Annotated in this window: 102 protein-coding genes, 2 tRNA genes and 1 riboswitch (2 of these 105 running past the window's edge); of the genes, 49 read left to right on the forward strand and 55 right to left on the reverse strand. The window is 67.4% G+C overall.

Annotated elements, in window-relative coordinates; genetic code table 11:
- The 7 genes from ACSFBE_RS17060 to cysS all read right to left on the reverse strand — a co-directional run.
- Window positions 1-147, reverse strand: the start of a protein-coding gene (locus tag ACSFBE_RS17060; RefSeq protein WP_435491596.1) for a hypothetical protein. The gene continues 1,905 nt to the left of window position 1, outside the view; only the first 147 of its 2,052 coding nucleotides appear in the window; its start codon is at window positions 145-147; its stop codon lies off the left edge, out of view.
- Window positions 148-334: 187 nt separating this feature from the next.
- Window positions 335-427, reverse strand: a tRNA-Ser gene (locus tag ACSFBE_RS17065).
- 38 nt (window positions 428-465) lie between these two features.
- Entirely contained in the window at window positions 466-1,734 is a 1,269-nt protein-coding gene (locus tag ACSFBE_RS17070; RefSeq protein WP_435491597.1) for an aspartate kinase, read from the reverse strand.
- A 94-nt stretch (window positions 1,735-1,828) separates the two neighbouring features.
- The gene (tilS, locus tag ACSFBE_RS17075) at window positions 1,829-2,779 is read right to left on the reverse strand and encodes a tRNA lysidine(34) synthetase TilS (RefSeq protein WP_435491598.1); all 951 of its coding nucleotides are present in this window, start codon (window positions 2,777-2,779) and stop codon (window positions 1,829-1,831) included.
- Window positions 2,780-2,815: 36 nt separating this feature from the next.
- Complete coding sequence (locus ACSFBE_RS17080; RefSeq protein ID WP_435491599.1) at window positions 2,816-3,796, reverse strand: acetyl-CoA carboxylase carboxyltransferase subunit alpha; 981 nt, start codon at window positions 3,794-3,796, stop codon at window positions 2,816-2,818.
- A gap of 16 nt (window positions 3,797-3,812) precedes the next feature.
- Window positions 3,813-4,463 carry a DNA-3-methyladenine glycosylase family protein gene (locus tag ACSFBE_RS17085; RefSeq protein ID WP_435491600.1) on the reverse strand — a complete coding sequence of 217 codons (651 nt, stop codon included), beginning with the start codon at window positions 4,461-4,463 and terminating at the stop codon, window positions 3,813-3,815.
- Window positions 4,464-4,477: 14 nt separating this feature from the next.
- Window positions 4,478-5,854, reverse strand: coding sequence for a cysteine--tRNA ligase (gene cysS / locus ACSFBE_RS17090; RefSeq protein ID WP_435491601.1), 1,377 nt, complete (start codon window positions 5,852-5,854; stop codon window positions 4,478-4,480).
- A gap of 260 nt (window positions 5,855-6,114) precedes the next feature.
- On the opposite strand from cysS, the gene ACSFBE_RS17095 reads away from it, so the two are divergent.
- From ACSFBE_RS17095 to ACSFBE_RS17115, 5 genes are all read left to right on the forward strand, one after another.
- Window positions 6,115-6,666, forward strand: coding sequence for a tetratricopeptide repeat protein (locus ACSFBE_RS17095; protein ID WP_435491732.1), 552 nt, complete (start codon window positions 6,115-6,117; stop codon window positions 6,664-6,666).
- Between the two features lie 82 nt (window positions 6,667-6,748).
- On the forward strand, window positions 6,749-7,321 hold the full coding sequence (locus ACSFBE_RS17100; RefSeq protein WP_435491733.1) for a peptidylprolyl isomerase: 573 nt from the start codon (window positions 6,749-6,751) through the stop codon (window positions 7,319-7,321).
- A gap of 14 nt (window positions 7,322-7,335) precedes the next feature.
- The gene (locus ACSFBE_RS17105; RefSeq protein WP_435491602.1) at window positions 7,336-7,848 is read left to right on the forward strand and encodes a peptidylprolyl isomerase; all 513 of its coding nucleotides are present in this window, start codon (window positions 7,336-7,338) and stop codon (window positions 7,846-7,848) included.
- A gap of 19 nt (window positions 7,849-7,867) precedes the next feature.
- Window positions 7,868-8,641 carry a UDP-2,3-diacylglucosamine diphosphatase gene (locus ACSFBE_RS17110; protein ID WP_435491603.1) on the forward strand — a complete coding sequence of 258 codons (774 nt, stop codon included), beginning with the start codon at window positions 7,868-7,870 and terminating at the stop codon, window positions 8,639-8,641.
- An 11-nt stretch (window positions 8,642-8,652) separates the two neighbouring features.
- Window positions 8,653-9,447 (forward strand): M90 family metallopeptidase, encoded by a 795-nt coding sequence (locus ACSFBE_RS17115; protein ID WP_435491604.1) that lies wholly within the window; start codon window positions 8,653-8,655, stop codon window positions 9,445-9,447.
- Between the two features lie 37 nt (window positions 9,448-9,484).
- Here the strand turns inward: ACSFBE_RS17115 and ACSFBE_RS17120 are convergent, their stop codons facing one another.
- Entirely contained in the window at window positions 9,485-12,313 is a 2,829-nt protein-coding gene (locus ACSFBE_RS17120; RefSeq protein WP_435491734.1) for a DUF349 domain-containing protein, read from the reverse strand.
- Window positions 12,314-12,409: 96 nt separating this feature from the next.
- The gene (locus ACSFBE_RS17125) at window positions 12,410-16,222 is read right to left on the reverse strand and encodes a DUF748 domain-containing protein (RefSeq protein WP_435491605.1); all 3,813 of its coding nucleotides are present in this window, start codon (window positions 16,220-16,222) and stop codon (window positions 12,410-12,412) included.
- Between the two features lie 629 nt (window positions 16,223-16,851).
- Here ACSFBE_RS17125 and ACSFBE_RS17130 point away from each other — a divergent pair.
- From ACSFBE_RS17130 to nrdR, 3 genes are all read left to right on the forward strand, one after another.
- Window positions 16,852-17,709, forward strand: a complete 858-nt coding sequence (locus tag ACSFBE_RS17130) for a transglycosylase SLT domain-containing protein (protein ID WP_435491606.1) — start codon at window positions 16,852-16,854, stop codon at window positions 17,707-17,709.
- 43 nt (window positions 17,710-17,752) lie between these two features.
- Window positions 17,753-17,880, forward strand: a riboswitch (ZMP/ZTP riboswitch).
- 42 nt (window positions 17,881-17,922) lie between these two features.
- The gene (glyA, locus tag ACSFBE_RS17135; RefSeq protein WP_435491607.1) at window positions 17,923-19,167 is read left to right on the forward strand and encodes a serine hydroxymethyltransferase; all 1,245 of its coding nucleotides are present in this window, start codon (window positions 17,923-17,925) and stop codon (window positions 19,165-19,167) included.
- 16 nt (window positions 19,168-19,183) lie between these two features.
- Window positions 19,184-19,627: a transcriptional regulator NrdR gene (nrdR, locus tag ACSFBE_RS17140; RefSeq protein ID WP_435491608.1), complete on the forward strand. Its 444-nt coding sequence runs from the start codon at window positions 19,184-19,186 to the stop codon at window positions 19,625-19,627.
- Between the two features lie 18 nt (window positions 19,628-19,645).
- Here nrdR and ACSFBE_RS17145 read toward each other — a convergent pair whose 3' ends face one another.
- From ACSFBE_RS17145 to pilV, 6 genes are all read right to left on the reverse strand, one after another.
- Complete coding sequence (locus ACSFBE_RS17145) at window positions 19,646-20,191, reverse strand: GspH/FimT family pseudopilin (RefSeq protein WP_435491735.1); 546 nt, start codon at window positions 20,189-20,191, stop codon at window positions 19,646-19,648.
- Entirely contained in the window at window positions 20,188-20,625 is a 438-nt protein-coding gene (locus tag ACSFBE_RS17150) for a type IV pilin protein (protein WP_435491609.1), read from the reverse strand. The genes ACSFBE_RS17145 and ACSFBE_RS17150 overlap by 4 nt, the downstream gene beginning before the upstream one ends.
- Window positions 20,622-24,164 (reverse strand): pilus assembly protein, encoded by a 3,543-nt coding sequence (locus ACSFBE_RS17155; RefSeq protein WP_435491610.1) that lies wholly within the window; start codon window positions 24,162-24,164, stop codon window positions 20,622-20,624. The genes ACSFBE_RS17150 and ACSFBE_RS17155 overlap by 4 nt, the downstream gene beginning before the upstream one ends.
- Window positions 24,165-24,543: 379 nt before the next feature.
- Window positions 24,544-25,221, reverse strand: coding sequence for a pilus assembly PilX family protein (locus ACSFBE_RS17160; protein ID WP_435491611.1), 678 nt, complete (start codon window positions 25,219-25,221; stop codon window positions 24,544-24,546).
- Window positions 25,218-26,201, reverse strand: coding sequence for a PilW family protein (locus tag ACSFBE_RS17165; RefSeq protein ID WP_435491612.1), 984 nt, complete (start codon window positions 26,199-26,201; stop codon window positions 25,218-25,220). The genes ACSFBE_RS17160 and ACSFBE_RS17165 overlap by 4 nt, the downstream gene beginning before the upstream one ends.
- Entirely contained in the window at window positions 26,176-26,772 is a 597-nt protein-coding gene (pilV, locus tag ACSFBE_RS17170; RefSeq protein ID WP_435491613.1) for a type IV pilus modification protein PilV, read from the reverse strand. The genes ACSFBE_RS17165 and pilV overlap by 26 nt, the downstream gene beginning before the upstream one ends.
- A 209-nt stretch (window positions 26,773-26,981) precedes the next feature.
- On the opposite strand from pilV, the gene ribD reads away from it, so the two are divergent.
- From ribD to ACSFBE_RS17225, 11 genes are all read left to right on the forward strand, one after another.
- Window positions 26,982-28,112 (forward strand): bifunctional diaminohydroxyphosphoribosylaminopyrimidine deaminase/5-amino-6-(5-phosphoribosylamino)uracil reductase RibD, encoded by a 1,131-nt coding sequence (gene ribD / locus ACSFBE_RS17175; RefSeq protein ID WP_435491614.1) that lies wholly within the window; start codon window positions 26,982-26,984, stop codon window positions 28,110-28,112.
- An 84-nt stretch (window positions 28,113-28,196) separates the two neighbouring features.
- Window positions 28,197-28,850 (forward strand): riboflavin synthase, encoded by a 654-nt coding sequence (locus ACSFBE_RS17180; RefSeq protein ID WP_435491615.1) that lies wholly within the window; start codon window positions 28,197-28,199, stop codon window positions 28,848-28,850.
- Window positions 28,847-30,001: a bifunctional 3,4-dihydroxy-2-butanone-4-phosphate synthase/GTP cyclohydrolase II gene (ribBA, locus tag ACSFBE_RS17185; protein ID WP_435491616.1), complete on the forward strand. Its 1,155-nt coding sequence runs from the start codon at window positions 28,847-28,849 to the stop codon at window positions 29,999-30,001. Before ACSFBE_RS17180 ends, ribBA begins: the two co-directional genes overlap by 4 nt.
- Before the next feature lie 7 nt (window positions 30,002-30,008).
- Complete coding sequence (gene ribH / locus ACSFBE_RS17190; RefSeq protein WP_435491617.1) at window positions 30,009-30,473, forward strand: 6,7-dimethyl-8-ribityllumazine synthase; 465 nt, start codon at window positions 30,009-30,011, stop codon at window positions 30,471-30,473.
- Window positions 30,470-31,009: a transcription antitermination factor NusB gene (nusB, locus tag ACSFBE_RS17195; protein WP_435491618.1), complete on the forward strand. Its 540-nt coding sequence runs from the start codon at window positions 30,470-30,472 to the stop codon at window positions 31,007-31,009. The genes ribH and nusB overlap by 4 nt, the downstream gene beginning before the upstream one ends.
- Entirely contained in the window at window positions 31,006-32,190 is a 1,185-nt protein-coding gene (locus ACSFBE_RS17200) for a pyridoxal phosphate-dependent aminotransferase (RefSeq protein ID WP_435491619.1), read from the forward strand. Before nusB ends, ACSFBE_RS17200 begins: the two co-directional genes overlap by 4 nt.
- Window positions 32,187-32,624 (forward strand): tol-pal system-associated acyl-CoA thioesterase, encoded by a 438-nt coding sequence (gene ybgC, locus ACSFBE_RS17205; RefSeq protein WP_435491620.1) that lies wholly within the window; start codon window positions 32,187-32,189, stop codon window positions 32,622-32,624. Before ACSFBE_RS17200 ends, ybgC begins: the two co-directional genes overlap by 4 nt.
- Window positions 32,621-33,337 (forward strand): protein TolQ, encoded by a 717-nt coding sequence (gene tolQ, locus ACSFBE_RS17210; protein ID WP_435491621.1) that lies wholly within the window; start codon window positions 32,621-32,623, stop codon window positions 33,335-33,337. Before ybgC ends, tolQ begins: the two co-directional genes overlap by 4 nt.
- 24 nt (window positions 33,338-33,361) lie before the next feature.
- The gene (locus ACSFBE_RS17215) at window positions 33,362-33,799 is read left to right on the forward strand and encodes an ExbD/TolR family protein (RefSeq protein ID WP_435491622.1); all 438 of its coding nucleotides are present in this window, start codon (window positions 33,362-33,364) and stop codon (window positions 33,797-33,799) included.
- 2 nt (window positions 33,800-33,801) lie between these two features.
- Window positions 33,802-34,779 carry a cell envelope integrity protein TolA gene (gene tolA / locus ACSFBE_RS17220; protein WP_435491623.1) on the forward strand — a complete coding sequence of 326 codons (978 nt, stop codon included), beginning with the start codon at window positions 33,802-33,804 and terminating at the stop codon, window positions 34,777-34,779.
- 47 nt (window positions 34,780-34,826) lie between these two features.
- Window positions 34,827-35,699, forward strand: coding sequence for a cupin-like domain-containing protein (locus ACSFBE_RS17225; protein ID WP_435491624.1), 873 nt, complete (start codon window positions 34,827-34,829; stop codon window positions 35,697-35,699).
- 30 nt (window positions 35,700-35,729) lie between these two features.
- Here the strand turns inward: ACSFBE_RS17225 and dnaE are convergent, their stop codons facing one another.
- Window positions 35,730-39,254 carry a DNA polymerase III subunit alpha gene (dnaE, locus tag ACSFBE_RS17230; protein ID WP_435491625.1) on the reverse strand — a complete coding sequence of 1,175 codons (3,525 nt, stop codon included), beginning with the start codon at window positions 39,252-39,254 and terminating at the stop codon, window positions 35,730-35,732.
- Between the two features lie 253 nt (window positions 39,255-39,507).
- Here dnaE and ACSFBE_RS17235 point away from each other — a divergent pair, with 253 nt between their 5' ends.
- Window positions 39,508-39,942, forward strand: a complete 435-nt coding sequence (locus ACSFBE_RS17235; protein WP_435491626.1) for a hypothetical protein — start codon at window positions 39,508-39,510, stop codon at window positions 39,940-39,942.
- A 23-nt stretch (window positions 39,943-39,965) separates the two neighbouring features.
- On the opposite strand, the gene ACSFBE_RS17240 is transcribed toward ACSFBE_RS17235, so the two are convergent.
- A complete protein-coding gene (locus ACSFBE_RS17240) occupies window positions 39,966-41,018 on the reverse strand; it encodes an Ldh family oxidoreductase (protein WP_435491627.1) in 1,053 nt (350 codons plus the stop codon).
- Between the two features lie 148 nt (window positions 41,019-41,166).
- On the opposite strand from ACSFBE_RS17240, the gene ACSFBE_RS17245 reads away from it, so the two are divergent.
- Window positions 41,167-41,952 (forward strand): sulfurtransferase, encoded by a 786-nt coding sequence (locus ACSFBE_RS17245; protein WP_435491628.1) that lies wholly within the window; start codon window positions 41,167-41,169, stop codon window positions 41,950-41,952.
- Between the two features lie 10 nt (window positions 41,953-41,962).
- On the opposite strand, the gene ACSFBE_RS17250 is transcribed toward ACSFBE_RS17245, so the two are convergent.
- From ACSFBE_RS17250 to ACSFBE_RS17265, 4 genes are all read right to left on the reverse strand, one after another.
- Window positions 41,963-42,880 (reverse strand): pirin family protein, encoded by a 918-nt coding sequence (locus tag ACSFBE_RS17250; protein ID WP_435491629.1) that lies wholly within the window; start codon window positions 42,878-42,880, stop codon window positions 41,963-41,965.
- A 41-nt stretch (window positions 42,881-42,921) separates the two neighbouring features.
- The gene (locus ACSFBE_RS17255; protein ID WP_435491630.1) at window positions 42,922-43,476 is read right to left on the reverse strand and encodes a flavodoxin family protein; all 555 of its coding nucleotides are present in this window, start codon (window positions 43,474-43,476) and stop codon (window positions 42,922-42,924) included.
- A 40-nt stretch (window positions 43,477-43,516) separates the two neighbouring features.
- Window positions 43,517-43,954, reverse strand: a complete 438-nt coding sequence (locus tag ACSFBE_RS17260; protein WP_435491631.1) for a DoxX family protein — start codon at window positions 43,952-43,954, stop codon at window positions 43,517-43,519.
- Between the two features lie 97 nt (window positions 43,955-44,051).
- Entirely contained in the window at window positions 44,052-44,753 is a 702-nt protein-coding gene (locus tag ACSFBE_RS17265) for a pirin family protein (protein WP_435491632.1), read from the reverse strand.
- Window positions 44,754-44,896: 143 nt separating this feature from the next.
- Between ACSFBE_RS17265 and ACSFBE_RS17270 the strand changes: the two genes are divergently transcribed.
- The 5 genes from ACSFBE_RS17270 to ACSFBE_RS17290 all read left to right on the forward strand — a co-directional run bounded on the left by ACSFBE_RS17270 (window position 44,897) and on the right by ACSFBE_RS17290 (window position 49,964).
- Window positions 44,897-45,850, forward strand: coding sequence for a LysR family transcriptional regulator (locus tag ACSFBE_RS17270; RefSeq protein WP_435491633.1), 954 nt, complete (start codon window positions 44,897-44,899; stop codon window positions 45,848-45,850).
- Window positions 45,851-45,890: 40 nt separating this feature from the next.
- A complete protein-coding gene (locus ACSFBE_RS17275; protein WP_435491736.1) occupies window positions 45,891-46,985 on the forward strand; it encodes an NAD(P)/FAD-dependent oxidoreductase in 1,095 nt (364 codons plus the stop codon).
- A gap of 8 nt (window positions 46,986-46,993) precedes the next feature.
- Window positions 46,994-47,908: a tRNA glutamyl-Q(34) synthetase GluQRS gene (gene gluQRS, locus ACSFBE_RS17280; RefSeq protein WP_435491634.1), complete on the forward strand. Its 915-nt coding sequence runs from the start codon at window positions 46,994-46,996 to the stop codon at window positions 47,906-47,908.
- Entirely contained in the window at window positions 47,908-48,663 is a 756-nt protein-coding gene (gene trmB, locus ACSFBE_RS17285; RefSeq protein WP_435491737.1) for a tRNA (guanosine(46)-N7)-methyltransferase TrmB, read from the forward strand. Before gluQRS ends, trmB begins: the two co-directional genes overlap by 1 nt.
- A gap of 212 nt (window positions 48,664-48,875) precedes the next feature.
- Window positions 48,876-49,964, forward strand: a complete 1,089-nt coding sequence (locus ACSFBE_RS17290) for an ABC transporter substrate-binding protein (protein ID WP_435491635.1) — start codon at window positions 48,876-48,878, stop codon at window positions 49,962-49,964.
- 49 nt (window positions 49,965-50,013) lie between these two features.
- Here the strand turns inward: ACSFBE_RS17290 and ACSFBE_RS17295 are convergent, their stop codons facing one another.
- Window positions 50,014-51,057, reverse strand: a complete 1,044-nt coding sequence (locus ACSFBE_RS17295) for an aliphatic amidase (protein ID WP_435491636.1) — start codon at window positions 51,055-51,057, stop codon at window positions 50,014-50,016.
- Between the two features lie 98 nt (window positions 51,058-51,155).
- Here ACSFBE_RS17295 and ACSFBE_RS17300 point away from each other — a divergent pair, with 98 nt between their 5' ends.
- The 3 genes from ACSFBE_RS17300 to ACSFBE_RS17310 all read left to right on the forward strand — a co-directional run bounded on the left by ACSFBE_RS17300 (window position 51,156) and on the right by ACSFBE_RS17310 (window position 54,453).
- On the forward strand, window positions 51,156-51,713 hold the full coding sequence (locus ACSFBE_RS17300) for a nucleoside 2-deoxyribosyltransferase (RefSeq protein ID WP_435491637.1): 558 nt from the start codon (window positions 51,156-51,158) through the stop codon (window positions 51,711-51,713).
- 3 nt (window positions 51,714-51,716) lie between these two features.
- Window positions 51,717-53,648, forward strand: coding sequence for an AI-2E family transporter (locus ACSFBE_RS17305; RefSeq protein WP_435491638.1), 1,932 nt, complete (start codon window positions 51,717-51,719; stop codon window positions 53,646-53,648).
- 91 nt (window positions 53,649-53,739) lie between these two features.
- Window positions 53,740-54,453 carry a YebC/PmpR family DNA-binding transcriptional regulator gene (locus ACSFBE_RS17310; protein ID WP_435491639.1) on the forward strand — a complete coding sequence of 238 codons (714 nt, stop codon included), beginning with the start codon at window positions 53,740-53,742 and terminating at the stop codon, window positions 54,451-54,453.
- Window positions 54,454-54,468: 15 nt separating this feature from the next.
- Here the strand turns inward: ACSFBE_RS17310 and ACSFBE_RS17315 are convergent, their stop codons facing one another.
- The 6 genes from ACSFBE_RS17315 to ACSFBE_RS17340 form a co-directional block, all read right to left on the reverse strand.
- On the reverse strand, window positions 54,469-54,876 hold the full coding sequence (locus ACSFBE_RS17315; RefSeq protein ID WP_435491640.1) for a nuclear transport factor 2 family protein: 408 nt from the start codon (window positions 54,874-54,876) through the stop codon (window positions 54,469-54,471).
- Window positions 54,873-55,433: a VOC family protein gene (locus tag ACSFBE_RS17320; RefSeq protein WP_435491641.1), complete on the reverse strand. Its 561-nt coding sequence runs from the start codon at window positions 55,431-55,433 to the stop codon at window positions 54,873-54,875. Before ACSFBE_RS17320 ends, ACSFBE_RS17315 begins: the two co-directional genes overlap by 4 nt.
- Window positions 55,430-56,452 (reverse strand): zinc-dependent alcohol dehydrogenase family protein, encoded by a 1,023-nt coding sequence (locus ACSFBE_RS17325; RefSeq protein ID WP_435491642.1) that lies wholly within the window; start codon window positions 56,450-56,452, stop codon window positions 55,430-55,432. Before ACSFBE_RS17325 ends, ACSFBE_RS17320 begins: the two co-directional genes overlap by 4 nt.
- A 37-nt stretch (window positions 56,453-56,489) precedes the next feature.
- Entirely contained in the window at window positions 56,490-57,068 is a 579-nt protein-coding gene (locus ACSFBE_RS17330; RefSeq protein WP_435491643.1) for an amino acid synthesis family protein, read from the reverse strand.
- Window positions 57,069-57,081: 13 nt separating this feature from the next.
- On the reverse strand, window positions 57,082-58,050 hold the full coding sequence (locus ACSFBE_RS17335; RefSeq protein WP_435491644.1) for a tripartite tricarboxylate transporter substrate binding protein: 969 nt from the start codon (window positions 58,048-58,050) through the stop codon (window positions 57,082-57,084).
- A gap of 84 nt (window positions 58,051-58,134) precedes the next feature.
- The gene (locus ACSFBE_RS17340; protein WP_435491645.1) at window positions 58,135-58,995 is read right to left on the reverse strand and encodes a fumarylacetoacetate hydrolase family protein; all 861 of its coding nucleotides are present in this window, start codon (window positions 58,993-58,995) and stop codon (window positions 58,135-58,137) included.
- Between the two features lie 141 nt (window positions 58,996-59,136).
- Between ACSFBE_RS17340 and ACSFBE_RS17345 the strand changes: the two genes are divergently transcribed.
- A complete protein-coding gene (locus ACSFBE_RS17345) occupies window positions 59,137-59,859 on the forward strand; it encodes a GntR family transcriptional regulator (RefSeq protein WP_435491646.1) in 723 nt (240 codons plus the stop codon).
- Window positions 59,860-59,888: 29 nt separating this feature from the next.
- On the opposite strand, the gene ACSFBE_RS17350 is transcribed toward ACSFBE_RS17345, so the two are convergent.
- From ACSFBE_RS17350 to urtA, 7 genes are all read right to left on the reverse strand, one after another.
- Window positions 59,889-60,227, reverse strand: coding sequence for an FmdB family zinc ribbon protein (locus ACSFBE_RS17350; RefSeq protein ID WP_435491647.1), 339 nt, complete (start codon window positions 60,225-60,227; stop codon window positions 59,889-59,891).
- Between the two features lie 4 nt (window positions 60,228-60,231).
- Window positions 60,232-61,455: a formamidase gene (fmdA, locus tag ACSFBE_RS17355; RefSeq protein WP_435491648.1), complete on the reverse strand. Its 1,224-nt coding sequence runs from the start codon at window positions 61,453-61,455 to the stop codon at window positions 60,232-60,234.
- Window positions 61,456-61,480: 25 nt separating this feature from the next.
- Window positions 61,481-62,170, reverse strand: coding sequence for an urea ABC transporter ATP-binding subunit UrtE (urtE, locus tag ACSFBE_RS17360; RefSeq protein WP_435491649.1), 690 nt, complete (start codon window positions 62,168-62,170; stop codon window positions 61,481-61,483).
- Window positions 62,171-62,183: 13 nt separating this feature from the next.
- Window positions 62,184-62,927 (reverse strand): urea ABC transporter ATP-binding protein UrtD, encoded by a 744-nt coding sequence (gene urtD, locus ACSFBE_RS17365; protein WP_435491650.1) that lies wholly within the window; start codon window positions 62,925-62,927, stop codon window positions 62,184-62,186.
- A 17-nt stretch (window positions 62,928-62,944) separates the two neighbouring features.
- Entirely contained in the window at window positions 62,945-64,150 is a 1,206-nt protein-coding gene (gene urtC, locus ACSFBE_RS17370; protein ID WP_435491651.1) for an urea ABC transporter permease subunit UrtC, read from the reverse strand.
- Window positions 64,151-64,152: 2 nt separating this feature from the next.
- Window positions 64,153-65,067: an urea ABC transporter permease subunit UrtB gene (gene urtB, locus ACSFBE_RS17375; RefSeq protein ID WP_435491652.1), complete on the reverse strand. Its 915-nt coding sequence runs from the start codon at window positions 65,065-65,067 to the stop codon at window positions 64,153-64,155.
- A gap of 123 nt (window positions 65,068-65,190) precedes the next feature.
- Complete coding sequence (urtA, locus tag ACSFBE_RS17380) at window positions 65,191-66,465, reverse strand: urea ABC transporter substrate-binding protein (protein WP_435456265.1); 1,275 nt, start codon at window positions 66,463-66,465, stop codon at window positions 65,191-65,193.
- 264 nt (window positions 66,466-66,729) lie between these two features.
- Between urtA and ACSFBE_RS17385 the strand changes: the two genes are divergently transcribed.
- The gene (locus tag ACSFBE_RS17385) at window positions 66,730-70,116 is read left to right on the forward strand and encodes a hybrid sensor histidine kinase/response regulator (protein WP_435491653.1); all 3,387 of its coding nucleotides are present in this window, start codon (window positions 66,730-66,732) and stop codon (window positions 70,114-70,116) included.
- Window positions 70,100-70,996, forward strand: coding sequence for a response regulator (locus ACSFBE_RS17390; RefSeq protein WP_435491654.1), 897 nt, complete (start codon window positions 70,100-70,102; stop codon window positions 70,994-70,996). The genes ACSFBE_RS17385 and ACSFBE_RS17390 overlap by 17 nt, the downstream gene beginning before the upstream one ends.
- Window positions 70,997-71,000: 4 nt before the next feature.
- Here ACSFBE_RS17390 and ACSFBE_RS17395 read toward each other — a convergent pair whose 3' ends face one another.
- Window positions 71,001-72,542: a methyl-accepting chemotaxis protein gene (locus ACSFBE_RS17395; RefSeq protein WP_435491655.1), complete on the reverse strand. Its 1,542-nt coding sequence runs from the start codon at window positions 72,540-72,542 to the stop codon at window positions 71,001-71,003.
- A 325-nt stretch (window positions 72,543-72,867) separates the two neighbouring features.
- On the opposite strand from ACSFBE_RS17395, the gene ACSFBE_RS17400 reads away from it, so the two are divergent.
- Window positions 72,868-73,644 (forward strand): class II aldolase/adducin family protein, encoded by a 777-nt coding sequence (locus tag ACSFBE_RS17400; protein WP_435491656.1) that lies wholly within the window; start codon window positions 72,868-72,870, stop codon window positions 73,642-73,644.
- A gap of 60 nt (window positions 73,645-73,704) precedes the next feature.
- Here ACSFBE_RS17400 and ACSFBE_RS17405 read toward each other — a convergent pair whose 3' ends face one another.
- Together ACSFBE_RS17405 and ACSFBE_RS17410 are read right to left on the reverse strand one after the other, a co-directional pair.
- Window positions 73,705-75,057, reverse strand: coding sequence for an MFS transporter (locus ACSFBE_RS17405; RefSeq protein ID WP_435491657.1), 1,353 nt, complete (start codon window positions 75,055-75,057; stop codon window positions 73,705-73,707).
- On the reverse strand, window positions 75,054-75,602 hold the full coding sequence (locus tag ACSFBE_RS17410) for a hypothetical protein (protein WP_435491658.1): 549 nt from the start codon (window positions 75,600-75,602) through the stop codon (window positions 75,054-75,056). The genes ACSFBE_RS17405 and ACSFBE_RS17410 overlap by 4 nt, the downstream gene beginning before the upstream one ends.
- A gap of 145 nt (window positions 75,603-75,747) precedes the next feature.
- Here ACSFBE_RS17410 and ACSFBE_RS17415 point away from each other — a divergent pair, with 145 nt between their 5' ends.
- A complete protein-coding gene (locus ACSFBE_RS17415; protein WP_435491659.1) occupies window positions 75,748-76,650 on the forward strand; it encodes a LysR family transcriptional regulator in 903 nt (300 codons plus the stop codon).
- Window positions 76,651-76,717: 67 nt separating this feature from the next.
- On the opposite strand, the gene cynS is transcribed toward ACSFBE_RS17415, so the two are convergent.
- The 6 genes from cynS to ACSFBE_RS17445 form a co-directional block, all read right to left on the reverse strand.
- Window positions 76,718-77,161 (reverse strand): cyanase, encoded by a 444-nt coding sequence (gene cynS / locus ACSFBE_RS17420; RefSeq protein ID WP_435457964.1) that lies wholly within the window; start codon window positions 77,159-77,161, stop codon window positions 76,718-76,720.
- Window positions 77,162-77,206: 45 nt separating this feature from the next.
- Entirely contained in the window at window positions 77,207-78,046 is an 840-nt protein-coding gene (locus ACSFBE_RS17425) for an ABC transporter ATP-binding protein (RefSeq protein WP_435491660.1), read from the reverse strand.
- A gap of 22 nt (window positions 78,047-78,068) precedes the next feature.
- Window positions 78,069-78,935, reverse strand: a complete 867-nt coding sequence (gene ntrB / locus ACSFBE_RS17430) for a nitrate ABC transporter permease (RefSeq protein ID WP_435491661.1) — start codon at window positions 78,933-78,935, stop codon at window positions 78,069-78,071.
- A gap of 12 nt (window positions 78,936-78,947) precedes the next feature.
- Window positions 78,948-80,312 carry a CmpA/NrtA family ABC transporter substrate-binding protein gene (locus tag ACSFBE_RS17435; RefSeq protein ID WP_435491662.1) on the reverse strand — a complete coding sequence of 455 codons (1,365 nt, stop codon included), beginning with the start codon at window positions 80,310-80,312 and terminating at the stop codon, window positions 78,948-78,950.
- A 144-nt stretch (window positions 80,313-80,456) separates the two neighbouring features.
- Complete coding sequence (locus tag ACSFBE_RS17440; RefSeq protein ID WP_435491663.1) at window positions 80,457-81,122, reverse strand: response regulator transcription factor; 666 nt, start codon at window positions 81,120-81,122, stop codon at window positions 80,457-80,459.
- Between the two features lie 4 nt (window positions 81,123-81,126).
- Window positions 81,127-82,329 (reverse strand): sensor histidine kinase, encoded by a 1,203-nt coding sequence (locus ACSFBE_RS17445; RefSeq protein ID WP_435491664.1) that lies wholly within the window; start codon window positions 82,327-82,329, stop codon window positions 81,127-81,129.
- Between the two features lie 175 nt (window positions 82,330-82,504).
- On the opposite strand from ACSFBE_RS17445, the gene ACSFBE_RS17450 reads away from it, so the two are divergent.
- Window positions 82,505-82,882 (forward strand): chemotaxis protein, encoded by a 378-nt coding sequence (locus ACSFBE_RS17450; RefSeq protein ID WP_435491665.1) that lies wholly within the window; start codon window positions 82,505-82,507, stop codon window positions 82,880-82,882.
- A 71-nt stretch (window positions 82,883-82,953) separates the two neighbouring features.
- Here ACSFBE_RS17450 and alaS read toward each other — a convergent pair whose 3' ends face one another.
- Window positions 82,954-85,578, reverse strand: a complete 2,625-nt coding sequence (gene alaS, locus ACSFBE_RS17455) for an alanine--tRNA ligase (RefSeq protein WP_435491666.1) — start codon at window positions 85,576-85,578, stop codon at window positions 82,954-82,956.
- A 109-nt stretch (window positions 85,579-85,687) separates the two neighbouring features.
- Entirely contained in the window at window positions 85,688-87,115 is a 1,428-nt protein-coding gene (locus ACSFBE_RS17460; protein ID WP_435491667.1) for an aminotransferase-like domain-containing protein, read from the reverse strand.
- A gap of 159 nt (window positions 87,116-87,274) precedes the next feature.
- Between ACSFBE_RS17460 and gabT the strand changes: the two genes are divergently transcribed.
- From gabT to ACSFBE_RS17515, 11 genes are all read left to right on the forward strand, one after another.
- Window positions 87,275-88,567, forward strand: a complete 1,293-nt coding sequence (gabT, locus tag ACSFBE_RS17465; RefSeq protein ID WP_435491668.1) for a 4-aminobutyrate--2-oxoglutarate transaminase — start codon at window positions 87,275-87,277, stop codon at window positions 88,565-88,567.
- A 24-nt stretch (window positions 88,568-88,591) separates the two neighbouring features.
- Entirely contained in the window at window positions 88,592-89,686 is a 1,095-nt protein-coding gene (locus ACSFBE_RS17470; RefSeq protein ID WP_435491669.1) for an ABC transporter ATP-binding protein, read from the forward strand.
- Window positions 89,687-89,723: 37 nt separating this feature from the next.
- Window positions 89,724-90,752, forward strand: a complete 1,029-nt coding sequence (locus tag ACSFBE_RS17475) for a polyamine ABC transporter substrate-binding protein (RefSeq protein ID WP_286544968.1) — start codon at window positions 89,724-89,726, stop codon at window positions 90,750-90,752.
- A gap of 40 nt (window positions 90,753-90,792) precedes the next feature.
- Window positions 90,793-92,049, forward strand: coding sequence for an ABC transporter permease (locus ACSFBE_RS17480; protein ID WP_435491670.1), 1,257 nt, complete (start codon window positions 90,793-90,795; stop codon window positions 92,047-92,049).
- A 19-nt stretch (window positions 92,050-92,068) separates the two neighbouring features.
- Window positions 92,069-92,887 carry an ABC transporter permease gene (locus ACSFBE_RS17485; protein ID WP_435491671.1) on the forward strand — a complete coding sequence of 273 codons (819 nt, stop codon included), beginning with the start codon at window positions 92,069-92,071 and terminating at the stop codon, window positions 92,885-92,887.
- A gap of 377 nt (window positions 92,888-93,264) precedes the next feature.
- Window positions 93,265-94,179 carry a dihydrodipicolinate synthase family protein gene (locus tag ACSFBE_RS17490; protein ID WP_435491672.1) on the forward strand — a complete coding sequence of 305 codons (915 nt, stop codon included), beginning with the start codon at window positions 93,265-93,267 and terminating at the stop codon, window positions 94,177-94,179.
- A 35-nt stretch (window positions 94,180-94,214) separates the two neighbouring features.
- Window positions 94,215-94,829 (forward strand): TRAP transporter small permease, encoded by a 615-nt coding sequence (locus tag ACSFBE_RS17495; protein WP_435491673.1) that lies wholly within the window; start codon window positions 94,215-94,217, stop codon window positions 94,827-94,829.
- Between the two features lies 1 nt (window position 94,830).
- Window positions 94,831-96,096 carry a TRAP transporter large permease gene (locus ACSFBE_RS17500; protein WP_435491674.1) on the forward strand — a complete coding sequence of 422 codons (1,266 nt, stop codon included), beginning with the start codon at window positions 94,831-94,833 and terminating at the stop codon, window positions 96,094-96,096.
- A gap of 40 nt (window positions 96,097-96,136) precedes the next feature.
- Window positions 96,137-97,135 (forward strand): TRAP transporter substrate-binding protein, encoded by a 999-nt coding sequence (locus ACSFBE_RS17505; protein WP_435491675.1) that lies wholly within the window; start codon window positions 96,137-96,139, stop codon window positions 97,133-97,135.
- 84 nt (window positions 97,136-97,219) lie between these two features.
- A complete protein-coding gene (locus ACSFBE_RS17510) occupies window positions 97,220-97,891 on the forward strand; it encodes a GntR family transcriptional regulator (protein ID WP_435491676.1) in 672 nt (223 codons plus the stop codon).
- Between the two features lie 33 nt (window positions 97,892-97,924).
- On the forward strand, window positions 97,925-99,130 hold the full coding sequence (locus ACSFBE_RS17515; RefSeq protein ID WP_435491677.1) for an MFS transporter: 1,206 nt from the start codon (window positions 97,925-97,927) through the stop codon (window positions 99,128-99,130).
- Window positions 99,131-99,134: 4 nt separating this feature from the next.
- On the opposite strand, the gene ACSFBE_RS17520 is transcribed toward ACSFBE_RS17515, so the two are convergent.
- Window positions 99,135-99,208 (reverse strand) — tRNA-Gly (locus ACSFBE_RS17520).
- A gap of 235 nt (window positions 99,209-99,443) precedes the next feature.
- Here ACSFBE_RS17520 and ACSFBE_RS17525 point away from each other — a divergent pair.
- Entirely contained in the window at window positions 99,444-100,046 is a 603-nt protein-coding gene (locus tag ACSFBE_RS17525; RefSeq protein WP_435491678.1) for a glutathione S-transferase family protein, read from the forward strand.
- A 21-nt stretch (window positions 100,047-100,067) separates the two neighbouring features.
- Here the strand turns inward: ACSFBE_RS17525 and norR are convergent, their stop codons facing one another.
- Window positions 100,068-101,699 carry a nitric oxide reductase transcriptional regulator NorR gene (gene norR, locus ACSFBE_RS17530; RefSeq protein ID WP_435491679.1) on the reverse strand — a complete coding sequence of 544 codons (1,632 nt, stop codon included), beginning with the start codon at window positions 101,697-101,699 and terminating at the stop codon, window positions 100,068-100,070.
- Window positions 101,700-101,843: 144 nt separating this feature from the next.
- Here norR and hmpA point away from each other — a divergent pair, with 144 nt between their 5' ends.
- Window positions 101,844-103,052 carry an NO-inducible flavohemoprotein gene (hmpA, locus tag ACSFBE_RS17535; protein WP_435491680.1) on the forward strand — a complete coding sequence of 403 codons (1,209 nt, stop codon included), beginning with the start codon at window positions 101,844-101,846 and terminating at the stop codon, window positions 103,050-103,052.
- A gap of 15 nt (window positions 103,053-103,067) precedes the next feature.
- Here the strand turns inward: hmpA and ACSFBE_RS17540 are convergent, their stop codons facing one another.
- From ACSFBE_RS17540 to ACSFBE_RS17570, 7 genes are all read right to left on the reverse strand, one after another.
- Window positions 103,068-103,391: a hypothetical protein gene (locus tag ACSFBE_RS17540; protein WP_435491681.1), complete on the reverse strand. Its 324-nt coding sequence runs from the start codon at window positions 103,389-103,391 to the stop codon at window positions 103,068-103,070.
- A 107-nt stretch (window positions 103,392-103,498) separates the two neighbouring features.
- Entirely contained in the window at window positions 103,499-104,416 is a 918-nt protein-coding gene (locus ACSFBE_RS17545; RefSeq protein WP_435491682.1) for a hypothetical protein, read from the reverse strand.
- 43 nt (window positions 104,417-104,459) lie between these two features.
- The gene (locus ACSFBE_RS17550; protein ID WP_435491683.1) at window positions 104,460-104,996 is read right to left on the reverse strand and encodes a 2'-5' RNA ligase family protein; all 537 of its coding nucleotides are present in this window, start codon (window positions 104,994-104,996) and stop codon (window positions 104,460-104,462) included.
- Window positions 104,997-105,007: 11 nt separating this feature from the next.
- The gene (locus ACSFBE_RS17555; RefSeq protein WP_435491684.1) at window positions 105,008-108,385 is read right to left on the reverse strand and encodes an error-prone DNA polymerase; all 3,378 of its coding nucleotides are present in this window, start codon (window positions 108,383-108,385) and stop codon (window positions 105,008-105,010) included.
- On the reverse strand, window positions 108,378-109,760 hold the full coding sequence (locus ACSFBE_RS17560; protein WP_435491685.1) for a Y-family DNA polymerase: 1,383 nt from the start codon (window positions 109,758-109,760) through the stop codon (window positions 108,378-108,380). Before ACSFBE_RS17560 ends, ACSFBE_RS17555 begins: the two co-directional genes overlap by 8 nt.
- Window positions 109,729-110,541 carry a translesion DNA synthesis-associated protein ImuA gene (gene imuA, locus ACSFBE_RS17565; RefSeq protein WP_435491686.1) on the reverse strand — a complete coding sequence of 271 codons (813 nt, stop codon included), beginning with the start codon at window positions 110,539-110,541 and terminating at the stop codon, window positions 109,729-109,731. The genes ACSFBE_RS17560 and imuA overlap by 32 nt, the downstream gene beginning before the upstream one ends.
- Window positions 110,542-110,698: 157 nt before the next feature.
- A complete protein-coding gene (locus ACSFBE_RS17570) occupies window positions 110,699-110,908 on the reverse strand; it encodes a hypothetical protein (RefSeq protein ID WP_435491687.1) in 210 nt (69 codons plus the stop codon).
- 234 nt (window positions 110,909-111,142) lie between these two features.
- Between ACSFBE_RS17570 and ACSFBE_RS17575 the strand changes: the two genes are divergently transcribed.
- On the forward strand, window positions 111,143-112,119 hold the 5' portion of the coding sequence (locus ACSFBE_RS17575; RefSeq protein ID WP_435491688.1) for a putative Na+/H+ antiporter. It continues 286 nt past the right edge of the window; the window shows 977 of its 1,263 coding nt (coding positions 1-977); it begins with the start codon at window positions 111,143-111,145; the stop codon falls past the right edge of the window.

Genomic DNA, 112,119 nt, shown 5'->3' on the forward strand with positions numbered 1-112,119 from the left:
GGGTGCGGCGCGGTCGAGCTGCGCTGGCGAGGTCGCGGGCTGACCGCCGAGCTTGGAAGCCGGCGGGGCCTGCGCGAACACAGTGCCCGCGGCAAGGAGCGTGAGGAGTGCAGTGCGCGCAGCAAGCGGGAAGAGATTCTTCGTCATAAGGGAGACCTTACTGCGGTGCTCCTGCACCCTCCTCACCGCTGGCGAACCTCGGGTAAGAACTTGTTCGGCTTCTTCATGGCGTCATCTTCTCAAGAGTTGAAAATGGAATCGCCATGCTGGCCGTATTCTCCGAAACCAATGAAAAAAGCCCCGTCGATCCGAGGATCAACGAGGCTTCATCAACTGGCGGAACCGGAGGGATTCGAACCCTCGATGAGGCTCTACACCCCATACTCCCTTAGCAGGGGAGCACCTTCGGCCACTCGGTCACAGTTCCTTTTGGAAGCCGTGATTATGCCAGTCTTCGGGCCGTTTTCAGGCCGCGGGCTGGTCCAAATCAAAAGCTTTGTGCAGTGCGCGCACCGCCAGTTCCATGTACTTCTCGTCGATCACCACCGATGTCTTGATTTCGCTGGTGGAGATCATCTGGATGTTGATGCCCTCTTCGCTCAGCACGCGGAACATCTTGCTGGCGACGCCGACGTGGCTGCGCATGCCGATGCCGACGATGCTGACCTTGCAGATCTTGGTGTCGCCCACGATCTCGGCCGCACCCAGCGTCGGCAGCACCTTGGCCTTGAGCAAGTCGGTGGCCTTGGCGTAGTCGTTGCGATTCACCGTGAAGCTGAAATCGGTCTTCCCGTCCTTGCTCAGGTTCTGGATGATCACGTCGACTTCGATGTTCGCGTCGGCGACGGCGCCGAGGATGTGGTACGCGATGCCCGGCTTGTCGGGCACGCCCAACACCGAGATCTTCGCTTCGTCGCGGTTGAACGCGATGCCGGATACGACGGCTTGTTCCATGTTTTCGTCTTCCTCGAAAGTGATCAGCGTGCCGGACTTGGCTTCTTCATTGATGTCGATGTCCCAGGGCGTGAAGCTCGACAGCACGCGCAGCGGGACCTTGTACTTGCCGGCAAATTCCACCGAGCGGATCTGCAGCACCTTGGAGCCAAGGCTCGCCATCTCGAGCATTTCCTCGAAGCTGACGGTCTGCAGCCGGCGGGCGTCGGGCTCGACACGCGGGTCGGTGGTGTAGACACCGTCGACGTCGGTGTAAATCAGGCATTCGGCCGCCTTCATCGCCGCGGCGACGGCCACGGCGGACGTGTCGCTGCCGCCGCGCCCCAGCGTCGTGATGTTGCCGGCATCGTCCACGCCCTGGAAGCCGGTGATGACGACCACCTTGCCGGCCGCCAGGTCGGCGCGCACGCGGGCGTCGTCGATGCTCTCGATGCGGGCCTTGGTGAACGCGCTGTCGGTGCGCACCGAAACCTGCCAGCCGGCATAGCTCACAGACGGCACGCCTTCGGCCTGCAGCGCGATCGCCAGCAGCGCCGACGAGGCCTGCTCGCCGGTCGACGCGAGCATGTCGAGTTCGCGGTCGTGGCTCGCATCGGTCTTGCTGGAGGCGAGCTCCTTCGCGAGGCCGAGCAGCCGGTTGGTTTCGCCGCTCATGGCACTCGGGACCACCACCATCTGGTGGCCGGCGCGTGCCCATTTGGCGACGCGCTTGGCGACGTTCTTGATGCGCTCGGTCGAGCCCATCGACGTACCGCCGTATTTGTGAACGATCAATGCCATGGGTGAAGTCAAGGAAAGGAAAAACGGACGCCGGGGATGTCCGCAGCGGCCCTGCAGGCGGTTTCGTGGCGGCGCTCAGCGCGAAGGCTGCGCGCTACTGCGAAGGCGGGGCATTGTACCAATGCAGGCACGCGCCCTCGCGTGCAACGAAGCCATCGGCGACCTTGAGGTGGATGCGGTGGCCGCGCGTGCGGCAGGCTTCCAGCTGGTCGAGCAACTGTTGCAGCTGCGCCTCGCTCGGCACGGCTGCGTGCACGCTGCGCAGCCAGTGGCGCAGCACGTTGGCCCGCCGCTCGCGCGAAAGCGCGCGCAAGACGTCGATCGACGGCGGAACACCCGCGCCGGCCAGGTCGAGCGCGCCCAACTCGGCCAGCAACGCCGAAGCACGCGCCGCATTGCGCGCGCTGCGGGCAAAGGTCTCTCGAAACTGCGGCAACGCCTCGACGAGCGCCGGCAGCACCCGGGCACGGATGCGGTTGCGGGTGTAACGCTCGTCCGTGTTGCTCGGGTCTTCGATGAAGGGGATGCCCTTGGCCGCAAGCCATGTGCGCAGCTCGCTCGCGCGCAGGTTCAGCAAGGGCCGATGGAAACGAACGCCGTGGCGCGTCATCTCGCGTGGCATGCCCGACAGGCCATCGATCCCGGCGCCGCGGCCGAGCGCAATCAGCATCGTCTCGACCTGGTCGTCCGCATGCTGCGCGAGCAACACGTCCTGCAGCCCCTGGCCCAATGCAAGCGCAGCCAGCGTGGCGTAGCGCGCACGCCGCGCGGCGTCTTCGGGGCTGTCCCCGCTCTCATGGCGGGCATCGACGCGGCCGGTGTGCAGCGGCACACCCAGCGCGTGGCAGGTTGCCGCGCAGTGGCGCTCGAAGTCATCCGCCGCCGACTGGAGGCCATGGTGCACGTGCAGTGCATGCACCTGCCCCGGCCAGCGTGCCGCCGCCGCATGCAGCAGGGTCGTCGAATCGGCCCCGCCGCTGTAGGCGATGCCCAGTGGAAGCGACACCGCCCACGAGGCGAGCGCGTGGGCGGCGGGGTTGTCCATGGTGAAGGGGCGGGCCGGGGTCGGCCCGCGAGCACGTCAGCGGCTGCTGTCGGCCTTGGTGTCCGAGAAACGGCCGTAGCTCTGCAGGCGCTCGTAGCGACGGTCGAGCAGTTCCTTCACCTTCAGGTCGCTGACCTGGCGGAAGGCGTCGTTCAGCGCGCGCTTCAGGAAGGCGGCCATCTGCTTATGGTCGCGGTGCGCGCCGCCGACCGGCTCGTTCACGATCTTGTCGACCAGCCCCAGCGCCTTCAGGCGGTGGGCGGTGATGCCCAGCGCATCGGCCGCTTCCTGCGCCTTGTCGCTGGTCTTCCACAGGATCGATGCGCAGCCTTCGGGGCTGATCACCGAATAGATCGAGTACTGCAGCATCACCAGCTGGTCGCCCACCGAAATGGCCAGCGCGCCGCCGGAGCCGCCCTCGCCGATGATGGTCACGATGATCGGCACCTCGAGCTGCGCCATCTCGAAGATGTTGCGGCCGATGGCTTCCGACTGGCCGCGCTCTTCGGCGTCGATGCCGGGATAGGCGCCGGGCGTGTCGACGAAGGTGAAGACCGGCAGCTTGAACTTCTCAGCCGTCTTCAGCAGGCGCAGCGCCTTGCGGTAGCCCTCGGGCTTGCTCATGCCGAAGTTGCGTGCGGTGCGCTCCTTCGTGTCGCGGCCCTTCTGATGGCCGATGACCATGCAGGGCGTGCCGTTGAAGCGCGCCAGGCCACCGATGATGGACAAGTCGTCGGAGAAGTGGCGGTCGCCGTGCAACTCGACGAAGTCGGTGAAGATCTCGTGGACGTAGTCGAGCGTGTACGGGCGTTCCGGATGCCGGGCGATCTTGGTGATCTTCCAGGGTGTCAGGTCGCTGTAGATGTCCTTGGTGAGCTGCTGGCTCTTCTTGCTGAGCTGGTCGATCTCTTCGGAGATGTCGACCGCTGATTCCGTCTGCACATAGCGCAGTTCTTCGATCTTGCCTTCGAGTTCAGCGATGGGCTGCTCGAAGTCGAGGAAAGTTCGTTTCGCCAACGTCTTCTCCAGTTTTTTAGTACGCGACCGGCACCGGGTCGAGCGACCGCCAAATATACCAAGTCGCCACGCTGCAATAAGGCGCCCAGGCCACGCCCACCTCGCGCAGGTCGCTGCGGCTCACCGGCTCGCCGGAGAAGTAGTTCTGGCTCACACCGCTGATCAGGCCGACGTCGTCCAGCGGCAGCACGTTGGGCCGCATGAGATGGAAGATGAGGAACATCTCGGCCGTCCAGCGGCCGATGCCGCGGATCGCGACCAGCTCGTCGATGATCATCTCGTCGGTCATGTCCTTCCAGGCGTCGATGTGCACGGCGCCGGAATCGAAATGGATCGCGAGGTCGACCAGGTACTCGACCTTGCGCGCCGACAGCCCGGCCGCGCGCATGTCGTCGACCTTGAGCTTGAGCACGTTGCGCGGCGTCATCTTGCGCGGCAGCGCCTCGAAGCGGTCCCACACAGATTGGGCGGCCTTCACCGAAATCTGCTGGCCGACGATGCTGCGCGCCAGCGTGGTGAAGGCGTCGCCGCGCGACTCCAGGCAGGCGTCGCCGAACTGCGGGATGAGGCGCTTCATCACCCGGTCCTTCTTGGCCAGGTGCTTGCAGGCTTCCACCCAGTAATCGGGCGTGATGATCTTGACGGGCAGGGAAACGGCGGGCGACATCGGGGTCCGGTCCTTCACTGCGCCGCAGCCCAGGTCGTGCCCGTGGCTGAATCCTTGAGCACGATGCCCTGCGCCAGCAGGTCGTTGCGGATGCGGTCGGCCTCGCCGAAATTCTTGGCGGCCTTGGCTGCCGCGCGCTGCGCGATGAGCACCTGGATGGCCGCATCGTCAAGCGCGCTGCCCGCCTGCAGGTATTGCTGCGGGTCGCCCTGCAGCAGGCCCAGCGTGGCGGCCAGCGCCTTCAGCAGGCCGGCACTTTCGGCCGACGCGCTGCGGTTCACCTCGCCCGCCAGGTCGAACAGCACGGCGATTGCCTCGGGCGTGCCGAAGTCCTCGTCCATCGCGGCCTTGAAGCGCGCGGCCTGCGGCTGCGACCAGTCGATGGCGACCGTGGCCGGCGCGACTGAATGCAGGGCCGTGTAGAGGCGCTTGAGCGCGTTGCGCGCGTCGTCGAGATGCGCGTCGCTGTAGTTGAGCGGGCTGCGGTAGTGCGTGCGCACGAGGAAGAAGCGCAACGTCTCGCGGTCGTACTTCTGCAGTACCTCGCGGATGGTGAAGAAGTTGCCCAGGCTCTTGGACATCTTCTCGTTGTCCACGCGCACGAAGCCGTTGTGCATCCACACCTTGGCGAGCGGCTTGCCGGTCGCGCCCTCGCTCTGCGCGATCTCGTTCTCGTGGTGCGGGAACTGCAGGTCGGCGCCGCCGCCATGGATGTCGAAGGTTTCGCCCAGCGTCGCGCAGCTCATGGCCGAGCACTCGATGTGCCAGCCGGGCCGTCCTGAGCCGAAGGGGCTGGCCCACTTCACCTCGGCCGGTTCGGTCGGCTTCGACGCCTTCCAGAGCACGAAGTCGAGCGGGTCGTCCTTGCCGTCGAGCACCGCGACGCGTTCGCCAGCGTGCAGTTCGTCGAGCGACTTGCCCGACAGTTTGCCGTAGCCCGGAAACTTGCGCACCGCATAGTTCACGTCGCCCAGGGGCGAACGGTAGGCCAGGCCCTTCTGCTCGAGCGTCTCGATGATGCCGAGCATCTGCGGCACGTACTCGGTCGCGCGCGGCTCGATGGTCGGCGGCTCGATGCCGAGCGCGGCGACGTCCTCGTGCATCAGCGCGATCATTTCGTCGGTCAGCGCGCGGATCGTGATGCCGCGCTTGACCGCGCGCTCGATGATCTTGTCGTCGATGTCGGTGATGTTCCGCACATAGGTGACGTCGAGGCCGGTGGCGCGCAGCCAGCGCTGCACCACGTCGAAGGCCATCATCATCCGCGCGTGGCCGATGTGGCAAAGGTCGTACACGGTCATGCCGCAGACGTACATGCGCACCTGGCCGGGTTGCAGTGGAGAAAACTCCTCCAGTTCACGCGACAGCGTGTTGTAGATGCGCAGACTCATGGAAATCGGAAAGCGTCGGCATGCGCGACTCATGCGACGCAGGCGAACAAGGGTTTTGTCAGGGGTGTGGGGACTGCCGCACGAGGGGTTCGGCTTGGCCCCTCGGCTACAATCGCGCCCAGTATAAACGGCCCTGCCGGGCACCTTTGCGCCGATCCACGAGGGATCCTCGGAGCCCGCGCCAGGCCCTCTTCCCGAGCCTCATGAAGCAAGCCGTCACCCTCCTCCTGTCCTTCTTGTCCTTCCGCCCTGCCGTGCGCATGCTCGGCGTCCTGTTGTTCGCGGCGGCCGGCACGCTCGCGCATGCCGACGACTATGCCGACGTCAACCAGCTGTTGCGCCAGGGCAAGGCCACCGAGGCGCTGGCCAAGGCCGACGCCTATATCGTGGGCAAGCCGCGCGACCCGCAGATGCGCTTCCTGCGCGGTGTGATCCTCAGCGAACAGGGCAAGACGGCCGACGCGACCACCGCCTTCGTGCAGCTCACGCAGGATTTCCCCGAGTTGCCCGAGCCCTACAACAACCTGGCCGCGCTCTATGCGCAGCAGAGCAAGTTCGACTTGGCGCGCGATGCGCTGGAAAACGCGATCCGGCTCAACCCGAACTACGCCACGGCGCACGAGAACCTCGGCGACGTGTATGCACGGCTCGCGGCCCAGTCCTATGCCAAGGCGCAGCAGCTCGCCTCCACCAACGCCAGCGCGGCACCCAAGCTGGCGCTGATTCGACAGATCTTCACCGGCACGCCGGCGTCCATCTCGGCACTGCCAGCCGCCCCGGTCGAAGCGCGCAAGCAGACGCACACCAAGTAAGCCGCGTGCGCCTCCGGGGCGCGCAGTGCCTCCGAGGCACGTCCACTCCTGCAGAAAGCGAGTCATCCCTTTGAGCTTCCACATCCTCTCGCGCCGCACGGCGCTGGTCCTCGCCGCCACGCTGACGCTGGGCCCCAGCGCCTGGGCACAAGGCGCTGCACCGCGCGTGAAGCTGGCCACCTCGGCCGGCGACATCGTCGTCGAGCTGGCACCCGAGAAGGCGCCGAAGACCGTCGCGAACTTCCTCCAGTACGTCAACGACAAGCACTACGACGGCATGGTGTTCCACCGCGTCATCGACGGCTTCATGGTCCAGGGCGGCGGATTCACCGCCGACATGCGCCAGAAGCCGACGCGCGCACCGGTGCCGCTGGAGGCCTCGAATGGCCTCAAGAACGCCAAGTACACGATCGCCATGGCGCGCACCGGCGACCCGAATTCGGCAACATCGCAGTTCTTCATCAACGTGAAGGACAACACCATGCTCGACGCCCCCAACCCGGACGGCCACGGCTATACCGTCTTCGGCAAGGTGGTCGCGGGCAGCGACGTGGTCGACAAGATCCGCGCCGTCCAGACCGGCAACAAGAACGGCATGCAGAACGTGCCGCTCGACACCATCACCATCCAAGCCGCCACCGTCGTGGCGAAGTAACCCAGGAGCCATCCATGAGCAACCCCCAAGTCGAACTCGTCATCAAGGACCAGGGCACCATCACCCTCGAACTCGACCGCGCCAAGGCGCCGAAGTCGGTCGAGAACTTCATCGGCTACGTGAAGAGCGGCCACTACGACAACACCGTTTTCCACCGCGTGATTCCGGGCTTCATGGTGCAAGGCGGCGGCTTCGAGCCCGGCATGACGCAGAAGCCCACCGGCGCCGAGATCGAGAACGAGGCCAACAACGGCCTGAAGAACGACAAGTACACGGTCGCGATGGCCCGCACCAGCGCACCGCACTCGGCCACGGCCCAGTTCTTCATCAACATCGCCGACAACGGCTTCCTGAACCACACCGCACCGTCGGCGCAGGGCTGGGGCTATGCCGTGTTCGGCAAGGTGATCGCCGGTACGGATGTGGTCGACAAGATCAAGGCCATCAAGACCGGCCGCAAGGGCTTCCACGACGACGTGCCGCTGGAAGACGTGATCATCGAGAAGGCGACGGTCACGGTCGAGTAAGGCCTGGGTGTCGCGCGGCATGAGCGAGAGCGAGAAGGCCTTCGCCGAACTCGTGGCGCCGGCCGCGTGGCGCACGGTGGACCTGCTCTCCGACCTGCACCTGCAGGCCGGCGAGCCGGCGACCTTCGACGCCTGGCGGGGCTACCTCGAGACCACGCCGGCCGACGCGCTCTTCATCCTCGGCGACCTGTTCGAGGTCTGGGTCGGCGACGATGCCGCCACCCTCCCCGGCTTCGAGGCGCAATGCGCCGATCTGCTGCGCGCAGCAGCGCTGCGGCGGCCGATCTTCTTCATGCACGGCAACCGCGATTTTCTTGTCGGGCCGGATTTCGCCGAACGTTGCGGCCTCACACTGCTCGAAGACCCCACCGTGCTGGTTCTGCACGGAGAACGCTGGCTGCTGAGCCATGGCGATCTGCTGTGCCTGGAAGACACCGACTACCTGAAGTTCCGCGCCGAGGTCCGCACCCCGGCGTGGCAGCAGGCCTTCCTCTCGCAACCGCTGGAAGCGCGCCGCACGCTTGCGCGATCGATGCGCACCCAGAGCGAACAGCGCAAGACGACGCCCGGCAGGGTCTGGGCCGATGTCGACGCCGACGCAGCCCGTGAATGGCTGAACCGAGCCCACGCGCACACGCTGGTCCATGGCCACACGCATCGACCCGCCGAGCATGCGCTGGGCGACAGGCTGCGCCGCATCGTGCTGAGCGACTGGGACGCCGCTGCACACCCGCCCCGCGCGCAGGTGTTGTGCGTGTCGGTCGCGCAAGCGCGGCGCGTCGACGTCCGCTGAGGGCGGCCGCGATGTTCAAGTGGCTCCGCGGCCTGCGTGCCGCCCCCTCGATTCCCGATGCCGCCTGGCAGGCCACGCTGGCCCGCTACCCGTTCCTGGCCGAGCGACCGACGGCGGATGTCCATCGGCTGCGCGCCCTGGCGGCCGAGTTCCTGCGCGACAAGGAATTCCACGGCGCGCACGGCTTCGTCATCACCGACGAGGTGGCGCTGGCCGTCGCGGCACAGGCCGTGCTGCCGGTGCTGCACCTGCCCGGCGGGCTCGACTGGTACGGCGACTTCGTCGGCATCGTGATGCATCCGTCCGAAGTGGTGGCGCGACGCAAGACCATGGACGAGACCGGCGTGGTCCATGAATACGACGAAGTGGTCGCCGGCGAGGCGATGGACCGCGGTCCCGTCATGCTGAGCTGGCAGGACGTGCTGGCCAGCAGCCTGACGGCGGCCGAGGGCTACAACGTCGTGATCCACGAGTTCGCGCACAAGATCGACATGCGCGACGGCGGCGCGGACGGCTGCCCGACACTGCCGGCCGGCTTCGGTGGCCACGTCAACGCGCGCGACGCGCATGCCGCCTGGCGCGCGGTGATCCAGCCGGCCTTCGACGACTTTCGTGAAAAGACGATCGTGGCCGAACGCTTCGGCGGCGAGCCGACCTGGCTCGACCCGTATGGGGCCGAGTCGATCAGCGAATTCTTCGCGGTGGCCTGCGAGGCGTACTTCGTGAATCGAGCGCGCTTCGGTGAGGAATTCCCGCCGCTGCTGCCGCTGTTCGACGCGTTCTTCGCGCCTGCCACGCGCGGTTGAAGCGGCGCCGCATTTCAGCGGGCCCTCCCCCCCACGATTACTTCCGCAGCAGCGCCTTCAACGCGTTCTGCAGGCGGCGCGCCGTGGCGGCGTCGTGCGCCGACGCCAGCACCTTGCCCGCATCCTCGCCCCAGGTCTGCGCCGGGGCCGGGTCGCCGCGCTTCGTCAGCAGCTTGAGCTGAAGCGCACGACGCGCATCGATCTGATCGGCCGGCGTCGGCACCTCGGCCGCCATTTCCAGTCGGAGCAAAGCCTCGCCCGCGTCACCGGACGGCGGCTTGGCCACTGCCTGGGTCCAGGCCGTGCGAACGGCGGGCGTGACCGCCCGGCCGAGTTCCTGCACGCTCGGCAGTTCGGCGGCATCACGCTTCTCCCACGCGCCTAGCAGGTGCGTGAGCGCTTCACCATGGGCCTGGGCCGCCAGCTTGCGCAGCGCCAGATCGGCGCGCTCGAGCGCCTCGCGTTGGGCACGGAAGGCCGTGTCGCCCAGACGGGGACCGCGGTCTTCGAAGCGCGGCGGACGGTCGCCGAAGCGGTCGCCACCCGGACCGCCGACACGCGGGCCGCGATCGTTCGGGCGCCCTCCCGGGCCGCTGCGGCTGTCGCGGCGGTCGCCGAAGCGGCCGGCCGGCCCCGCCGGCTCGGCCTTGCGGCTGCCCGGACGGTCGTCGCCGCGACGCGCGGCCACCACCGGCTTCGGCGCGGCCTTGGGCGGCGCGGCCGGCGTGGCGGCGGCGGCGTTGTCGCCTTCGTCGGCACGCGCAGAGAAGTCGGCGCTGCCAACCGGTGCGATCAGATCACCGGACGCTTCGGACGCGATGTCCAGCGCAGGTTCGTCCGACTCGGGCGCCGCCACCGGCGGTGGGGCTTCGGTTTCGCCCGGCACCGGTTGCACCGAGGCGCCTTCGCTGAACTCGGCCGCGGCCTGGCCCGGCGCGACGATGTCGGTCGCCCCGACGGCCGGACCATCGCGCTCGGTCTTGACCGGTGCGGGGGCGGGTGCCGGCCGCGCCGGTGCCTCGCCGCGCAGCGCGGCCTCGAGTTGCGCGACGGCCGCGCGGATCTTCTGCACATCGCCGGAGGCGTTCGCGGCGTCGAGCGCCTTGGACGCCTCCAGCACGTTCCGGTCATGCTCGCTCATCGCCGTGGATGCCTTTTCGCGCTCGGCCGTCTTGCGGTTGAAGGCTTCGTCGATCGGGGCGCGGAACGCGTCCCACAGCTTCTGTTCCTGGCGACGGTCGAGCGGCACGCCCTGGGCCTCGGCCTGCCAGCGCTGCTGCAGGGCCTTGACCGCGTCGATGCGCAGCATGGGCTGCGCGCCCAGGTCGGCGGCCTCGGCGATCATCGCCTGGCGGCGTTCGATGCTGGCGGCCTGCGCCGTTTCGAGCGGTGCGCGCGCGGCGCCGAAGGCTTCGTTCCAGAGCGGCTGCAGTTCGGCGAACACCTTTTCGCCGACATGGCCGGCATCGCGCCAGCGGTCAGCGAACTGGTGCAGCGCGCGGTTGTGGGCCTTCAGGTCGGAGGCGCTGGCATGCGCTTCGGCCCAGGCCTTCACTTCCTCGATCAGCGCGACGCGGTGCGCTCGGTGTTCGGCTGCGTCGGAACGCACCTTGTCGAGCCAGGCTTCGACCACCTTGTGGGCTTCGTTGCAGGCTTCGTCGAAGCGCTTCCAGAGTGCGTGGTTGGGCACACCGCCCTGGTCGGCCTGCTTCCACTGGTCCCGCAGCGCGCGCAGCGTTTCCTGCATCTTGCGGCCGCCCAGCGCCTGGCCTTCGGGGCGCTTGAGCAGGCCTTCGGCCTTGGCAACGAGGTCTTCACGCACCTTGTCGGCGCTCCAGCGCTGCCAGCCTTCGAGTTCGCCCGCGGCGACCAGGGCGGCATGCACCCGGGCTTCGAGCGCGGCATCGACCTGCTTGCCATGGTCCTTCAGCACGGCGCGCAGCGCGGCGGCGGCGCCGGCGCTGGCCTTGCCGTGGCCTTCGGCCGTCTCCTGCTCCAGTTTCGTCAGCGCGGCTTCGACGGCCGCCTGGGCCGCGGCACGCTTTTCGGGATCGACCTTCGGCCCGGCCTGCTTGGCCGGTGCAGAGGCAGCGGCCTCGGTCGGCAGGCCACGGGCCGCACGCAACTCATCGGCCCAGACCGGCACCGGTGGCAACGCCGCCGCGGTGTCGGCCGCGGCGGCGATGGCTTGCGCCAGCGCGCCGTGGAAGGCATCGGACACGACCAGCAGTTGCGCTTTGGAAGCCTCGATCTGCGGAGCGAACTTGGCGTCCAGGCTGTTCCAGTTGGCGTCGGCGGTCAGCTCGGTGGCCTGCTGCTGCCAGTGCGCCACGTCGGCGCGCAGGCCTTCTTCGGCCGCTTGCGCATCGCGCCAGCCCTTGGTCGACAGCACCTCGAAGCGCTGCGCCAGGAGCACGGCGGCCTCGCGCTGCACCTGGGCGCGGTGCTGCAGGTCCTCGATGCCCTTCACGCGTTCGGCCAGTTGCACCTTGAAACCGGCGAGCGGCTCACGGGACAGCGGGGCGCCAGCCTTGGCGGCGTCGCGCTGCCAGGCCAGTGCATCGGCGATGTTGAGCTTCGACTGCGCCAGCAGGGCCTCGGCCTTCTGCGCCCATTCGGCGGCGATGGCCTCCTGGCCCTTGGCACGCTTGATTTCGTCCAACTTTTCGCGCAGCAGGCGTGCGGCGCCCTTGTCGCGGCCGCTGAGTTCCTTGAACACCTCCTGCATCTGGTCGGGCGAAGGGCTCGCCGCAAGCCACTCGCGGATGCGCTGCGCCCGCTCGCCGGACGTGGGGGCGGTGAACGCGCCGCCGGTGAGCGTGTCGAGGGACTGGAGGTCGTGATGCTTGGAAGAAGTAGAGGTCACTGCGCGCAGGTCGTTGTCGGAGAAAGAGGAGAAAGCGAAGGCGCCGGCGAAAAGCCGGCGCACCCCGCCATTTTCACCGACCTGCGCCTGTTCGGCTCAACGGGTCGCCAGATTCAGTTCGGCACCAGGTTTCCAATCGTTGCCGGACGGGTTGGTGCGGACGGCGCCAAGGAAGAGCCGTTCGCTCGGCAACTGCTTGGTCAGCAGGTAGTCGCGCACCACCGCACCACGCTCCACGGCCAGCTGGCGGATCGATTCCTCGTTGACGGTGAGCGTGGCCAGCAACAGGTCTTCCATCTCCTTCTGCGGCAAGTCTTTGGCCAGACCGATCAGGTTGCGTGGCTTGGGAATGTCGGCCCGTTTGTAGACGGCCGTGAGGAGTTCCGGGTATTCGGCGTCGGTGACCGTCGTGACCTCGGCGGCGTTCTGCCCGGCGCGCGCGGCCGTTCGGCGCTTCTCGGACAGCAGCAATTGGCGCAGGCGCTGGCGCTTGGCCGCCTCGCGCTCCTGCTCCAGGCCGGCGGTGCCGACCACGGTGAGTTGCAGCGCCGGCCGCTCGGCCAGCACCTTGGCGACCTTGTCGAGGTTCTCCTTGGCGTCCGGCGAGAGTGCGGCGCTGCCCGGCTCGAAGGCAACCGCACTCGCCTCGCCAGGGCCGCCGCCGCCGAACCCGCCAGCGAGCAGGCTGAACGGCGAGGTGACGGCCTTCACGATGAGGGTGCCGATGGCCCTGAAGATCAGCGAACCGATGCTGAACTGCGGGTCGTTGAGCGAGCCGCTGATCGGCAGGTCGATATCGATCACCCCGTTGCGGTCGGCCAGCAGTGCCACCGCGAGCTTCACCGGCAGGCTATTGGGGGCGCCCTGCACCGCCTCGCCGAACTGCAGCTGGTTGAGCACCAGCTTGTTGGTCGCGGCCAGTCGACCTTCGGCGGAGATTTTGTAGTTGACGTCCATGCTCAACTTGCCGCGCTCGATACCATGGCCGGCGTAGCGCACCGCGTACGGCGTGAGCGGCGCCAGGTCGAGGTCGCGCATCTTCGCGGTGATGTCGAGTTCGAGCGGCTTGGCGAGTGGGTTGATCTTGCCGGAGATGTCCAACGCCGCCGTCTGCTGCGCCTTGCCCCGCAGTTCGAGGTCCGCCATTTCGGGCTTGTCGGACGCGAAGGCACTGAGCTTGCCGGTCAGGGCGCTCAGGTCGGCCGAGTAGTTCGGCTTGACGAACAGGTCGGTGAAGTCGATCTTGCCGTTGACCAGGCTCATCGGACCGAAATGAATGACCGGCGCCGGCCCACCGGCGGCATCGGCGGCGGCGACGGGCGCCGAGGCGGCCGGCGCTGGCAATGACGGCGACGGCGACGGCGACGGCGACGGTGGCGCACCGCCGACCATCGCCTCGGCCGCCGGCGACGGGCCGCCGGCGGCCGTGCCCGCGGTCGCTGTGGTCGTCGTGCCGCCACCGAGCTTGCGGCGGGTCTCCGCGTCCTTCGCGGTGGCCTCGCTCGCGCCGGCCTCGGCCTGTGATTTCTTGGTGAGGTTCTGCAGATTGAGCCGGCCGGTCGGCTCGACGATCACGCGGGCGAAGAAATCCGTCAGGGTGGTTTCACGCACATCCACCGACAGGGGGGCCCGCGGGGCCATGGCGACCTGCACGCCACGCAGGCTGAGCGCCTTCCAGCTCAGCAGCTGGTTGTTGGCGCGCTCCAGGCCCGGCGACTGCGACTGGGTCAGCGAGGCGCTGTTGGCCCGGAAGTCCTCCACCGCCGTGTCGCCGGCCAGCTTCAGGCTCATGCCCGCGGGCAGCGTCTCGTAACGGACGGTGCCGCGATAGCTCGCGAAAGCGCGGCGGATGTCGATGTTGAGCGCATCGCCGTAGTACGCCTTGAAAGCGTGCGCCGGGAAGGCCGCCACGTCGAGCCGGCCCTCGGCCGACAAGGGCTTGAGCACCACCTGCCCCTGGTAATCGAAGCGGCCCGGCTCGGCGCGCCCCGCCGCGATGCGGCCGGAGAGCTGGACTGGCGAAACAGTCGCCGTGTCGGGCGTGATCTTCTGCGCAGTGAGCTTCAGGGCGGTGATTTCGACAGCGACCGGCGTGCCGCTGGCCTTGTCTGCATAGGAAACGCTGCCGCCATCCACCGCCAGCGTGCCGATGCTCAGGCGCCATGGCTTGGTGTTGGCACCGGGCGCCGGTGCCGCGTCCGCGGACTTGGGCGCCGCGACCTTGGCCGAAGGCTCGCCGGCGGCGCTCGCAGGCGCCTTGAGCCAGCGCTCGAACATCCAGCGCTTCTCGCTGTCGCGCTCGATGCGGACCTTCGGGGCGATGGCGGTGAAGGAAGCGATGGCCAGCGTGTGCTGGCTCATGTCGGCCTCGGCATCGACCAGTTCGAACCGGCCGACGCTGGCCAGCGCCGTCTTCTCGCGGGTGAGCGCAAGACCGTCGGCCGACAGTCGGCGCGCCTTGAACTTCAGAGCGGGGGCATTCCAGGCGACGTCGATCTGGCCGCTCAGCTTGCCGTCCAGCGTCGGCTCGAGACTTTGCGCCAGATACGGCGCCGCCAGCGACAGTGGCAAGGCGTCGACCTCGGCCTGCACGCTGGCCACCTTGTCGGTCGCCTCGCCCTGGAACTTGAGGCCGGCACCGCCCACCAGCGTCGAACCGCTGAAACGGGCCGGCTTGGTCATCGGCCAGGCCACGCCGTTGGCCTCGATGGCAAGTTGCGTGACCTCCACCACGGCGGCCGGGCGCGTGGTCTCGTCACGCCAGCCGATGCGCCCGCCGTTCAGCACGAGCTTGTCGACCTGCACCTGCAGCGGCTTCTTTTCCACCGCTGGCGTCGCGGCCGAACTCGCCGCAGCCTTCGGCGCGGCGACCTTCTGCGTGGCCCCCGTGGCGGGATCGGTGGCCAGGAGATTCAACGCGCCGCCCGCATCGCGTGCGATGACCAACTGCGGCGCCGCCAGGACGACCTCGCCCAGGTGCACCACCCCGTCCAGCGGCCGGACATCGGCCAGCGTGACCTTGAGCGAATCGAAGCCGAGCAAGTCGCGGCCCTTGGCATCGGCCACCTTGGTCTGGTGCGCTTCGACGGTGCCGGTGATCTTGAGGCCGGCCGTCGCGGCCCGCTCGAAATCGATCTTCAGATCAGCGTCGAGCAGGCCGGCCTTCACCTGGACCGGCAAGCCGGCGGGCACGTACGCCAGGTAAGGGGACAGATCCAGCCCCTTGAAGCGCAGTTGGGCGTCGGTCTTGCGGTTGTCGGCGAACGGCGTGGTGAAGGCGGCCGAATCGAAGGCGCTGCCGTTGAGCGTGAAGGCCAGCTTCGGCTCCGTCGTGACCTCGCGTTTCGAATCCAGGTTGCTGAGGAACGGCACCTTGAGCACCAGGTCGCGCAGCACATGCTTGCGGCCAACGGTCCGGTCGTCGAAATCCACCGTCCCATCGGTCACGCTGATGTTGTAGATCGCGAAGCGCGCGGGGTCGGACTTGGGCACGTCAGGCGGGCTCGCGAGCTTGGCCAGGATGTCGTCGATGTCGTACTTGCCGTCGGCCAGGTGGGTCAGACGGACGGCCGGGCCTTCGACGCTCACCGCGTCGATGACCGGTGCGAAGCGCAGCAGCGACTGCAACTCGGCATCGGCGTAGAGGCGGCGAATGGCCAGCTGCGGCTGGCCGCCATCGGCCGACGCGATCTGCAGGTCGGTCACTGCCAGCTCGAGCGACCACGGCTTGAAATCGATGCCGCCGACGGTGACCTGGCGGCCCAGCTTTTCGGTCGCGATCTTCTGCAGCTGACTCTTCGCAATAGGCGGCACCGCGAGCCATGCCAGCGCCCACAGCGCCAGCACCACGATCAACGCGACGCCGGCACGTCGCCACCACTTGTTCTGCTTCAACGATGCGACATTCATCGGCCGAGTGTGCCGCAAATGGCAGGGGCCAAAGTCGGCCCGGCGCAGTGAAGCAGCAGCGCCGAGAAGTTTGCCCCGGTGCACAACGAAAAAGCCCGGCGGTTCGACCTGAGGTCGCACCGCCGGGCCTGATGGCGGGCACGAGGCCCATGCCATCTGTTGCTCGAACGGAAGTAGTTCGTTCCGCCCGCGCTGGCAGCAAGAGATTGCCGCCGATGGGTCGTCGTCATGAATCCGCGGAATCGCTCCAGGACCGCTGACGTCGACGAAACGTCCGATGGAAATCGGACGGTGTCAGATTAGGCTTTCCCTGCCAACTGTGCAAGACAGAGGGTCAATTGCAAGGGTCAAGACGCGACACCAACCCAAATGGCGCTTCCGTGATTCTTAGCATATTAAAAGACATTCTTATGCTTGACTGGGTATTTAGGCGCTCCTAGAATCCGCCTCGCCCGGTCTCACAAACCCTCTCACCCGGGCCGTCCCGATCCGCCGCCGAATACTTTCGGCCTCACCATGTTGTCAGCGCCCTCCTTCTCGCGCTGACCTGGTACGTACCAATCCAAGCGCTGTCGTCCGACCCTCGCCCTCCGGCGTGAGCTTCAGACGCCGCACAGAAAGGAAGAGCGATGAACAAGACGTTGGAGGCCACAGCCCGCGGGCTACGGACATTCGGTTCCGATGTGGTCGACGGCTTTTTCGAAATCACGCACAACGGCTTCGCCCTGCTGGGCTTGGCCACGGTCTTTGCCGTGCTGGCCCTCGTGGCACGGCCGGACCTGCGTGCCACAGGCGAAGCGCAACTGGCGAGTTGGCTCGAGTCGCGCAAGCCTGCGCCGGAAGCCACCGCGCTGGAGCCCACTGCCATCGATCGCACCACCGCCGCGAGCCCGCTTGATCTGCCCAAGCAACAGGCCGCGGTGGCGTATTGGCTGAGCAAGAAGTACCGCGTCGCGCCCGAGCCGCTGAGCGTGCTGGTCGCCGAAGCATACGAATTGGGCAAGCGCACCAAGCTCGACCCGACGCTGATCCTCGCCATCATGGCGGTGGAGTCGAGTTTCAACCCCTTTGCCCAAAGCCAGGTCGGCGCGCAGGGGTTGATGCAGGTCATGACCCGCGTGCACGTCGACAAGTACGAAAGCGCCGGCGGCTCGCTGACGGCCTTCGACCCGGTGACGAACATGCGCGTGGGCGTCAAGGTGCTGCAGGAGTGCATCGCCCGCGCCGGATCGATCGAGGCCGGCCTTCGCTATTACGTCGGTGCCGCGAACCTGGTTGACGACGGCGGCTACGCCGTCAAGGTGCTGGCCGAACACAGCCGGCTGCTGCAGGTGGCCGGTGGCAAGGCGCTGCCGGTCAATCCGCCGGCGCTGCGCGCACAGGCGCCGCAGAGTGCGCCTGCCGCGGTGCCGGTCGCCGCACCCCCCGTCGCCGAGAAGCCCCCGGCCGCCCCGCCGGAAAAGGTGGCTCTGCTCGCCGACTCCTGATCTTTCCGCGACCCGGCGGATGCCGCGGGTGCTCGGCTACACTCGCCGGGTACGCGACTGGCGATAGGCGCCGCGCCCTCCTCGGGCTGCAGGCGCTGACGTGGACTTACCACTGGGAAGCGTACCGCCCGGCAACCACCGGGCGATCAGCCGTTCGCCTGGGCAGCCCTTGTTTGATCGAAGAACAAGGACCACCGTCTTCAAAGGACTGCCATGTACCACCGCGACATCCTGGTCGAACAGACCGACCCCGAAATCTGGGCTGCCATCCAGGCCGAGAATGCCCGCCAGGAACACCACATCGAGTTGATCGCGAGCGAGAACTACGCCTCGCCCGCCGTGATGCAGGCGCAAGGCTCGCAGCTCACCAACAAGTACGCCGAGGGCTACCCCGGCAAGCGCTACTACGGTGGTTGCGAATTCGTCGACATCGCCGAGCAGCTGGCGATCGACCGCGTCAAGCAGATCTTCGGTGCCGACGCCGCCAACGTGCAGCCGCATTGCGGCGCCTCGGCCAACGAAGCCGTGATGCTCGCCTTCCTGAAGCCCGGTGACACCATCATGGGCATGAGCCTGGCCGAGGGCGGTCACCTGACGCACGGCATGCCGCTGAACATGAGCGGCAAGTGGTTCAATGTGGTGAGCTACGGCCTGGACGCCGACGAAGCCATCGACTACGACGCGATGGAGCGCAAGGCGCACGAATCGATGCCCAAGTTGATCATCGCAGGCGCCTCGGCCTATTCGCTGCGCATCGACTTCGAACGCTTCGCCAAGGTGGCGAAGGACGTCGGCGCGATCTTCATGGTCGACATCGCCCACTACGCCGGCCTCGTGGCAGCGGGCGTGTACCCGAACCCGGTGCCGCACGCCGACGTGGTGACGTCCACCACCCACAAAAGCCTGCGCGGCCCGCGCGGCGGCATCATCCTGATGAAGTCGCAGTATGAGAAGGCCATCAACAGCGCGATCTTCCCCGGCCTGCAAGGCGGCCCGCTGATGCACGTGATCGCCGCCAAGGCCGTGGCCTTCAAGGAAGCGATGGCGCCGGAATTCAAGGCCTACCAGCAGCAGGTCGTGAAGAATGCGCAGATCGTTGCCGAGACGCTGACCTCGCGCGGCCTGCGCATCGTGAGCGGCCGCACCGAAAGCCACGTCATGCTGGTCGACCTGCGCTCCAAGGGCATCACCGGCAAGGAAGCCGAGGCCGTGCTGGGCAGCGCCCACATGACCATCAACAAAAATGCGATCCCTAACGACCCGGAAAAGCCGATGGTCACGAGTGGCGTGCGCATCGGCAGCCCGGCCATGACGACCCGCGGCTTCAAGGACGAGGAAGCGCGCGCCACCGCCAACTTGGTGGCCGACGTGCTCGACAATCCGCGCGACACGGCGAACATCGAGGCCGTGCGTGCCAAGGTGCACGCGCTGACCAGCCGCTTCCCCGTTTACCGTTGATCGCAAGACCGACCGCATGAAGTGCCCTTTCTGCGGTCACGCCGAAACGCAGGTCGTCGAGACCCGCGTCTCGGAAGACGGCGACTTCGTCCGCCGCCGCCGCCAGTGCGGTGCCTGCGAAAAGCGTTTCACCACCTACGAACGACCGGACGTCAACTTTCCGGTCGTCGTGAAGAAGGACGGCAGCCGTGCCGACTTCGACTCGACCAAGGTGCGCGCCTCGATGATGCTGGCCCTGCGCAAGCGGCCGGTCAGCATCGAGCAGATCGACGGCGCCCTTTTTCGCATCGAGCAGAAGCTACTGTCCAGTGGCCTGCGCGAGATCGAATCGACCAAGGTCGGCGAACTCGTCATGCGTGAACTGAAGAAACTGGACAAGGTCGCCTACGTGCGCTTTGCCTCGGTGTATCGCAGCTTCGAGGATGTGGACGAGTTCAGGCAGTTGCTGCGGGATATTTGAGCGGGCAACACCGGGCCATCAACCCCCGGCGTTGCATTGTCCGGAGCCGCAGTCGCCTTTCTTGTCGGGATCGCAGACTTTGGGCCGACCCGAGGCCGACACCACCACGGCGCTGCGGCGCCCGGTTTCTGCCTTGAAAGCCACGCAGCCCATCTGATACGCACCACCCTTCCTCGAGAAGCCGTTGGCGCCGTAGCTGAGCTTGCCGTCCAAGGCATTGCCCAATCCCGCATCCACGGTCACGCCACCAGGTAACGCATCGAAGGCCCGCAAGGTGGTGGCGACGCCCTCGACCGTGCTCTTGACCTCCCAGCCGCTGTTCCAATCGCTGGTCTTTTTGGGCGTCAGCGTGACGGTCTGCGAACGCTTGAGCGCTTCGGTGCGTGCCACGCTCAGTGCCGCAACGAACTCGCTGGTGCTGGCCGCCAGCCGCTGGTTCAGCAGAAGATCCCGAAAACTGGGAACGGCGATTGCGCTCAACACGGCCACCAACGTGACGACGACCATCAGCTCGATGAGTGTGAAGCCTTGCGTGCCAGCCGCAAGGAGTGCCCGCCGCTTCATTTCCAGCACCTCTCCTGATCGTCGCCACTGCAACTCTTCTCGCCTCGGCTGTTGATCGAGATCTCCCCCACCCGCGGATCGGTAAAGCCGTCCTTCAACCGGGCCGTCAGCGTCACACAGCGCCGGACATCGGTGGCGCCATCGCAGCCGCTTGCCTCCAGCGTGTACTTTCCATCGCCTGGCGTGTCCCCCGAGTCGGCCTTGAAGACGGGTGTTCGGTAACTGCTCACCTGCGTGTAGAAGCGCTCCTGCTGCTGCATCTCCTGCATCAGCGCCGCGCGCGCTTCGGCACGCCAGCCTTTGCGCACGGAGTCCATGTACGACGGATAGGCGATGGCCGCAAGGATCGCGAGCACCGCGACCACGATCATCAACTCGATCAGTGTGAAGCCGCGCATCGAAACGCGGCAACCGAAGGAAACGGGCCGCTTCATGGCTTGATGTCCTTGTAGTTGAGGACCTGCCGCCAGTTCAAGCGGCCAGCGATCTGCGAGACCTTGCCGCCTTCGATGGGACGCGTGATGGTCACCCCGGGACCGTCGCCCATTCCCGTCCCCAGGTTGATGACGGCGACCTTCTTCGTCTCCTGCCGGCGTCCAAAGGAATCAGTGGACGTGTACGCGCCATCCCCCTCCTGCACGACCAGCGGCGAACCGAGGAGCCCGACGGTGGACGGGATGCAGGTGCTACCTGACGACAGACCCGTCATCGCGTTGACAGCGCAGCTGTGCCCGCCGCCGCCCACACCACAGGCGTTCGGGTTCGGGATGAGCGTGTTGAAGATGAGGTAGCCATCGCTCAACACCATCCGCGAGACTTGCCGCTCCCCGTGGTCGGTCGATTCCGGAAGATCGAAGTACCAGCCGCGGCGTTGCGAGGTCTTGCCGTTATAGGCGCCGTGGACGAAAGCGTCTCCGGTGATGCTGAATTGCCCCTTCTCGTTGGCCTTCACCGTACGGGACTGGAACTGAGCCCGCGTTTGATCCGCAGGGATCGCCGATGCGTTGTCGTAGACGCCGTAAAGGGTCTGGACCCGTCGCGTCGACAGGTCGCTGACTTCGACGAACTTGCCCGTGCCGAAGAGAACGATGGCGCCGCCGTTCGGCCCGGCGCCCACCTCCGGGGTGATAGTGATGGGCTGGCGCTGACCGCCGGCATCCTGGGCCACCATGAGCGGCGTGCCCTCCAGAGCAAGTGTCTTGTCGTTTTCGCTCCAGGGTGCGTCCTTGGAGAAGTCGAACTTCCACAGATTGCCTTGGGTGTCGCCGGCGTAGAGCAGGCGCGTCGAATTGTCCGAAGCCGCATAGTCGCCCACCGGGCCGAGCGCGTTGACCATCGCCTTGTCGGCCGGATTCGGCAGCACGATCTTGTGGTAGTTGACGCCGCGCTGCCAGGGCTCTTCGGCCGCCTTGTCCAGCGAGAGCAGGAAGAGCGCAGCGGCCTTCTCCTTGTTGCCGTTGTTGAAACCTGAAGGCACCACGGCGAACCAGCGATGGACGGCCGGCTTGCCGTCCTTGGCCGCCACGGTGCGCAGCTTCAGAAGACGGGGTGCCTGCGTCACGTAGCCCATGTCGGCGTCATCGTCCCCGGTGAACTCCCACAGAGCATTGCTGGCGTCGAACGCCGCCGGGTTCGTCACGTCGAGCGCGAAGACACCCCGCGCGCCGCCGCCCAGACCCGACACCAGCGCCGTGCGCCAACGTCCGCTGGGCAACTGGACTTCGCCCGCTGCCGCACTGCCATCGACATACGGCCGATGCACATAGCCCGCCGAGGTGTAGCTCCCGAGCTTGGCGCGCAGCGAGCCCGGCACATAGGCGAAGAGTTCCGCGCCCGTGTCCGCGGCGAAGGCGTGCAGCATGCCGTCATTGGCGCCGACGTACACCGCCTGCCGACGACCTTTGTTGGCCGTCACGAAGGCGTCGTAGCCCGTGCCCTGCACCGTGGTGCTCGGTGCACCGACCAGCAGGGGCGTCGAATTGACCACGTCACCCATGATCGAATCGCGCTTCCGGAAGATGCCGCCTGCCTTGTCCGCTTCCAGGCTTCGATCACCGCGAAGGTAGCCCACGCGCTTCTCGCCCAGATCGTCTTTCGCGTTCGTCTGCGAAAAGGGCTCTGCGTTCAGTGCATCTGCCCAGGTCTTGTCGCTGGCCAGCGTCTTCCAGTCGAACACCGCGCCGGTCTTGGTGCTGAGCCATGTGAAGATTCTTCGCTTCTCCGGCTCGTTGGTCGTGGTCAGCAGGCTGCCCGCGCTCCAACTGGGCTTGTCGGCTTTGGTCACCGCGCCCGCCTTGGTGTCGTAGGTCAACGGATACGCCAGCAGCGAACCGGACCAGCGCGTGCTGTCCAACTGCGGGATGTAGATGCTCGTGCCGCTGGCCGTGACCCGCGTGCTGGACAGCGCACCACCCGCGATGGTGCCGCTCGCCGCGCCGGCCTTGGCAAAGATCTGTCGGATGGCCGCGATCATCTCGTCGGGCTTGCTGGCGAGAAAATAGTTGGCTGGCTTCGGTAGGCCGTCATCGTCGACGCCCGATTGCCATTCGGCATTGGAGACCGCTTCGACACCGCCTTCCGACGGTGCGGTGACGAAAGGGTTGGCATCCTTGTTCTTGTCGTCGAACCCGCCGTACTTGGCCGCCAGGTAGTAGGCACTGCCGCGCTTGCCCTGGCGGATCGTTCCGTCGCCGCCCTCGTCGACATCGATGGTGAAGGTCTTCACCCGCACGTCGGGATAGTCGTTGCGGATCTTCTGCGTGTTCGCCCAGTACGCCAGACCCGCCCAGGCCAGCGAGCCTTGATCGGCACCGGTGTTCAGGCTCGCCATGTTCCCCCATGTGATCTGCGTGCCGTTGTTGTACGCGTAGGCGCGCGGGCCGGCTTCGTTGCCACGCGTCGTGAGGCCCGTCTTGCCGGAGGGCACCGCATAAGGCCGTGCCTCGGCGTTCTCGAAGGCGCCGACGATGCTGGCCCAGAACGCCGTGTCCGGTTCCATCTGGGAGAGGTCCGCGGCCCGGGAGCCGGAAGGCCACCCGTCCAGCCCGTCGTTGGAAAGGCCGGGTAGCGAATGCTCGTGATGGGTGTTCAGGTCACCGATGGCCACGACATAGTTCCGCTGGCAGCTTGCCGTGACAGGGTCCCAGTTGCTGAGCGCGCCGTCGCCCCATTTCGCTGTGTTGTTGTAGACCGGGAAGCCATCCTTCATGGCATCGCTCATGCCGGCCGTGGCCTGCGGACTGGGGGCCTGGCCCTGAAGATAGCGCAGCGACTCGTAGTACAGCTCCCCGATGGGGTCGTAAGTCTTGTAGGTTCCGGGAACGGCCCCCGTGCGCCCGAATTGGTTCAGGTAGTTCACGACGCCGCTCGAGCGCTCCGTACTGGCCAATGGGTTGGCGAAGAACACACCTGTGGTCGCGTCCCACTCCGCGGCTTCGTTGGCGATCTTCTCGAACCGCGCGTTCTCCGCCGTCGGCCCGGCGAACTTCATCGGCGCACGCAGCACGCCGCCGTAGCGTGCATTCGTGTTGTCCATCAGGTAGCCGAAGGCGGCGAAGCGCATCTTCTCGGAGTAGGTCTGAATGGTGCCGACCGGTTTGTAGTGGCCGCTGGGCTGCTTCGCACACAGGTCGCTGCGCAGCGGCCCTTCCGCCGCGGAGCACACTTCCACCTGCGCGACGTACGCGCTGGGGCCATCCGGGCCATAGGCCTGGTCGGTGCCCGGATTGCTGCAACTGCCGGCCGATGTTGAACCGATAAACATGCGGTTGCGACAGCTCGCGATACGAATGCTGCCGCTTGCACCCACGGTTCCCGCAAGCGGCGTCAGCTTGTCCAGATCACCATTCAGCACCCGGGCCGGAAAGTTGTAGCCGGCGTTGTAGAAGTTGTCTTGCAAGACGGCACGCTGGAGAACGGTCTCGGTCGGGGTGTCCTTCACACGGTCACCACCGGTCATGGCGTAGCGCAGCATGTCGATGGCCGACGACGCGGCCCAGTTCAGCATGTTGCCGCTCCACTTGTCGGCGCAGACGATGGCCTTGCCCGAAAGCGTGGCGTTCGCCGCGCGCTTGAAGTAACCGTCCGCCACGGCGTAGTCGTAGCAACCCATCGGATCCCAATAGCCGATGTACGACTTGGTGATGTCGAAGTTGCCGCGGTATGCGGCCCCCGTCGTCGGAAATTCCACCGACAGATCAAGCACCATGTTCGGCTTGACGCGCGATGTGGTGGAGAACAGCGGCTCGTCGGCCAGCAGCGCGTCGGGCGGCACGGTCGGCGTGGACGCTGTGCCCGCCAGCAACGCGGCGGTACCCAAGACAAGCATCAACGCAACGGCCGCGCGCTTCAAGTCACCGTGTCGAATCGAGAACATCTGTCACTCCCTCTCCAGGACAACCCGCACTGACGGCCGGCTTGTACAAATTCGTCTGCAGCACCACCTGCGTGTCGGCATCGACCCCGAAGCCGATGGCGGTCACGCGGAAGATGTTGGTCGCGTTGCCCGCGCTGGCGTTCTCCAGGCGGTTGCCCTGCCAGCCGCCGTTGTTCCGCATCACTTCCACGATGTAGCGGGGCAAGGCCGCCGGGGTCGCGCCTTTGCCGACGACGTAGGTCTGACTGGTGAAGGTGCCGTAGGCGACCGACGTCTTGCTGCTCGGCGACAGATCGGCCTTCATCCACGCAGGCGTGGTGCCCGGTTCGCTCGGCGCGCACAGGCCCAGGTTCGCGCCGCTGCCGCATCCTTCGACGAAAGGCGCAACGTCCTTGTTGTTGAAAAGGCAGAGACGGGCAGCCAGGCTGGTGTTGGGGCCGAGGATGTCGAGCTCCGCATCGATCAACGCCGCCTCGGCGGCCTGCAAGGCGATTTCGTTGTCGCGGTCGTTGCGGGCGCTTCGCTCGTTCACGAGCGACAACTGCGCGGCGCCCACGCCAAGCACGGTGACCACCACGAGGAGCAGCAACACCACGATCAGGGAGAAGCCGCCCGAACGACCACGTCGTAACGATGGCGCAGTGAACCTGCTCATGCCGGGTCCTTCATCACGTTGCGCAGCATCAGCGTGAATGTCGCGACGGATCGGAAGCGACCATCGTCCGGGGGTTCGAAGGACACATCCTTGAACTCCGGACCAAGCGGGTACAGCGTGTAGGACTGACCGTTGACTTTCCTCAGGTCGGCATTCTCACGGTCGCTGCGCACGACGATCCCCACGCGCACGGCGACCACCTTGCACCATTCGGCGTTGATCTGCGCCCCAGTCGCCTTGTCCCCAGCCTTGGCCTCGATGGCCTTGGCGTCGATCCAGGCTTCCGGCACGCTGTCGCCATCGGCGTCGTAGCCGTAGACGATCTTGAACTTCTCGACCCCGCGGGCCAGCTGCTCAGCGGTGAACTTGCCCTTGTCCGTTCGATATTTGCAGTAAAGCGCCGGCACGCCGTCGTCACCCTCCGACACGTAGAAGAAGCTCCAGACGCGGTCGGCGGCCGTCGGTGTCGCAGACGGGCCTTTCTGGGCGTTGCCCAGGCAGTCGATGATCGTGCCGTCTTCGGCATCTTCGTCGGCCTTGCTGCGCCCGAAGAAGCGGACCAGCAGCGAGTCGTTCTCGGCTGCTTTGTCGGTGTCGTGGGTGCCGATGCTGCTGTCGTTGCTCTTGACCGTCGCGTTGGTCGCACCGACGACATTCAGGTCGTCAGCCCCCGCGCCATTCCCGAGCAGCGTCGCGTTGCTCGCGATCACCGCGACGCCATCGCTCAGCCGATCTGGCGCGTAATCGGCGTAGCCGGCCTGGCGCACCACGCTCTGCACGACATAGCGTGTGAAGCGCAGCGACTCCTGAACTGCCTGCACATCGGCATCGGTGTTGAAGAGCTTCTTGCCTCCGAGAAAGGCGATGCTCGCGCCCAGAACAACGACCAGGCCGATGGTCATCGCCACCATCAATTCGACCAACGTCACCCCGCGCTGATGCGCGCGAGGCCGCTCAGAAGCTCGCGGGCGTGAAGTCATCGTAGGCCTGTCCGGGGATGAGTTGCATGACCACGCGAGGGGGACGCTTCGCCAGGTCCTTCTCGGCTTCCGTGGGAATGCGCGGCGTCCAGCCGAGCTTGACGACGAGGTTGCGGCCGGAATTGCTGCAAGACCAGGCGTAGTGGCCGTCCTCGGCAGGTGGTTCCTCATCGAAGCAGACGGCGACGCGCGCGTCGGGCAGCGCCGCGGCGACCCGCTCCAGCCAAGTGCGGACGTCCCAAGCGGCGAGGTCCTTTTTCGTGCAGGTCGCGGCGGTGCCGATGCAGGCGGTGTCGGTGGTGCCAGGCAGCGCTGCGCCGCTCTTCCAGTCGGCAACGACGTAGGCATTCTCGAAGTTGTTGCGCGCGGCAACGTTCTTGTTGATCCGCGCCTTCTCGGAAAGCTCCCGGACCAGATTGACGGCCGTGGTGAACGAACCCGACTCGTTCGTGCTGCGGACCGCCGCCATCAGCATGCCCACCGCGCCCAGCAGCCCGATGCTCAGCACGATGATCGAGATCAGCACCTCGAGGAGGGAAAAGCCCCCCTCGGTGCGCTTTGGTGACGCCATATTTTTTTCCCCCTGACTTCGATCTGTCGCGGGCGGAGGCCCTGCGCAGCCGTTTTGCGAAGTCTAGGAAGGCCATCGGGCGATGGCGCGCCGCTCGTCCCCCCTTCGCCTACCGCTCGTATGATTCGAGCCGTACCCCGTGCACTTTTGCAAGGACCGGCGCGCGTTCGGCGCTGCCGCCTTCCTGCCGCCCCGCATCCCTGCCTGCCATGTCCCTTTTTCCTGAAGACGCACCCCTGATCGCGCAGGCGCACGCACTCGCGGTGCGCGGCCTGCTGTCGTCCGACCCCAATCCACGTGTCGGCTGCGTTCTGACGGATGCCCACGGCCAAGTCGTCGGCACCGGCCACACCCAGCCGGTCGGCGGCCCGCATGCCGAGGTGATGGCCTTGCGCGATGCCGCCGCACGCGGCCATTCGGTCGCGGGGGCGACCGCCTATGTGACGCTCGAGCCCTGCGCGCACCACGGCCGCACCGGCCCCTGCTGCGACGCGCTCGTCGCGGCCGGTATTCGCCGGGTCGTCGCATCGATCGCCGATCCGAACCCGCTGGTGTCGGGTCAGGGCTTCGCGCGCCTGCGTGCAGCGGGGGTCGAGGTCGACATCGGCCCCGGTGCGGCCGAGTCGCGCGAACTGAACATCGGCTTCTTCAGCCGCATGGTCCGCCGGACGCCCTGGGTGCGGCTCAAGACCGCCGCATCGCTCGACGGCCGGACGGCATTGCCCAACGGCGTCAGCCAGTGGATCACCGCTGACGCCGCGCGCGCCGACGGCCATGCCTGGCGAGCGCGCGCGAGCGCCGTGCTGACTGGCGTCGGCACACTGACGGAAGACGACCCGCGGCTCGATGTGCGGGCCATCGAAACGCCTCGCCAGCCGCATCTGGTGATCATCGACAGCCGGCTGCAGACACCACCGAAGGCGAAGCTGTTCGACGTCCCGGGACGGCAGGTCTGGATCTATGCCGCACGCCGAGACGACACCGCCGCCGCCGCGCTGGAAGCGCGCGGCGCGACGGTGACGGTGCGGGCCAATGCCGACGGCAAGGTCGACCTGCCCGCCATGCTGCGCGATCTGGCGGCACGCGAGGTCAATGAACTGCATGTGGAGGCCGGCCACAAGCTCAACGGTTCGCTGATGCGCGAGGGCCTGGTCGACGAGTTGCTGGTGTACCTGGCGCCCAAGTTTCTCGGCGACGGCTTCGGCATCGCGAGCCAACCCTTCGCCGACGGCCCCCTCAGCGCGCTGGCCGGCGCCCTGGCCCTGGACTTCCGCTCGGTCGATCGCTTCGGCCCCGACCTGCGCATCCTCGCCCGGGTGCAAGGGCGCGATTCGTTCTAGCCATTTCCCGCCGGCCGACCGGCCGCCGAGGGCCGGCGGCGGTGCGTGAGGGAGAGGTTCCGCGTTCTCTGCGAAAATGCGCCGATGTTCACCGGCATCATCACCGGCGTGGGGCGCATCGCCGCCGTACGCAACCTCGGAAGTTCTTCCTCGCACGGCAAGCGGCTGAGCATCGCCGCGCCGCCCGGTTACCTCGACGACGTCGGCCTCGGCGACAGCATCGCCCTCAACGGCGCCTGCATGACGGTCACCTCGCTCGACCCGGCGCAGCAGCAATTCACCATCGACATCTCGGCCGAATCGCTGGACAAGACGGCCGGGCTGGCCGACGAAAGCGCGTCCGTCAACCTCGAGAAGGCACTGCGTGCGCACGACCGGCTGGGCGGCCATATCGTGTCGGGACACGTCGACGGCATCGGCCGCGTGACCCGCTTTGCCCCCGTCGGCGAGAGCTGGGAGCTGCGCATCCGGGCGCCGCACGCGCTGGCGCGCTTCCTGGCCTACAAGGGCTCCATCACGATCAACGGTGTGAGCCTGACGGTCAACACGGTCAGCGACGGCGCCGAAGGCAGCGAGATGAGCATCAACCTGATTCCCCACACCGTGCAGAACACCTCGCTCGGCACCTTGAAAGAAGGGAGCCCGGTGAACCTCGAGATCGATACCGTCGCGCGTTATGTGGAGCGCATGCTCCAGGCCGGCACCCTTCCCTCCGCACAGAAAGACCCCTCCCCATGAACGCCTCGGTCACGCCCATTTCGGGCACCCGCAACGGCCGCGCCCCGGCGCCCGTCTCGCCGGTGAGCGAGATCGTCGCCGAACTCGCCGCCGGCCGCATGGTCATCCTGGTGGACGAGGAAGACCGCGAGAACGAAGGCGACATCGTCATCGCGGCCGACCACATCACGGCCGAATCGATCAACTTCATGGCGCGCCACGCCCGCGGCCTGATCTGCCTGACGCTGTCGCGCGAGATGTGCGAGCGGCTCAATCTGCCGCCCATGGTGGCGCGCAACGGCGCCAAGCATTCGACCGCCTTCACCGTGTCCATCGAAGCCGCCGAAGGCGTGACGACCGGCATTTCGGCGGCCGATCGGGCGCGCACCGTGCAGGCGGCCGTCGCCCCGAACGCCGTGGCCGCCGACCTGGTGCAGCCCGGCCACATCTTTCCGTTGCAGGCCGTCGACGGCGGCGTGCTGATGCGCGCCGGCCACACCGAAGCCGGCTGCGACCTGGCGGCCATGGCCGGCTGCTCCCCAGCATCGGTCATCTGCGAGGTGATGAACGAAGACGGCACGATGGCGCGACTGCCGGACCTGCAGCTCTTCGCGGCCGAACACGGCCTGAAGATCGGCACCATCGCCGCGCTGATCGAACACCGCAGCCGCACCGAATCGCTGGTGCAGAAGGTCGGCTGCCGCGAAATCCAGACCGCCTGGGGCAGCTTCACCGCCCACGCCTTCCAGGACAAACCGAGCCACGGCGTGCATCTCGCGCTGGTGCGCGGCAGCTGGGCCGCCGACGAAGCGGTGGCGGTGCGGGTGCACGAGCCGCTCTCGGTACTCGACGCCCTGGAAACGAACCGATCGCTCCACTCCTGGAGCCTCGACAGCAGCCTGGCGTACATCGCGTCGCAGAACAAGGGCGTCGCCGTGTTGCTGAACTGCGGCGAGAGCGGCGAAGAGCTGCTGGCCCAGTTCGACGGCACGGCGCGTCCGGCACAGGCCCCCGAGCGCGGCCGCATGGACCTGCGCAGCTATGGCGTGGGCGCGCAGATCCTGCGCGAATGCGGCGTGCACAAGATGCAGTTGCTGGGCACGCCCCGCCGCATGCCCAGCATGGCCGCCGGCTACGGCATCGAGATCACCGGCTACATCCACAAGGACTGAGACTTCCATGCTTCATGCAAACAAGGGCGCCGAAGCGCCGCTCGACGGCAACGGCCTGCGCATCGGCATCGTGCAGGCGCGCTTCAACGCCGATATCACCGATGCGCTGACCTCGGCTTGCCTGGCCGAACTGAGGGCGCTGGGAGTGGCGGAAGGCGACGTCGACCATGTGCAGGTGCCCGGCGCACTCGAAGTGCCGGTCGCGTTGCAGGCCCTGGCGCGGCGCGGCGGCTACCATGCGCTGGTCGCGCTCGGCTGCATCATCCGCGGCGAAACCTACCACTTCGAACTGGTGGCCAACGAGTCCGGCGCCAGCGTCAGCCGCGTCGCGCTCGACACCCACCTGCCGATCGCCAATGCGATCCTCACCACCGAAAACCTCGAGCAGGCCGTCGCGCGCCAGACCGACAAGGGCCGCGATGCCGCCCGGGTCGCCGTCGAGATGGCCCGGCTGCTGGCCACGCTGAAATGACCGAAAACATCCCCAAAGAACCGGGCGCAGGCAAGCCGCGCCAAAGCCGCACCGGCCTGACCGCCACCGGTGCGCGCAAGGCCGCTGCCAAGTCCAACCGCAGCCGCTCGCGCGAATTCGCGCTGCAGGCGCTCTACCAGCACCTGGTCGGCCGCAATGATGCAACCGACATCGACCATTTCACCCGCGACCTCGCCGGCTTCCACAAGGCCGATGCGGCGCACTACGACGCGTTGCTGCACGGCTCGATCCGCGAAGAGGCCGAACTCGACGCGATGATCGTGCCGCTGCTCGACCGCAAGCTGGCCGAGATTTCGCCGGTGGAACATGCCGTGATGTGGATCGGCGTCTACGAGTTCAAGCACTGCCTCGACGTGCCATGGCGCGTGGTGCTCAACGAATGCATCGAGCTCGCCAAGGAGTTCGGCGGCACCGACGGCCACAAGTACGTCAACGCCGTGCTCAACGGCCTGGCCCCGCAGCTGCGCAGCCTGGAGGTCGAAGCGGATCGCGCGTCGGGGAAGGCGCGCGCATGAGGATCTCTTCGCGCGCCGAAAAGATCGAACCCTTCTATGTGATGGAGGTCGCCAAGGCGGCCAGTGCGCTGGCGCGCGAGGTCGCCGCCACCGACCGCCCGATGATCTTCCTGAACATCGGCGAGCCGGACTTCACCGCCCCGCCGCTGGTGCAGGAAGCCGCCGTGCGTGCGGTGCGCGCCGGCGCCACGCAATACACGCAGGCGACGGGGCTCGACCTGCTGCGCGAACGCATCAGCGACTGGTACCGCCAGCGCTTCGGCGTCGAGGTGCCGGCCCGACGCATCGTCATCACCGCCGGCGCATCCGCCGCGCTGCAGCTGGCCTGCCTGGCGCTGATCGAGGCCGGCGACGAGATCCTGCTGCCCGACCCGAGTTACCCCTGCAACCGCCACTTCGTGACCGCGGCCGAAGGCACCGCCGTGCTGGTGCCGACCACCGCCGCCGAGCGTTTCCAGCTGAGCGCCGACAAGGTCGAGGCCGCCTGGACCGACAAGACGCGCGGCGTGCTGCTGGCGTCGCCGTCCAACCCCACCGGCACCTCGATCGCGCCCGACGAGCTGCGCCGCATCCACCAGGTGGTGTCCAAGCGCGGCGGCATCACGCTGATCGACGAGATCTACCTCGGCCTCTCGTACGACGACCGGTTCGGCCAGACCGCGCTCGCCATCGACGACCAGGTCATCAGCATCAACAGCTTCAGCAAGTACTTCAACATGACCGGCTGGCGCCTCGGCTGGCTGGTGGCGCCCGACGCGCTGGTGCCGGCGGTCGAGCGGCTCGCGCAGAACCTGTTCATCTGCGCGAGCACCGTCGCGCAGTACGCGGCGCTCGCCTGCTTCGAGCCCGAGAGCATCGCGGAGTACGAACGCCGCCGCGCCGAATTCAAGGCGCGGCGCGACTGGTTCATCCCGCAACTGAACGCCCTGGGGCTGAACGTGCCCGTGGTGCCCGACGGCGCCTTCTACGCCTGGGCCGACTGCTCGGCCTTCGCCCGCAAGCTGGGCATCGAAGGCAGCTGGGACTTCGCCTTCGAGGTGATGAAGCGCGCGCACGTGGCGGTCACGCCGGGTCGCGACTTCGGCACGGCCGAGACCGCGCGCTTCGTCCGCTTCTCGACCGCCAGCTCGATGGCGCACCTCGAAGAGGCGATTGCGCGGTTCAAGACGCTGGCCGGATGAGCTTCCAGTTCCCGATCCGCGTCTACTGGGAGGACACCGATGCCGGCGGCATCGTGTTCTATGCCAACTACCTGAAGTTCATGGAGCGCGCGCGCACCGAATGGCTGCGCTCGCTGGGCATCGGCCAGCAGGCGCTGCGCGAACGAAGCGGCGGCATGTTCGTGGTGAGCGAGACGCAGCTCAAGTACCACCGGCCGGCCCGCCTCGACGATGAACTGCTTGTTACGGCCGATCTGCGTCAGATCGGCGCCGCGTCGGCCACAATCGCGCAGCGCGTGCTCTCCAAGGACGAGCCGACCCTGCTGCTGTGCGAAGGCACGATCCGCATCGGCTGGGTCGCTGCCGCGAACTTGCGGCCTTCGCGCATTCCTGCCGATGTCGCGGGAACCCTCGAGCGCGAATGCAGCTCCATCTCCCAACCGTTGAAGCCATGAACAACCAAGACCTTTCGATCATCAACCTTCTGCTGCACGCCAGCTTCGTCGTGCAACTGGTCGTGGCGCTGCTGGTCGGCATCTCGATCGCAAGCTGGGCCGCCATCATCCGCAAGTACTTCGCGCTCAAGCGCATGCGCTCGCTCAACGACGACTTCGAGCGCGAATTCTGGTCGGGCACCAGCCTGAACGAACTGTTCTCGTCGGCCGCCCAGAATGCCAAGTTCGCCGGCCCGATGGAACGCATCTTCGCGTCCGGCATGCGCGAGTACCAGAAGCTTCGCGAGCGCCAGATTTCGGATGCGCCCACCCTGCTCGACGGCGCCCGCCGCGCCATGCGCGCCAGCTTCCAGCGCGAGATGGACATGGCCGAATCGAACCTCTCCTTCCTGGCGACGGTCGGCTCGGTGTCGCCCTACGTCGGCCTGTTCGGCACGGTCTGGGGGATCATGCATGCCTTCACCGGCCTGGCCGCGCTCGCGCAGGTGACGCTCGCCACCGTCGCGCCTGGCATCGCCGAAGCGCTGGTGGCCACGGCCATCGGCCTGTTCTCCGCCATCCCGGCGGTGGTGAGCTACAACCGCTTCGCCCGCGAGATCGACAAGATCGCCATCGCCCTGGAGACTTTCACCGAAGAGTTCTCCAACATCCTGCAGCGCAACCTGTCGACCCGGCCAGGCGTCGCGCCGCAATCCCCGGCCGCCGGCCGCTGAGCGAACCCAGAACGGACCGAACCCATGCCCGGCGTTTCCTCCCGCGGCCGCGGCCGCCGAACGATCAACGAGATCAACATGGTCCCGTTCATCGACGTGATGCTGGTGCTGTTGATCATCTTCATGGTCACCGCACCGCTCATCACGCCCAGCGTGATCAACCTGCCCAGCGTCGACCGCGCCAACAAGCAACCCGACAAGCCGATCGAAATCGTCATCAAAACCGACGACGAGATCCAGGTCAAGAAGGACCCGTCGACCGGGTCGGGCGGCAGCAACGTGCCCTTCACGCAGATCGGCAAGGCCGTGATCGCGGCGCAAGGCGGCGACGCCCAGCGGCCGGTGGTCATCAGCGCCGACAAGACCGTCAAGTACGAGACGGTCGTCAAGGCGATGAACGAGCTCAAGCGGGCCGGCGTCGAACGCGTCGGCCTGTCGGTCACGACCACGGGCGCGAAGTAAGGATGTCGCTCGCCGCCGACCGTCCCGAGTTCGCGCCGCCGCCGCAACGCGGCACCCCGCGCGCCGTGGCCCTGGCGCTGGTGGCGCACGTTGCCCTGATCGCGGCCCTGACCTGGGGCGTGCACTGGAAGCGCGAGGCCGAGAACGACGCCGTCGAGGCGGAACTCTGGTCCACCACCGTGCAGCAGGCTGCGCCGCGCCTGTCGCAGCCGCCGACGCCCACACCGGCGCCGGCACCCACGCCCGCCCCACCGCCGCCCCCCCCGCCCCCACCGCCGGCTCCTCAGGTCCGCGCACCCGAGCCGCCGCCGGCCCCGCGCCAGCCGGATATCGCGCTCGAGCGCGAGAAGAAGCTCAAGGAACAGAAGGAACGCGAGCGCGAACTGGAGCAGGCGAAGCAACAGCAACAGAAGCTCGATGCGGCACGCAAGGCTGCGCAGGAGAAGAAGGAACTCGAGGCCAAGCGCCGCGCCGAGGAAGAAGCCGAGGATCGGCAGGAAGCCAAGGAGAAGGCCCAGGCCGAAGCCCGCCGCAATAAGGAAGCCGAAGCCAAGCAGCAGCAGGCCGACGCGGCCAAGAAGAAGGAAGCCGAGTCGAAGCAGGCCGCGGCTGACCGCGCGGCCACGCTCAAGCGCATGCAGGGCCTTGCGGGCGCCACCGGCGCCGATGACGCGAAGGGCAGCGCGTTGCGATCTTCCGGTCCGTCGGGCGGCTATGGCGGCAAGGTTGCGGCCGCTGTGCGGCCAAATGTCGTATTTCCCGATGCAGATTTGGTCAGCGGCAATCCCGGCGCCGAGTTCGATCTGAAAATGGCGCCCGACGGCACGATTGTCGGCACGCCGAGGTTGGTGAAATCCAGTGGTCTGCCGGCGTGGGACGAAGCGGCGCTCCGCGCGCTGCAGAAGACCGAAAAGCTGCCGCGTGACGTCGACGGCACCGTTCCTGGCTCCCTCATCGTCACGCTTCGACCGAAACGCTGAGTTCCCCAGCACCCGGCCACCCATTGCTTGTTTGGAAAGAGCGACCCATGAAGTGTTTCGACGACGCCACCGACTTCAACCGCCTTGACCGGCACGCTTTCAAGTTTCAGCACAAGCTGATGGGACACCCCGCGCTGACCCTCCACAACCTCTCGAACGTCCTGCCCGCGCTGAGCAAGCAGGATGTGTTCTTCTCCGAAGGGTTGTTCAAGAACGGGGATGACTTCGAGGGCAAGCTCTGCGGCGAGATGCCGCAGCGCAACCGCCCGATCGAGGAAATCATCGAGAACATCCGGGTGTCGGATTCGTACGTGATGGTCAACGGCCCCGAGAAGCATCCCTCCTTCAAGGAACTCTATGCCGAGCTGGTGGACGACATTTCCCATGTCATCCGCAAGCACAACCGCGGCCATCAGGCCATCGATCCGCGCCTGTACCTGTTCATCGCCTCCCCGAACAGCGTCACGCCCTTCCATATCGACCGCTACGCCAGCTTTCTGATGCAGTTCCGCGGCACCAAGGAGGTGACGGTATCCCCGCAGTGGGACGAACGAATCGTCAGCCCGGAACACCGGGAAGACTACGTCGCCTACGGCAAGACCAAGCTGCCCTGGCGCGAAGAGCACGATGTGGCCTCGACCACCTTTTCGTTCAAGCCCGGGGAGACGATCCATACGCCTTTCACCGCAGGGCACCATGTGCGAAACGGCAGCGACGACATCTCGATCTCGCTGTCGATCTTCTTCAACACACGGCAGAACCTGGCGTGGCGGCAGGCACTGCTCTTCAATCATCGGGTGCGACCGCTGATGCACCGGGTGGGCATGGTGCCCGTGCCGGTGGGTCGCCAGGCCTGGCGCGACACCTCGAAGTCGCACTTGCTCCGGGCCGTTCAGCGGGTCCGACGCATTCTTCGCTGAAACGGCGGCTTCCCACCGCTTGCGCGTTCGTCAGTCGTAGATGACGGCCGCCTTGCCGGCCTCGGCCTGCGCCGTCCAACTGGCGAGCGCGGCATCGGTGGGGAAGAACTTGGCGTTCTCCCCGAGTTGCAGTTCCACCTGCGCCCCATTGCGCGCCAGCGAGAGGCGCACCGGCAAGCCATTGCGCAGCTCCCCCGCTTCGCTCACCTCCACGCGCGGCGGGAAATCCTTGATCAGACGCGCGATGTCCGGCGCCTTGCCGTTCACCGCCACCCGCAGGAACTTGCCGAAGCGGCAGCGCGCCGCCGCCAGGTCCCACACCTGCTGCACCTGGAAGCGCGCTTCGAAGCCGCCGCGGCCCGGCTGCAGCCGCCCGCTGACGATGACGAGTTCGTCGTCCTTCAGCGTGTTGCGGTTGGCGTCCAGCACGTTCTGGTCGGCGGTCGCCTCGATCGAATCGGACTTGTCGTCGAGCTTGAAAATGGCCAGCCGCCCCCGCTGCCCGTTGATGACCCGCAGGTCGCTCACGATGCCGGCGATGACCTGCTGTTCGCGGCTGTCCATCAGCTCGTCGATCGGCCGCTTGCAGAAACGCCGCACTTCGTGCGCCACCTCGTCGAACAGGTGGCCCGACAGGTAGAAGCCAACAGCGGTCTTCTCATAGGTCAGCCGCTCTTTCACGCCCCAGGGCGTGGCCTCGACCAGGTCGGGCTCCTGCGTGGCCGACCCGTGTTCGCAGTCGCCGAAGATGTCGACCTGCGCGGCGTTGGCGTCGGTGGCCGCCGCGAAATCGAAGGCGCGGTCGATCGATGCGACCAGCGAGGCCCGGTTCTGCTGGATGGCGTCGAAGGCGCCGGCCTTGATCAGCGCTTCCACCGTGCGCTTGTTGATGCGCTGGCGGTCGATGCGCACGCAGAAGTTGTAGAGGCTGGTGAAGGGGCCGCCCCCGCTACCGGAGAGGCCACCCTCTTCGCGGGCCTTGACGATGGCCTCCACCGCCAGTTGCCCGGTGCCCTTGACCGCACCGAGGCCGTAGCGGATCACCTTGTCGGTGACTGGCTCGAAGCGGTAGTTGCCACGATTCACGTCCGGCGGCTCGAAGGTCATGCCGAAGTTCTTGACCGCGTCTTCGAACAGCACCTTGAGCTTGTCGGTGTCGTCCATTTCCACGGTCATGTTCGCGCAGTAGAACTCCGCCGTGTAGTGGACCTTCAGCCAGCCCGTGTGGTACGCCAGCAGCGAGTACGCGGCCGCGTGCGACTTGTTGAAGCCGTACCCCGCGAACTTCTCCATCAGGTCGAAGATTTCGTCGGCCTTCGCCTGGACGATGCCGTGGGTCGCCAGCGCACCGGCGCGGAACTTCTCGCGGTGCTCGGCCATTTCCTCGGCCTTCTTCTTGCCCATTGCACGGCGCAGCAGGTCGGCGCCGCCCAGGCTGTAGCCGCCCAGGATCTGCGCGGTCTGCATCACCTGTTCCTGATAGACCATGATCCCGTAGGTCTCGGACAGCATCTCGGCCACGGCCGGGTGCGGATACTCCACCTCTTCGCGGCCGTGCTTGCGCGCCACGAAGCTGGGGATCAGGTCCATCGGGCCCGGCCGGTACAGCGCGTTGAGCGCGATCAGGTCTTCCAGCCGGGTCGGCCGCGCGTCCTTCAGCATGCCCTGCATGCCGCGTGATTCGAACTGGAACACGGCCTCGGTCTTGCCATCCGAGAACAGCCGGTAGGTCGGCACGTCATCGAGCTTGATGTTCTCGAAAGCGAAGTCTTCCTGCCCCTTGTGGCGCTTCGCGATGAATTCCCGCGCGATCTCCAGGATGGTCAGCGTGGCCAGGCCCAGGAAGTCGAACTTCACCAGGCCCACCGCCTCCACGTCGTCCTTGTCGTACTGGCTCACGGCCGAGTCGCTGCCCGGCTGCTGGTAGAGCGGCGTGAAGTCGGTCAGCTTGCCCGGCGCGATCAGCACGCCGCCGGCGTGCATGCCGATGTTGCGGGTCATGCCTTCGAGCTTCTGCGCCAGCTCGACCAGCATCCGCACTTCCTCTTCCTTCTCGATGCGCGCGGCAAGCAGCGGCTCGGCGGCGATCGCGTACTTCTCCTTGTCGGCTTCCGACAGATTGGGCGGCGGGTACTGGATCGTCACCGGCTTGCCCGGCTTGTTCGGGATCAGCTTGCTGATGCCGTCGCAGAACATGTAGCTCATGTCCAGCACGCGGCCCACGTCGCGGATGGCGGCGCGCGCGGCCATCGTGCCGAAGGTGGCGATCTGGCTGACGGCGTCGCGGCCGTATTTGTCCTTCACGTAGTCGATCACGCGGTCGCGGTTGCCCTGGCAGAAGTCGATGTCGAAGTCGGGCATCGACACCCGCTCCGGGTTCAGGAAGCGTTCGAACAGCAGGTTGTACTCGAGCGGGTCGAGGTCGGTGATCTTCAGCGCATAGGCCACCAGCGAACCCGCACCCGAGCCGCGGCCCGGCCCCACCGGACAGCCGTTCTTCTTGGCCCAGTTGATGAAGTCGCCCACGATCAGGAAGTAGCCTGGAAAGCCCATCTTCAGGATCGTGTTGATCTCGAATTCGAGCCGTTCAACGTAGCGGGGCCGCTCGGCATCGCGCTTCTTCTCGTCGGGGTAAAGATGGGCCAGGCGCGCTTCCAGGCCCTCGAACGACGCCACCCGGAAGTACTCCTCGATCGGCATGCCGTTGGGCGTCGGGAAGTTGGGCAACTGCGGCTTGCCCAGCACCAGCGTCAGGTTGCAGCGCTTGGCGATCTCCACCGTGTTGGCGATGGCGCTCGGCACGTCGGCGAACAACGCCTCCATCTCGGCAGCCGACTTGAAGTACTGCTCGCGGGTGAATCTGCGTACACGGCGCGGATTGCCGAGGATTTCGCCCTCGGAGATGCACACGCGTGCTTCGTGCGCCTCGAAATCGTCGGGCTTGGCGAACTGCACCGGGTGCGTCGCGACCACCGGCAGCTTGAGCCGGGCGGCCAGTTGCACCGCCGCAATCACATGCGGCTCGTCCTCGGGGCGGCCGGCGCGCTGCAGCTCGATGTAGAAGCGGTGCGGAAACAGGCCGGCCAGCTGCAGCGCCACTTCGGCCGCGCGCTCGGCCTGGCCTTGCAGCAGCGGCGCGCCGAGCGGCCCGGCCTGGGCGCCCGACAAGGCGATCAGCCCGCCGTTGAGTTCCTGCAGCCAGGCCAGCTTGCAGGCCGCCTGGGCTTGGCCGCGGCCGACGTTCTGCGTCCAGGCGCGCGCCAGCAGCTCCGACAGGTGCAGGTAGCCCTCGGTGTTCTGGACCAGCAGGACCAGGCGGGTGAGCGCGCCGGGCTCGGTGCCCAGGCCATCGACGAAGATTTCCGCGCCCAGCACGGGCTTGACACCGGCGCCGCGCGCTTCCTTGTAGAACTTGACGCCGCCGAACAGATTGTTCAGGTCGGTGATGGCCAGCGCGGGCTGGCGGTCGGCCTTGGCGGCCGCGACGACTTCGTCGATTCGGTTGGTCCCGTCGACGACGGAAAATTCGGTGTGGAGACGCAGATGCACGAACATCGCGTGATTGTAGGAAGCCGGCTGCCCAAGCGGCGTGCGCCGGCCTGTGTTAGAGCGGTGCTTCCGCAGCGCGGCGTCGCCATTTCGCATCGATCGACGCGCGATACCCCCGGGGGCCGTGAACTTATGCCGAAGGAGGGCGGCACGCCCCGAGAAAGCCATCCAGAATCACCGACACGCCGAGGCATTTTCTCGGCGCTGCGATGCGAAAGGCGCTGCAAGTCGGCGCCGTTCAACCCACCAGGAACAGGCGATGCTCGTACGGTGCTATTGGCTGCTGCGAACCTTCGCACTCCACGTCGGTGCCGCCCTGGCGGTGTGCATCGCGATGCACACGCTCCTGCGCACCGCAGACGACACCTCCGCACCGGTGCTGGGGCTCGAGTTGCTCGGTATCGGCTGCACCGCGGTGCTGGCTTTCGTCTATGGGCTGTTCTGCGCGCACGGCGATCCGAAGTCCGTTGCGTTCCTGCTGATGCGGGAGAACACCGCCGAATGCGCCGCCATCGTCTGGGCCCTCTTCGGCGGGCTGACGGTCTGGGCCGCGCTCTACGACCCGATGGCCCTGCCGCTCACTGCGGCAGCGGCGCTGGCCGCGCTCAGCTGGTGGCGTCTCGCACGCAAGACGCACAACCTGGCCGACCACGCGGTCAGAACCGGTTTCGCCATCACGACCGGAGGCTTCTGAAAGCGTTCGGTGCGCGGCGCCGATCAGGCTGCGCCGTCGATGCCCAGCCGCGCCGCCAGGTCCGCCAGCGCCTTCCAGCTCCCCTCCCCCAGTTCGATGTGCGTCGCATGCCGCTCACGGTTGCGCGCCTCGTACTCGCCCGGGTACTGCACGCCCTCGCCGCCGGGCTGCGGCGGACACGACAGCAGGTAGTCGATGAAGGCGCCAGCCTCGTGCGCTTGCCAGGCCGGCGTGCCGGTCGACGCGGGATCGAACACCAGGGCGAACAGGTTGTTGGTGGCCAGGCCGGCGCGCGGGTTCTCGGGCTGGATCGTGCCGCCACCCGACAGCACACCGGCCAGCAGTTCGGCTACCACCCCCAGCGCGTAGCCCTTGTGCGCACCGAAGGGCAACAGCGCACCGGGCGGCTGGGCGAACATCACTGCGGGGTCGCTGGTCGGCTGCCCCTGCGCGTCGATCAGCGCGCCCGCCGGCGCCGACTCGCCGGCGTCGGCCAGCACGCGCGCCTTGTTGAACGCGATGGCGCTGGTCGCCATGTCGACGATCAGCGGTGGCCGGCCGTTCGGCAGCGGGGCGGCGAAGCACAGCGGGTTGGTGGTAAGCCGCGCCTCGGCGCCGCCGAAAGGCGCGACCATCGGCGGCCGGTTGGTCACGTTGGTGAAGGCAGCCAGCACCATGCCGGCAGCGGCCACCTGCTCGCCGTAGTGGCCCATGCGCCCCAGGTGGTGGCTGTCGCGCAGGGTCACGATGCAGTGCCCGTGGCTGCGCGCTGCCTCGATGGCAGCGGCCATCACCTGCTTGCCCACATGCTGGCCGAAGCCGTGGTGCCCGTGCCAGGCCTGGAAGGCGCCGCGGCCGATCAGTAGCTCGGGTCGCGCCGCGCCGTCGAGCTGGCCATCGGCCAACGCCTTGGCGTAGCCCGGCAAGATCGAGATGCCGTGGCTCGCGTAGCCCACGCGGTCGGATTCGATCAGGTGCTCGGCCACGTCGCCCGCGATGTCGTCGGGCACCTGTTGCTTGCGCAGGAGCTGCTCGACCAGGCGGAGGGCGTCGGGGATGGCGAGGCGGATGCTCATGCGGGGGTTCCGTGAAAAGAAAGGCGGAGGCTGTCGAACGGTCGAGCCGCATGCTAGGCCGATCGATCGCGCCTTGGCTTGCGCCGCGTCAAACCGAAGGGCATTGCCCCCGCGGCCGACGGGCGCGCGCACTTTTACAATCGCCCTCGTGCTTCCCATCCTCAACATCGCCGCTTATCTCTTCAGCGCCATCGAAGACCCCGCCACCCTGCGCACCACGCTGCTCGACACTGCCCGGGCGCGGCAGCTCATGGGCACGATCCTCGTGGCGCCCGAAGGCATCAATCTCTTTCTCGCTGGCGCACCGGACGAGGTTCGCGGCTTCGTCGCAGAACTGCGTGCCGACCCGCGCTTCGCCACGCTCGAAACCAAGGAAAGCTGGTCGGCCGCGCAGCCCTTCCGCCGCATGCTGGTGAAGGTCAAGCGCGAGATCATCCGCATGGACCATCCGGCGATCCAGCCCGCGGCCGGCCGCGCGCCGGGGGTCGAGGCCGCCACGCTCAAGCGCTGGCTCGACCAGGGGCACGACGACGTGGGCCAGCCGATCGCCCTGCTCGACACGCGCAACGCCTTCGAGGTCGACCACGGCACCTTCGAAGGCGCCATCGACTGGCGCATCTCCAAGTTCACCGAATTCCCGCCGGCCCTGCTGGCGCACAAGGACCAGCTGGCCGGCAAAACGGTGGTGAGCTTTTGCACCGGCGGCATCCGCTGCGAGAAGGCAGCGATCCTGATGCGCGAGGCCGGCGTCGAGAACGTGCTGCAGCTCGAAGGCGGCATCCTCAAATACTTCGAGGAAGTCGGCGGTGCGCACTACCGCGGCGACTGCTTCGTGTTCGACGGCCGCCGCACGCTGGCGCCCGACCTGAGCGCGACCGGCAACGCCACGAGTGCGCGGGCCGCCGAAGACCCGGACCTGGCCCGCAAGGCCTGAGCGCGCCGGGTCAGACCGGCGTGGTCCCCGCGTCCGGCGTCGGACTCTGCACCTTGAACGGGTGGCCCGGCAACGGGATGAATTCTGTTTCGCCGGGCACCTGGCCCATGCGCTGGGCGGCCCAGTCGTCGCCAGCCTGCAGGATGCGTTCGCGCCGGCTGGAAACGAAGTTCCAGGTGATGAAGCGCGGGCCGTCGAGCGGCGCCCCGCCGACCACCACCAGCCGTACGGCGTCCGCGGCCGTCAGCGTGGCTCCCTGCCCGTCCGGCAACGCCACCATCGTGTGCTCGTCGATCGGCGTGCCGTCGATGGCGAGGCTGCCGTCCACGACATAGATGGCGAGTTCGGCCGCCAGCGCTGGCAGCACGAAGGTCGACCCGGCCTGCATGGCGACATCGAGATAGACCGTGGGCGCGAAGGTCTTGACTGGCGAGGCCATGCCGAAGGCCTCGCCGATCAGCACGCGCACCTGCGCGCCTTGCTCGTCGCGCTCGGGGATCGAACTCGACGCCGTGTGCGCGAAGCTGGGCTCGACCTCCTCGAAGGCCTGCGGCAGCGCGGCCCACAGCTGCAGACCATGGTTGACGTACGTGTCGCTCAGCAGCCGCTCGGGCTTGCGCTCGGAATGCACGATGCCGCGCCCGGCGGTCATCCAGTTGATGGCACCGGGCAGGATCTCCTGCACGCTGCCCAGGCTGTCGCGATGCATCATCGCGCCCTCGAACAGATAGGTGACCGTGGCCAGCCCGATGTGCGGATGCGGCCGCACGTCGTGCTGGTTGCCCGGCGTCTCGGTGGCCGGGCCGAAGTGGTCGAAAAACACGAAGGGCCCCACCGAACGTCGCTTCGCGGCCGGCAGCAGGCGCCGGACCTTGAAGCCACCACCGAGATCCTTGTCGTTGGGCTGGAGGACGAGCAGTTCGTTCATCGTGGGGCGCCGCGGCTCGGGGCCGCGCATCGGGGTGTGGATCAGCCGTGCAGCTTAGCCGCGATGGCGGCCACGCGCGCGCCGTAGAGCTTCGCGGTGTCGAGGTCGCCCTGCGGCACTTCGGCGGCGCTGGCGTCCGACGGCGACTGCACCAGCAGGCCGACCGAGCCGCCCAGGTTGTTCACGTCGTTGCGCGTGGCGGCCTTGGTGTTGGCCGGCGGCAGACCCAGGCTGACCCACAGGCCGCCATGCTGCGACGCCAGCGTGTTCAGGTACTGCAGCGTGACCTGCTTGTCGCCGCTGAAGCTGGCGCTGTTGGTGAAGCCGCCGAACACCTTGTCCTGCCAGCCGCGGGTGAACCAGACCTTGGACGAGGCGTCCGCGAACTTCTTGAACTGCCAGCTGGCGCCGCCCATGTAGGTGGGCGAGCCGAAGATGATGGCGTTGGCCGCGTTGAGCGTTTCCCAGCCGCCTTCGGGCAGGTTGCCGTCGGCATCGATGGTGATCAGCTCGGCGCCCGCGCCGTCGGCGACGGCCTGTGCGACGCGCTGCGTGTGGCCGTAGCCGGAATGAAAGACGATGGCGATCTTGGACATGGTGTGTGTTTCTTTCGTCAGGGATTCAAGGGGTCCGCGCTCAGCGCTTGTCGACGCTCAGGCGGCCAGGACCGAAGGCCCAGACGGTGAGCAGGCCGCCGACCACTGCGATGTTCTTGAAGAACATGAGCTGGTTGACGAAGGCCTTGTCGGCCGGCATGGCCCAGTAGTTGTGGAAGGCGAAGGTGGCGACCAGCGTGAACAGCGCGATGCCCAGGGCGGCCCAGCGCGTCTTGAAGCCGACCAGCAGCATGATGCCGAGGCCGAGTTCGACCAGGATGGCCAGCGCGGCAGCAACTTGCGGCAGCGGCAGGCCGACCGAACCGATGTAGCCGACGGTGCCGGCAAAGCCCATGAGCTTGCCGAAGCCGGCCGGAATGAACAACGCGGCGATCAGCACGCGCCCGATCAGGGCGACGACATCCTGGCGGCCGGTGGTGGTAACGCCTGCGGCGCGGTTGGTGGTGATGGTGGACATGGAAGACTCCTCGGTGGATTGAAAAAAGACAACAGAAACCGCTGCCCGAAGGCAGCCGAACAGAAGAAGCCGCCGCCCAAGGGCAGCGGCGGGAACATCAGGCGGCGAGGTCGAACACAAGCACTTCGGCGTCGTTGCCGGCGGTCAGCGCAAGCTGCGTCTCGCCTTCGATCATCGCGGCGTCGCCGGTCGCAAGCTTCGCGCCATTGACCTCAAGCTCGCCACGCACCAGGTGCACGTAGCTCTTGCGCGTCGGGTCGAGCGGCAGCGATGCCTTCTCGTCACCGTCGAGCAGCCCTGCGTAGAGCCTGGCGTCGGCATGCACCGTCACCGAGCCGTCGCTGCCGTCCGGCGACGCCACCAGGCGCAGGCGACCGCGCTTGTCGGCCGCGTCGAACTGCTTTTGCTCGTAGCCGGGCTCGATGCCCTTCACGTTCGGCTGGATCCAGATCTGCAGGAAGTGCGTGGTCTCGTCGGCCTTGTGGTTGAACTCGCTGTGCATCACGCCGCGGCCCGCACTCATGCGCTGCACGTCGCCGGGCGGAATGCTTTCGACATTGCCCATGCTGTCCTTGTGCGCCAGTTCGCCCGACAGCACGTAGCTGATGATCTCCATGTCCTTGTGGCCGTGGGTGCCGAAACCCGCACCGGCCGCGACGCGGTCTTCATTGATCACACGCAGGTTGCCGTAGCCCATGTGGGCCGGGTCGTAGTAGCCGGCGAAAGAGAAGCTGTGAAAGGACTTGAGCCAGCCGTGATCGGCGTAGCCACGTTCCTGTGATTTGCGAATCGTCAACATCGTTGAACTCCTTGGCCCCTCGGGGCCCTTCGGTTGCCGCGCCGTATGCGCAGCGGATGAAGTGAACTTTAGGGCGTCGTGGACCGTATAAAGCCGCCTGGATTTGATGGCATCATTCGATTTTTTTGAATGAAAGATTCGCCATGCCCAGCGCCCGCGACGTGCTGACCCCCGACGCCCTCGCCATGCTCCAGACGGTGGTGCGCGCGGGCAGCTTCGCCGGCGCCGCGCGCGCGATGGACATGGTGCCCAGCGCCCTGAGCTACCGGGTGCGGCAGATCGAGGACGCCCTGGACGTGTTGCTGTTCGACCGCAGCGCGCGCCAGGCACGGCTCACAGAAGCGGGTGCCGAGCTGCTGCGCGAAGCCCCGCGGCTGCTAGCCGATCTGGAGGCGGTGGCAAACCGCGTGAAGCGCGTGGCCACCGGCTGGGAACCGCTCTTCACCATCGCGATGGACAGCGTGATCGCCCGCGACCCGATGCTCGACCTGGTCGGCGCTTTCTATGCGCTGGAACCGCCGACGCGCCTGAAGCTGCGCGACGAAACACTGCTCGGCACCATCGAAGCGCTGGCCAGTGGCGAGGCCGACTTGGCCGTGGGCTCGGTGCTCGACGCGCAAAGCCTCGGCTTCACCGCGCCCGGCATCCGCACCCGGCCGCTCGGCGAACTGCGCTTTGTCTATGCGGTGGCGCCGCACCACCCGCTCGCCCGGCTGCCGCAGCCGCTGAGCGACGCCACGCTGCGCAACTACCGCGCCGTGGCCGCAGCCGACTCCTCGCGTGCCGGGCCGACGATGAACGTCAACCTGATCGGCGGGCAGGACGTGCTCACCGTGCCCACGATGCAGGCCAAGCTGGCCGCCCAGCTGCACGGCCTGGGCAGCGGCTTCCTGCCGGAGGCGCTGGCGCGGCCCTACATCGAGGCCGGCCACCTGGTCGAGCTGCAGACCGAACGCGTACGACCGGTGGGCCAGATGCACCTGGCCTGGCGGGTGCGCTCCGCGGCCCGACCAGGCCGGGCGCTCGAATGGTGGCTCGCGCAGTTCGAGCACGAAGGCACGCGCCGCGCACTGCTCGAGCAACACCGGGGCCGCTGAAAGCCGATGTAGAGTCGACGGCCATACCGCCCTGCTCGCCATTCGAAGAAAGAGACCCGTCATGAACACGTCCGCACCGACCGACCGTCACCGAACCTCCCGCCCGGCGCCGAAGCATTTCGCGATCGTGGGCGCCGGCATCGCGGGCATCGCCTGCGCACGCACGCTGGTGCAGGCTGGCCACCAGGTCACGGTGTTCGAAGCAGAGGATGGCGCGGGTGGCCGCATGGCCAGCGAGTCGACCGCCTTCGGCCGCTTCGACAGCGGCGCGCAGTACTTCACCGTGCGCGACGAGCGCTTCGCCCTCGCGCTGCAGACCGTGCCCAAGCTTTGCCGGCCCTGGAGCGCCAACCTCGTGCGCGTGCTCGACCCGCACGGCCGTGTGGCCGAAGCCGCGTTGCCCTCGCTCGAGCCGCACTACGTGGCCCAGCCCGGCATGGACGCGGTGGTGGCAGCCTGGGCCAAGCCGCTGGGCGACAGCCTGGTGACCGGCGTGCAGGTGACGCAGATCGAGCCGGACGCGCTCGACCGCCGTCGCTGGCAACTGCACACCGAAGGCGGCCCCGGCGTCCCAGTCCATTCGGGTTTTGACGCCGTGCTGCTGGCCATCCCGCCAGCGCGCGCACGGCTGCTGCTGGCCCGCAGCAAGGTGTCGGCCACACTCGAACGCAGCATCGCCAAGGTCCATGCATCCCCCTGCTGGACGCTGATGATCGCCTTCCCGCAGGCCAACCAACCGACCATGTCGCACCTGGGCCCGCAGTGGAACGCGGCGCGCAGCACGCACCACCGGGTGGCGTGGCTGGCGCGCGAATCGTCCAAGCCGGGCCGCGACCCGGTCGAGCGCTGGACGCTGCAGGCCAGCCCGACCTGGTCGCAGGAACACCTGCGCGACGACGCGCCGCGTGTCGAAGCCAAGCTGCTGCGCGCCTTTTCCGAGATCACCGGCATCTATGCCACCCCCAATTACGCCCGCGCCCGCTGCTGGCCCGAAGCCCAGACCCAGGCCCCGCTGGGCAAGCCGCACCTGTGGGACGCCAAGGCGCGCATCGGCCTGGCCGGCGACTGGTGCATGGGCCACCGCGTCGAAGACGCCTTCCTCTCCGGCCTGTCGCTGGCCCTCGCTGTGGTGTGACGCGTGGCGTGACGGGTGACGTAACGCCAATCGGCCGGTTCGCGCCCTCGCCCACCGGGCCGCTGCACGCAGGCTCGCTGGTCGCCGCGCTGGCCAGTTGGCTCGATGTGCGGGCACGCGGTCCGCAGGCGCGCTGGCTGGTGCGCATCGAGGATGGCGACACCGAGCGCTGCCTGCCGGGCCTGGGCGACGAGATCCTGCGGCAACTCGCCGCATGCGGCTTGCACCCCGACGAAGTGCCGGTCTGGCAGACGGCACGTGGGGACCGCTACGCCGCCGCGCTCGATCGGTTGATCGCCGCCGGCCTGGCCTACCCATGCGGCTGCACGCGCGCCGAAATCGACCAGGCGCTGGCGCAGCGCGGCGTGCCGCATGTCCGCCACAGCGAGCGTGTCTACCCCGGCACCTGCCGCGACGGCTTGCACGGCAAGCCCGCGCGGGCCTGGCGCTTCGCCACCGAGACCTTCGAGCCCGGCCTCGTGACCTGGACCGACCGGCGGCTCGGCCCGCACTCGCAGGAGGTTGCAGAGGAGGTGGGCGACTTCGTGCTGCGCCGCGCCGACGGGCCCTGGTCGTACCAGTTGCGGGTGGTGGTCGACGATGCCGAGCAGCAGGTCACCGACGTGGTGCGCGGCGCGGACCTCACCGACAACACCGCCCGCCAGGTCCTGCTGCAGCGTGCACTCGGCCTGCCGACCCCGCGCTACCTGCACACGCCGCTGGTGCGCGGCGCCGACGGCGAAAAACTGTCGAAGCAGCACGGCGCGGCGGCCTTCGACACCGCCACGCCGCAGCAGGCGCTGGCGGAGCTTTCGCGGGCCGCACACACCCTCGGGTTGCCGCCGAATGACGCCACGCACATTCCGGAGGCCTTGGCCGGCTGGGTGACCGCCTGGCGCGATCTCTACAATTCGCGCCCGTGATGAACCTGCCCGCGACCGACCTTCCCCCCGACGTACCGGGCCCCACCGACCCTGCCGAGGCCGCCGACCCGGCAGCGACCAACCCGCGCTACGGCCAGCGCCTCAAGAGCTTCGTGAAACGCGGCGGCCGCACCACCGACGGCCAGCAGCGCGCCTACGACGAACTCGGCCCGACGTATTTGCTGCCCTACCGCGCCGCGCCGCTCGACTTCGCTGCCACCTTCGGCCGCGAGGCGCCCACCGTGCTCGAGATCGGCTTCGGCATGGGCGAGGCCACGGCGCACATCGCCGCCGTGATGCCGGAGACGAACTTCCTGTGCTGCGAAGTGCACGAGCCCGGCGTCGGCGCACTGCTCAAGCGCATCGGCGAACAGGGCCTGACCAACATCCGCATCTGCGCGCACGACGCGGTCGACGTGCTCGACCACATGCTGCCGCCCGCCACCCTGGCCGGCGTGCACATCTTCTTCCCCGACCCGTGGCACAAGAAGCGCCACAACAAACGGCGGCTGATCCAGTCGCCGCTGGTGGCCAAGCTGGCCGATCGGCTCCTGCCCGGTGGCTACCTGCACTGTGCGACCGACTGGCAGCCCTATGCCGAGCAGATGCTCGAGGTGCTTGCCGCCGAGCCGCTGCTGCGCAACAGCGCCGACGGCTACGCCCCCAAGCCGCACTACCGGCCGCTGACCAAGTTCGAGAATCGCGGCCTGAAGCTGGGTCACGGCGTCTGGGATTTGGTCTTCGTGCGCCGCTAATTACGCGCGGCGGGTCGATGGCCCGAAATCCGGCGCAACGCAGACGGGGTTCCGTGGATTTATCGGCAGCCACGGCGAAAAGTTGAGCGCTCCGTTCCCGTCGGCCGGCACGGTCATTGCGTACCATTTGTTACCAATTGATTCCGAGGTCGCAGATGGCTTTTTCGCGCAGACAGTGGCTGGCTTTCTCCGGGGGCTGCATCGGCAGCGGCTTGAGCGCTCCTTTGTGGGCGCAGACGGCACCACCCCAGGCCCCGCGGCGTGTGGTGTGGGGCCAGTCGGTGCCGCTGACGGGTACCGGCAGCGAAATCGGCCTGGCCTTCGCCGCCGGTGCCAAGCTCTATGTCGACGCCTTCAACGAAGCCAATCCGTCCTGGCGCGTCGAGTTACGGCAGGTCGATGACGGCTTCGACGCCACGCGCGCCGGCACCAACGCGATGAAGCTCCTGGCCGATGGCGCCGACCTGCTGTTCGGCTTCGTCGGCACCGGCAGCAGCAACGCCGGCGCCAAGGTCGCCCAAGAGAAAGGCGCCCTCTTCTTCGCGCCCTTCGGTGCGGCCGATGCGCTGCGCGATGCGGCGCACGCCAACATCTTCCACGTCCGTCCGAGCATGGCCGACGAGGCCTTCAAGATGGTGCGCCACTGCGCGACCATCGGCCAGTCGCGTATCGCGGTGCTCTTCGAAGACAACGCCTTCGGCCGGGCCGGCCTGCAGGCGCTCAACGACGCCGTGGCCGAACTCAAGCTGCCGCCCATCGTCGGCACCGCCATGGTGCCGGCCGGCAGCACCCAGGTCGATGCGGCCGTCGCCTCGCTCGCCAAGCTGCAGCCGCAGGTCGTGATCCAGGCCGCGCTGTTCCAGACCACCGCCGCGGTGATCCAGCAGATGCGCAAGACCGGCTATGTCGGCCTGTTCATGAACTACTCGGTGGTCGGCATCAACCCGCTTTTCGTCGCGCTCGGCAAGGACATCCGCGGCGTGGTGATCTCGCAGGTGGTGCCCTCTCCCCGCAGCAGTTCGGTGGCCGTCGTGCGCGAGTACAACGCCGCCATCGACACCTCGGACCAGACGCCCAGCTACGAAAGCCTCGAAGGCTTCATCGCGGCCAAGGCGCTGGCCGAAGGCCTGCGTCGCACCGGGCGCAACGGCTTCACCGTGCCGGCGCTGCAGCGCACGCTGACGGGCATGACGGCCTACGACGTCGGCGGCTTCCGCCTGAACCTGCGCGCCGGCGCGCGCGACGCGGCCTGGGGGATCGAACTGGTGACGGTCACCGCCGACGGCCGCGTGGTGCGCTGAAGCGCCTGGGCGCAGGCGCCGCGCGTGATGCGGGCTTCCTCTTCGGCACTCAGCGGGGCGGACGGGCGGTGTCTTCGTTCGGGATGCCCTCGATCGGCGCCTCGGCCGTGCCGACGGTCCGGCGCGTGAAGGACTCGACCCGCTCGCGCGTGCCCTGGGGGTCGGCGATCCACTGGCGGTAGAACCCGTACGGGCAATCGGCCACGCCCTTGTCGCCCTCGCCCGAGTTGATGAGGCCGGTGTAGCCGCGGTGCACCAGCTTGAAGAGGTGGTTCTCCGACTGTCCGTGCTGGCGGAAATCGCGGATGAGCGATTTGCTGAGCGCCGCGTACTGGATGCCCATCTCTTCCTCGCCGCATTCGCCCAGCGTACGGCCGTCGAAGCCGATGATCGCGGAGTGACCGAAGTACGAGTACACGCCATCGAAGCCGGCCGCGTTCGCCACCGCGACATAGGTGTTGTTGGCAAAGGCCATCGCCTTCGACATCAGGACTTGCTGCTCCTTCGCCGGGTACATGTAGCCCTGGCAGCGGATGATCAGCTCGGCGCCCTTCATCGCGCAGTCGCGCCAGATCTCCGGGTAGTTGCCGTCGTCGCAGATGATGAGACTCATCTTCATGCCCTTCGGGCCATCGCTCACATAGGTGCAGTGGCCCGGGTACCAGCCCTCGATGGGCGTCCACGGCATGATCTTGCGGTACTTCTGGACGATCTCGCCCCGGTCGTTCATCAGGATGAGCGTGTTGTAGGGCGCCTTGTTCGGGTGCTCCTCGTGCCGCTCGCCGGTCAGCGAGAACACCCCCCACACCTTGGCCTTGCGGCAGGCCTCGCCGAAAATCTCGGTCTCGGCGCCGGGCACGGTGGCCGCGTTCTCGTACATCTCGGCGCTGTCGTACATGATCCCGTGTGTCGAGTACTCGGGGAAGATCACCAGATCGAGCCCCGGCAGGCCGGACTTCATGCCGACCACCATCTTGGCGATGGCCCTGGCGTTGTCGAGCACCTCGGCCCGCGTGTGCAGCCGCGGCATCTTGTAGTTGACGACCGCGACGCCGACGGTGTCTTTGCTGCTGGAAATGTCGCCGTGAATCATGTGCGCCACCTTGTCGAGGGCCGAAGGAATGGCGTCGATTCTGCGAAGCGACCGGGCGCTGCCCCATACGTTGATTGACGTAGCGCGACAATGGCGCGATGCGTCCCAGCCCCTCTTCCGAATCGTCACGCCCCCGCATCTACCTCGCCGGCCCGGATGTCTTCTTCCGCGACAGCGAGGCGATCTTCGAACGCCTGGTCGCCTTCTGCGACACGCTCGGCCTGCAGGGCGTGCCGCCCTCCGACGGTGGCATCGCGGCCGACCTGCGCCTGGGCGACGAGGAACGCGCGCAGCGCATCTACGACGGCAACGTGCGCCTCATCCACGAGGCCGATGGCGTGATCGCCAACCTCGTGCCCTTCCGCGGCCACGAGCCCGATTCCGGCACGGTGTTCGAAGTCGGCTTCGCCACCGCACTGGGCAAGCCGGTGGTGGCGTACGGCGTGGCGCCGGGCTCCTATGCCGAGCGCGTCTGCGCCACGGTCGACTGCGAGACCGGCGCCGACGGCGTGATCCGCGAGCGCGCCAGCGGCGTGATGGTCGAAGGCCTCGGCCAGCGGCTGAACCTGATGCTGACGCGCTCGACCGAGATTGCGGCTTCTGCCGAGGCGGCGCTGGAGCGTCTGGCCCGGCGGTTGCATGCTGCCAGGCGCTAAGACATGGAAACGCCCTCGCCTTCGCCCTCTTCGCTGCCACCGCCGCAACGCCCGTCCCTCGGCCGCATCGTGCCGGCCACCTGCATCCTGCTGCTGCTGCATTTCGGCCAGGACGTGCTGCGGCCCATCGCCATCGCCTCGATCCTGAGCCTCGTCATCGCACCGCTGGTGCGCAAGCTCGCGCGCACCGGCATCGGGCGGACGGCCGCCACGCTGGTGTCGGTGCTGCTTGTCGCCGTCGGCGTGGTCTGGATGAGCGCCGTGCTGGCGATCCAGCTGGTCGCGGTGGCGGCGGACCTGCCCCGTTACAGCGCGGCCATCACCTCGAAAGTCCAGTCGATCCGCGAGGTGACGGTGCGGCCTTTCGAGCGGCTGGAAGCAGAACTCAAGGGCGTCGCACCGCAAGCCCGACCCGTGCCGGCACCGACGCCTGCGCCGTCGGGTGCACAGCGCTCGCGCTCGGCCGCTGCGGCCGCGGCCGCGGCAGCCTCCACGGTCCCCAGCGACCCGGTGCCGGTCCAGATCCGCCAGGCGCCGCCCACAGCCGGTGACATCGTGTCGAAGCTGCTGTCCTCGGTCTGGGGCCCGGTCGGCGAGGCCGGCATCGTGCTGGTGCTGCTGGTGTTCATCCTGCTGGAGCACGAATCGCTCAGCGACCGCTTCATCCGGGTGATCGGCGTGGCCCGGCTCGGCCCCACCGTGCAGGCGCTGAGCGAAACGGCCGAGGGCGTGTCGCGCTTCTTTCTCTCGCAATTCGTGGTGAACCTCACCTTCGGTGTCGTCCTGGGCGCCGGCCTGTGGGTGATCGGCATACCGCATGCCGCGCTCTGGGCATCGATCGGGGCGTTGCTGCGCTTCATTCCCTACGTCGGCGTGCTGGGCGCCGCGGCGCTGATCGCCGTCTTCGGTGCGGCAGTCGATCCGGGCTGGTCACTGGTGCTGTGGAGCCTGGGCCTCTTTGCCGCCCTCGAACTTCTCGTCGCCAACGTCGTGGAGCCGCAGGTCTATGGCCACAGCACCGGGCTGGCGCCGCTCGCGGTCATCGTCTCGGCGCTGTTCTGGGGCGCGATGTGGGGGCCGGTCGGCCTGCTGCTGTCGACACCGCTCACGCTCTGCATCGTGGTCGTCGGCCGGCATGTGCGCGCGCTCGAACCCTTCGCCATCCTGCTGACCGAAGGGCCGGGGCTCAATGCGGGTCAGCGCTTCTACCAGCGCGCGTTGTCCGGCAACACCGCGCTGATCATCCAGGACGCGCGCAGCTACCTGCGTCGCGCCACCTTCGCGAAGTATTGCGACCGTGTCCTGCTGCCGGGGCTGGCGCTGGCGGGCGCCGACCTGCGCATGGGACGCATCGACGGGCGGCAAAGCGAGCGCATCCAGAAGGTCATCGTGCGCCTTGCCGAGGAACTGGCCGGCACCCGCCCGGACCGGCGCGCGGCACGGCGGCAGCGGCGCGCCACCGTGTCCCTCGCGGCGGCGAACGTCGGCATGCAGCTTCGCCAGATGCGGGAATCCAGTCTCGGCCCGTGGCAAGGACGGCTCGACGTTCCGCTGCAGTCGATCGTCCTGTGCTTCGGCTTCGGGACCGAGCGCGACGACCTGCTGACGGAACTGCTGGTCCGGGCGCTGCGCCAGGACGCGGTCGACGCGCGCAGCGTGTCGCTCACCGACCCGCAAGACCCGTCGCGGGCCGAGAAGTCCGTGCTGGTCGGCACGGCCTTCCTCACCTACCCCGTCGAGGGCGCGCTGGAACAGTGGCGCACCGTGGCGACCGAGATGCGCGCGGCGCTGCCGGATGCGCTCATCGCCACCATCCGCCTGCCGCTCGACGAAGCGTCGGCCGCCGAGGAGTTGGTGCGAGACGATGTCGACCTGATCCTGCACTCCTATGCGGAGGCCGAGGCCTTGGTGCTGCAAGCCCGAAAGCCCGCCTAGCGCGACTGCGGCGCGGGCCGAAAGCGCGAGGCGCGGGCGCGTACAGTCGCTGTTTCGCCGCCAAGGCAACGCAGAACGCAAGGAGATCGACATGGGCGCGCAATGGAAAGCAAAACACAAGGACCTGGCGGCCAACGCCAAGGGCCGGCTCTTCGGCAAGCTGGCCAAGGAAATCATGATCGCGGCGCGCAGCGGCGCCGACCCGGGGTCGAATGCCCGACTGCGGCTGGTGGTCGAGCAGGCCCGCAAGGTCTCGATGCCCAAGGACACGCTCGAACGCGCCATCAAGAAAGGTGCGGGCCTCACCGGTGAATCGGTGCATTTCGAGCACGTCATCTACGAAGGCTTCGCGCCGCACCAGGTGCCGGTGATGGTCGAGTGCCTGACCGACAACGTGAACCGCACCGCGTCCCAGATGCGCGTGCTGTTCCGTAAGGGCCAGCTCGGCACCTCGGGCTCGGTGGCCTGGGATTTCGACCACCTGGGCATGATCGAGGCCGCGCCGGTGGCCGCAGGCGCCGACCCCGAGATGGCGGCCATCGAGGCCGGCGCACAGGACCTGGAAGCCGGCGAGGAAGAAGGCACCACCCTCTTCCTCACCGCGCCGACCGACCTCGACCTGGTCAGCAAGGCCCTGCCCGAGCAGGGCTTCAACGTGCTGTCGGCCAAGCTGGGCTACAAGCCGAAGAACCCGGTCGACCCGGCCACGCTGAGCGCCGAGCAACTGGAAGAGGTCGAGACCTTCCTCGCGGCGATCGACGCCAACGACGACGTGCAGAACGTTTACGCGGGGCTGGCGGGCTGAGGCATGGCCGGCGCGTCAGCCGATCGACATTTCGAGCGGGGTGGTCTGGAAGGCGAGCTGGCGCCAGCGCCCGGCCTCCCGAACCCAGGTCTGCATGACCCGGGAATCGATGCGAACCGTGCCGCTTCCGTCTTTTCGGATGGCCACCAGCAACTGGCGCCCGGTCATCAAGGCGCTGTCACCCAGAACCTTCACTTGGAGCTCGCTGCGATCGAGCGTCTTGTAGTCGACCTTGAAGCCGCCCGTTGCGAAGTAGCTCTCGTACCCGTCGATCTGTCCCTTGGCATGCACATGAATCAGCGCCGGGTGGAGGATCTCTCTCAGGCTCGCGATGTCCGCGGCGATCATCGCGCTGCAGCGCCGTGCCTCCATCTCGACCAGCTCTGACTTGACGGCGTCGTCCAGAGAACGTTGTGGCGTCATGAGAGACCCTTCTTCAGTGCCGCATTTCGTTCGGCGAATCGGCCGGACCACTCCGAAGCCAGCATGAAGCTCGGGTCGGTGCGGACGATGCGCTCCGTCTCGGCCCAGAGTTCCTCGTCGGGACGGTCCAGATCGAGCGGATCGCCGTGCGGCTGACTCACATACCAGGGGGTATCGAGGTACACCTCGACGGTGTTGTCCTCCGGGTCCATGCAATAGATGGACAGGGCGTTGCCATGGTTGAGGCCCCGCATCTTCGTGGCGCCCAGTGCCAGGGCCCTGCGACGCGCCTCGCGCAGGTGATCGATGGTCTGCACCTTGAACGAGAGCTGCATCACCGTGCTCGGTGCATCACTGCCACGGCCGCCCGCGAGCACCAGTTGGTGGTGCTGGTCGCCGCGCCCACTCAGAAAGATGATCTCGAACGGGAAGGTGACACCGCGACCGCGATCGGTTTCGAGCAGATCGAACACGCCGCCATAGAAGGACTTCATCAGCCCGAGGTCTCGGCAGAAGATGCCGCAGTGCGACAGGTTGGGCAGGTAGCTCGAGGTCATGGGGGGATACCTTCCGTGGTCTGCGGGAACAGAACGATCTTGCCGAGTGAGCTTCCGCTGTCGAGCAGTTCGTGGGCGCGACGCGCGTCGGCCAAGGGGAGACGGGTCGCCGCAGGCGCACGGACCCGGCCCGACGCCATCAGGCCGATGGCTTCCTCCATCAGGCCGCGTCGTTGCGCCCGGTCGTTGTCGACCGTATGGATCGAGAAGGTGCGCACGGCCAGACTCTTGGAGAGCAGTGCGCGCAACTCGCCGAACACATCGCTCGAGGGGGGCCCCGAGAGGATGTTGTAGGAGACGACCATGCCGAACGGTGCGAGCGCACGCAAACACGCCACGAACAAGTCGCCCCCCACATGGTCGAATGCCAGGTCGACGCCTCGACCGCCGGTGGCGGCCATGACAGCCTCGGGCAGTCGGGACGGCGTGCCGTCGACGATCTCGTCGACACCGTTGGCAAGCGCGAAGTCCCGCTTGGCCGGGCTGGAGGCGGTGCCAAGCACGTTCAGCCCTAGCGACTTCGCGACCTGGGCCACCGCGGTGGCGACGCCGCCTGCGGCACCGGGCAGCAAGACGGATCGAGCCGGCAGATTGCCGTTGCTGGCCAGAAGCGCCAGCGCCAGCTGGAAGTTGCCCAGGCTGACCGCCTCATCGAATCCGACGCTGTCTGGCAACAGGAACGGGACCTCCTCGGAAACGCAGATGTACTCGGCATAGCACCCACCGCGCTGAGCCAGCTCGCGTGCGCTGACCAGCACCCGGTCACCGACGGCCCATCGCGTGACGCCTTCGCCGATGGCATCGACGCGCCCGGACATCTCGTTGCCTGGAATAGCCGGCAGCGGCGGCATCCATTTGTAGGTGCCGTTGCGGATCAGGACGTCGGGGCCGCCGGCACCGATCGCCACCGCGCGCACGCGAAGCTCTCCCCGGCCCGGTTGCGGCATCGGGAGACTGACAAGCGACAGGACCTCCGGCCCTCCCGTTTGCCTCAACTGCACGGCTTTCATGTCTGTCATCGAGATTCCGATCAAGGGTTGTCATGTGGGCACGCGCTCAGCGCTGCCCGTCGTTCGCGGAAACCTTGTCCTTGGTGAGTCCGCCGAGGCGCGAGTGAATCCGTCCACCGTCGGCCATCACCAGCGCGAAGAGAATTTCATCGGGACGCGGCGCGTCCTGGATTCCCACCTCGAAGCTGTTGTAGTGGCTGCGCACATAGGAGGCATGGATGTAGTGCAGCGGCACCATCAGCCGGTAGCCGGTGTGGGCCACCGCCTTGGCGGCCGGGACCATGGCCTTGGGTTGACCCAATACCTCGCGCATCGCCCAGCCACCGGCTTCGTGCCAGACGGCACCGTGCTCCAGTTCCCCGTTGACGCCCACGATCGCGGCCTTGCTGTAGGCCTCGACATGGCCTCTTCCGAGCGTCTGCACCAGTTCCTCGGCGAGCAAGCGGCCGAGATCCCTCAGTTCCGCCATGAACGGCAAGAGGTCCGGCTCGTAGCGCCCGGCATAGGGGTTGCGAACCACCGCGCTGGCTGCGGCCAGCCGCAGCGGCTTGTCGGCCACGGGGCCGCCTTCGTGGTACACGGTTTCGACCACGAGGCTGCGTTTGCGTATCTGGATCAATGACATGTCTTGTGCCTGTTCACTGTTTGGGAATCCTGGCGTCCGCAACGACGCGCTTCCATTTTTCAAGCTCTGCCGAGACCATGGCCTTCATCTCGGCCGGCGTGCTTCCGCGCGCCTCGCCACCCATGTCTTCGAGTCGCTTGCGCACGGCCGGGACATCGAGCGCCTTCAGTACCGCAGCGTTGAGTTGCTCGACGACGGCCCCGGGCGTTCCCGCCGGCGCCATCAAGCCCGCCCACGATCGCACGTCGTAGCCCGGCACACCTTGCTCGGCGACGGTGGGGACATGGGGCAATCCGGTCCAGCGCTGCGGCCCGGAGACAGCCAGTGCGCGCAGCTTGCCGGCCTCGATGTTCGACATGGCGGCCGTGGGGGGCGCAATGATGAAGGCCACATCGCCTGCCAGCAGCGCGGTGAGTGCCGCTGCATCGCCTCGGTACGGGACGTGAAGCAGCGAGTTCCTCGACATCGATGCGAACAGCTCGCCGGCCAGGTGATGCGTCGACCCGATGCCCGCCGTTCCATAGCTGACCGTGCCTGGCGCCGCCTTGGCGGCCGCCATGATCTCCTTGAGGCTCTGAAACTTCGCGTTGGCGTTGACCGCAAACAGGAACGGAAAGTAGGTGATCGTCGAGATCATCTCGAAGTCGTTCACGGTCTTGTACGTCAGCGTCTCGTACAAAGCGCCCGCCACCGCGTGCCCCCCGGTCGCCAGCAACAGCGTGTAGCCGTCGGCCTTGGCGTGGGCCACGGTGGAGGCCGCGATGTTGCCGCCCGCGCCGGACTGCGCTTCGACCACGACCGCCTGGCCCAGCGTCTTGCTCATCTCCACACCCACCGCGCGCGCGATGGCATCGGCGTTACCGCCAGGCGCATAGCCCTGGTACAGCTTGATGGCCTTGTCCGGGTAGGCCGCGGCAAAGCTCGGGCGCAGGGGCCAGGCCAGGGCAGCACCGCACGAGGCGACGAAATGCCTTCTCTTCATTTTTTGTCTCCGTTCTTTTCATGGGCCGCTGCGGCTCCATGCGGGCAGCCCCGCCGCGGCAGGATGGCGCGCCGTGTCCGTCGGTCAGTCTTGCGCCACGACGGTATTGCGCAGCAGTCCCACGGCCTCGATCTCGACCTCGACCCGATCGCCTGGCTTCATGAAGCGGGGGGGCTTCTTGCTCCAGCCGACACCCGCGGGCGTTCCTGTTGCAATCACGTCACCGGGAGTCAGCGTGAAGATGGTGGAGGCGTAGTTGATGAGCTTCGGGATCGAGAAGATCATGTGGCCGGTGTGACTGGACTGCACGGTCTCCCCGTTCAGGCGGACTTCCAGTTTCAGTTCGCGACCCGGTTCGATCTCGTCGGCCGTCACCATCCACGGCCCGAAACCGCCCGTCGATTCGAAGTTCTTGCCGGACGCGATCTGCTTGGCATGGAACTGCCATTCCCGAATGCTGGCATCGTTGTAGCAGCTGTAGCCGGCCACATGCTTCCAGGCGTCTGCCTCGGAAATATTGCGCCCGCCCTCACCGATGATCACGGCGAGCTCGCCTTCCCAGTCCAGTGATTCGGAAACATGCGGGCGCACGATCGGGCCGTTGTGCGGCGTCTGCGAGCGCCAGACGCGCAGGAAGATTGGTGGCTGCTCGGAGAGTTCGCGCTGCATGCCTGCGGCAAGAACTTCCTGGTGGTGGTCCATGTAGTTGCGCACCGCGCAGACGATCTTCTCCGGCCGGGGGATGACCGGCAGAAACTTCACGTCGACCAGCGCTGCATCGGCCTTCAGTCCGGCAACCAACGCGTCGCGTCGCGCGAAGTCAGGACTTGCAATGAAGTCCGCGAGGGTGGCGTGCCCTGTCTTGGCGGCCAGGTCGGCAACGCCATCTCCGACAACGATGCCCCAGGTTTCTCGTCCGGCATGTTGGTACGACATCAACTTCATACGAATCTTTCAGCAAGGTAAGGGTGCGAGACACCCGAATGCGCCTCGTCGAATTATTTTGTGCATAAAACATGATGTTATGCATGGTATTAACCCTTGTGCCGTTTCCTTTCGAATATGCGCATACCGTATGATGGTTCCGTGATCAAGCCTTCTTCTTCATCCGACGACCTCGTGGAATCCGTTGCGCCCTTGGCGGAAAGGGCCTACCGACGGCTTCGCCAAGCGATCGTTCGTTGCGAATTCCAGCCCGGCCAGCGCCTGCGGGTCGACGAACTCAGCAAGCAGTACGCGTTGAGCAGCAGCCCATTGCGCGAGGCGCTGAGCCGCCTCTCGGAACAGGGGTTCGTGCGTGCTTTCGAGAACAAGGGCTTCCGGGTCGCCCCCTTGACCGTTGCGGGCGTGGCCGACCTGACCCGCGTGCGGCTGTTGGTGGAATCCGAGGCCCTGCGAGATGCGATCGCCTGCGGAGACGACCAATGGGAGTCCAGATTGGTGGGTGCCGCGCACGGGCTGGCGCTTGTCGAGCAGCGGCTGGCCGATGGCCCGTTGGTCTTGAGCGAAGCCTGGACCGCGGCGCACCGCGAATTCCATCTGGCCATGTATGGCGGCACGTCGTCGCCGATGTTGATGGACCTGGTGTCCTCGCTGTTCGACAGCGCGGAACGCTACCGGCAGTTCTCGGCCCGGCACCGCAAGGTCGAACGCCGAAAGAACTCCGAACACAAGAAGCTGGTCACCACCGTGCTCGAAAGAGATGCGGAGCAGGCCGTCGCCCTGCTGCGCCAGCACATTTCGATGACCGAACGCAATGTGACGGCCGCCTTGCTGAGCATGGAAGCGCAGGGCTTGCTGCTGCAGTAGTCGCAGCGGCCCTGCCGAAGCCCATCTTTTCAGTGGCTGATCATCCAGGGCCGCCGGCTCGGCGCGCCCTTCACGCCGCTGGCGGTGGTCACGGTTGCACCGCGTTTGCTGCCGCAGCAGCCGCAGCCTGCGGGGTGCTTCAGCCGCGCGTAGTCCTTCGAACTCTTCGGCTCATGCCGCGCGCGCTCGTTGGTTTCGATGGCATTGCGGGTGCTGCCGGCCATCAGCGCCAGGCGCGGCGCGGCCGACATCACGCGCGGCGACCCCGCGCCGCAGTCCGGGCAGGCCGCAGGATCGTCGCGCCGGCTCACGCTGCGCAGCGCATCGAAGCCGCCGCAGCCGCGGCATTCGTAGTCGTAGGTCGGCATTGCCTCAGACGTCCTGCGACAGCGGCATGTCGATGCTGCCGTCGATGAACTTGGTCGGCCCGCTGGCGTTCGGGTTGATGTCGAAGTCGAAGATCTCGGTGGGCAGCCAGAGCGTTGCGCACGAGTTCGGCACGTCCACCACGCCGCTAATGTGGCCCTGCACCGGCGCCGTACCGAGGATCGAGTAAGCCTGCGCGCCCGAGTAGCCGAACTTCTTCAGGTACTCGATGGCGTTGAGGCAGGCCTGGCGGTAGGCCACGTTCACGTCGAGGTAGTACTGCTTGCCGGCCTCATCGACCGAGATGCCTTCGAAGATCAGGAAGTCCTTGTAGTTCGGCGTCATCACGCTCGGCTTGAAGATCGGGTTCTTGATGCCGTACTTGGCCATGCCGCCCTTGATGAGCGTGACCTTCATGTGCACCCAGCCGGCCATCTCGATGGCACCGCAAAAGGTGATCTCGCCGTCGCCCTGGCTGAAGTGCAGGTCGCCCACGGAGAGGCCCGCACCGTCGACGTAGACCGGAAAGAACACCTTCGAACCGCGCGACAGGTCCTTGATGTCGCAGTTGCCACCGTGCTCGCGCGGCGGCACGGTGCGGGCGCCTTCGGCCGCGGCCTTGGCGCGCGCCTCGCCCGTCATCTTGCCCATGTGGGCGGTGCCGGCCGAGGGCGGGTTGGCCAGGCCTCCGGTGGGGTTGGTGTCTATCAGCTGCTGCTCGCGTGTGTTCCACATGTCGAGCATCGGCTTGTCGGGCAGGCAGCCGATCAGGCCGGGGTGGATCAGGCCGGCGAAGTTCACGCCGGGGATGTGGCGAGAGCTGGTGAACATGCCCTTGAAGTCCCAGATGGACTTCTGCGCCAGCGGAAAGTGGTCGGTCAGGAAGCCGCCGCCGTTCTTCTTGGAGAAGAAGCCGTTGAAGCCCCACAGCGAATCCTGCTTGGCGCCGATGTCGAGCAGGTCGACCACCAGCAGGTCACCGGGCTCCGCTCCCTTCACGCCGACGGGGCCCGACAAGTAGTGCACGGTACTCAGGTCGATGTCGCGCACATCGTCGGCGCTGTCGTTGTTCTTGATGAAGCCGCCGGTCCAGTCGAAGGTCTCGAGGATGAAGTCATCGCCTGGATTGACCCAGCAGGCCATCGGGATGTCCGGATGCCAGCGGTTGTGGATCATCTCGTTCTCGGTGGGCGACTTCGTCAGGTCGACCTTGATCAGCGTATCTGTCATGTGCAATGGCTCCTGGGGGTTGTGGTTAAACAGAGAGATAGGCTTTGATGTGATTCACATCGGTCTTGTCGCGTGCGGTCTCGTGCACCAGGCGGCCGCCTTCGATGACGAAGAGCCGGTCGGCCACGTCCATCGCGAAGCTCAGCACCTGCTCGGACACGATGATCGTGATGCCGCGCAGCTTTCGGATCTCGTTGAGCGCCTTGGCGATGTCCTTGATGATCGAAGGCTGGATGCCCTCGGTCGGCTCGTCGAGCAGCAGCACCTTGGGGTTGGTGACCAGCGCGCGCGCAATGGCCAATTGCTGCTGCTGGCCGCCCGAGAGGTTGCCGCCCTTGCGCCGCTTCATGTCGAAGAGCACCGGGAACAGCGCGTAGATTTCTTCGGGGATGTGCCGGCTCTTGGCGTTCTCCAGACCGGTCTGGATGTTTTCCTCGACCGTCAGCGTCGGGAAGATCATCCGGCCCTGCGGCACGTAGGCGATGCCCTTGGCCACGCGCTTGAAGCTCTCGTCGTGCGACACGTCCTGCCCCGCGACCCGGATGCTGCCGCTCTTGATCGGCAGCACGCCCATCAGGCTCTTGAACAGCGTGGTCTTGCCCATGCCGTTGCGGCCCATGATGGCGATGGTCTCGTTCGCCATGCCGTCGAAGGAGATGCCGTGCAGCGCCTCGCTCTGGCCGTAGGCGGTGTGCAGGTCTTTGACTTCCAGCATCACGTTGCTCATCTCAATGCCCCAGGTAAACGTCGATCACGCGTTCGTCGGCCTGCACCTTCTCCATCGGCCCTTCGGCCAGGATCTTTCCCTGGTGCATCACCGTCACCTTGTGCGCGATCTGCTTGACGAACTCCATGTCGTGCTCGATCACGATCACCGCGCGGTTCTTGCAGATGCGCTTGAGCAGCTCGGCCGTCAGCTCGCGTTCGCGCGAACTCATGCCCGCAATGGGTTCGTCGAGCATCAACAGCTCGGGCTCCTGCATCAGCAGCATCCCGATCTCCAGCCACTGCTTCTGGCCGTGCGACAGCAGCCCGGCTTCGGTGCCCAGCTTGTCGACCAGCCCGATGTCCTCGGCCACGGCCTGCACGGCGGCCTTCACCTGGTCGGTGCACTTGAACGCCAGCGCGCCAAAGACCGAGCGGCCCGAGGGGTACGACACCTCGAGGTTCTGGAACACGCTCAGGTTCTCGTAGATCGACGGCGTCTGGAACTTGCGGCCGATGCCCAGGCGCACCCGCTTGTGCTCGGCCATCTTCGTGAGCTCGGTGTTCTTGAACTTGATGCTGCCGCTGCTGGCCTTGGTCTTGCCGCAGATCAGGTCGAGCAGCGTGGTCTTGCCCGCGCCGTTGGGACCGATGATCACGCGCAACTCGTTCTTGTCGATGTAGAGCGTCAGGGTGTCGATGGCCTTGAAACCGTCGAAGGACACGGTCAGGTCTTCGACCGCCAGTGCGAAATCGGTGTTGCTCATGGAATGGCTCCGGGGGTTCAGACGCGCTGGCTGCTCACGCCGTCGGGCAGGTCGCCCCGACCGGTACCGGGCGCGGGGTCGACGATGCGTGGTGGCAGTGGTGCCGATGAGGTCGGCGGCTTGGCCGACGCGTCGCGCAGCGCCTGGCGGCGGTTCTTCCACCACGGGGCGATGTGGCTTTCCCACAGGCCGGCCAGCCCCATCGGGAAGGCCATGGTCACGCCGATGAAAAGCGCGGCCATCAGAAACAGCCACAGGTCGGGGAAGCTCTCCGAGAACAGCGTCTTGCCGGCGTTGACCAGCAGCGTTCCGTACACCGCGCCGACCAGGCTCATGCGCCCGCCGACCGCCGCGAAGATCACCATCTCGATCGAGGGCACGATGCCCACGAAGCTCGGCGACATGAAACCCACTTGCAGCGAGAACAGCGCACCGCCGATGCCCGACAGGCCCGCCGCCAGGCAGAAGGTGAACACCTTGAAGTTCGACACGTCGTAGCCGGAGAAGCGCACCCGGTCTTCCTTGTCGCGCATGGCCAGCAGCAGCGTGCCCAGCTTGCTGGTCTGGATCCAGCGGCACAGCACGATGCTCGCGATCAGCAGGGCCACGCACACGTAGTAGAGGATGTACTTCGCGCTGTCGGTGCGGGTGTCCCAGCCCAGCAGCGTCTTCAGGTCGGTCATGCCGTTCACGCCGCCGGTGTAGCCCTGCTGGCCGATGATGAGCACGGTGACGATGAGCGCCACGGCCTGCGTGATGATGGCGAAGTACACGCCGCCGACGCGGCGCTTGAACATCGCGTAGCTGATGATCCAGGCCAGCAGCGTGGGCACCGCGATCACCAGGATCAGCGTGAGCGGGAAGCTCTTGAACGGCAGCCACATCAGCGGCAGCTCGGTGATCTGGTTCCAGTCCATGAAGTCGGGGATGCCCGGCGTCGACTGGATCTTGGTCGTCTCGGGGTCGGAGGCTTCCAGCTTCAGGAACATCGCCATGGCGTAGCCGCCGAGGCCGAAGAACACGCCCTGTCCCAGGCTCAGCACGCCGCCGTAGCCCCACACCATCACCAGCCCGACGGCGACGAAGGCGTAGGTGAGGTACTTGCCCACCAGGTTGAGGCGGAAGATGTCGAGCGAGAGCGGCAGCACGACCGCCAGCAGCAGCGTCAGGATGACCAGGCTGGCCAGTTGGTAGCGCGTGATCAGGGATTTGATCGTGTTCATGTTCAGCGTCGCACTTTGGAAGCAAAGAGGCCTTGCGGGCGAATCATCAGAATCAGCACGATGAGCGACAGCGTCAGCACCTTCGCCATCGACCCGGTGATGAAGAACTCGGCGATCGACTGCGTCTGGGCGATGCCGAAGGCCGAGACCACGGTGCCCAGCAGGCTGGCGGCGCCGCCGAAGGTGACGACCAGGAAGGCGTCGACGATGTAGAGCGAGCCCGAGGTCGGCCCGGTCGAGCCGATGGTGGTGAAGGCTGCCCCCGCCACGCCGGCGATGCCGCAGCCGATGGCGAAGGTCAGGCGGTCGGTCTTCTTGGTGTCGATGCCGGTGGCGTTGGCCATCGTGCGGTTGGCCACGGTGGCGCGCACCCGCAGGCCCCAGCGGCTCTTGTGCAGCGCGAGCAGAACGCCGACGGTGCACAGCGCCGTCAGTCCGAGCACGAAGAGCCCATTGATCGGAATGTCCAGCCCCTCGGCCGGCGCCCACGAGCCCATCAGCCACTCGGGCAGCGTCGGGCTCACCTCCTTCGGGCCGATGAAGGTGCGGAAGATCTGCTGCAGCCCGAGGCTGATCCCGAAGGTGGCGAGCAGCGTGTCGAGCGGCCGCTTGTACAGGTGGCGGATGAGTGCCCATTCCACCAGCCAGCCGGCGATGAAGGCCAGGATGAAGGCCAGGCCGATCGCCAGCGGAAAGTTGTACGGCATGAAGGCCGGCGCCAGGTGCTCCGTGAAGCGCGCGGCCATGTAGATCGTGTAGGCGCCGATGGTCATGAACTCGCCATGCGCCATGTTGATCACGCCCATCTGGCCGAAGATGATCGCCAGCCCCAGGCCCATCAGCAGCAGCACCGCGAACAGGCTCAGCCCCGCGAAGCCCTGCATGAGGCCGATGTTCCACATGTCTGAAATGCTCATGGCGCTGCGTCCGATAGATCAGTGAACCAACCGGGGGACACCGCGGAACCGGCTTTGCCGGGCCGCTGGTGTCGCCCCCTCGAGGGGGAGGCGGCTACACGAAGTGAGCCGCTTCGGGGGTGGTTATTGATACCCCTTGGGGAACGGGTCCGGCTTGATCAAGTCGGGTGATTCCGCGACCACCTTGAAGCTGCCATCCAACTGCCCCTGCCCGATGCGCGCCTTGCTCCACAGGTGGTGGTTCGCGTCGAGCTTCACGTAGCCTTCCGGTGCGTTCTTCAGCTCGATGCCCGGCGATGCGGCGACGACCTTGTCGACGTCGAAGCTGCCGGCCTTCTCGACGGCGGCCTTCCAGAGCCAGGGGCCCAGATAGCCGGCCTGGGTCACGTCGCCGATGACCGCGTCCTTGCCGTATTTGGCCTTGAAAGCCGCGACGAACTTCTTGTTGTTGTCGTTGGTGAGCGACTGGAAGTACTTCATCGACGAGTAGAAGCCGGCGAAGTTCTCGCCGCCGACTCCGGTCATTTCGTCTTCCGTCACGGCCAGCGTCAGCAGGAACTGCTTGTCGCCGGTGATGCCGGCGGCCTTGAGCTGCTTGTAGAAGGCCACGTTCGAACCGCCCACCACCGCTGCGAAGATGCAGTCCGGCTTGGCGACCTTGATCTTGTTGATCAGCGAGTTGAAGTTGGTGTGGCCCAACGGGTAGTACTCCTCGCCCTTGACCGAACCGAGCTTGCCCACCGTCTCGATGTGCTTGCGCGCGATCTTCATCGAGGTGCGCGGCCAGATGTAGTCGGAGCCGACCAGGAAGAAGGTCTTGGCCTTCTTCTCCTTCGCGCCCCAGTCCAGGCCCCAGATGATCTGCTGCGTGGCTTCCTGGCCGGTGTAGAACACGTTCTTGCTCTGCTCCAGGCCTTCGTAGAAGGTCGGGTAGTACAAGAGGCCGTTCTCTTTCTCGAACACCGGCAGCACGGCCTTGCGCGACGCGCTGGTCCAACAGCCGAACACCGCGGCGCAGTGGTCGTTGACCAGCAGCTTCTTCGACTTCTCGGCGAAGGTGGGCCAGTCGGAGGCGCCGTCTTCCTTGATGACCTTGATCTTGCGGCCCAGGATGCCGCCCATCGCGTTGATCTCGTCGATGGCGAGCTGCTCGGCCTGGATCGAGCCGGTCTCCGAGATGGCCATCGTGCCGCTCGAGGAGTGCAGCTGGCCGACGGTGACTTCGGTGTCGGTCACCGCGAGCTTGGTCGTGTTGACCTTGGCCGTCGGGAACTGCTGGCCGAAGCTCAGGCCGCTCAGGCCCATCACCGGCAGCGCGGCGGCGCCCTGCAGCAGACGGCGGCGGCGCAGCGCGAGCTGCTGCTGTTCGGCAAGGGACGGATCTTGATCACGGGCCATGGGGGGAATCTCCAGTCGAAGGTTGAAAGGTTGCGGAGCAGGGATCAAACGGTGTCCCGACGCACCACCGCTGTGCGGCGTGCGGCGCGTCGAGCACCATGGCCGCCACTGTAGGAACGGGCCGACGTACGCCGAATACGTCAATCAACGTAGAGGCCACCACTGCGCGCGCGGCGAGACTGGTCGCCCGTTGCTACCCATCGAACGGACAAGGAGCGCTTCTTGCAACGAGACCGGCATACCCCCTCCCTGAGAGAACGGAACATGCCGCCCGTCACCGGTCAGAAGATCTTTCGCATCCGCCGCGACTACAACACCTGGGTCTCGAACGAGACGCTGGAGGACTACGCGCTGCGCTATACGCCGCGCAGCTTCCGCAAGTGGTCGGAGTTCCGCGTCGCCAACGCGGCCTTCGGCGCCACCTCCTTCCTGGCGCTGGAGGCCATCGGCGGCGCCATTGCGCTGAGCTATGGCTTCGAGAACGCGCTGTGGGCGATCCTGGTGGTGGGGCTGATCACCTTTCTCACCGGCCTGCCCATCTGCTACTACGCCGCCAAATACGGCGTCGACATGGACCTGCTCACCCGTGGCGCCGGCTTCGGCTACCTCGGCTCCACCCTCACCTCGCTCATCTACGCGAGCTTCACCTTCATCTTCTTCGCGCTGGAGGCGGCCATCCTCGCGCTCGCGCTGCAGATGTACTTCGACTGGTCGCTGGCGGTGTGCTACCTGGTGTCGTCGATCGTCATCATCCCGCTGGTGATGCGGGGCATCACGATGATCTCGGCGCTGCAGCTGTGGACGCAGCCGATCTGGCTCACGCTCTTCGTGCTGCCCTTTGCCGCGGTGCTGTGGAAGAACCCGCAGGCCTATGCCGACTTCACGGGGCTGGTGGGCCGCCTCTCCGGCACCAACAACTTCGACCCGCTGATGTTCGGTGCCGGCGCCACGGTGGCCTTTTCGCTCGTCGTGCAGATCGGCGAGCAGGTCGACTACCTGCGCTTCCTGCCCGAGAAGACCGCCGCCAACCGCGCCAAGTGGTGGGGCGCGGTGCTGGTGGCCGGGCCGGGCTGGATCGTGCCGGGCATGCTCAAGATGCTGGGCGGCGCCTTCCTCGCCTTCCTCGCGCTGCAGCACGAGATTCCGGCCGCGCACGCGGTCGAGCCGACCCGCATGTACCTGGCCGGCTTCGCCTACGTCTTCAGCGACCCGGCCTGGGTGCTGGGCATCACCACGCTGTTTGTCGTGGTGTCGCAGATGAAGATCAACCTGACCAATGCCTACGCCGGTTCGCTGGCCTGGTCGAACTTCTTCGCGCGGCTCACGCACAGCCACCCGGGGCGCGTGGTGTGGCTGGTGTTCAACGTGCTGATCGCCCTGCTGCTGATGACGCTGGGCGTGTTCGCCGCGCTGGAGAAAGTGCTGGGCCTCTACAGCAACATCGCCATCGCCTGGGTCGGCGCGCTGGTGGCCGACCTGGTCATCAACAAGCCGCTGGGCTGGAGCCCGAAGTCGATCGAGTTCAAGCGGGCGCACCTGTACGACATCAACCCGGTCGGGCTGGTGTCGATGGTGGTCGCGGCGACGGTGGCGATGGTGGCGTACGCCGGGCTGCTGGGGCGCTGGGCGGAATCGTTCTCGCCCTTCGTCGCGCTGCTGACCGCGCTGGTGGTGTCGCCGCTGCTGGCCTGGAAGACGAAGGGCCGCTACTACCTGGCGCGCACCGACCTGCAGCACTGGGCGCCCGGCCAGTTGGTGCGCTGCTCGGTCTGCGACAACGCCTTCGAGTCGGAAGACATGGCGCATTGCCCGGCCTACAGCGCGCCGATCTGCTCGCTGTGCTGCACGCTCGAATCGCGCTGCCACGACGGCTGCAAGAAGAACTCGCGCGCCTCGGAGCAAATCGGCGTGTGGATCAAGGCCCTGCTGCCGCCGGCGCTGGCGCTGCGGCTGAACTTCCGGGTCGCGCACTACCTGCTGGTCGCGACCTCGCTCATCGCACTGCTCGCCACGGTGCTGGGCATCGTGTACGCGCAGGAAGGTCTGTCGAACGCGCACGCCACGCACGTCTTTCTGCGCTCGCCTTTCCTCAAGGTCTTCGCGCTGCTGTCGATGGTGGCGGCGGTGGCGGCCTGGTGGGTGGTGCTGGGCATCGAGAGCCGCAAGATGGCGCAGGAGGAATCGAACCGCCACAACCACCTGCTCACGCTGGAAATCGAGGCACACCGCCGCACCGACGCCGCGCTGCAGGCCGCCAAGGAAGCCGCCGAGGCGGCGAACCAGGCCAAGACGCGCTACGTGGCCGGCATGACGCACGAGCTGCGCACGCCGCTCAACAGCATCCTGGGCTACTCGCAGATTTTGCTGAAGAACGACGACGCCACGCACCCGCCGCGCGCCGCGGTGCAGACCATCCACAAGAGCGGGGAGCACATGCTCGGGCTGATCGACGGCCTGCTCGACCTGGCGCGCATCGAGGCCGGCCGCCTGCAGCTGGAGCCGATGCCGCTCGCCCTGCCCGGCTTCCTCGACGAGGTGGTGCGCATGGTGCGTCCGCAGGCCGAGGGCAAGGGCCTGGCCTTCGTCTACACCCACGCCGGACGCCTGCCGGCCTGGGTGCATGCCGACGCCAAGCGGCTGCGCCAGATCCTCATCAACCTGCTGACCAACGCCGTGCGCTTCACCGAGGCCGGCACCGTGACGCTGCACGTCGATTCGACCCGCGAGGTGCTGCGTTTCGACGTGATCGACACCGGCATCGGCGTGGCGCCGCAGGACCACCAGCGCATCTTCCTGCCCTTCGAGCGCGGGGCCGCCGGCCGGCGCCACGGCGAACCCGGCACCGGCCTGGGCCTGACCATCACCGGCCTGCTCACGTCGCTGATGGGTGGCGAGCTGCGCATGGCGGCCACGTCGAGCCGCGGCAGCACCTTCAGCGTGCGGGTGTACCTGCGCGAAGTCGCCGACCCCGGCCCGCAGGCCGAGCCGCAGCGCCCCATCTCTGGTTATTTCGGCCCGCGCCGCACGTTGCTGGTGGTCGACGACCAGCCGGTGCAGCGCCAGATGCTGGCCGGCATGCTGATGCCGCTGGGCTTCGATGTGCACGAAGCCGCCAGCGGCACCGAATGCCTGGACAGCCTGCGCGAGCACGTGCCCTCGGCCATCCTGCTGGACATCAGCATGGACGACATGGACGGCTGGGAAACCGCCACGCGGGTGCGCATTGCCGGCTTCGAGAACGTGCCGATCCTCATCGTCTCGGCCAACGTCTTCGAGAACCAGGCCGACCGGCTGCAGGCCACCGGCTGCCAGGCCTTCATCGGCAAGCCGGTGATCGAGTCGGAGCTGATTGCCACGCTCGAACGCCACCTGGGCCTGCAATGGTTGCAGCACACGCCGCCGCCGGCCGCGCACGATGCGGCACCGCCACCGGTCGAGCCGATCTCGCTGCCCGAGGAGGCGCGGCTCGAGCTGATGCGCCTGGTGCAGGTGGGCCATGTGCGCGGCTTGCAGCAGGCGCTCGACCGGCTGGCCGCCGACGACCCGGCGCTGGCCGCCACCTGCACCCAACTGCGCGGCATGCTGGCGCGCTTCGAACTCGACGATTTCAAGAACGCTCTCGCGGAGGATGCCGATGCCCCCAGCCCCTGAGTCCGAACGCCCCGTGGTGCTCGTGGTCGACGACGCGCCCAGCAGCCTGGGCATGTTGTGCGACACGCTGGAGGCCAGCGGCTACACCGTGCTCGTCGCGGCCGATGGCGAATCGGCCCTCCAGCGGCTCGAACTCGTCGTGCCCGACGCGATCCTGCTCGACGGGCTGATGCCGGGCCTGTCGGGCTTCGAGACCTGTCGACGCATCAAGGCCAACCCGGCGCTCGCGCACATCCCGGTGCTCTTCATGACCGGCATGGCGGAGACGCAGGACGTGGTCGAAGGCTTCGCCTGCGGCGGTGTCGACTACGTCGTGAAGCCGATCCGCGCGCAGGAGGTGCTGGCGCGGCTGCACACGCACACGCGCAACGCGCGCATCACCCGCATGGCGCGCGACGCGGTCGATGTGGCCGGCATGGGCGTGGTCTTCGTCGACACGCATGGCCGCGTGGCCTGGCGTTCGCCGCAGGCCGCGCTGTGGCTCCATGCGCTGGGCGAACCGGCCGCACCGGGGCAACTGCCTGCCGCGCTTGGGTCGGCGCTGGCCGAGGGCGCCAGCATCCTGGCGACCACCCCGGCCGGCACGCGCCTGTCGGTGCGCAACATGGGCTCGGCCACACTGGGCGAGACGATGCTGCTGCTGGCGCTGCAGCGCGAGGGCCCGGTCCTCGCGTCACGCGTGGCCGACGCCGCGCTCACGCCGCGCGAGACGGAGGTGCTGTCGTGGCTGGCCAAGGGCAAGACCAACCGCGACATCGCCGAGATCCTGGGCATGAGCCCCCGCACCGTCAACAAGCACCTCGAACACATCTTCGAGAAGCTGGGCGTGGAGACGCGCTCGGCCGCGGCGGCGCTTGCGACCGGTCACATGGCGCTGTAGCAGGTCAGCGCCGGGCCGGCGCGGCAGGCGTGAGCTGAAAGATGCCGACCAACTGCGACAGGCTGCCGGCCTGGTCCTGCAGCGAAGCGGCAGCCGCTGCGGCCTCTTCCACCAGCGCCGCGTTCTGCTGCGTCACCTGGTCCATCTGCGTGATCGCCTGGTTGATCTGCTCGATGCCCGAGGTCTGCTCCTGGCTGGCGGCCATGATCTCGCCCATGATGTCGGTCACCCGCTTCACGCTGGCCACGATCTCTTCCATCGTCTGGCCGGCCTCGGCCACCTGGGCACTGCCGGCCCCCACCTTGCCCACCGAGTCGTCGATGAGCGCCTTGATTTCCTTGGCGGCCGAGGCCGAGCGCTGCGCCAGGCTGCGCACTTCAGAGGCGACGACGGCAAAGCCGCGGCCCTGCTCGCCGGCCCGCGCGGCTTCGACCGCCGCGTTCAGCGCCAGGATATTGGTCTGGAAAGCGATGCCGTCGATCACGCCGATGATGTCGACGATCTTCTTGCTCGACGCATTGATCGAGCCCATCGTGCCCACGACCTGGCTCACCACGTTGCCGCCGCGCACCGCGACGTCGGAAGCGGCGACCGCCAGCTGGTTCGCCTGGCGTGCGTTCTCGGCGTTCTGCTTGACGGTGGCTGTCAGTTCCTCCATCGACGCGGCCGTCTGTTCCAGCGAGCTGGCCTGCTCCTCGGTGCGGGACGACAGATCCTGGTTGCCCGAGGCGATCTGGCTCGACGCGGTGGCCATGGTGTCGGTGCCCTGGCGCACCTCGCCCACCACCTTGGCCAGGCTGTCGCGCATGGTGCGGATGGCGTGCAGCACGCTGGATTCATCGTCCTTGCGCAGGTCGATCGCGACGCTCAGGTCGCCCTCGGCGATTCGCCGCGTGATGCCGGCGGCCCGCTCGGGCTCGCAGCCGAGCTGGCGCACGATGCCGCGCGAGATGAACCATCCGATGCACAGCAATACGCACGCCAGCGCCAGCGCGCCGCTGCCGAATCCGATCGACCGACCGAGCAGCACGGTGTCGACGTTGTCGATGTACACGCCCGAGCCGATCACCCAACCCCAGGGCTTGAAGCCCATGACGTATGACACCTTCGGCACCGGTTTGTCGCTGCCGGGCTTGGGCCAAAGGTAGGGCACGAAGCCGGCGCCCTGCTCCTTCACCATGTTCACGAACGCCATGAAGAGGGGCTTGCCCGTCGCGTCCTTGTTCGCCGACAGGTCCTTGGCGTCCAGGGCGGGGTTGATCGGGTGCATCACCATGCGCGGTTGCATGTCGTTGATCCAGAAGTATTCGGTGCCGCCGTAGCGCATGCCCTTGACCACCTGCATGGCTTGCTGCTGCGCCTCGGCCTCGCTGAGCGTGCCCTTCGCCGCCAGGCCGTGGTAGTAGCTCAGCACCCCGTGGGCGGACTCGACCACCTGCCGCACGCTGCTTTGGCGTTCGGCCAGGACCAGGCGCCGTTCGGAGACCAGGAACACGGCCGTCAGCACGAGCATGCCGACGACGGCACTGAGGGTGAGGAGCGCCATTTTTCTGGCGATGGTCATGGAGCGAGGCTTTGGAGTAGCAGACATGGTCGACAGTCGATGAAGGTTGAGGAAGCTGACGCACGACACTCCGCCGAACGGCCGCCCTCGACCGGTTCCAGCACCGGCTGCCGCCGGCATATGGGAATGCTTCACATGGCTATCGGCACCCGCCGCGTTTTCTGAATGCCCGGGGAAACCCGCAGTCCGGTGCGTGAAGAAATGCCAGCGTCGCCCCGGGAAAACGAGCACCCGGGCTGTCGGCACGATGACAGCGCACTGCCGCGCCGAGCGCAAGAATGGCCACCCCCATGCTCAGGAGACGACGATGAATGCCAACTCCGCCGCCGAAACCGGCGCCATCCGCGACAGGGTCAGCGCCGAGGAATGGCAGCTGCGCGTCGACCTGGCCGCCTGCTACCGCTTGGTGGCGCTGCACGGCTGGAGCGACCTCGTCTTCACCCACATCAGCGCCCGGGTGCCGGGCCCGGGCCACCACTTTCTCATCAACCCCTACGGCCTGATGTTCGACGAGATCACCGCATCGAGCCTGGTGAAGGTCGACGAGCAGTGCAACAAGGTGATCGACTCGCCCTACCCGGTCAACCCGGCCGGCTTCACGATCCACAGTGCGGTGCACGCCGCGCGCGACGACGTCCAGTGCGTGCTGCACACCCACACGCGCGCCGGCATCGCCGTCAGCGCGCAGAAGAACGGCGTGCTGCCAATCAGCCAGCAGTCGACCTTCGTGCTGGCGTCACTGGCCTACCACGGCTACGAGGGCGTCGCGATCCGCGACGACGAGAAGGCCCGACTGCAGGCCAGCATGGGGAGCGCCAATTTCCTGATGCTGCGCAACCATGGGCTGCTGACGGTCGGCAAGACGATCGCCGACGCCTTCCTGGCGATGTACACCTTCGAGAACACCTGCCAGATCCAGATCGCCGCACAGTCCGGCGGCGGTGAACTCACACAGGTCGATCCCCGCATTCTCGAAGGCGTGGGCCATGCGATGAAGGTGCAGACCGGTGGCCTGGGCGGCAGCTTCGTCTGGCCGGCGTTGATCCGCAAGCTGGACCGGATCGACCGCAGCTATGCGAGCTGACGACGCCGCCCACGCCGCGCGGTCAGTGGGGGTGCACAGTGGTTGACGTCGTCTAACTGATCAGGGGCAAGCCACTTGCGGTCTTGCCCGCGCCATGCTCACAAGGCCAGCAGCCAACGCCAACACAGCACCGATCCCGAGGCCGACCCTGGGCGCCGCGTCGGCGGATGCCACAGTGAAGAGCAGGCTCATGATGATTCCTCCTCCGGTTTGACCCACCAATCTGGCCGTGCCCTGCATACCGCCCGCTGCGCCACTTCTTTCGGCGGGGGCCGAGAGAAACATATTGCGGTTGTTCGGCACCTGGAAAAGCCCGAAGCCCAGGCCGCATAGCACGGCGAACAGGATCAACGGCTGCGGCCGTCCCGGCAACGGCCACAGCGAGGCAGCTGCGAGCCCCATCGCGAGAACAGTGCCCCCCGCGGCGCAGAGCCAGGCGGTTGGCAGGCGGTCGGCAAGACGGCCCGCGAACGGCGCCGCGATCGCCACTGTCAGCGGCCAAGGCGTGATGTAGAGCCCCGTCGTCAGCGCGTCAAGTCCCAACGTGCGCTGCAGGTAAAAGGGAAGCGCCATCATGCCCAGTGCCGTGCCGGCGAAGCAGCACATCGAGGCGATCACCGAGATGCGCAACGATTCCGAGCGGAGCAGGTCCAGCGGAATCAAAGGTGCGACTTTCGGCATCTCCCGCCGGACCAGCGCCGCCAGGCCGAGTACTGCCGCAGCAAGGAGGACGGCGGCCAGGGGCGGTGCTTCGATCAGAAGTTCCGCGCCAATGACCAGTGACGCAAAGGCTCCTGCATTCAGCGCCACGCTGGACAGGTCGAGTCGGCGTGCCGTCCCGATGAGCGCCGGCAGCGCACGCGTGGCGAGCAGTACCACCGCACCCAGCGGCAGGTTCAACGCGAACAGCCAGGGCCAGCTCGCGGCCGAGAGAATCAGGGCACCGATCGTCGGACCGGCCGCAGAGGACAGTGCAACGGCGAGCGCGTTCCAGCCGATGGCGGCGCCGAGCTGCCGACGCGGAACGACAGAACGCAACAGCGCCACGCCGAGCGACATGACGGCGGCACCCCCGAGACCCTGCAGGAAGCGGGCCGCAACGAGCCACGGCAGGGACGGCGACAGCGCGCACACCACGGACGCCCCGGTGAACACGGCAACCCCCCCCGCGAATACACGGCGATAGCCCAGGCTCTCTCCCAACGCAGCGCAAGGCAGCAGGCCCATCACCAACGCCGCCTGGTACGCCGTGATGACCCACACGGACATGCCCGGCGTGACCTGCAGGGATCGTGCGATGGTCGGAAGCGCCACGTTGGCAATGCCCGCGTCGAGCACCACGAGCACCATGGCTGCCAGGACCGCGGCAACCGCGGCGATGCGCGGACGCCGCGCGGTGGAAGGCGGGGTCATGATGTCCCGACCGTCCAGACGCCGTTCCGCTCGACATACCGTGTCACCCGGTGCTCTTCCTTGTCTTCCTTCTTCAGGTCACGCTCGGTGAAGCGAAACAGCAGCGTGGGCCCCTTCACGCACTGTGTGTCGTGGATGTCCCCGGGCAGATACACCTGGACCTGCCCCGGTCGCATCAACGTGGAATCCCGCTTTACCAGTCCGACACTGCCGTCCGAGTTCAAGACCCGCGCATAGGTCCTCATCTCGATTTCTCCCTGCTGGACCGCATAGATCACCCAACCCCGGCCGTGGTCATGGGGTGGCCTGTAGAGCCCTGCGTATTCCGAATGCGCCAGCAGCACGAACCCGTGGTCAGGATCGCGATACAGCTCCTTGTTGGCCGGGGCCTCCTCATGCAAGGCTGCCAACCAATCTTCCGTGGCGGGTGCCTTGAGGAGGTCCGCAAGGTGGCGTTTGCAACCATCGACCACCTTGTCGCCCAGCGGTCCCCAGACCGACCTGATTCCCTGAATCGACGCTTCAAAAGTACCGTTGGCCACCATTTCTTCCTTTGTGTTGTGCTCGGACGAACCCCGTTCAAGCAGTTCCAGGACGATAGGACTCCGCTCCGAATTGCGGAAGGCGCAGCAGCTGCAACATCTACGTGCGTCAGACGCCACATCAGATCGACCGTGCTAGCGTCGAGGCATGTCATCGCCTGATCTGAACCTGCTCGTCACCCTGGATGTGCTCCTTGCCGAAGGCAGCGTCGCAGGCGCTGCGAGACGTTTGCGGTTGAGCCCGTCGGCGATGAGCCGGGCCCTTGCGCGATTGCGCGAAACGACCGGCGACCCCCTGCTGGTTCGGGCCGGACGGGGCCTGGTGGCCACCCCCCGCGCGCTCGAACTGCGCGAGCGGGTCAATCACCTCGTCCAGGAGGCTGAAGCAGTCCTCCGGCCCGCCGAGGCGCTCAAGCTGAGGGAACTCGTCCGAACATTCACGCTGCGCACCCGTGAAGGCTTTGTCGAGACCTTCGGGCCCGGCCTCCTCGAGCGCGTCGGCCTGGAGGCGCCTGGCGTGCGGTTGCGCTTCATGCAAAAGGCGGACAAGGAGAGCGCATCCCTTCGCGACGGCACCGTCGACCTGGAGACGGGCGTCATCGGTGCCACCACAAGCCCCGAGGTCCGTGTGCAGGCCTTGTTCAGGGACCGGTTCATTGGCGTCGTGCGCATCGGGCACCCGCTGTGTCAAGGCGAGATGACGCCCGCGCGCTACGCGGCCGAAAGGCATGTCGTCGTCTCGCGTCGGGGTTTCGACAGAGGGCCGATCGACGAAGCATTGAAACCGCTCGGTCTGGCACGCGAGATCGGCACGGAGGTCGGCGGATTCTCGACCGCGCTGGCACTGGCTCGCGCGACCGACTTTGTCGCCAGTGTTCCCGAGCGCCACACCGAAGGCCTGCGCGTCGGTCTGTACAGCTTTGGGCTGCCAGTGCCCGCGCCGGAGATCACTGTCTCATTGCTCTGGCACCCGAGAATGGATGGGGATCTCGCTCACCGCTGGCTGCGCCAGTGCGTTCGCGATGCTTGCTCGGAACGGCACCGCCGCTGATTACAGCGGCCGCGCAAGCCGTTGATTTCCCTTGGGCAGGCCGCGCAGCAACGGCGCACCCCTGCGTTCAGTACGTCTTGTACGGCAGGAACTTGCCTGAGAGCACGACCTTCACGCGGTCACCCTTGGGGTCGGCCTGGCGGTCGATGTCCATGCTGAAGTCGATCGCGCTCATGATGCCGTCGCCGAATTCCTCGTGGATGAGTTCCTTGATGGTCGTGCCGTAGACGCTGACGATTTCATACCAGCGATAGATCAGCGGGTCGGTCGGCACGGCGTTCGGCAGCGAGCCCTTGTAGGGTACGACCTGCAGCCACTTCTGCTCTTCGGCGGTGAGGCCGAAGATCTTGCCGATGACCTTGGCCTGGGCGGCGTCGAAAGTCATCTGGCCGAGACAGCCGGCGGTAGTCCACTCCTTGGAGAGGCCGACCTTCTTGGCCACGTCGGCCCACTGGATGCCCTTGGCCACCTTCACGGTGATGATCTTCTCGGTGATGTCGTTGCGGTTCATGCGGGGTTTTCTCCTGTTGGGTAACTGTCTGAGGGGATGAGTCGGTCAGGTCGCTTTCGCTCGGGTGACCAGGAAGTCGACGATGTGGTTGCGCAGCGCGTAGTAGCCGTCGAGGTGATGCAGCCCGGCGCGGGTGCGCTCGCGCGGCAGCGGGTTCACCACGCTCTCGGCGATGTTGCCGGGCAGGTAGCCGGCGGACGTCTCGCTGCCGTTGCGCATCAACAGGATGCGGTCGGCCAGCAGGATGGCTTCGTCCACGTCGTGCGTGATCATGAAGACGGTCTGCTGCGTCTGCCGCACGATGCGCATCAGCTCGTCCTGGATGGTGCCGCGCGTGAGCGCGTCGAGCGCGCCGAAGGGCTCGTCGAGCAGCAGCATGCGCGGCTGGATCGCGAAGGCGCGGGCGATGCCCACGCGCTGCTTCATGCCGCCGGACAGCTGCGATGGCTTCTTGTCGATGGCCGCGCCCAGACCCACCAGTTCGACGAAGCGCACCACCTGCTGGTCGACCTGCTTGCGCGACCAATCGGGCCAACGTGACTCCACGGCGAAGGCGATGTTCTTGCGCACCGTGAGCCACGGCATCAGTGCGTGGCTCTGGAACACCACGCCGCGCGTGAGGCTCGGCCCGACAATCTCCCGGCCATCCATGAAGGCATGGCCGCCGGTGGCGGTGTCGAGCCCTGCCAGCACGTTGAGGATGGTCGTCTTGCCGCAGCCCGAGTGGCCGATGATGCAGACGAACTCGCCGCGCTGCAGGGTGAAGGAGACATCGGCGAACACCGGCTTGGCCGGCACGTAGGCCTTGGCGAGCGCTTCGACGCGCAGCAGCGTCGCGGCCAGATCGGAAGACGGACCAGGAGGCACGGGCGGGGTGGGCGGCATGGCCATCCTTTCGGGCGAGAAGTCACTCCACATACGTCACCTTCCTCTGCAGCCCCACGAAGGCCAGGTCGAGCAGCATGCCCACCACGCCGATCAGCAGGATCGCGAAGATCACGTTCGTGAGCGACAGGTTGTTCCACTCGTTCCACACGAAGTAGCCGATGCCGGTGCCACCCACCAGCATCTCGGCCGCGACGATGACGAGCCAGGCGATGCCCATGCTGATGCGCATGCCGGTGAGGATGGTCGGCGCCGCGGCCGGCAGGATCACGCGGAAGGCGCGGCGCAGCGGCTTCACCTCCAGCGTGCTCGCCACGTTGAGCCATTCGCGCTTGACCGAGGCCACGCCGAAGGCGGTGTTGAGCAACATCGGCCATACCGAACAGATGAAGATCACGAAGATGCCGCTGGTCGACGAATCCTTGATGGTGTAGAGCGCCAGCGGCATCCACGCCAACGGCGAAATCGGCTTGAGCACCTGGATGAAGGGGTCGAAGGCCTTGTGCAGCAGCGGCGACATGCCGATCACGAAGCCCAGCGGCACCGCCACCAGGCAGGCCAGCAAAAAGCCCAGCCCGACGCGGCCGAGCGACCAAGCCAGTTGGATCGCGATGCCCTTGTCGTTCGGGCCGTTGTCGTAGAACGGGTTCGACAGGTGCTTCCATGCCGCCGCGCCCATTTCGGCCGGCGTCGGAAAGCCCGAGGCCTTGGTCTGGCCCGGCTCCGGGCTCTTGCCGAGCATCTTCTGGTACTCGATCTGCTCCGGCGTCAGCGCAGGCTGCGCGGCGACCAATGCGGTCGACATCGTGGCGACCTGCCAGATGCCGAGGAACACGAGCAGCAGCAGCAGCGAGAGCAGCCCGGCCTTCACGTTGAGCGAGGTGCGCATGGCGGCCCGCGCTCAGGCCGCCATCTTGTGGATGGCGAAGCTCTTCACGTACGCATCGGGCTGGGCCGGGTCGAACACCTTGCCCATGATCGTGAACTTCGGGTACGCGCCCTCCGGCGGGGTCTGTCCGATCTCCTTCATGCGCTTCTTGGCGTCGGTCAGCAGGAAGACCTTCTCGGCGATCTGCTGGTAATCGACGTCGCCCTTCACATAGCCCCAGCGCTTCATCTGCGTGAGCATCCAGACGGCCATCGACTGCCACGGGATCGGGTCGAAGTCGGCGCGGTCGGGCACCGTCTTGATGTTGCCCAGGCCGTCGGCGAAGCGACCGGTCAGCACCTGCGTGAGCACGGTCTCGGGCTGGTTCAGGTACTGCGCCGGCGCGATCACCTTGGCGATGAGTTCGCGGTTCTCGGGCTTGCGGGCCATGGCCGACGCGGTGAGCACCGCGCGGTACAGGGCCGCGAAGGTGTTGGGGTTCTTCTGGATGAACTCGGTCGACGAGCCAAAGGCGCAGCAGGGGTGGCCGTTCCAGATCTCCTTGGTGAGGATGTGGATGAAGCCTACTTCCTCGAACACCGCGCGCTGGTTGAACGGGTCGGGGCCCAGGTAGCCGTCGATGTTGCCGGCGCGCAGGTTGGCAACCATCTCGGCCGGCGGCACCACGCGGATCTGGATGTCGGTGTCGGGGTTCAGGCCGGCTTCCGCCACGTAGTAGCGCAGCAGGAAGTTGTGCATGCTGTACTCGAAGGGCACCGCGAACTTGAAGCCCTTCCACAGCTTCGGGTCGCGCTTGTCCTTGTGCTTGTTGGCCAGCGTGATCGCCTGGCCGTTGGTGTTCTGGATGGTCGCGACGTTCATCGGCGTCGCGTTGGAGCCGGCACCCATCGAGATGGCCAGCGGCATCGGCGACAGGAAGTGCGTCGCGTCGTATTCCTTGTTGAGCATCTTGTCGCGGATCAGCGCCCAGCCCGCCGTCTTGACCACCTCGACGTTCAGGCCCTGCTGTTTGTAGAAGCCCAGGGGGTGGGCCATGATCAGCGGCGTGGCGCAGGTGATCGGGATGAAGCCGATCTTCAGGTCCTTCTTCTCGAGTGGGCCCTTCTCCTGCGCCATGGCCTGCAATGCGCCCAGCGGCAGCACCGACATGATCGCGGCGCGCGCCGTGCCGGCACCGACGGCACGCAGAAAGTGGCGACGCACGCTGTCGACAGGGAACAGCGCCTTGATCAGGCTGGCTTCGAGCTTGTCGTCCGACAGGGCCATCGCGCTCGCATGCTGGTCGGGCGCATGGTCCTGGCCGCAGGCGCAGCGCAGCATCAGGGGCCGGTCGGCGTCGTACGGATCGTTCGCAGTCGATTCGGGCAGTCGGGTCATGGTGCACCTCGTTGAAAAGATGCAGATGCATTGCAAGCCGCGGGCCGGTTGCGGGCCAGCGCAGGCCCGGCCCATGAAATCGCACAGCGCGGATCGATGCCTTGTAGTGCTGGCCCTACAAGGCGGTCGTCGCAGCCCGTGTTTTCAGGCGGCCGGGGCCGATTTGCCGTGCCGCTCGGCGTACAGCGCGAGCTCGACGTCGTTCTTCGCGCCGGTCTTCTCGAGAATGCGTGCCCGGTAGGTGCTCACCGTGTTCGGCGCCAGACCCAGCTGCGCACCGATTTCGCTCACGCTGTGCCCGGCCGTGAGCAGCCGGAAGACCTGGTGCTCGCGGTGGGACAGCGCCTCGGTGGCCGACACCTTGCTCACCGCAGCGGCCAACGCCTCGGCGGTGGCCGCCGACACGTAGATGCCGCCGGCCGCCGCCTTGCGCACCGCCGCCACCATCGCGTCGGCGTCGGCACTCTTGTTGAGGTAGCCGGCCGCGCCCAGCTTGATGCAGCGCACCGCGTACTGGCGCTCCGGGTAGGTCGAGAGCATCAGCACCGGCAACGCGGGCCACGCGGCGCGCAAGGCCTGCAGCACGTCGAGGCCGTCGCGCTCAGGCAGAGCGATGTCGAGCAGCACCACGTCGACACCCTCGCCACCTTGCAGCGCCAGCACGCGTTCGAGCACTTCGGGGCCGGTCTGCGCCTCGGCACAGACGACGATCTCGGGCGCGCCGTTCGACAGGTCGCCCAGCACCTGCTTCAGGCCTTCGCGGACGATGCGGTGGTCGTCGCCGATGAGGACGCGGATGGGTTGTGTCATGGCGTCAATGCGCGGTCGAAAGCGGAAGACGGAGCCGGAATGTACTGCCCTGCCCCGGCTGGCTCGCGATCTCGATGCTGCCGCCGAAATGCAGCGCCCGCTCGCGCATGCCGCGCACGCCGTAGGACGTCGGCGCGCCGAAGGCCTGCGGCGCGGCGCCGACACCGTCGTCCTTCACCCGCAGTTCGAGCACGCCGTCGTCGGTGCGGATGCGGATGTCGACCCGCGCCGCACGCGCATGCCGGCCAATGTTGCTCAGCATCTCCTGGAAGATGCGGAACACCGCCATCGCCGCAGGCTCGGGGAGTTCGAGGGATTCGTCGACCCGCAGGTCCCAGCCGAGCTCGAGCTCGGCCGACTGCACGAACTCGTGCGCCTGCCATTCAAGCGCCGCCCACAGGCCCTGGTGGTCGAGGATGCTCGGGCGCAGATCGGTGATGATGCGGCCGACGTTGTCGACCGCGCGCTCGATCAGCGCACCCATGTTGTCGCACTTGCCGCGCATCTGCTGGCGCATGGCCTGGGCTGCGTCGGCATCGCGCGACTGCTGCTCACCCAGGCGCTTGCCGATCCAGTTGACATCCATCTTGAGGGCGACCAGCAGGCTGCCGAGCTCGTCATGCACCTCGCGCGCGATGCGGGTGCGCTCCTCCTCGCGCACCGAGTCCATGTACGCCGACAGCTCGCGCACCTGCTGCAACGCAGCGCTGAGTTCGGCGGTGCGCTCCGCCACGCGTTGCTCGAGTTCATCGCGCGACTGCTGCAACGCGGCGGCAGCGCGCTTGCGCTCGGTGATGTCGACGAAGGCGATCACCGCACCGCGGACGGTGTCGCCATCGACAATCGGATGGCTGGAGTATTCGACCGCGAAGGACGTGCCGTTGCGCCGCCAGAACACCTCTGTGTCGATGCGGCACGGCAGGCCACGCCGGAAGGCGTTGAAGATGGGGCAGTCGGTGTCGGGGTAGTGCGAACCATCGGCATGCGAATGATGCGTCAGCTCGTGCATGTTGTGGCCGAGCGCCTCGGCCGCGGGCCAGCCCAGCAGCTGCGCACCGGCGCGGTTGATGAACATGCAGTGGCCGTCGAGGTCGATGCCGAAGATGCCCTCGCCGGTCGATTCGAGCAGCAGGCTCAGTGGGTGTCGCCACAGCGGGTCGACGCCGGCTTGGGCGACGCTGGGCAGGGTCAGGGCCTGGTCGTGCATCGAGCCGGTGCATGCAACGGCCGTGCCACCGCGTGCCCCGGCCGGCCTGCAGCGCCCTGACCTGACAGCGGACGTCGGCCGCCTCTCACAGCGCGCCCACGCCGCCGCCGCGACGCTGACGATTCAGGCTTGCCGGGCGGCAGGCCCATTCGCCGTGACATCAGGAGGACAAGACATGGCCACCAGCAGCCTGACAGGCAACCACGACAGCGCCGAGGGCAGCGCGGACGACGACACCCGCATCCTCGGACCGAGCGACAGCTCGGACAGCGGCAGCGACACGCTCGGCCAACGGGCCGACCTCGCGCAGCCGGACGACAACCTGGGCGGCGGGGCGCTCGAACCGCTCGACGGGGGCAGCGATGCCTCAGGCACCGGCGAGCGCGCCGATGTGGAGGGCGACACACCGCCCGATGGCGCCGACATCCTGCCCGATCACATCATCCGCCCGGGTGGCAGGGCCGCCGATCCGGCGGAAGTGCACACGCGCAGCGTGAACCTGGTGGACGACAGCGGCGGCCCCGAGGAGGAAGACGAAGAGGAACCCGATTGACGGGTGGCCCGCACCGGCGACGGTGACGCTGCGCCCGTCGCGCTGCTGCCCGCCGCCTGAGCCCGTTCCGTTCAGAGCCGCTCGGCCACCCAGGCCTGCACCGAAGCCAGCGCCTTCGGCAGACCGCTGGCATCGGTGCCGCCGGCCATCGCCATGTCGGGCTTTCCGCCGCCCTTGCCGCCCACCTGCTGGGCGACGAAATTGACGAGTTCGCCGGCCTTGACCTTGCCCATGGTGTCGCTCGTGACGCCGGCAGCGATCTGCACCTTGGCGCCGTCGACGGCGGCCAACACGATGGCCGCACTCTTGAGCTTGTCCTTGAGTTTGTCCATGGTGTCGCGCAGCGTCTTGGCGTCCGCGCCATCGAGTTGGGCCACCAGCACCTTCACGCCCTTGACTTCGATCGCCTGGGCCAGCAATTCATCGCCCTTGGACGAAGCCAGCTTGCCCTTGAGCGAACCGACCTCGCGCTCCAGCGCACGCACCTGGTCGAGCACCTGGCCGAGGCGGCCTTGCACTTCGGCAGTCGGCGCCTTGAGCGTGGCGGCCACGCTCTGCACGGTCGACTCCAGGTCCTGCAGGTAGCTCAGCGCGTTGGCACCGGTGATGGCTTCGATGCGGCGCACGCCCGCGGCCACGCCGCCTTCGCTGGTGATCTTGAAGAGGCCGATGTCGCCGGTGCGCTGCACGTGGGTGCCGCCGCAGAGTTCGCGGCTGGAGCCGATGTCGAGCACCCGCACCGTCTCACCGTACTTCTCGCCGAACAGCATCATCGCGCCGGTCTTCTGAGCCGACTCCATGTCCATCACGCGCGCCTGCGTGGGCGCGTTGGCCAGGATCTCGGCGTTCACGCGCTTCTCGATCTCGAGGATCTGGTCGCGCGTGACCGCAGCGTTGTGCGCGAAGTCGAAGCGCGTCTTGTCGGCGTCGACCAGCGAGCCCTTCTGCTGCACGTGCGTGCCCAGCACCTCGCGCAGGGCCTTGTGCATCAGGTGGGTCACGCTGTGGTTGCGCATGGTCGCGTTGCGGCGTTCGCCATCGACCGCGGCCTTGACGGAGTCGCCGACCTTGAGCGTGCCCTGCGTCTGCGTGCCGTGGTGGCCGAACACGTCGGCCTTGATCTTCTGCGTGTCTTCCACGCCGAACTGCACGCCCTCGGCGCTCAACACGCCCTGGTCACCGACCTGGCCGCCGCTCTCCGAATAGAACGGCGTGGTGTCGAGCACCACGATGCCGGGCTGGCCTTCCTTCAGTTCATTCACCGCGGCGCCTTCGAAGTACAGCGCCTGCACCTTCGCGCTTTCCTCGAGGTGCTCGTAGCCGGTGAAGGTGTTGCCCGCGCCGGCGTACTCGACGTTGCGGTCCATCTTGAACTTGCCCGCGGCGCGGCCTGCGGCCTTCTGCTTTTCCATCGCGGCCTTGAAGCCGGCCTCGTCGACGCTCACGCCGCGTTCACGGCAGACGTCGGCCGACAGGTCGAGCGGGAAGCCGAAGGTGTCGTGCAGCTTGAAGGCGACTTCGCCCGGCAGCACTTTGGCATTGCCGGCCAATGCGGCATCGAGGATTTCCATGCCGTTGGCCAGCGTCTCGAAGAAGCGTTCTTCTTCGGCCTTCAGCGTGTCGGTGACATGCTTCTGGTCGGCGACGAGCTTCGGATACGCCTCGCCCATCAGCGCAACGAGGTCGGGCACCAGCCTGTGGAAGAAGGGTTTCTTTTGACCGAGCTTGTAGCCGTGGCGGATGGCGCGGCGGATGATGCGGCGCTGCACGTAGCCGCGGCCTTCGTTCGACGGGATCACGCCGTCGGCCACCAGGAAGGCGGTGGCGCGGATGTGGTCGGCGATCACGCGCAGGCTGCTGTTGGCCAAGTCCTTCTCGCCCGTCTCGCGCGCTGCGGCCTTGATCAACGCATCGAAAATGTCGATCTCGTAGTTGCTGTGCACGTGCTGCAGGATGGCGGCCAGGCGCTCCAGGCCCATGCCGGTGTCGACGCAGGGGGCGGGCAGCTTCTTGACCGAGCCGTCGGGCTGCATGTCGAACTGCATGAACACGTTGTTCCAGATCTCGATGTAGCGGTCGCCGTCTTCATCCGGGCTGCCGGGCGGACCGCCGGCGATCTCCGGGCCGTGGTCGTAGAAGATCTCGCTGCACGGGCCGCAGGGGCCGGTGTCCGCCATCATCCAGAAGTTGTCGGACATGTAGCGGCCGCCCTTGTTGTCACCGATGCGCACCACGCGCTCGGGCGGCAGGCCGATGTCCTTCGTCCAGATGTCGTAGGCCTCGTCGTCCTCGATGTAGACGGTGGCCCAGAGCTTGTCGGCCGGCAGCTTGTAGACCTGCGTGAGCAGTTCCCAGGCCCACATCAGCGACTCGCGCTTGAAGTAGTCGCCGAAGCTCCAGTTGCCCAGCATCTCGAAGAAGGTGTGGTGGCGCGCGGTGTAGCCCACGTTCTCCAGGTCATTGTGCTTGCCGCCGGCACGCAGGCAGGCCTGGACCGAGGTGGCGCGTACGTAGGGGCGCTTGTCCTCGCCGAGGAACACGTCCTTGAACTGAACCATCCCCGAGTTGGTGAACATCAGGGTCGGGTCGTTGCCGGGCACGAGCGGGCTCGAGGCCACCACCGTGTGACCCTTGGAGGCAAAGAAGTCGAGAAAAGTCTTGCGGATGTCGGCGACGGTGAAGGTGGGCTGGCTCATCGGGATCTGGTTCTGCGCAGGCGCGGGAACGCGCCTAAATGCTTGATTTGCTTGAACATTCGATTATAGGTTTGGGGCCTGCGCCAAGGCCCCGGGGCGCCCGAAGCCCTCAGGCTTCGCCCTGCGCCGCGAGCTCCCCGCTCTGCTGCTCGACGCTGCGCTCCAGGAAGCGCCACAAGCGCTCGTCCTCGCTGAAGGCCACGTTGAAGCGCAGCCACCCGGTCGGGCGCGGGCTCACCAGAAACAACTGCCCCGGGCCGAGCATGATGCCCTCGCCTGCGGCGCGCTGCGAGAGCTCGGCACTGTCTGCGATGTCCGGATGGCGGGCCCACAGGTACATGCCTGCCGCGGGCTCGTGGAACAGTTCGAAGCCCCGCGTTTCCAGCCGGCGTGCCACGGTGCCATGGGCATGCGCCAGCCGGTCGCGCAGCGCCTTGAGGTGCTTGCGCCAGCGGCCGTCGGTCACCACGCCGAAGGCCAGGCGCTCGGTGATGTCGGACGAGGTGAGGCCCGACACCATCTTGAGCTGGGCCAGGTCGCCCAGCAGTTCGGGCTCGGCAACGACATAGCCGACCCGCAGGTTCGGCGAGATGCTCTTGGAGAAGCTGCTCACGTACACCACCTGCCGCAACTGGGCGAGGCTCGCGAGCGATGGCCGCATGGACGCGTCCATATCGGCATAGATGTCGTTCTCGACCAGCACGAAATCGTGTGCCTGCGCCAGTTGCAGCAGCCGCACCAGTTGCGGCAGCGCCGCCATCGAGCAGGTCGGGCTTTGCAGGCGCGGCTGGGTGAAGAAGGCCTTGGGCCGGTGAACGGCCAGCAGGGCCTCCAGCGCCGGCAGGTCGTAGCCGGTGGGGGTGCGCGGCACGCCGATGGGCTCCACCCCCAGGAAGCGCAGCATGAACATCAGATTGGGGTAGCCCGGGTCGTCCACCAGCACCGCATCGCCCGGCTTCAGCAGCCGGCGGGCCACGAGGTCCAGCGCCTGGCTCGAGCCCTGGGTCAGCAGCACCTGCGGCGCCTCCACCTGGATCTGCCGCTCCGACAGCGATTCGGCCACCGCCATGCGCAGCGCCATGTGGCCGAACGGCAGGCCGTAGCCGCCGATGTCGGTGCCGTCGGAGGCGAGCTGGCGCAGGCTGCGGCGCACGCCGTCCTCGAACAGCCAGTCGTGCGGCAGCCAGCCGCAGCCCGGCTTGAGCGGCAGGTTGCTGTTCTCGAAGATCTGCTGCAGATACCAGCGTGCATCGAAGCGCGGGTCGGCACGCGGTGCGCTGGCGGCACCGCCGCCGTCGTCGCTGCGCCGCTTGACGAAGAAGCCCGCGTGGGCCCGCGAGACCAGCAGGCCCTGGGCCACCAGCCGGTCGTAGGCCTCGACCACGGTGAAGACGCTGACGTTGTGCGCCGCGGCAAAGGCCCGGATCGAAGGCAGCTTGCTGTCGGCCTTGAGCTTCTGGCTGCCGATCAGCCCGCGCAGCCCCTCCACGATCTGGCTGACCAGAGGTGCCGGCGATTCGGGGCGAAGAATGAGCATCGAGAGGGCCTCGGCAAACCGGCATGCACCATATTGAGGAAAGTATGTACAGGATACAAGACCAGCACAGTCCTCCGGCCGATCGTGCCGGGTGTACATGGCCGCACCACCCTGCAAAACCTACAGTCCGCCATTTCATCCATCCGGACACAGACTCCCATGCAGCGCGACCCCCATCTCAGCAATGCCGCCCTCATGGCACGGCGCAACGCCGCTGTCGCCCGCGGCGTCGGCCAGGCCCATGAAATCTTCGTCAGCCGCGGCAGCAACGCCGAGGTCTGGGACGTGGAGGGCCGGCGCTACATCGACTTCGCCGGCGGCATCGCGGTGCTCAACACCGGCCATTGCCATCCCGCGATCAGCGCCGCCGTGAAGGCCCAGGTCGATCTCTATTCGCACACCTGCTTCCAGGTGCTGGCCTACGAGCCGTACGTCGAGCTGGCCGAGCGGCTGAACTTGCTGGCGCCCGGCAACTTTCCGAAGAAGTCGATTTTCCTCAGCACCGGCGCCGAGGCGGTCGAGAACGCGGTGAAGATCGCGCGCGCTTTCACGCGCCGCCCCGGTGTCATTGCGTTCACCGGGGGGTACCATGGCCGCACCATGATGACGCTTGGCCTCACCGGCAAGGTCGCGCCCTACAAGGTCGGCTTCGGCCCCTTCCCGGGCGAGGTGTTTCATGCGCTGTACCCGAACGCGCTGCACGGCGTGAGCGTGGACGATGCGCTGCACTCGGTCGAACTGCTGTTCAAGAACGACATCGAGCCCGAGCGCGTGGCGGCCTTCATCCTGGAACCGGTGCAGGGCGAAGGCGGCTTCTATGTGGCGCCGAACGACTTCGTCCAAGGCCTGCGCGCGCTGGCGGATCGCCACGGCATCCTGATCATCGCGGACGAGGTGCAGACCGGCGCCGGCCGCACCGGCACCTGGTTTGCCAGCGAGCAATGGCCGGTGGCGCCCGACCTGATCACCACCGCCAAGTCGATGGCCGGCGGCTTCCCGATCTCGGGCGTCGTGGGCCGCGCCGAGGTGATGGACGCGCCGGCACCCGGCGGCCTCGGCGGCACCTATGCCGGCAGCCCGATCGGCTGCGCCGCCGCGCTCGCGGTGCTCCAGGTGTTCGACGACGAGCAGTTGCTGGCCCGCAGCAAGGCGCTCGGCGAGCGGCTGACGGCGGGCCTGCGCCGCATCGCGGCCGACGAGCCGGCCATCGGCGACGTGCGCGGGCTCGGTTCGATGGTGGCCATCGAACTGTTCGAGCAAGGCGACACCGCCCGGCCTGACGCCGCGCTCACCCGCAAGGTGGTCGCCGAGGCGGCCCGGCGCGGGCTGATCCTGCTGTCGTGCGGCACCTATGGCAACGTGATCCGCGTGCTGGTACCGCTGACGGCATCCGACTTGCTAGTGGACGAAGGCCTTGCGCTGCTGGCGGACAGCTTCGCCGCGCTGCGCTGATCGACCCCCTCTGTGAACACCCCCATGACCGAAGAACCTCTGGTGCGATTCCAGCGCGTCCAGAAAACCTATGACGGCGAGCACCTGGTGGTGCGCCAGCTCGACCTGGACATCCATCGCGGCGAATTCCTGAGCCTGCTCGGCCCCTCGGGCTCGGGCAAGACCACCACGCTGATGATGCTCGCGGGCTTCGAGTCGCCCACCTCGGGTGACATCCTGCTCGAGGGCCGGCAGATCACCCGCACGCCGCCGCACAAGCGGCACTTCGGCATGGTGTTCCAGAACTACGCGCTGTTCCCACACCTGAGCGTGGGCCAGAACGTCGCCTATCCGCTCACGGTGCGCAAGGTGGCCAAGGACGAGCAGCACAAGCGGGTGCAACGCGCACTCGACATGGTGCAGTTGAAGGGCATGGCCGACCGGCTGCCGGGCCAGCTCTCGGGCGGCCAGCAACAGCGCGTGGCGCTGGCGCGCGCGCTGGTGTTCGAGCCGCAACTGGTGCTGATGGACGAGCCGCTCGGCGCCCTCGACAAGCAGTTGCGCGAACACATGCAGCTCGAGCTCAAGGAACTGCACCGCCAGTTGGGCGTGACCTTCGTCTACGTGACGCACGACCAGGGCGAGGCACTGACCATGAGCGACCGCGTCGCGGTCTTCAACGAGGGCGTGATCCAGCAGCTCGACACCGTCGACCGCCTCTACGAGATGCCCGCCAACCGCTTCGTGGCCGGCTTCGTCGGCGACAACACGGTGCTCAAGGGCAAGCTGCAGGCCGGCGGCGACGTGGCCACCATGGCACTGCCCGACGGCCGCGTGCTGGACGGGCTCAACGTCGGCGGCGCAGCAGCCGGCACCGCCGTCGAGCTGTGCATCCGCCCCGAGCGCGTGGTGCTGCACCGGCAGCCCGATGCTGCCACGCCCAACATGCTCGTGGCCGAAGTGACGCGCGTCATCTACTACGGCGACCACCTCCGGCTGCTCTGCAGCCTGGGTGGCGGCCAGGCCGACGCCACCGTCAAGCTGCCGCTCACCGGCCTGCAGGGCGCCGCACCGCCGCAGAGCGGCGAGCGGGTCTCGCTCGAGTTGCCGGTCACACACGCGCGCATTTACCTGCCCTGATCGATTTTTTCCGCCAACCCACAAGGACTCTTCCATCATGAAAAAGACACTCCTCACCTGCGCCCTCGCCGCCGTGTTCGCACTGCCGGCGCTCGCACAGCAGCAGATCACCGTCGTCAACTTCGGCGGCGCCAACGCCAACGCTCAGAAGAAGGCCTACTACGAGCCCTACGAGAAGACCGGCACCAAAGTGATTCCGGTCGAGTACAACGGCGAGCAGGCCAAGATCAAGGCCATGGTCGAGACCAAGAAGGTGACCTGGGACGTGGTGGAGGTCGAGTCGCCCGACGCGGCACGCGGCTGCGACGAAGGCCTGTTCGAAAAGCTCGACTATTCGAAGATCGGCAACAAGGCCGACTTCCTGCCCGCTGCCGTGACGGAATGCGGCGTCGGCGTGTTCGTGTGGTCGACCGTGATGGCCTACAACGGCGAAAAGCTCAAGACCGCCCCCACCAGCTGGGCCGACTTCTGGGACGTCAAGAAGATCCCCGGCAAGCGCGGCATGCGCAAGGGTGCGCGCTACAACCTCGAGTTCGCGCTGATGGCCGACGGCGTGAAGCCGGCCGACGTCTACAAGGTGCTGGCCACCAAGGACGGTGCCGAACGCGCCTTCAAGAAGCTCACCGAACTCAAGCCGAACATCCAGTGGTGGGAAGCCGGCGCGCAGCCGCCGCAGTTCCTGGTGGCGGGCGACGTGGTGCTCACCACCGTGTACAACGGCCGCATCGATGCCGCCAACCGCGAAGGCCGCAACCTCAAGATCTACTGGCCCGGCGGCATCTATGACCTGGACTACTGGGTGATTCCGAAGGGCGCGCCGAACAAGGATGCCTCGCTCAAGTTCATCCAGTTCGCGATGAAGCCCGAAAACCAGGCCGTGTATGCGAACAACATCGCCTACGGCCCGACCAACACCAAGGCGCTGGCTTCGCTCGACAAGAAGGTGCTGGACGACCTGCCGACCTCGGCGTCGAACGCCAAGGAAGCGCTGCAGTTCAGCGTCGCGTTCTGGGCCGACCAGGGCGAAGCGCTCGAGAAGCGCTTCGCATCCTGGGCCACGCAGTAAGCGGCATGAGCGGCGCAGCGCGTAGCGCGGAGGTCTTTCAATGAGTTCGGCAACGTTGACCAGCCCAACCCTGGCGGACGCGCCGCCGGGCGAACTCCGGCGCGCGCTGGCGCGTGCCGAGTCGCGCCGCAAATGGCGCGCCTTCTCGCTCACGCTACCGCTGCTGGTGTTCCTGCTGCTGACGATGCTGGTGCCAATCGTGGCGCTGCTGCAGCGCGCCGTGGAAAACCCGGAAGTGGCCAACGCGCTGCCGCGCACGGTGCGGGCCCTCGACGACTGGAACCGCAAGGACACGCCACCGCCCCAGGCCTTCGCCGCCATCGCGTCCGACCTCGGCCAGCTGGCCGACAGCTCCGATGCTGGCGCGCTGGCGCGCCGCCTCAACACCGAGATCGCCGGCGCCCGCTCGCTGGTGATGGGCACCTTTCGGGCGCTGCCGATCGCCGGCACGCCGGACGAGGTCAAGGCCCGCATGCTCGAACTCGACCCGCGCTGGGCCGAGCCGCCCTTCTGGCAGGCGATCGCCAAGAACGGATCGCGCTGGACACCCGACTACCTGCTGGCCTCGGTCGACCTGCGGCGCGATGCGGCCGGCAGCGTCGAGCGCATGCCGCCCGACCAGCGCGCCTTCGGCGGCATTCTGCTGCGCACCTTCCACATCAGCGCCGTGGTCACCTTCTTCTGCCTGCTGCTGGCCTATCCGCTGGCCTGGTGGCTGTCGACGCTGCCGGCGCGCAAGGCCAACATCCTGATGATCCTCGTGCTGGTGCCGTTCTGGACCTCGATCCTGGTGCGCGTGGCGGCCTGGATCGTGCTGCTGCAGTCCGAAGGCCTGGTCAACCGCGGCCTCATCGGCATCGGTCTGATCGACCAGCCGCTGGCGCTGCTGTTCAACCGCACGGGCGTGATCATTTCGATGGTGCACATCCTGCTGCCTTTCATGATCCTGCCGCTCTACAGCGTGATGAAGAGCGTGCCGCCGACCTACCAGCGCGCGGCCGTGTCGCTCGGCAGTCCGCCGTTGGTGGCGTTCTTCCGCGTCTACGTGCCGCAGACCTACCCGGGCATCGGCGCCGGTGCGCTGCTGGTGTTCATCCTGGCGATCGGCTACTACGTCACGCCGGCACTGCTGGGCGGGGCCGACGACCAGATGCTGAGCTACTACATCGCGCGCTACACCAATGTGGAGATCAACTGGGGCATGGCCTGCGCGCTCGGCGCCCTGCTGCTGGCCGCCACGCTGGTGCTCTATGCGGTGTACCGCCGCATCGGCAAGGCCGACCTGAGCCTGGGCTGAAGCTGTACGAAAGACTCACATGCCGAAGCTTCTTCCCGAATTTCCCGCCTACGCGACCTTTGCCGACAAGCTCGGCTGGTGGGCGGTGCGCACGCTCTGCGTCGCAGTGCTGGCCTTTCTGCTGGCGCCGATCCTCGTCGTGATCCCGCTGTCGTTTTCGAGCAGTTCCTTCCTGGCCTATCCGATCCCGGGCTGGTCGCTCAAGTGGTACGAAAACCTGTTCCAGTCGCCGGAATGGGGCCGCGCAGCGCGCAACAGCTTCATCGTCGCGCCGGCCGCGACGGTGGTCGCTACCGTGCTCGGCACGCTGGCGGCGGTGGGCCTCTCACGCACCAATTTCCCGTTCAAGGGTCTGCTCATGAGCGTGCTGATCTCGCCGATGGTGGTGCCGATCGTGGTGGTCGGCGTGGCGGCGTACCTCTACTTCGCGCCGATCGGGCTGGCCGACACCTACTTCGGCCTGATCGTGGTGCACGCGGCACTGGGCGCGCCCTTCGTGCTCACCACCGTGCTCGCCACGCTGGCCGGCTTCAACCACAACCTGGTGCGCGCGTCGCTGAGCCTGGGCGAAACGCCATTCAACACCTTCATGCGCATCACGCTGCCGGTGATTGCGCCGGGCGTGATCTCGGGCGCGCTGTTCGCCTTTGCCACCTCGTTCGATGAAGTGGTGGTCACGCTGTTTCTGGCGGGGCCCGACCAGGTCACGCTGCCGCGCCAGATGTTCACCGGCATCCGCGAGAACATCTCGCCGACCATCGCGGCCGTCGCGACGCTGCTGATCGTGTTCACGACCGCGTTGTTGCTGGCACTCGAGTGGCTCCGCGGGCGGCGCTAGGCACGCCGACCTGCCGACCTGCCGACCTGCCGACCTGCCATCGTCGGCGCAACAGCCACGCCCTGACGTGGTCGTTGGGCGCTGCTGACGAACACTGGGCGCCGTTCGTTCTCCAGGCCCCGCTGCCAGATGCATGTGCAGGGCTGGGCCGGTGGCCCAGCCATCGTGCACGGCGCCTCAATCCGGTGCCGCAAGGCGATGCCGACGCCCCAAAAGGCCATCCAAGCCCCCGATCAAGCATGTCCAGCGCTGGCACGCAATCTGCTAATACCCTGAACAGATATTTCTGATATCTCACTAATATATTTACAGAGTCGATCGGGCGCAGGCCCGGACGGCCTCACCTTTCTCCAAACCTCATCCTTCAGGAGCACCGAATGAGCAATCCCCGCTGGCAAGGCATCTTCCCCGCCGTCACCACCAAGTTCCACGCCGACGAGAGCATCGACGCCGAAGGCACCGCCAAGCACATCGACTTCCAGATCCGCAACGGCATCCACGGCCTGGTCACCTGCGGCTCGCTGGGCGAAGCCAGCACGCTGAGCCTGGAAGAGAAGCTGCAGGTCGCCAAGATCGCCCTCGAAGCCGCCGACGGCCGCATCCCGGTGCTGGCCAACGTGTCGGAAACCAGCACCCGCGAGGCGCTGCGCTACATCGACGGCGGCAACAAGCTCGGCGTGGCCGGCTACATGGTGATGCCCTCGGTCATCTACGTGGCCGATGCACGCGAGGCGATGGCCAACGTGCGCGCCATGGCCAAGGCGGCGCAAAAGCCGCTGATGGTCTACAACAACCCGGTCGCCTACCGCGTCGACCTCAAGCCCGAGCACATGCTGGAACTGGCCGACTGCGAATGGCTGGTCGCCGTCAAGGAGAGCACGGACAACATCCGTCGCATCACCGACCTGCGCAACCTGCTGGGCGACCGTTACCAGATCTTCTGCGGCGTGGACGACCTGGCCTACGAAGCGATGGCGCTGGGCGCCGACGGCCTGCTGGCCGGCGTGGGCTGCGCGTTCCCGCGCGAAACCGTGGCGCTGTACGACCTGATGAAGGCCGGCCAGTTCGCCGAGGCGCTCAAGTTGTATCAGTGGATGACGCCGATGCTGCATCTGGACGTGTCGACCAAGCTGGTGCAGAACCTCAAGCTCATCGACCTGCTGGTCGGCGTGGGCACCGAGCACATGCGCCGCCCGCGCCTGCCGCTGATCGGCGAGGAGCGCACCTTCATCGAAGGCGTCGTCAAGAAAGCGCTGGCCACGCGGCCCGTGAAGTACCAGTCGGTCGCCTGAGCTTCTGCACCCCCCCGTCACCAGGCCACAACACCATGCAAGAAAAAGCCAAAGGACAGGTCGGCGCTGCCCGCTGGGTGCTCGACATTTCGGACGGCGTGCTGCGCTGCGAACGCCACCTCCTCACCGCACTGATGGGGCTGCTCATGGTGCTGGTCATGCTGAACGTGGTGACGCGCTACGGCGGCATTCCGCTCTACTGGGTCGACGAGGCTTCGGTGTACTGCGTGGTCTGGCTGACCTTCGTCGGCGCCTCGGCCATGACCCGGCTGCGGCTCGACTTCGCGGTCACGCTGCTGACCGACAAGCTGGGTGCCAAGTCCGTGCGCATCGCCAAGGCCGCGGCCTCGGGCGGCGTGCTGCTGCTCGGCCTGGCGCTGCTCGCGATGTGCTGGATCTACATGGACCCGGTGGGCCTCGCGCGCTACGGCTTCGATGCGAAGGAGTTCGCCGCGGAGTCCTTCAACTTCCTCTACACCGAGCGCACGCAGACGCTGAACTGGCCGGTCTGGGCGATCCAGCTGATCCTGCCGATCTTCTCGCTGACGCTCAGCGTGCATGCGCTGTCGAACCTGATAGAGGACCTCGGCCTGCAGCCCAAGCGCAGCCATGCCGAGTTCAACATCGCCAACGCGGACGTGGTGAACTGACATGCTGACCACCGGATTCTTCCTGCTCATCATGCTGGTCGGCGTGCCGATCGGCGCCTGCCTGTGCCTGTCGGGCATCGTCTTCATCCTGAACTCGGGCGACACCGTGCTGTTCCAGTCCTTCCCGACGCAGATGTTCGGCGGGGTCGACAGCTACAGCCTCATCGCGATCCCGTTGTTCATCCTCATCGGCGAGATCATGAACGGCGGCGGCATCACCAAGCGCCTGGTCGACCTGGCGCTGGCCTTCATCGGCTCGGTCAAGGGCGGCCTCGCCTACGTGAACATCCTGGCCAACATGCTGGTGTCGTCGATCATCGGATCGGCCACCGCGCAGGTCGCGATCATGAGCCAGATCATGGTGCCGGAGATGGAGAAGCAGGGCTACGACAAGACCTTCGCCGCCGGCCTCACGGTGTACGGCGGCATGCTCGGCCCGATCATCCCGCCCTCGGTGATGTTCGTGGTCTACAGCGTGCTCGCGCAGGTGGCGGTGGGCGACATGCTCATCGCCGGGATCATCCCCGGCGTGATCCTCACGGTGCTGTTCTTCATCGTGATCGCCTGCATGGGCCTGATCTACAACTACCCGCGCACCGAGAAGCGCACGTTGAAGCAGCGGCTGCACACGGTGATCACCGCCTGCCCCACGCTGCTGATCCCGATCGTGATCGTCGGCTCCATCCTCGGCGGCTTCGCCAACCCGACCGAAGCGGCGGCCGTCGGTGCCGTGGCCGCGGTGCTGGTGGGCCGCTACGTGACGAAGGAATTCCGCTACGGGATGATTCCGCAGATCCTGCTCAAGTCGGCCATCTACTCGGCCGTGGTGCTGTTCCTGGTGGCGGCCGCGGCGGTGTTCTCGTGGCTCCTGATCTACGGCAAGGTGCCGCAGGCCACCGCCGCGTGGATCCAGACCGTGGCGAAGGACCCGGTCACCTTCCTGCTGCTGACCAACGTGATCCTGCTGGTGATCGGCACCGTCATCGACGGCATCCCCGGCCTGATCATGACGGTGCCCATCCTGCTGCCCATCGCCACCGACATCTACGGCATCGACCCGCGCCACTTCGGCGTGGTGGTGGTGATCAACCTGGTGCTCGGCCTCATGACGCCGCCCGTGGGCCTGAGCTTCTTCGTCGCCTCGGCCGTCACCGGGGCCAAGCCCGGAAAGATGTTCATCGTCACGCTGCCCTTCTTCGTCATCTGCTGCGTGGCGCTGGTGATTCTTTCGCTGTTCCCGAGCCTGTCTCTCGCTCTCTTGAAGTAGTTCTTCGAGCCCTTCCTTTCCACCTCAACCGGAGCTTCGCATGTCCCTCTCCCGTCGCCAGTTCGTCCAGGCCGCGGCCGGCACCGCCGCCGCCTCGTCCGCCCTCTTCGCTCCGATGGTCCGCGCTGCCGCGGCCAAGGAATTCCGCCTCGGCCTCATCACCCCGGCCGGCCACTCGTGGAACCGCGCCGCACTGGCCTTCGGCGAGTCGCTCAAGAAGGCGACCGACGGCCGCCTGAGCGCGGTGGTCTTCCACTCCGGCCAGCTCGGCAACGAGTCGGCCATGATGCAGCAGCTGCAGTCGGGCGCGCTCGACATGGGCTGGATCCAGGCGGCCGAGCTGGGCTCGCGCGTCTCCAGCGTGGCTGCCATCAACGCGCCCTACCTGGTGCGCTCGACCACCAACGTCGCGTCGCTGGTTCGCACACCGGCCGCGCTCAAGCTGCTCGAGGTGCTGCCGCGCGAGACCGGCACCGTCGGCCTGGGCTGGGGCATCACCGGCATGCGTGTGGTGTTCGCCACCAAGGACATCTCGACGCCGACCGACCTCAAGGGCATGAAACTGCGCATCAACCCCACGCCGGTCTACCGCGACTTCTACCAAATGCTCGGCGCCGCGCCGACGCCCATCCCGACGCCGGCCGTGTTCGACGCAATGTCGAACGGCCAGGTCGACGGCCTGGAAGCCGACATCGAGTTCTCCTGGAACGCGCGCTTCGACAAGGTGGCGAAGGTCATGCTGCCGATGAACGCGCTGTTCATGCCCTTCGCACCGCTGGTGTCGGGCCGCATCTGGCAGACGCTGGATGCCAAGGACAAGACGCTGATCACCGACCTGGTGAAGCAGTCGCTCGACGCGCAGATCAAGGACATCGTGACGACCGAACTTGGCCTGATCGACAAGTTCAAGGCCACCAACCTGGTGATCAAGAACGACGCGGCCTTCAACCCCGCGCCGCTGATCGCCGAGTTCGACAAGCTCTGGCTGCCCAAGGCGCCGGCCATTGCCGAACTGCGCAAGATCGGCGCCACGCTCTGAGACCGCCCCCGGGCGCCTGCTCCCGTCGCCGATGGGAGAATGCGCCCGCCCCTGGTGCCTTTCCGCGAATCCCCTTCCCCCACGATGCCCGCTGCAGTCACGTCTTCTCTGGGCGGCACGCCCCGGCGGCGCGCCGCCGACATCGCCTACGACGCGATCGAAACGCTCATCGCCACCTTGCAACTGGAGCCCGGCAGTCCGGTCGTCGAGGGCGAGATCGCCGAGCGCACCGGCCTCGGCCGCACCCCCGTGCGCGAGGCGCTGCTGCGCATGACCTCCGTCGGCCTGATCGACCAGCAGCCGCGGCGCGGCCTGCTGGTGTCGAGCATCGACCTGGCCGACCACCTCGACGTGATTCAGACCCGGCGCGTGCTGGAGATCCTGATCGCTTCCTGCTCGGCGCGCCGCGCCACCGCGGCGGAGCGCAAGGAGATCGTGCGCTGCGCCGAGAAGATGGTGAAGGCCGCCGCGCGCGGCCACCTGGACGACTACATGGCGGCCGACCACGAACTCGACCGGGTCAACCACCGCGCGAGCCGCAACCAGTCGGCGGTGATGGGCGTGGCCCCGCTGATCGTGCAGTGCCGCCGCTTCTGGTACGCCTACCAGCACGAGGGCGAGATCGTCGAAGCCGCCGACGCCCACATGGAACTGGCCCAGGGCATCGCCACCGGCGACGAAGCCGCCGCCGTTGCGGGCGCGAACCGGTTGATGGACTACCTCGAACGCTTCGCGCGGCGGGTCATCGACAACTGACCAGCGGCGGGCCGACGCCCTACCATAGGCCGGATGAACCCCGTGGTGCCCGCTCGCATCCTGCCGGTGATCGTGTTCTCGCAATTCGCGGGCACCTCGCTGTGGTTTGCCGCGAACGCGGTGATGCCCGACCTGCAACTCGACTGGGCGCTGCCACCCTCGGCGATCGGCCGTCTGACTTCGTCGGTGCAGATCGGCTTCGTTGCCGGCACGCTGGTCTTCGCGCTCCTGATGCTGGCCGATCGCTGCCGGCCGACCCGGCTGTTTTTGGCATGCGCCACGGCCGGCGCGATGGCCAATGCGGTGGCCACCGTCCTGCCGCCCGGCGCTTGGGGCGCGCTGCTGCTGTCGCGCTTTGCCGTCGGCTTCCTGCTGGCCGGTGTCTACCCGGTCGGGATGCGCATCGCCGCCAGTTGGTACCGCGACGGGCTGGGCGCGGCGATGGGCCTGCTGATTGGTGCGTTGGTGCTCGGCACCGCCCTGCCCTATGCACTGAGGGCGATGCAATGGGGCGGCAACGGCGTGATGCTTCCGTGGCGTAGCGTGCTGATCGGCGTTTCGCTGCTGGCGCTGGCCGGTGGCCTGGCCACCGCGCTCCTGGTGCCCGAGCCGCCGCGCGCCGCCACGGCCCCACCGAAGCTCAGTGCGCGCGGGCTCGGCGTCATCTGGACCGACCGCCAGGTGCGCGCATCGGTCTTCGGCTACTTCGGCCACATGTGGGAGCTCTACACCTTCTATGTGCTGGTCCCGTTCATCCTCGCGATACGGCTCGCGACAACCGCCGTCAGCGCGGCGGCCTTCTGGGTCATCGCCGGCGGTGTGCTCGGCTGTGTGGTGGGCGGGGCGATGGCGCGACGGGTGGGCAGCGCGCGCATCGCGGCCATTCAACTGGCGACGAGCGGCGCCTGCGGCCTGCTGAGCCCGCTGATGCTGCAGGCGCCGCTGCCGGTGTTCATGGCTTGGCTGCTGCTGTGGGGCATCACCGTGGTCGGCGACTCGCCGCAGTTCTCGGCACTGACTGCCCGGAATGCACCGCCGCAACTGGTGGGCAGCGTGCTCACCTTCACCAACTGCATCGGCTTCGGCATTACCGTGGTGAGCATCGAGCTGTTCGTGCTCGGCACCCGACAACTCCCGCTGAGTCTGCTGATGCCGGGTCTTGCGCTGGGGCCGGCCATTGGGCTGTGGATGCTGCGGCCTTTGCTCGAGCGCCAGGCCGCCGGGACGCGGGGCGGTTGAAGGATGGAGCGGGTGAAGGGAATCGAACCCTCGTATGAAGCTTGGGAAGCTGCCGTTCTACCATTGAACTACACCCGCAACGGGGCGGATTCTACCGTCTGTCCCCGGGCCTCGCTCAGCACGCCGCGCGTCTCTGGTAGAAGCCGGCGACCATGATGCCTTCACCGGGTCTTCCAACTCCAGCGGCTTCGTCAAGACGGTGGCGCTGCCGCTGGCTGTTCGCCGGGAACTGGCAACTCCCGTGCGACGGATTGGCGTGGGCGCACGTGGCATGCTCCAGCACAAAATTTCCTGGCAGCCGCTTCAGCTCACTATGCATACCCTTTTCAGTTCTCCCCCCTCGCCCTTCGGTCGCAAGGTCCGCATCGCCATCGACGTGCTCGGAATGGCCGACACGATCGAGGTCGTGACGACCGACACCAACGACGCCACCGGCCCGCTGCGCCGCCACAACCCGCTCGGCAAGATCCCCACGCTGCTGCTGGACGACGGCGAGGCGCTGTTCGATTCCCGCGTGATCGTCGAGTATCTCAACGCGCTCGACGGTCGCGACCTGTTGATCCCTGCCGACACCCAACGCATCGGCGTGCTGCGCGAACAGGCGCTGGCCGACGGCATCCTCGAAGCGGCTTTGCTGCAGGTGTACGAGCGCCGCTACCGCCCGGCCGAGCACCACGTCGAATCGTGGCTCGAACTTCAGCGCGGCAAGGTGACGCGGGCGCTCGACGCGTTTTCGGTACGCATGCCGGTCGCGCGACCGGCGGGGCCGAGCATCGGCGAGATCACCCTGGCCTGTGCGCTCGGCTACCTCGACTTCCGCCTGGAAGGCACCTGGCGCGCGACGCATCCGGCGCTGGTGGCGTGGCTCGACGGCTTCGCGCAGCGGGTGCCGGCCTTCGGGCGTACCGCGCCCTGACGGCGTCCGGCGGCGCGCCGTTCAACGGTCGCCGACAGGCGGCACCGCCCGCGCCTCGGGGCGCTGCATCGACACCCCGAGTCGCTTGGCGAGCCGCACCAGGTTGCCACGGTCGATGCCGAGCGCGCGCGCTGCGGCCGCGCCGTTGAAGCCGTGCGCCGCCAGCGTGTCGGCGACCAGCGTGCGCTCGAAGGCCTGCACGGCATCGCGCAGGTTGCGGCCCTCGCCATGTACCAACGACGCCAACGACAGGACCGGCGGCGACGCGGCGACGGCATCGTCGGCCGCGTCAACCAGCGCGCCACCGGCCTTGCCCGGCAGGTCCATGTCGACCGCCTCCAGGCTGAGGATGCGCGGCCGCTGCGCGTGGCGCCCCAGCGCCTTCAGCACGCTGCGGCCGAGCAGATGCTCCAGTTCCCGCACGTTGCCCGGCCAGTCGTAGGCGAGCAGTGCGGCCTGTGCGCCGGCGTCGAGCCGCAACCCGCCCAACCCGAGGCGCGAGCGGCTTTCCTCCAGGAAGAAGCCGGCGAGCAGCAGCACGTCGCGCCCGCGCTCGCGCAGCGGCGGCACCGGCAAGGGATAGACGCTGAGCCGGTGGTAGAAGTCCGCGCGCAAGCGCCCGGCCCGTACCTCGTCGGCCAGGTTGCGGTTGCTCGCCGCGATGAGGCGCACGTCGACGTGGTGGTCGCGGTCGGAACCCAGCCGCTGCAGCTGCCCGCTCTGCAGCACGCGCAGCAGCTTGGCCTGCACCGGCAGCGCCAGCTCGCCGACCTCGTCGAGGAAGAGCGTGCCGCCATTCGCCAGCTCGAACTTGCCGGGCCGCTCGCCCACCGCTCCGGTGAAGGCGCCGCGCACATGGCCGAAGAGTTCGCTCTCGACCAGGGTGTCCGGCAGCGCGGCGCAGTTGAGGCTGATCATCGGCCGCGCCGCGCGCGACGACGCCGCGTGCAGCGCCTCGGCGACCAGCTCCTTGCCGACGCCGGTCTCGCCCTGGATGAGCACCGGCAGGTCGCTGCCGGCGACCAGGTCGATCTGCTTGAGCAACTCGCGCAGGGCCGGGCTGCGGCCGATCAGGCTGCGGGTGCGCGGCCCGGCCGCCAGCCGGAAGCCCTCGGCGCGCAGGCTCTCGCGCTCGACGCGCGACTGGAGTTGCGCGATGCGGCCAGCCACGGTGACCGTGGCGGCGGCGAGATGGCCGAAGGATTGCAGCGTGGCCAGGTCGGCCTCGGAAAACCGGTCGGGGTCGAGGGCGTCGAGCGTCAGCAGGCCCCAGGGCCGGTCGTCCAGGTGCACGGTGCAGCCGACGCAGTCGTGCACCGGCAGGTGGCCGTCCACGCCGTCGACCAGCCCGTCGTACGGGTCCGGCAACGGGCTGTCGGCCGGGAAGCGCAGCGGCCCGCGGGCCTGCAGCAACGCGGCGAAGCGCGGGTGCTGGTCGATGCGAAAGCGCCGCCCCAGCGTGTCGGCACTGAGCCCGTCGACGGCCAGCGGCACCAGCACCTCGCCGTCGAGCCGCAGCAGCGCGGCAGCGTCGCACGGCAGCAGCACGCGCAGGGCGTGCAACAAGCGCCGGTAGCGCTCGGCCGCGGGCAGGTCGCGGGCGATGTCGCCGACGAGCGGGATGAGGGACTGGAGCAGTGGGTTCGTCGTCATCGAGACACGATGCATGTCATGGAGACACGAATCAAATCGCGTCATACCGACATTCATCAAAGCTAAGTCCTTGATTTTGCTGCAGGACAAAGCTGGAACGGCGATTGCAAAGAGAAGTCCCTATTCCACCTTCGAAGGATCCTCATGCTGAGCGCCGCGCACAAAGCCATCGTCACCGCCACCGTCCCGTTGCTCGAAACCGGGGGCGAAGCCTTGACGACGCACTTCTACCGGATCCTGCTCGACGAGCACCCGGAGGTGCGCCCGCTCTTCAACCAGGCCAACCAGGTCAGCGGCGAGCAGCCGCGCGCCCTGGCCAACGGGGTGCTGATGTACGCGAAGAACATCGACCGGCTCGAAGCGCTGGGCGACCTGGCGACGCAGATCGTGCAGAAGCACGTGGCGCTGCAGATCCTGCCCGAGCACTACCCGGTCGTGGGCGCCTGCCTGCTGCGCGCGATCCGCGAAGTACTGGGTGCCGAGATCGCGACCGACGCTGTGATCGAGGCCTGGGCGGCCGCCTATGGGCAGCTCGCCGACATCCTGATCGGCGCCGAGGCGGCCGAGTACGACCGCAAGGCGGCGGCGCCGGGCGGATGGCGCGGCGGGCGGGCCTTCCGCGTGGCCCGCAAGGAAGCGGAGAGCGCCGAGATCACGTCCTTCTATCTCGAACCGGTCGACGGCCAGCCGGTGCTCGACTTCGAACCCGGCCAGTACATCGGCCTGCGGCTCGACGTGAACGGCCAGGAGACGCGCCGCAACTATTCGCTGTCCGCAGCGCCGAACGGCCGCAGCTACCGCATCAGCGTGAAGCGCGAGCCCGGCGGGCGGGTGTCGAACCATCTGCATGACCAGGTGCAGGTCGGCAGCGTGGTCGAGCTGTTCCCGCCGTCGGGCGGCTTCACGCTCGCCGACGGGGAGCGACCGCTGGTGCTGATCAGTGGCGGCGTCGGCATCACGCCGACGCTGGCCATGCTCGAGACGGCGCTGGCCCTGACGCCGTCGCGGCCGGTGCGCTTCATCCATTGCGCCCGCTCGCACAAGGTACATGCGTTCCGCCGCGCCATCGATGCGCTGGCCCACAAGCATCCGCATTTGGAGCGTTTCTATTGCTACGACGAAGCGCCGGCCGCCGACGACGTCGGGGTAGCGCCGCATGCCGTCGGCCGGATCGACGCCGCAGCGTTGGCGCAATGGCTGCCGGCAGCGGCCGGGGGCGTGCGCGACATCGACGCCTATTTCCTCGGGCCGAAGCCGTTCATGCAGCAGGTGCAGCGCTCGCTGCGCACGCTGGGCGTGCCCGACCGGCAGGTGCGCTACGAATTCTTCGGACCCGCGTCGGCACTCGAATGAAGAAAGCCGACCGGCTCAGCCGGCTGCGGCGACCGGCAGGGCCGATTCGGGCACGGAACGGCGCAGGTACTCGGCCTTCAGCTGCTGGGCGATGAACTCGGAGCAGGCGCGCAGCCGGCTGACCTCCATCTCGCCCATCCACAGCCCCTGGTAACAGATATGGACATGCGGGAAGTTGTGGCTGAGCGCCTGGGCTGCATCGAACAAGCAGGCGGCGAGCGAGGTCAGCCCACGGTCCACGTAGCACGCCTCTCGCGGCGCCGTGCTCTTGTGGGTCGCACGGATGCTGTAGCTGTACGAGCGCTCATGGCGCTGGATGAACTCGAGAACCGGTTGCATGGCGGGGGCAGCTCCTGGCAGTCCGCGGCGTCGTTGCCGCACCGTCGATCACGGGGCCGGCGATCTTACATTTCGAGACAATCTGCGCAAGCCCGTTCGGCCGACCGTTACAAATCGGCGGCGTTTTCCTCGTCGCACGGCAGCAGTCCCTGGACGTCCTCATCGAAGCCGGCGACCGGCCGGGCCTTGGCCAGCGCCATCCAGACACCGAAGGGCATGCGCGGTTGCGCCCGATGCACCGCCGCCCGCGCCACCACCAGCCGTCCGGCCTCCAGCATCAGCACACCGCATTCCGACGGGATTTCGTCCGGCGTGGCGATCGGGCGGTCGCGCGCATCCCGCCCGAGGACGTACCAGCATTCGCCACCGAGGTCGAGGTAGGCGGCGCGCTTGTCGGGCTTGCGCAGGTCGGCCATCAGGTCGGCGCGCCGCACCTTGATCTCGTGGACGATGGGCTGGGCATAGGCCTCGACGCTGGTGTTGCGGATCGAAAACACGTCCGGCCGCGCCATGCACCAGCGTGGCTTGCCACCCTCTTGCGCCGCCGGCAGCCGGGCGCGCAGGCTCAGGTCGCGCCAGGCGATGCGGCCGTTGCGCGTCATCTCGCGGGCCACCTGCTCGACCAGCGCCTCGTGCGCCGACAGCGCCGCACGGTTGACCACCAGCGAGGCGGCGATGTGCGCGATGCCGCGGTCGGTCACCCGCAGCGTCTCGTGGCCCAGGGCCGAGCGCCGGCGCTCCAGCAGGCCGGCGGCGAGCAGGTCGACCTCGATGGCGTCGCAGCAGGGCCAGCCGGCCGAGCGGTAGATCTCGCGCAGGCGCCGGGCATGCGTGCGTTGGAGCACGAAGTCGCCGGGGGGCGGTTCGATCACCGGTGCCGGCTTGCCGGGGTCGGTGATCGGCGGCTCGGGCGCGGGCGGATCGCCTTCGGGCGGCGCGGGCGGCGGCATGTTGGGCGGCGGCACGGGCGTCACCGGCGGGCCGTTCGGAATTTCGGCGGATGGCCGAAGGAGCACAGCAGACATCGTGCAAGCGTAGCGGCGGCCCGATGCCGCGTCGAGGGGCCGATCAAGCCGTATAGCAAGACAGCACCTCGTGACGGGCCACCGGCACCAGCTGCGACCAGACCAGCGAGAACGCCGTCACCGGCCAGTGCAGCGGTGCGATGTCGGGCGGCAGCAGCGCGCCGTCGGGCTCGCGCGCCACGGTGACATGCGGCGTCCAGGCCGCCCGGGCCGGCAGGCCGAGCCGCCAGAGCTTGAGCACCAGGCGGTCGTGCAACTCGCCCAGCGCCTCGCCGGGCTCGGGGCGCAGCACCGCCACATGGCGCCAGCATTCGGCGCGACGCAGCACGAGCTGAAAGGGACGCATCGGCACCGTGGCCAGGGCTACCTGAAGTTCCGGCAGCCGGTCGACCGGCACCTCGTCGAGAAAGTTGAGCGTGAGGTGCAGCCGCTGGGCGGCCGGCAGTCGCGCTTTCGGCGGCCACGGCCATTGCCGGCGTCGCGTGTCGATCGCCTGCCGGACGTCGGCGCCGGGCACCAGCCCGATGAAGAGCCGGCGCGTTTTCACGGCCGGGTCGAGCAATGCATTCTGGATATGCATGAAGGTCTCCTTCAATGAAAGTCGCGACTGCGCCGCCCATCGGCGAGCCGGCCCAGCCAGGGCGTGAGGTCCTTGAAGCGCTGCGCCAGCAGGTGCCGCACCTGCCCGCCGCTGGCCGTGTCGCGCTGCCACACGCCCTGCACCGCCAGCAGCTTCGACTTGAGCAGCGGCTCGCGCTGTTCCTCGACCAGGTCGTTCCAGACGATCACGTTGACGATGCCGGTCTCGTCTTCCAGCGACACGAAAATCGTGCCCTTGGCCGTGCCCGGCCGCTGGCGCATGGTGACGATGCCGCAGGCACGCACGGTGCGCCCGTGCGGCACGTCGCTCAGTTCCTGTGCGCTCAGCAGCCTGAAGCGCGCCATGCGGGGCCGCAGCAGCGCGAGCGGATGGCGGCGCAGCGTGAGGTTGAGCGACGCGTAGTCGCCGACGATCTCCTCCCCTTCCGAGGCGGGGGGCAGTTGCAGCGGCGCCTCGTGGATGGGCACGCCCTTGAGCAGCGCGGGTGCGCGGCCGCCGACACCGCCCCGCGTGGCAGTCGCGTCCCAGACCTGCTGGCGGCGGTGGCCCGACAGGCTCATCAGCGCATCGGCGGCGGCGAGCGCGGCCATGTCCCTGCCATCGAGATCGGCGCGCACGGCCAGGTCTTCGGTGCTGGTGAAGGGCGCGAAGGTGCGGGCTTCGACGAGGCGCTGCATGCCCGCTTCGCTCAGCGAGACGATGCGCCGCAGCCCGAGCCTCACGGCCGGCGGGTCGGGTCGGCCCAGCCACTGGGTGTACTGCGGATCGGTGCCGGCGGGCATGCGCGGCGCGCCGGGCGCACGCATTTCGAGCGTGCTGTCGCGTTCGCTCACCGTCACGTCCACAGGCCGCACCTCCACCCCATGGCGCCGCGCGTCCTGCACCAACTGCGACGCCGAGTAGAAACCCATGGGCTGGGAGTCGAGCATGGCGGCCAGGAAGCAGGCCGGCTCGTGGCACTTGAGCCAGCTGCTGACGATCACCAGCAGCGCGAAGCTGGCGGCGTGGCTTTCCGGAAAGCCGTACTCGCCGAAGCCCTTGACCTGTTCAAAGATGGCTTCCGAAAAAGGCCGGTCATAGCCGTTCTGGACCATGCCTTCGATCAGCTTGCTCTGGAACTTCTCGATGTGCCCGGTGTGCTTCCAGGCCGCCATCGCGCGGCGCAGGCCATCGGCCTCGTCGGAGCTGAACTTGGCCGCGATCATCGCGATCTGCATCACCTGTTCCTGGAAGATCGGGACGCCCAGCGTGCGGCCCAGCGCTTCCTTCAACTCGGGGTAGCGGTATTCGATCTGCTCGCCCTTGCGTTCCTTCTCGCGGTTCTTCAGGTACGGATGCACCATGCCGCCCTGGATCGGCCCCGGCCGCACGATGGCGACCTCGACCACCAGGTCGTAATACCTGCGGGGCTGCAGGCGTGGCAGCATCGACATCTGTGCCCGGCTCTCGATCTGGAACACGCCGATGGTGTCGGCCGCGCAGATCATGTCGTAGACCTTCGGGTCGTCGTTCGCGATGTGATGCATCTCGATCGCCGTGCCGCGCCAGCGGTTCACGAAGTCGAGCCCACGCTGGATCGCGCTCAGCATGCCCAGGGCCAGCACGTCGACCTTGAGCATGCCCATGGCTTCGAGGTCGTTCTTCTCCCACTGGATGACGGAGCGATTCGCCATGGATGCCTTCTCGATCGGCACCAGCCGCGTGAGCTTCGTCTGCGTGAGCACGAAGCCGCCCACGTGCTGGCTCAGATGGCGCGGAAAGCCCTTGAGGTCGTTCGTGAGCTCCAGCCACAGCTGCAACTTCGGCAGGCTCTCGCGCACGCCAGAGCGGGTCATTGCTTCTTCGAGCCGGTCCACCAGCACGGTCTGGTCGAACCAGTAGTGGTCCTTGGCAAACTCGTCGACCAGCAGTTCGTCGACGCCCATCGCCTTGCCGACGTCGCGCAGTGCGCTGCGGGATCGGTAGCAGATGACCACTGCCGCGATGGCGGCGCGGTCGCGGCCGTATTTGTCGTAGATGTACTGGATGACCTCCTCGCGCCGCTGGTGCTCGAAGTCGACGTCGATGTCGGGTGGCTCGTTGCGTTCGCGGCTCAGGAAGCGCTCGAACAGCAGATGCCCCGTGTCCGGGTTGATGGCCGTGATGCCGAGGCAGTAGCAGACCGCCGAGTTGGCCGACGAGCCGCGGCCCTGGCAGAGGATCTTCTTCGAGCGGGCAAAGGCGACGATGTCTTCCACGGTCAGGAAAAACATCTCGTAGTGTTTCTCGATGATGAGATCGAGTTCGTGCCGGACCTGCATCTGCACCTTGTCCGAAATGCCATCGGGGTAACGGTTGCGCGCCCCCTCCCAGGTCTTGCGCACCAGCGTCTGCGCCGGCGTCTCGCCGTTGCCCAGCAGCTCCAGCGGGTACGCATAGTGTTGGCGGATCTCGTCGGGATCGAAGCAGCAACGCGCCATCACCGTCAGCGTGTTGGCCAGCAACTCGGCCGGGTACAGGTTCGACAGCCGGATGCGCGAGCGCAGATGCCGCTCGGCATTGCCCTGCAGTGCGAAACCACACTCGGCCACTGACTGGCCCTCGCGGATGGCGGTGACCACGTCCTGCAGCGGCTTGCGCGAGCGCTTGTGCATGTGCACGTCGCCGGCCGCGACCAAGGGCACGCCGGTGGCCTCGCCGACTTCTTCGAGCGTCATGAGCCACAGGTCGTCGTCGAGTTCGTTGAGCAGTTCGACGGCAATCCACAGGTGGTCGCCGTACAACGCCTTGGCCGCGGCCACGTCGGCGCACATCGATGCGACATCCATCGCACCGCCCGGCGCCCGATGCGGCACCAGCAAGATTTCGCAGTGCTGCAGCGACGCCACATCGCTGCCCTCCCAGCTCACCCGGTAGTCGCCCTTGGGGGCGTCGGCGGTGCGCGCGGCGGTGATGAATTCGCAAAGGTTGCCCCAGCCTTCGAGGTCGTGTGCGATCACCACCAGCCGGAAACGCTCGAAGCGGAATTCACTGCCGAAGAGCAGCCGGAAATCGGGGTTGCGGGTGAGCGGTGGCTCGTGCGGGTTGTCGCGCTCCCAGTCGGCCATGGCCTCGGGATGCTCGCGCAGCGCCACATGCGCCCGCACGATGCCGGCGACCGAGCATTCGTCGGTGATGGCGAGCGCCTTGTAGCCGAGCTGATAGGCCTGGGTCACCAGTTCATCCGGCTTGGAGGCGCCGCGCTGAAAGCTGAAGTTGCTCAGGCAATGCAGCTCGGCATAGTCGGGCAGGCCACGCATCGGCACGGTGGCGGCCGGCCGGGGCGGCGGCAGCACCCGCAAGCGGGCCGGCTGCCGCGCCTGCATCTGCTTGTCGGTGAGCTCAGGCATACAAACCCTGCAGGTACCAGCGGACCTCGTCGGCGGCGAAGCAGCGCGACGGCCGTTCGCGAAACACCCACAGCAACCCGGCCTCGGGGCTCTCGGCCACGTAGTAGTCGCGCATCGCCGGATGGCCGCCCTCGTTGCCGTCGCCGTCGCCGTTGCCCCACCAGCCGGCTTCGAGCCGCCGCGGCCCGACCAGCCGCCGCAGCCGGCCTTCGTACCAGGGATGGCCGTCGCGCACCTCGAGCCGCACCGGCTCACGCAGCATCCAGGGCGGGAACAGGGCGTCGGGCTGCTGGGCTGCGGTGGCGATGGCCTTCGCAGTGGCCTTCGCGGCTCGGGCCGGTTGGCGGGGTCGGCCGAGTGCCGGCACCCAGGCCTGCATGCACTCGGGCCGATGGTCGGCCTGCGCCACTGGCACCAGCACCTCGCGGGCACCCAGCCGCGCGCTCAGCCGCTCGACCAGTTCGTGCAGCTTGTCGCCCTTGCGGTTGTCCTCGGGCAGGAAGCTGGTGCTGGCGCCGGCCCAGGGCATGGTGTCGATGGAACGCAGGCGCAACCAGCTGGCCGGTGCGGCGAGCTGCGTGAGCGCAAGCCGCTCGCTCATCAGGCGACGCAGGTGGGCCATGTCCTGCGTGGGCTCGGCGGTGGGCACGGTGATGTGCTGGTGCGGCGGCAGGTCGACGCCGTTGTAGCGCTTGAGGTCGAGCGTCCATTCCAGCTCGAGCGACAGCACGCCGCGCTGGCGCGCGCGCAGCCAGACCTGCAGTGCCGCCAGCAAGCGGTTGGCCGACCACATCAGTTCGTGGGCGTTCTCGGCCAGCGCGGGCAGTTCCAGCTTCTGCTCGAAGACATCGGGCAGCGTGAGCCAGGTGTGGCGCTCGGGCCGCAGGCCCCAGGCCCTGTCGAGCGCCTCGCGCAACGCCGCACCGAAGCGGCGCGACAGCCCACCGCGCGGCAGCGCCGCCACGTCGCCCCAGGTGCGGCAGCCCATGCGCGCCAGCACGTCGAGGTGCTCCCGCGCCGCGGTGAGCGTGTGAAGCGGCAGCGCGGCCGGGATGTCGGCCGGCGGCTTCTGGCCGAGCGCGAACAGGCGCAGCCGGGCCAGCGCGACCAGGCTGGTGGCGCCCTCCACCTTCTGCAGCCGGCTGCCGGGCACCGGGTTCTCGGCCACCATGAGGCGCATCAGCCCCTGGCGCCCGCCCCACAGCCTTTCGCAGGCAGACACTTCGAGCACCAGCGCCTCATCCAGCCAGGCCACACGCGGGGTGTAGCGCAGCGCCCACCAGCCGAGCGCTTCAGCCGAGAGCGGCAGGCCTTCCGAAGGCGGAAGGCCGGCAGCCTCGCTCTCAGGCGGCCACCGCAAGGCGATCCACTGCATGGCCGACCTCCTCTCTGCGCTGGCGCAGGTCGAGGCGGACCACGGTCGCGCCCTTCGTTGCGTTCGCTGCGGCCATCTCGACCGCGTCCTGCTGCTGGCGACGCTGGCGCCGCCACTGGCTGGCGGCCAGCAGCGCCGCCATGCGCTCGCTGCGGGCCGGCAGGGTCAGCGGCTGGGCCAGCGGCGGGCCGCGCCGCTTGATCAGGTGCACGTCCATCCGACCGCCGTCGGCCGGCACCAGTTGCAGGCGCAGGCGCGCCGGCGACGCCGACTGCACCAGCGCTTCCGGCCGCACCACGAACAGCAGGCCTTCGTGCTGGGCGGCGGCCAGTTGCAGCCGCCGCAGTTCGCCCACCCGCGCTTGCGGGAGCCAGGCCATGACCGCGGCCACGTCGGCGCAGCGCAAGGCCTGTTCGCAGGCCCACAGCCGCGCAGCCGGTGCCTCGGCACGCACCCACATCAGCGCCTCGGTCGGCAACCCGCCCGCTGCCAGGGCCGGACCGAAGGGCGCGTGCGGCGCGCCGACCAGCACCACCGGGCCGCCACGGGATTCAACCGCCGCGGCCAGCGCCGGCAGCAGCAATTGCCAGACATGGGCTTCCGCCCGGGCCTGCAGCAACTCGGTCATGGCACCGACCGGCCAGCCGCCTCCGGGCAGTTCGGCATCGAGGGCGGCATGGCCGGTGCCCACCACCGGCGTGTCGGCCAGGCCCAGTTCGTCCCCACGCCAGACGTTGTGCCGGGCGGAGGCGAAGGGGGTGGAAAGAGAAGGCAGGCCCATGGCGGAATCAATGATTAACTGTATTTTTATACAGTATTTCATCCGCGGGCAATGCCTTTCTCGCTATCGACCCGGGGCTTGCATGCGCAGGTCATCGCATTTGCGAGGGCCACGCCATGTCCGCCGCCGAGGGATGCGGAAAAAGGGCTCGCGCCTGCTAGTCACCGGCGGGCGCGCACAGGCTCCCGTCGGGCGTCGGCGGTGAGGCCTTTTCGCGCGCCGGCGTCCGACGCAAGGTCGTCGCAACGCGGATCGCTTCGAGGTGCTGCTGGATGCCCCTTCGCTCGGCATCGCTCAAGCGGGCATCGACTTTCGCAGACCGTGCAAGCAATTGCGCAAGGGTCGCGCGCTGGGGTGCCGTCGCCATGGTGGACCTCCCGAACATTGGACCGTTGATTCGCTTTGGAGGTGAGAACTTATTCATGAATCCGAAGGACCCGTGTAGGAGGAAATCTCCACTGCCATCGCCACGGCGGACGGCCTGATTCGGCCGGCCCCGGCGCCCGCCCCTAAAATCATCGACGGGTGTCGGGCGCTTCTCGCGCGGCAGGTTCATGCGTCGGTCGGGCCGCCACGCAGCGTTGTCACGACCAGGAGTCCCATGTCCGAAACCCCGATCCAGTGGATCGCCGCCGCCCTGTTCGCCATCGCCCTGCTGCACACCTTTGCGGCCAAGCAGTTCGAGCGGCTGTCCCACCGCTACCCGCGCCATGCCGGCCTGTTCCACCTGCTGGGCGAGGTGGAGGTGGTCTTCGGCTTCTGGGCCATCGTGCTGGTGCTAGCCATGGCGCTGGTAGTGGGCGGCGCCCCCGCGCTGGAATACGCCGAATCGCGCAACTACACCGAGCCCCTGTTCGTCTTCGTGGTGATGGTGATCGCGGCGTCGCGTCCGGTGCTGCGCACCGTGATCGCGCTGGTCGACACCGCCGCCCGGGTGGTGCCGGTGCCCACGCCGCTGGCGACGGCCTGGCTCGGGCTGGCCGCCGTGCCGCTGCTCGGCTCGCTGATCACCGAGCCGGCCGCGATGACCATCGCCGCGCTGATGCTGGCGCCGCAGATCTTCCGGCGGGACGTGCCCGAGGGCGTCAAGTACCTGGCGCTGGGCGGGTTGTTCGTCAACGTCTCGATCGGCGGCACGATGACGTCGTACGCCGCGCCGCCGGTGCTGATGGTCGCGACCACCTGGCAATGGGACAGCGCCTTCATGCTTGCGCACTTCGGCTGGAAGGCCGCGCTCGCGGTGCTGGTGAACGCGACCGTCGCCACCTTCCTGCTGCGCGGGCATCTGCGACCGGCACCGCTGCCCGACGCAGGCACCCCGGCCGAGGCGCGCGTGCCGCTGTCGGTGGTCGCGGTGCACCTGGGCCTGCTGGCCGGCGTGGTGCTGTTCGCCCACCATCCGGTGGTGTTCCTCGGCCTGTTCCTGATGTTCATGGGCTTCACGCAGGCCTACGACAAACACCAGAGCCCGCTGATCATCAAGGAAGCGCTGCTGGTCGGCTTCTTCCTGGCGGGCCTGGTGGTGCTGGGCGGCATGCAGCAGTGGTGGCTGCAGCCGATCGTCTCGAGCCTCTCGCC

The organism is Variovorax sucrosi (assembly GCF_051216635.1).
Classification (GTDB): Bacteria; Pseudomonadota; Gammaproteobacteria; order Burkholderiales; family Burkholderiaceae_C; genus Variovorax.

Coding starts and splice junctions, on each gene's coding strand:
- alaS (WP_435491666.1), bottom strand. CDS start 85,578: ATGAGCCAGCCCACCTTCACCGTCGCCGACATCCGCAAGACTTTTCTC.
- ACSFBE_RS17385 (WP_435491653.1), top strand. CDS start 66,730: ATGCCGCCCGTCACCGGTCAGAAGATCTTTCGCATCCGCCGCGACTAC.
- norR (WP_435491679.1), bottom strand. CDS start 101,699: ATGACGACGAACCCACTGCTCCAGTCCCTCATCCCGCTCGTCGGCGAC.
- ACSFBE_RS17310 (WP_435491639.1), top strand. CDS start 53,740: ATGGGCGCGCAATGGAAAGCAAAACACAAGGACCTGGCGGCCAACGCC.
- ACSFBE_RS17445 (WP_435491664.1), bottom strand. CDS start 82,329: ATGCACGACCAGGCCCTGACCCTGCCCAGCGTCGCCCAAGCCGGCGTC.
- ACSFBE_RS17215 (WP_435491622.1), top strand. CDS start 33,362: ATGCCCGGCGTTTCCTCCCGCGGCCGCGGCCGCCGAACGATCAACGAG.
- ribH (WP_435491617.1), top strand. CDS start 30,009: ATGCTTCATGCAAACAAGGGCGCCGAAGCGCCGCTCGACGGCAACGGC.
- nrdR (WP_435491608.1), top strand. CDS start 19,184: ATGAAGTGCCCTTTCTGCGGTCACGCCGAAACGCAGGTCGTCGAGACC.
- ACSFBE_RS17315 (WP_435491640.1), bottom strand. CDS start 54,876: ATGACGCCACAACGTTCTCTGGACGACGCCGTCAAGTCAGAGCTGGTC.
- ACSFBE_RS17330 (WP_435491643.1), bottom strand. CDS start 57,068: ATGTCATTGATCCAGATACGCAAACGCAGCCTCGTGGTCGAAACCGTG.
- ACSFBE_RS17335 (WP_435491644.1), bottom strand. CDS start 58,050: ATGAAGAGAAGGCATTTCGTCGCCTCGTGCGGTGCTGCCCTGGCCTGG.
- urtB (WP_435491652.1), bottom strand. CDS start 65,067: ATGAGCATTTCAGACATGTGGAACATCGGCCTCATGCAGGGCTTCGCG.
- ACSFBE_RS17225 (WP_435491624.1), top strand. CDS start 34,827: ATGAAGTGTTTCGACGACGCCACCGACTTCAACCGCCTTGACCGGCAC.
- ACSFBE_RS17500 (WP_435491674.1), top strand. CDS start 94,831: ATGCTGACCACCGGATTCTTCCTGCTCATCATGCTGGTCGGCGTGCCG.
- ACSFBE_RS17495 (WP_435491673.1), top strand. CDS start 94,215: ATGCAAGAAAAAGCCAAAGGACAGGTCGGCGCTGCCCGCTGGGTGCTC.
- ACSFBE_RS17450 (WP_435491665.1), top strand. CDS start 82,505: ATGGCCACCAGCAGCCTGACAGGCAACCACGACAGCGCCGAGGGCAGC.
- pilV (WP_435491613.1), bottom strand. CDS start 26,772: ATGGCGTCACCAAAGCGCACCGAGGGGGGCTTTTCCCTCCTCGAGGTG.
- ACSFBE_RS17270 (WP_435491633.1), top strand. CDS start 44,897: ATGCCCAGCGCCCGCGACGTGCTGACCCCCGACGCCCTCGCCATGCTC.
- ACSFBE_RS17300 (WP_435491637.1), top strand. CDS start 51,156: ATGCGTCCCAGCCCCTCTTCCGAATCGTCACGCCCCCGCATCTACCTC.
- ACSFBE_RS17325 (WP_435491642.1), bottom strand. CDS start 56,452: ATGACAGACATGAAAGCCGTGCAGTTGAGGCAAACGGGAGGGCCGGAG.
- ACSFBE_RS17470 (WP_435491669.1), top strand. CDS start 88,592: ATGACCGAAGAACCTCTGGTGCGATTCCAGCGCGTCCAGAAAACCTAT.
- ACSFBE_RS17200 (WP_435491619.1), top strand. CDS start 31,006: ATGAGGATCTCTTCGCGCGCCGAAAAGATCGAACCCTTCTATGTGATG.
- ACSFBE_RS17095 (WP_435491732.1), top strand. CDS start 6,115: ATGCTCGGCGTCCTGTTGTTCGCGGCGGCCGGCACGCTCGCGCATGCC.
- urtA (WP_435456265.1), bottom strand. CDS start 66,465: ATGGCCCGTGATCAAGATCCGTCCCTTGCCGAACAGCAGCAGCTCGCG.
- ACSFBE_RS17160 (WP_435491611.1), bottom strand. CDS start 25,221: ATGAGCAGGTTCACTGCGCCATCGTTACGACGTGGTCGTTCGGGCGGC.
- ACSFBE_RS17155 (WP_435491610.1), bottom strand. CDS start 24,164: ATGCTGCGCTACGCCATGACCGGTGGTGACCGTGTGAAGGACACCCCG.
- nusB (WP_435491618.1), top strand. CDS start 30,470: ATGACCGAAAACATCCCCAAAGAACCGGGCGCAGGCAAGCCGCGCCAA.
- dnaE (WP_435491625.1), bottom strand. CDS start 39,254: ATGTTCGTGCATCTGCGTCTCCACACCGAATTTTCCGTCGTCGACGGG.
- ACSFBE_RS17395 (WP_435491655.1), bottom strand. CDS start 72,542: ATGGCGCTCCTCACCCTCAGTGCCGTCGTCGGCATGCTCGTGCTGACG.
- ACSFBE_RS17250 (WP_435491629.1), bottom strand. CDS start 42,880: ATGAACGAACTGCTCGTCCTCCAGCCCAACGACAAGGATCTCGGTGGT.
- ACSFBE_RS17340 (WP_435491645.1), bottom strand. CDS start 58,995: ATGAAGTTGATGTCGTACCAACATGCCGGACGAGAAACCTGGGGCATC.
- ACSFBE_RS17510 (WP_435491676.1), top strand. CDS start 97,220: ATGCCCGCTGCAGTCACGTCTTCTCTGGGCGGCACGCCCCGGCGGCGC.
- ACSFBE_RS17490 (WP_435491672.1), top strand. CDS start 93,265: ATGAGCAATCCCCGCTGGCAAGGCATCTTCCCCGCCGTCACCACCAAG.
- ACSFBE_RS17505 (WP_435491675.1), top strand. CDS start 96,137: ATGTCCCTCTCCCGTCGCCAGTTCGTCCAGGCCGCGGCCGGCACCGCC.
- fmdA (WP_435491648.1), bottom strand. CDS start 61,455: ATGACAGATACGCTGATCAAGGTCGACCTGACGAAGTCGCCCACCGAG.
- ACSFBE_RS17085 (WP_435491600.1), bottom strand. CDS start 4,463: ATGTCGCCCGCCGTTTCCCTGCCCGTCAAGATCATCACGCCCGATTAC.
- urtC (WP_435491651.1), bottom strand. CDS start 64,150: ATGAACACGATCAAATCCCTGATCACGCGCTACCAACTGGCCAGCCTG.
- ACSFBE_RS17570 (WP_435491687.1), bottom strand. CDS start 110,908: ATGGCGACGGCACCCCAGCGCGCGACCCTTGCGCAATTGCTTGCACGG.
- ACSFBE_RS17255 (WP_435491630.1), bottom strand. CDS start 43,476: ATGTCCAAGATCGCCATCGTCTTTCATTCCGGCTACGGCCACACGCAG.
- ACSFBE_RS17540 (WP_435491681.1), bottom strand. CDS start 103,391: ATGCAACCGGTTCTCGAGTTCATCCAGCGCCATGAGCGCTCGTACAGC.
- ACSFBE_RS17265 (WP_435491632.1), bottom strand. CDS start 44,753: ATGTTGACGATTCGCAAATCACAGGAACGTGGCTACGCCGATCACGGC.
- ACSFBE_RS17440 (WP_435491663.1), bottom strand. CDS start 81,122: ATGACACAACCCATCCGCGTCCTCATCGGCGACGACCACCGCATCGTC.
- ACSFBE_RS17550 (WP_435491683.1), bottom strand. CDS start 104,996: ATGCATATCCAGAATGCATTGCTCGACCCGGCCGTGAAAACGCGCCGG.
- trmB (WP_435491737.1), top strand. CDS start 47,908: ATGAACCTGCCCGCGACCGACCTTCCCCCCGACGTACCGGGCCCCACC.
- ACSFBE_RS17425 (WP_435491660.1), bottom strand. CDS start 78,046: ATGCCGCCCACCCCGCCCGTGCCTCCTGGTCCGTCTTCCGATCTGGCC.
- ACSFBE_RS17260 (WP_435491631.1), bottom strand. CDS start 43,954: ATGTCCACCATCACCACCAACCGCGCCGCAGGCGTTACCACCACCGGC.
- cysS (WP_435491601.1), bottom strand. CDS start 5,854: ATGAGTCTGCGCATCTACAACACGCTGTCGCGTGAACTGGAGGAGTTT.
- gabT (WP_435491668.1), top strand. CDS start 87,275: ATGCAGCGCGACCCCCATCTCAGCAATGCCGCCCTCATGGCACGGCGC.
- imuA (WP_435491686.1), bottom strand. CDS start 110,541: ATGGGCCTGCCTTCTCTTTCCACCCCCTTCGCCTCCGCCCGGCACAAC.
- ntrB (WP_435491661.1), bottom strand. CDS start 78,935: ATGCGCACCTCGCTCAACGTGAAGGCCGGGCTGCTCTCGCTGCTGCTG.
- ACSFBE_RS17390 (WP_435491654.1), top strand. CDS start 70,100: ATGCCCCCAGCCCCTGAGTCCGAACGCCCCGTGGTGCTCGTGGTCGAC.
- ACSFBE_RS17110 (WP_435491603.1), top strand. CDS start 7,868: ATGAGCGAGAGCGAGAAGGCCTTCGCCGAACTCGTGGCGCCGGCCGCG.
- ACSFBE_RS17515 (WP_435491677.1), top strand. CDS start 97,925: ATGAACCCCGTGGTGCCCGCTCGCATCCTGCCGGTGATCGTGTTCTCG.
- ribBA (WP_435491616.1), top strand. CDS start 28,847: ATGAACGCCTCGGTCACGCCCATTTCGGGCACCCGCAACGGCCGCGCC.
- ACSFBE_RS17115 (WP_435491604.1), top strand. CDS start 8,653: ATGTTCAAGTGGCTCCGCGGCCTGCGTGCCGCCCCCTCGATTCCCGAT.
- ACSFBE_RS17180 (WP_435491615.1), top strand. CDS start 28,197: ATGTTCACCGGCATCATCACCGGCGTGGGGCGCATCGCCGCCGTACGC.
- ACSFBE_RS17415 (WP_435491659.1), top strand. CDS start 75,748: ATGTCATCGCCTGATCTGAACCTGCTCGTCACCCTGGATGTGCTCCTT.
- ACSFBE_RS17235 (WP_435491626.1), top strand. CDS start 39,508: ATGCTCGTACGGTGCTATTGGCTGCTGCGAACCTTCGCACTCCACGTC.
- ACSFBE_RS17560 (WP_435491685.1), bottom strand. CDS start 109,760: ATGCAGTGGATCGCCTTGCGGTGGCCGCCTGAGAGCGAGGCTGCCGGC.
- ACSFBE_RS17305 (WP_435491638.1), top strand. CDS start 51,717: ATGGAAACGCCCTCGCCTTCGCCCTCTTCGCTGCCACCGCCGCAACGC.
- urtE (WP_435491649.1), bottom strand. CDS start 62,170: ATGCTGGAAGTCAAAGACCTGCACACCGCCTACGGCCAGAGCGAGGCG.
- tolA (WP_435491623.1), top strand. CDS start 33,802: ATGTCGCTCGCCGCCGACCGTCCCGAGTTCGCGCCGCCGCCGCAACGC.
- tilS (WP_435491598.1), bottom strand. CDS start 2,779: ATGGACAACCCCGCCGCCCACGCGCTCGCCTCGTGGGCGGTGTCGCTT.
- ACSFBE_RS17400 (WP_435491656.1), top strand. CDS start 72,868: ATGAATGCCAACTCCGCCGCCGAAACCGGCGCCATCCGCGACAGGGTC.
- ACSFBE_RS17240 (WP_435491627.1), bottom strand. CDS start 41,018: ATGAGCATCCGCCTCGCCATCCCCGACGCCCTCCGCCTGGTCGAGCAG.
- ACSFBE_RS17435 (WP_435491662.1), bottom strand. CDS start 80,312: ATGACCCGACTGCCCGAATCGACTGCGAACGATCCGTACGACGCCGAC.
- ACSFBE_RS17410 (WP_435491658.1), bottom strand. CDS start 75,602: ATGGTGGCCAACGGTACTTTTGAAGCGTCGATTCAGGGAATCAGGTCG.
- ACSFBE_RS17295 (WP_435491636.1), bottom strand. CDS start 51,057: ATGATTCACGGCGACATTTCCAGCAGCAAAGACACCGTCGGCGTCGCG.
- ACSFBE_RS17105 (WP_435491602.1), top strand. CDS start 7,336: ATGAGCAACCCCCAAGTCGAACTCGTCATCAAGGACCAGGGCACCATC.
- ACSFBE_RS17145 (WP_435491735.1), bottom strand. CDS start 20,191: ATGAAGCGGCGGGCACTCCTTGCGGCTGGCACGCAAGGCTTCACACTC.
- ribD (WP_435491614.1), top strand. CDS start 26,982: ATGTCCCTTTTTCCTGAAGACGCACCCCTGATCGCGCAGGCGCACGCA.
- ACSFBE_RS17545 (WP_435491682.1), bottom strand. CDS start 104,416: ATGTCTGCTGTGCTCCTTCGGCCATCCGCCGAAATTCCGAACGGCCCG.
- ACSFBE_RS17130 (WP_435491606.1), top strand. CDS start 16,852: ATGAACAAGACGTTGGAGGCCACAGCCCGCGGGCTACGGACATTCGGT.
- ACSFBE_RS17150 (WP_435491609.1), bottom strand. CDS start 20,625: ATGAAGCGGCCCGTTTCCTTCGGTTGCCGCGTTTCGATGCGCGGCTTC.
- ACSFBE_RS17480 (WP_435491670.1), top strand. CDS start 90,793: ATGAGTTCGGCAACGTTGACCAGCCCAACCCTGGCGGACGCGCCGCCG.
- hmpA (WP_435491680.1), top strand. CDS start 101,844: ATGCTGAGCGCCGCGCACAAAGCCATCGTCACCGCCACCGTCCCGTTG.
- ACSFBE_RS17555 (WP_435491684.1), bottom strand. CDS start 108,385: ATGCCTGAGCTCACCGACAAGCAGATGCAGGCGCGGCAGCCGGCCCGC.
- ACSFBE_RS17125 (WP_435491605.1), bottom strand. CDS start 16,222: ATGAATGTCGCATCGTTGAAGCAGAACAAGTGGTGGCGACGTGCCGGC.
- cynS (WP_435457964.1), bottom strand. CDS start 77,161: ATGAACCGCAACGACATCACCGAGAAGATCATCACCGTGAAGGTGGCC.
- glyA (WP_435491607.1), top strand. CDS start 17,923: ATGTACCACCGCGACATCCTGGTCGAACAGACCGACCCCGAAATCTGG.
- ACSFBE_RS17350 (WP_435491647.1), bottom strand. CDS start 60,227: ATGCCGACCTACGACTACGAATGCCGCGGCTGCGGCGGCTTCGATGCG.
- urtD (WP_435491650.1), bottom strand. CDS start 62,927: ATGAGCAACACCGATTTCGCACTGGCGGTCGAAGACCTGACCGTGTCC.
- tolQ (WP_435491621.1), top strand. CDS start 32,621: ATGAACAACCAAGACCTTTCGATCATCAACCTTCTGCTGCACGCCAGC.
- ACSFBE_RS17405 (WP_435491657.1), bottom strand. CDS start 75,057: ATGACCCCGCCTTCCACCGCGCGGCGTCCGCGCATCGCCGCGGTTGCC.
- ybgC (WP_435491620.1), top strand. CDS start 32,187: ATGAGCTTCCAGTTCCCGATCCGCGTCTACTGGGAGGACACCGATGCC.
- ACSFBE_RS17460 (WP_435491667.1), bottom strand. CDS start 87,115: ATGCTCATTCTTCGCCCCGAATCGCCGGCACCTCTGGTCAGCCAGATC.
- ACSFBE_RS17320 (WP_435491641.1), bottom strand. CDS start 55,433: ATGACCTCGAGCTACCTGCCCAACCTGTCGCACTGCGGCATCTTCTGC.
- ACSFBE_RS17165 (WP_435491612.1), bottom strand. CDS start 26,201: ATGACTTCACGCCCGCGAGCTTCTGAGCGGCCTCGCGCGCATCAGCGC.
- ACSFBE_RS17070 (WP_435491597.1), bottom strand. CDS start 1,734: ATGGCATTGATCGTTCACAAATACGGCGGTACGTCGATGGGCTCGACC.
- ACSFBE_RS17485 (WP_435491671.1), top strand. CDS start 92,069: ATGCCGAAGCTTCTTCCCGAATTTCCCGCCTACGCGACCTTTGCCGAC.
- ACSFBE_RS17475 (WP_286544968.1), top strand. CDS start 89,724: ATGAAAAAGACACTCCTCACCTGCGCCCTCGCCGCCGTGTTCGCACTG.
- ACSFBE_RS17525 (WP_435491678.1), top strand. CDS start 99,444: ATGCATACCCTTTTCAGTTCTCCCCCCTCGCCCTTCGGTCGCAAGGTC.